We start from the raw sequence: 85548 nt of genomic DNA on the forward strand, positions 1-85548 counted from the left end.
CAGGTGCTGCAAACCGCGAATCGGTTTCGCACGAACAACATCGAAGCAGGGCAAATACAGAACAGTCGAGAGTGAAACGCCGCGATCAACGATCGCGCCACGTTTTCACATCATCTCCATTTCCCGCATCTGCCCCAGGCCGAAAAAACGGCCTAACTCCTTCGCCAGCTCGTTCAACACGCTCATCTCCTTCTGCGAGATGCGGCGCGGCTCCTGCGCATGCGACCAGTCGCCGTATAACAGCGCCACCGTCTGGTCGCTTTCATCGACGACCGGCAGCAGCACGAAGGCACGGGTGTCGTCGAACGATCGGCGGAACCATTCCGGCAATCGCGCGACCATTTTCGGATCGCGCGCATTCTCGATGAAGATGCCGACCGAGTTCGCAATCGCGAGATGAAACACGTCGGGCTCGAACGCGGTGTTGAAGGTCAGCTTCGGCAGTGCCGCGTCGATCTTCGGACCGAGGCCGAGGCGCGCCTTGAAGGTGCCGTTGCTGTGCTTGACGAACACTACCGTGCGCGCGAAGCCGAGGCCGGCCAGCACGGTTTCCGACGCCATCGCGAGGGCCGGCGCGAGCGGGCTGTCGGCGGGCAGCTCGCGCAGATCCTTGACGCCCACCGCGATGCGCGCCTCGGGACTGAGCGCCTCGCGCGCGATCGCATCCGCGTTGGCGCGCAGCTCGACGATCTCGGCCATCACGCCATCGCCGCCTTCTTCGCGGGCAAGCGCGACGCTCATCTGGAGCAGCACGTCGGGGTCCGTATTCAACGCGCCGCTATAGTCCTGCGCCAGTTCGGCGATGCGCGCCTCGCGTTCCCAATCCGGCATGTTCTGCTGGGTGAGCACGTCGGCGACCGCGGTCGAATAGTTGGTGATGGCGCGCAGCCACTGCACCTGGCGTGGTTGCTCGACGTCCTGCGGATCGAACTCGCCCATGCCCGAGCGGATCATGTCGGGCAGACGCCAGCGCACCGCGGCTTCCGCCCCGATCTCGTCGAAGGTCACGCCGAGCACGAGCACGCACGCATCGGCTTCGAGTGTGCCGTCGTCGATATGACGGCGAATCTGATCCCACTCGGCGTCCAGATAGAACACCACCAGCAGCTTGCCGATCTGCCGCATCAGCGTGCAGACCACCGCTTCCTCGCCTGCGCGCAGGTCGCCGCGCTCGGTCAGCTTGCGTGCGACGCAGCCCGACAGCAGCGTGCGGTTCAATTCGAGTTTCGCGTCGATGCGGCGCGGCGCGCTGTGATGAAAGTGATCGACGATCTTCAGGCCGACGACGAGATGGCCGACCGCATCCATGCCGAGCACCATCAGCGCGCGCGACACGGTCGTGATGTTGCCGCCGAACGCCATGTACATCGCCGAATTGGCGAGCCGCAGCACCTTTTGCGTCAACGCGAAATCCGACAGCACCACCTGCACGAGACCCGTGAAATCGAGGTCGTCGTTGTTCATTGCCGCCATGGTGGTACGCAGCGACTGCGACAGCATGGGGAAATCGCCGCGCTCGCTCATTCGCGTCCAGAGCCGGTCGAGCACTGTCGCCTTTACCATGTGAGTCCCGCAAAAACCATACATGTTCCAATGAGTGCCACGCCGGCCTCGGGCCGGCTTGTTCCACCGCGTAAGCGCAGCCCCCGCATGGCTAGGCGGTGTGCAGATGAAGCGTGCGCATTTCGAAACGCCGCGCCAGTTCGTCGGAGGGCAGTGCCTTGCAGACAAGCCAGCCCTGAATGTGATCGCAGCCCATCTCGGTGAGCAGCGTGCGTTGCGCTTCCGTTTCGACGCCTTCGGCAACCAGTTCGAGGTCGAGCGTCTGGGCCAGCCCGACGACCGCGCTAACGATTGCCTGATCGTTTCGCGAGGTTAGCAGATTCTCGACAAAACTCCGGTCGATCTTGAGTTTGGCGAGCGGAAATCGTTGTAGATACGCGAGGCTCGAATAGCCAGTGCCGAAATCGTCGACGGCGAAGCGGATGCCCATCGCCGTCAGTTCTTCGAGCAGACCCTTCGCGTGCGCCGGGTCGTGCATCAGCAGGCTCTCGGTAATCTCGAACACGAGGCGGCGCGGATCGATGCCGGTCAGCTCGATCGCCTCGCGCACGGAGTCCTTGAAGCGGGGGTCGCGGAACTGCTGCGGCGACACGTTCACGGCCACGTATTGCAGCGAGATGCCTTTCGCGTCCCACTGGATCAGCTGCATGCACGCGACCTTCAGCACCCAGTTGCCGAGGAAGTTGATGAGCCCGATCGACTCCGCGAGCGGAATGAACATCGACGGCGGCACAAGGCCATGTACCGGATGCGACCAGCGGATCAGCGCTTCGACGCCGACCACGCCGTGCGTGCGGCTGCTCGTGATCGGCTGGAAATGCAGCGAGAACTCGCCGTTGCGCACGCCGTCGTAGAGATCGGCTTCGAGCTTCAGACGTTCGGCGTCGGCGGGGTTGTCGTCGGGCACGTAGAACGCGAGCGTGTTGCCGCCGGCCGCCTTGGCTTGCAGCAGCGCGTGGTCGGCCCAGCGCAGCAGGTGGGTGTCGTGGGCGGCGGTGTCGTTGGCGTGACGCACGTCGGGATAGAGCGCAATGCCGATGCTCGCAGACAGATGCACCTGCTGGCCCTTGAACACATAGGGCTGCTGGATCGCGGTCAACAGACGCCGCGCCAGCGCCTCGGCGGCAGCGGCCGCGTCCGTGCGGCTGGCCGCGGGCTTGACGAGGATCGCGAACTCGTCGCTCGCGACGCGCGCCACGGTCTCGCTAGGGCTCGTCATGTTCATGAGACGCCGCGACGTGTCGCGCAGCATCTCGTCACCGGCGTCGTAGCCGAGCGCGCGGTTCACGCGCTGGTAGTCGTCGATGTCGAGCAGCAGCAGCGCGACCGGCGTGCCGTGCGCGTCCGCCTGATGCTGCGCGTCGAGCAACGCGGGCAGCAGCGCCGACTGGTTGGCCAGATTGGTCAGGCGATCCAGGTGCAGCGCCTGGGTCAGACGTTCCTCGGTGGCGCGCCAGGCCGACACGTCGAAGCCGGCGATCGCATAGCCGTCGATGCCGTCGTGGCTGCTGCGCACGACGCGCAGTTCGACGGTGATCGGATAGGTCAGCGACTTGATCAGGCTCAGCGTCGCTTTCTCGACGTTGCCCGAGATCGCGGCGCGCGTCAGCAAGGCGTCGAGACGCGGCACGTCAGCCGGTGCGACGAGTTCGTGCAGCGTGATCGTTTCCAGATACTCGCGGTGATAGCCGATGAAGCGCAGGCTCGCGTCGGACACATAGATGAAGCGCTGGGCATCGTCGACGTGCGCGAGCAGATCGACGGCGCCGACCACCTGTTCCAGTTGCGCCGCGCGGCTTGTGCCGCGCTTCGGTGCGCCGTCGGCGCGGCGGCCGAATGCACGAAACCGGTCGATGACCGTGCGCAAGGAGCCCCGGCGGGGCGCGATGATCCTGTTCGCTTCCATGTTTGTCGCTGGCAACCTGTGTTCGTCTGGCAGGCGGGGCGGCGCGTTGTTCCGCGGGTTCGGGCGGTCGAGAGATAGCAGGCCGCCCCATCAGAACGAGATAACGACCCGCACCGGAGAATCTTTAGCGGATGACGCAAAAAACATCTGGTAAGAATGCGCATGGAGGCACTGGCGACGGTCTTGCCGCGATTCGGTTAAAGTGGCGCCGCTTGCCGTCCGTTAATAGAACCAATCCCCGTTGTGCAGTACCGGCGTGACGTCGCTGCTGCGTAGCCTTTCCGAATACTTGCACCGATGATCCATGTCCGAACGTCATACTGCTGCGACGCCTGTCCGGCGCATCGAGGTGCCTGACGCATTCGCCGACGCGGCGCAGCCTGGCTGCGCCGCGCAGTTTGTCTACCTCGGCCGCCAACCGATCCTCGATCGCGCCGGTGCGCTCAACGCCTACGAGTTGCTGTTCCGCGCCGGAGCACACAACTACGCCGAAGTCGGCGATGACGCCCAGGCCACCGCCCAGGTGGTCGCGCATACGCTCGGCGGGATCGGCGTGCCGGCGGTGCTCGGGCCGCACCGCGGCTTCGTCAACATCGATCGTGCGCTGCTGTTCAATGACATCGTCCATCTGATGCCGCCCGAGCGCTTCGTGCTCGAGATCCTCGAAACCGTCAAGTTCGACGCGCCGCTTGCGCGCCGGCTTAGCGAGTTGCGGCGCGTGGGCTTTCAGGTGGCGCTCGACGACGTCAGCGAGCTGTCGCACGAGCTGATCGAGGTGCTGCCGTACACCGACATCGTCAAGATCGACTTTCTCGAGACGCGGCGCGCTGCGCTCCCCGAACTGGCCGCCACCGTGCGCGGCTACGGCAAGACGCTGGTCGCCGAGAAGGTCGAGACGCGCGAGGACTTTTCGCTGGCGCGCGAGCTCGGCTTCGATCTGTTCCAGGGCTACTTCTTCGCGCGGCCGCAGGTGCTGGCCGCGCCGCGCAGCCGCTCGCTGCGCCCGGGGCTGTTGCGGCTGCTCGCACTGCTTTCGTGCGATGCCGGCATCTTTGAACTCGAGGCTGAACTCAAGCTGAATCCGGGCGTGGTGATGCAACTGCTGCGGCTCGTCAATTCGAGCGCGTTCGGGCTGGGGCGCAACATTGCGTCGCTGCGCGAGGCAATCATTGCCACCGGTACGCGGCAGATTGCGCGCTGGGCCCAGCTGCTGCTGTACGCGGACAGCGGTGATCTGTCCTGGCGCGCCGATCCGCTGGTACAACTGGCCGGCACCCGCTCGCGTTTCATGGAGCTGGCCGCGAACTGGCTGCGCCCATCCGACGACGAATTCGCCGATGCCGCGTTCATGACCGGCATTTTTTCTCTGGTCCACGTGGTGGTCGGCAGCACGCCGCGCACGGTGCTGGAGAAGCTCGGTCTCGCGCCGCAAATTCGCGAAGCGATCGTGTCGGGCGGCGGCGAGTTAGGCGTGTTGCTGCGGATCGCCGAAGTGGCGGGCGAGGGCGGCGATGCCGCCTCGATTGCGGCAGCGCCCGATGCGCCGGCCGGTTTCGCGACGCTGACGCCGGACGTGCTGTCGGAGTTGAATCTGTCGGCGGCGGCGTGGTTCGGCGCGCACGTCGCGGAAGCGTCCACCTGAGACGGCTGGGCGCGGTGCGCCGCGCGGATGTCTGTCGGTGCCATGACGCACTCGGTGCGTACGTGTTCCAATAGAGCGCGAAGGGGGCCGGGGCTGCGTCGAAACCGCCGCCGCCGACTCGTCAAACTCATTTCGACTGATTGAACGACGCGTGCAGCCACGCCTGGAGGAGCACATGAAGAGGACAATCGTATCGGTGGCGCTGGCCGCCCTCATGTCGGCCGGATTCGCCGTGTACTCGTCGAGCGCCTGCGCGACGCTCAAGCCTGGCGACACGGCGCCGCCATTCACCGCGGAGGCGTCGCTGGGCGGCAAGGCCTACACCTATTCGCTTGCCGACGAGTTGAAGAAAGGGCCGGTGGTGCTGTACTTCTACCCGGCTGCCTTTACCAAGGGCTGCACCATCGAGGCGCACGAGTTCGCCGACGCCGTCGACGAGTACAAGAAATACGGCGCGACCGTGATCGGCGTATCGCACGACAACATCGACACGTTGACGAAGTTTTCGGTGAGCGAATGCCGCAGCAAATTCCCGGTTGCCGCGGACGCCGATTCGAAAGTGATCGGCGCCTACGATGCCGGCATGCCGATGCATAGCTCGATGGCCAATCGCGTGTCGTACGTGATCGCGCCCGACGGCAAGATCATTTACGAGTACACGAGCCTGTCGCCGGAGAAGCACGTCGAGAATACGCTCAAGGCGGTGAAGGACTGGGCGCAGGCGCATAAACAGTAAGCGGCGTCCCGCGCAATCAGCGGGTGGCCCGGCGCTCGCTCTGCCAGCCAGTCAGCCGCCCTCGGCGGTTTGCTTGCGGGAGGCGCGTTATCCGCAACGGTGCTTTGCGCTGAGAGCCGGCATCGCTTGTGCTAGGCTGGATTTTTTTGCCGGGTGAGTGTGCGATGCCGATTGTGGTTGTGTTGATTGCGCTGATCGCGCTGGTGTACGGGGCGGTACGGGCGTTTTATGCGTTGCAGGCGGCCTTCGGGCTGGCCGTGGCGATTGGTGTGGCGGTGCTGGTTGCGTTGTTGCTGATTGCCGCCGCGATGTATGGGTGGCGCCGCCGCCAGGAGGTCGCTGCGAATGTTCGCGACGGCGACTGGACGCACGAGCTCAAAGGAAGCTGGGGTTCGGTGCGGCTTGCTGCGGCCAAGCGGTTCTGCGAGATTCAGATCGGCGACGAGCGCGGGGCGTACATCTTCGCCGATCTGCTGGGAGCCGACGTGCGCGGTCGCGAAGGGCAAGCGCAGGTGGCTGTGAAGGTCAAGGACCCGAAGCACGGCGAATGGCTCGTGCCAATGTCGGGCGAGAAGCAGGCGAGGCAATGGCAGCGGATTTTTTCGCTGGCAGTGCAGCAGAAGCTCTGAGCTTTATCGTGCAGCCCACCGTGGGTCGGGTATATGCAGGCCCGACCCACGGCGCAGCAGTTCAACTCAATCATGACGACGACGGCGCCACACCCGTTCTGCGCGCCTTTCTCGCTTCCCACCGCACGCGCAACCGGTCCATGTACAGATACACGACCGGTGTGGTGTAGAGCGTGAGCATCTGACTGACGATCAGCCCGCCGACGATCGCGATCCCCAGCGGCGCGCGCAACTCCGCCCCTTCGCCGTGGCCGAACGCGAGCGGCAACGCGCCGAGCAGCGCCGCGAAGGTGGTCATCATGATCGGCCGGAAGCGCAGCAGACACGCCTGGAAAATCGCGTCGCGCGACGACATGCCTTGCCGCGACGCTTCGATCGCGAAGTCCACCATCATGATCGCGTTCTTCTTCACGATGCCGATCAGTAGAATCACGCCGATCAGCGCGATGATGCTGAACTCCGTTCCGAATAGCAGCAACGCGAGCAATGCCCCCACGCCTGCCGAGGGCAGCGTCGACAGAATCGTCAGCGGGTGGATGTAGCTCTCGTACAGCATCCCGAGCACGATATACACCGCGGCCAGGGCGGCCAGAATCAGGATCGGCTGGTCGGACATCGACTGCTGGAACGCCTGCGCGGTGCCCTGAAAGCTGCCGTGGATCGTCGCCGGCATGCCGATCTCCGCCATCGTGTCGTAGATCACCTGCGTCGCCGTGGACAGCGACACGCCCGGCGGCAGATTGAACGAAATCGTCGAGGCCACGAACTGGCTCTGATGATTCACCGACAGCGGCGTGGTGCCCGGCCCGAAGCTCGCGATCGCCGACAACGGCACCATGGTTTCCTTCGATGTCGACACGGCCGCGCCCGACGACGCGCTCGACTTGCCGCTCGCCGCGATCGAGTTGATCGCCTGATTGCGCGCCGAATCGGCGGCGATACTCGCGCTGCTCGATGCGGTCGTGCCCGCCGTGCCGCCGGTCGTCGCGCTGGTGGTCGTGCTCGTGGCCGCGGCAGTCGCCGCCGAGGTGACCGTGCCTGCCGGCGCATTGGTGGTCTGCGCACCGCTCGCACTGCCGCCCGACGTGCTGATGTAGATCTGCTTGAGCATCTCCGGGCTCTGCCAGTACCTCGGCGCGACTTCCATCACGACGTGATACTGGTTCAGCGGGTTGTAGATGGTCGACACCTGGCGCTGGCCGAACGCGTCGTACAAGGTGTTGTCGATCTGCGCGGGCTTGATGCCGACACGCGCCGCAGTCGCGCGGTCGATCGTCACCATCGCTTCGAGGCCGCCTTGCTGCTGGTCGGAGTTCACGTCAGCGAGCTCCTTGCGCGCCTGCAGCGCCTCGGTGAGCTTCGGCCCCCAGAGGTACAGATCCGGCGTGGAGTCCGCCAGCAGCGTGAACTGATACTGCGCGTTCGACTGCCGCCCGCCGACGCGAATGTCCTGCACCGGCTGCAGGAAGGTGCGCGCGCCGGCCACGTCGCCGAGCGGGGCGCGCAGTTGCTGGATCACCTGGTCGGCGGACAGGCTGCGTTCGCTTTTCGACTTCAGCGAGACGAACATGAAGCCCGCGTTGGTTTGCCGGCCGCCGGTGAAACCAACCACGCTTTCCACCGCCGGGTTCTTGCTCACGATGTCCATCATCTGCGAGAACTTGCCCTTCATCGCCTGGAACGACGTGCTCTGATCGGCCTGGATGCCGCCGATCATGCGCCCGGTGTCCTGTTGCGGGAAGAAACCCTTCGGCACGATGATGTAGAGCCAGATGTTCAAACCGATGGTCAGCAGCAGAATCGTCACGATCAGGCGCGGATGCAGCAACGCCCAGCCGAGCGTGCGCTCGTAGCCGCGCTGCATCGACGTGAAGCCGCGTTCGAGCCAGCGTCCGACGCGGCCTTCTTCCTTCTGCTCGTGCTTTTCGCGCAGCAGGCGCGAGCACATCATCGGCGTGAGCGTGAGCGAGACGATCAGCGACATTGCAATCGCAAGCGACAACGTCAACGCGAATTCGCGAAACAGCCGGCCGACGATGCCGCCCATCAGCAGGATCGGCAGGAACACGGCGACCAGCGAAATGCTGATCGACAGCACCGTGAAGCCGACCTCGCGCGCGCCGAGAAACGCGGCCTTCATGCGCGGTACGCCGTTCTCGATATGACGGGAAATGTTTTCCAGCACCACGATCGCGTCGTCGACCACGAAGCCTGTCGCGATCGTCAACGCCATCAGCGACAGGTTGTCGATCGAAAAGCCCAGCAGGTACATCGCGCCGAACGTGCCGATGATCGAGATCGGCACGGCCACGCTCGGAATCAGCGTGGCGCGCCAGTTGCGCAGGAACAGGAACACCACCATCACCACCAGCGCGACTGCGATCACCAGCGTGCGCTCGGTGTCGCGCAGCGACGCGCGGATCGTGGGGGAGCGGTCCGCGGTGGGCGAAATGTCGACGTCGGCGGGCAGCGACGCGTGCAGTTGCGGCAGCATCGCCTTTACGCGGTCGATGGTCTCGATGATGTTGGCGCCCGGCTGACGGTAGAGAATCACCAGCACCGCGCGCTTGCCGTTAAAGAGGCCCAGGTTGCGCAGATCTTCAACCGAATCGACCACCTCGCCCATGTCCGAGAGCTTGACGGCCGCGCCGTTGCGATACGCGATGACGAGGTCCTTGTATTGCGCCGCCTTGGTGGCCTGGTCGTTGGTGTAGATCTGCACGCGGTTCTGGCCGAACTCGATCGAGCCTTTGGGGCTGTTCGCGTTGGCCGCGGCGAGCGCCGCGCGCACGTCCTCGAGACCGATGCCGTAATGCGCGAGCGCGTGCGGCTCCAGTTCGACCCGCACCGCCGGGTTGGCCGAGCCGCTCACGTCCACCTCGCCGATGCCTTCCACCTGCGACAGCGACTGCTGCAGCACGGTGGCCGCCGAGTCGTACAACTGGCCGGCGGGCAGCGTGTTCGATGTGAGCGCCAGAATCATGATCGGCGCGTCGGCGGGGTTGACCTTGTGGTACGTCGGATTGCTGCGCAGGCTGGTCGGCAGATCGGCGCGCGCGGCGTTGATGGCGGCCTGCACGTCGCGCGCGGCGCCGTCGATGTCGCGATTCAGGCCAAACTGCATCGTGATACGCGTCGAGCCCACCGAGCTCATCGAGGTCATTTCGGTGACATCGGCGATCGAGCCGAGATGCCGTTCGAGCGGACTCGCGACGCTGGTGGCCACGGTCTCCGGGCTCGCGCCCGGCAAGGACGCCTGAATCGAAATGGTCGGGAAATCGACCTGCGGCAGCGGCGCGACGGGCAGCTTCGTGAACGCGAATACACCGGCCAGCGCGATGCCGATCGCCAGCAGCGTGGTGGCGACCGGGCGGGAGATAAACGGACGCGACAGATTCATCGCTCAGTTCCCTGCATCGGTGGCGGGCGGCGTCGTGCCGCTGGACGGCCCACCGCGATTGAAGCGCTCACGCGCGCGGCGGCCGAGCGAATCGAACGCGAGGTAAATCACCGGCGTGGTGAACAGCGTCAGCAACTGACTCACGATCAACCCGCCGGCAATCGCGATACCGAGCGGGCGGCGCAGTTCCGAACCGGCGCCGGTGCCGAGCATCAGCGGCAGCGCGCCGAGCAGCGCGGCGAGCGTGGTCATCAGGATCGGCCGGAAGCGCAGCAGACACGCCTGGTAGATCGCTTCGCGCGGCGGCTTGCCTTCCTCGCGTTCCGCATACAGCGCGAAGTCGATCATCATGATCGCGTTCTTCTTCACGATACCGATCAGCAGCACGATGCCGATGATGCCGATGATGTCCAGATCGTGCCCGGTGATCAGCAGCGCGAGCAGCGCGCCGACTCCGGCCGAGGGCAGCGTGGAGAGAATCGTGATCGGATGGATGAAGCTTTCATACAGCACGCCGAGCACGATGTACATCGTGACGATGGCCGCGAGGATCAGGAACAGCTCATTCGAGAGCGACGCCTGGAACGCGAGCGCCGCGCCCTGATAACGCGTCTGGAACGACGCCGGCAGGCCGACGTCCTGCTCGGCCAGGGTGATCGCCTTCACCGCCGCACCGAGCGACGAGCCCGGCGCAAGATTGAACGACACCGTGGTCGCAGGGAACTGGCTCAGGTGCGTGACCAGCAGCGGCGCGGGCTTTTCGATGAACTTCGCGATCGAGGAGAGCGGCACCTGGCCGCCGGACGAGGTGGAGGAGGGCAGATAGATCGAGTTCAGCGACTCGACGTAGTGCTGCATTTCCGGCTGCGCTTCGAGAATCACGCGGTACTGGTTCGACTGCGTAAAGATGGTGGAAATGATGCGCTGGCCGAACGCGTCGTACAGCGCGCTGTCGATGGTGGCCGGCGTGATGCCGAAACGCGACGCGGTGGCGCGGTCGATTTCGATGAACACCGAGCGGCCGTTGTCCTGCAGGTCGGTGGCTACGTCCGCGAGTTCGGGCGCCAGCTTCAGGCGGTCGACGAGCTTGGGCACCCAGGTGGTGAATTCGCTGATGTTCGGATCGGTCAGCATGAACTGGTACTGCGTCGGGCTCACGGTGGAGTCGATCGTCAGGTCCTGCACCGGCTGCATGAACAGCGTCGCGCCGGCGATATGCGCGACGTCCTTCTGCAACTGGCGAATCACTTCGCTCGCAGTGTGGCTGCGATCGTCGCGCGGTTTCAGGTTGATCAGCATGCGGCCGCTGTTCAGCGTGATGTTGCTGCCATCCACGCCGATGAACGACGTGAGGCTGTCTACGTCCGGATTCTTCAGAATCTGCGCGGCGAGTTCCTGCTGACGTTCGGCCATCGACGCAAACGACACCGACTGCGGCGCCTGCGTGATCGCCTGGATCACGCCGGTGTCCTGCACCGGAAAGAAGCCCTTCGGAATGTACACGTACAGCAGGGCGGTCAGCACCAGCGTGAGCACCGCGACGACCAGCGTGGAGCGCTGACGGTTGAGCACCCACGTGAGTGCGACCGCATAGCGGGCGATCACCCAGTCGATGAAACGGTGCGCCTTCGCCTCGAAACGGTGGCTTTCATGCGGCGGCGTGTGGCGCAGCAGCTTCGCGCACATCATCGGCACCAGCGTGAGGGATACGATTGCCGAGATCACGATGGTCACGGCGAGTGTGATCGCGAATTCGTGGAATAGCCGGCCCACTACGTCGCCCATGAAGAGCAGCGGGATCAGCACGGCGATCAGCGAGACTGTGAGCGAAATGATCGTGAAGCCGATCTGTTTCGAGCCTTTGAGCGCGGCTTCGAGCGGCGCCTCGCCTTCCTCGACGTAGCGCGCGATGTTTTCGATCATCACGATCGCGTCGTCGACCACGAAGCCGGTCGCGATGGTCAGCGCCATCAGCGAGAGGTTATCGAGGGAAAAGCCGCACAGGTACATGACCGCGAGCGTGCCGATCAGCGACAGCGGCACCGACAGACTCGGGATGATGGTCGCGTAGATGTTGGCGAGGAACAGGTACATCACCAGCACCACCAGCACGACCGACATCGCCAGTTCAAACTGCACGTCGCGCACCGAAGCGCGGATCGTGGTGGTGCGGTCGGTGACGATCTTCACGTCGAGCGCGGCGGGCAGCGACTGCTGCAATTGCGGCAGCAGCTTCTTGATGCTGTCCACCACCTGAATCACGTTCGCGCCCGGCTGGCGCTGCACGTTCAGAATGATCGCGGGCGTGTTGTCGACCCACGCGCCGAGCTTGGTGTTCTCCGCGCCCTGCACGATGTTCGCGACGTCGGTCAGCATCACCGGGCGGCCGCTCTTGTACGCGATCACCGCGCTCTTGTACTGCTCGGCGTCGGTCAGCTGGTCGTTCGAGTTGATCGTGTAGTTGCGCGTCGGACCGTCGAAGTTGCCCTTCGGCGTGTTGACGTTCAGGTTTGAAATGGTGGTGCGCAGGTCGTCCAGGTTCAGACCGTACGCGGCGAGCGCGCGCGGGTTTGCCTGAATCCGCACGGCCGGGCGCTGGCCGCCCGACAGGCTCACGAGACCCACGCCCGCGACCTGCGAAATTTTCTGCGCGAGACGCGTGTCGGCCATGTCCTGCACCTGGGTCATCGGCAGCGTCTTCGAGGTGATGGCGAGCGTGAGGATCGGTGCGTCGGCAGGGTTGACCTTTGCGTAGATCGGCGGCGCGGGCAGGTCCGACGGCAGCAGGTTGCCCGCCGCGTTGATCGCGGCCTGGACTTCCTGCTCGGCGATGTCGAGCGGCAGATCGAGACTGAACTGCAACGTGATGATCGACGAGCCCGCCGAGCTTTGCGACGACATCTGGTTCAACGACGGCATCTGCCCGAACTGCCGCTCGAGCGGCGCGGTCACCGACGACGTCATCACTTCGGGGCTCGCGCCCGGATAGAAGGTCTGCACCTGGATCGTCGGATAGTCGACCTCGGGCAGCGCGGACAGCGGCAAAAAGCGCAGTGCGACGAGGCCGACCAGCATGATCGCCGCCATCAGCAGCGCGGTGCCGACGGGACGCAGAATAAAAGCGCGGGATGGATTCATGCGGTAAGTGCCGTGCCTTTATGACGAAGCTTGCGATGCGTGTCGGCCATGACGCGCGTGAGCGCCCGATGCGCCCGATGCCGCGGCCGCGCCGCTCGCACCATGCGTGCCGGAGGCGGCGCGCGGGCGCTCCGCCGGAATCGTGATCTTCGAGCCTTCGCGCAGCCGGTCCGAACCGTCGGTCACGACGCGCTCGCCGACCTGCAGGCCGGATTTGATGCTGGTGCGTTCGCCGTCGACGGGGCCGATCTTGACCGGGCGCACCGTCACCGTGTTGTCCGGCTTCACGACGTACACGAACTGGCCCATCGAGCCGTTGAGCACGGCGGTGGTCGGCACGATCACCGCGTCCTTGATCGTATCGACGAGGAGGCGCGTGTTGACGAACTGATTCGGGAAGAGACGCGTGTTCTCGTTCTGGAAGATCGCACGCAGCCGGACCGTGCCGGTGGTCGTGTCGATCTGGTTGTCCATGGTCTTCAGCGAGCCGGTTTCGAGCGGCACGGTGTTGCTGCGGTCATACGCGGTGGCCGACAGCTGCTCGCCGTTGAGCGTGTGCTGGATGACCTGCTGCAGGTTGTCTTCGGAGGTGGTGAAGATCACGCTGATCGGCTGCAACTGCGTAATCACGACGATGCCCGTGGAGAGGCTCGACGTCACGTAGTTGCCCGGATCGACCTGGCGCAAGCCGACACGGCCCGACACCGGCGCGGTGATGCGCGTATAGATGAGGTCGAGCTTGAAGCTCTCGATGTTCGCCTTGTCGGATTTCACCGTGCCTTCGTATTGCCGCACGAGCGACGCCTGCGTGTCGACCTGCTGGCTCGCGATCGAGTCCTGCGCGAGCAGCGTCTGATAGCGTTTCAGGTCGAGGCGGGCGGTTTGCAGCAGCGCCTCGTCGCGCACCAGAACGCCTTGCGCGTTTTCCAGCGAGATCTGATAGGGGCGCGGGTCGATCTGGGCGAGCAGGTCGCCCTTCTTGACCATCTGGCCTTCCTTGAAATACACGTCCTGCAGCACGCCGCTCAGCTGCGGCAACACGGTGACGGTGGCGAGCGGCGTGACCGTGCCGAGCGCGGTGAGCACCACCGGCATTTCGCCCTGGGTCGCGCTCGCCACGTGGACCGGCTGCGGCATATTGGCCATTGCGCCGCGCCCGCCCCGGCCGCCCGGAGCGCGAGCGCCCGATGCGCCGCTGGCTGCGCCGGCGCCACTCGCGCCACCGGGCCCGCCCCACGGATGCCAGCGCCACAGCACGACGCCGAGAATGACCAACGCCGCGATGGTCAGTGCGATGTTGCGGCCACGATGACGTTTCACCACGCCGGGGGCGTCAGTCGGGGCGCCGCCGGAGGACGGCTGGGAAGCCGGAGCGGCAGGGCGTTGGGATTCCGGGTGCTTTTGTTGTTCGTCCATCGGTTCGGTCAGGTGGCTGGCTTTTGATGTGAGCCGTTCGCGCGCTTGCGCCGCTACGGCAGTTCGGCGAATCGGCACGCGGGCGGCATGACAGGCGGTTTCGACAGCGGGTGCGCCGCGCTGGTTCTGCGCGATGCTACCCGAGGCGCGGGACGGAGATGTTAACGCAATGCGGCATCTTCACAGGTTTGCCGAGCCGTTCTCGATGCCGGGAAGGGCTCGCCGGGCGAGCGCCCCGCGACGGGAATGCATGATCCTACGTTGCGCGGTCTGTAACAGTCCACCCGACTATTTTTCTTTTGATTACGAAGGTTACAGGAGGCGGGGCGGTTGGCGCGGGTACGAGGTGGCGAGTCCTCGCGTTTGCGGCTCAGGTGTCGAGCCGCCGCGCGGGCGTGCCGCCGATCTCGAGCACGATTTTGCCGATGCATTCGAGCAGCGCCGGTGCGGCGCGTGAGATCAGCCAGTCGCGCGGACACTGGTCCGCCGAGCCGCCGCAATTGACGGCATAGCGCTCGCCCGATGGGCCGACGAAACCCAGCGCGATCGCGTTCAGGCCGGCATACCACTCGCCGGTGGCGATCGCGAAGCCGCGCTCGATGGTGTCTTGCAGTGCGCTTTCCAGCCGGCCGCCGATGTAGTTCCAGTCGTCGCCCTCGGCCACCTGCAGGGCGACCAGCAGCGTGTCGCGCTCTGGTGGGGCGAGCGCCGCGAGATAGGCGCGGCCCACCGCGGTGCGGCTCAGATTCATCCGCGAGCCGATCTCGAGACGCGACACCAGCACCGCCGAGCGCGGCCGGATCGCGTCGATCACCACCATCTCGAGGCGGTCGCGCACGGCCAGATGCACGGACAGCGCGGTGCGTTCGGCGAGTTCGATCAGGAAAGGCCGCGCGCGCGCCCGGATGTCGAAGTTGCGCAGGAAGCCATTGCTCAGTTCCAGCACCGACGAGGTCAGCACGAAGCGCTCGCTGTCGGGCAGGCGGAACAGGAAGCCGGTCCCGACCAGCGTGGCGGTGATGCGCGAGACAGTCGGCTTGGGAATGCCGGTCAGTTCGGTGAGTTCGCGATTGCTGAGCGGCGCGTCGGCGGCGGCGATCGAGCGCAGCACGGTCAGTCCGCGCGCGAGCGCGGTGACTTCATCGCCCGCGCCGTCTTTGTCTTTGACCGGGGCTGCTGCCGTTTTGGGGGACGTGGGTCGGGTCATGTAAATTTTTGGAACTCTATTTCGGTTTCTGCGTTTTCGGCCTGCCGGCACCCGTGGCACACGTAGCCATAGGACGCTCCAAAATAGGGCATTCAACGGGTTCTTAACTGCAATTGATTGTATCGGAATATTTTTCCGAGGCGCAGGAAGCCGCTTTAGATTTTCCTTGACTTAGTCAGCATAAGCATAAAAAATGGAACCTCATTTCGAAAGACGATTTCAGAGCTTGTATCCCCATTCTGAAATTCACCTGGATTCGCGAAGGAGCTGTCGACGCCGTAGCGGTCGATTCTCGCAGTCCACGGTCATCAGTCCGCATCGGGTTTCGCAGTAGCGCCCTTTCTTTCGAATACCGTCTCTCAGGTTCTAGCACGGCCCTCGGAATGGCTAGAACTTTTAAGGCGTCACGGCAACGTGGCGCCTTTTTTTTGTCCTTTTTGTCCTATTGGGCGCACAACAAAGTCTGCATCCATCGCGGTTCGGCCCTTCTCAACTACAAAGTTTGCTCCGCACTCAAAAGGCATGCTGCGTGGCAGCATTCAAGATGGGGAACAATTACCAATGCGTCCGATGGCGCGTCCGCTCAAAGCGTAGTCGCAGACCTCACTCCCCCCACCGCCGCAAATCACGATAACGGCAGCGTCGGCGCTCGGCCGCCGTTGAATCTTTGGGTTGTTTTCATAAAGGCGGGACGGGGGCGGCGAATTTGATCGAGTTGAGGCAAGAGGGCTATGCATCCCGGAAATCCTTGGCTAAGCGCATGGGGCCATGTTGATCGCTCTCAGGCCAGTGTCCAGCCTGGACCCGAATTGACTGCTGGCAGTGTTTTTTCTTCCCATGTCGCCCGAGGAGAAGGTGTCGCAGCGGGAATTCCGCACGCTTGCCCGGAGCGACATGCATTCGCTCGCATACGACATGTGTCTCCCAGATGCGCCGCGCACGCTTTTCCAACTCTCATTCCCCGAGGTTCCCAATGGTCGCAACCCGCCGAGGAGGAGATCTGCAAGAAAGTCACTCTTTCGTAGCCGCGCCGGTCGATGAACAGGCGCAGCGCGTGCGTAATGCGCCGGTATCACGGTGCAAGAACAGACCACCTGGAAAGCGATGATCCGGCGTTGAAGGAGTGGCGAAAAGCCATCGAAGAGGGTGCCTGTCTTATAGAGTCCACGAACCGGTAGTGACTCGGCAAGGCTGTGCCTGGTCCGGGTACCGCGCTCGGGCGTCACTTCCCGCGACCCATTGCTTGACAACGCAAATTTGTCGAGAGACGGTATACAAAATACTTCCGGATAGACATTCGATGTCGGATCTCGCAAACACCATCGTCCTTCCCGCCCGAACGGCGACCGGCGCCTGGCATTGCGCATCGGTCGCGCAAGCCGCGGCGGCGCTGCGCCGCCGCGAGGTGAGTTCGCGCGCGCTCGTCTGCGCATGCGAAGCGGCCTGGCGCTCGGCCAACCCACACGTGAACGCCGTCGTTCTGAGCGATTTCGAACGCGCCCATGCGATCGCCGTCGAACGCGATGCCGAGCTTGACGCGGGCCGCCTGCGCGGTCCGCTGCACGGCATTCCGTTCACGATCAAGGAATCGTTCAATGTCGCTGGATGGCCGACCACGGTCGGCGACCCGGCGTTCCTCGACAACATCGCCGCTCGTGGCGCCGCTGTGGTGCAGCGCCTGAGCGATGCCGGTGCGATCCTGCTCGGCAAGACCAACGTGCCGTTATGGCTACGCGATTGGCAGAGCTACAACGACATCTACGGCACCACGCGCAACCCGCATGATCTGACGCGCACGCCCGGCGGGTCGTCGGGCGGCAGCGCCGCGGCGGTGTCCACCGGCATGGCGTTCTTCGACGTGGGTTCGGATATCGGCTCGTCGATCCGCAACCCCGCGCACTATTGCGGTGTCTTTTCACACAAGAGCACGCATGGTCTCGTTTCGCTCGACGGACACGGCTTACCCGGTGGCGTGACGCTTCCCGACATCAACGTCGCGGGGCCGCTCGCGCGCAGCGCGGATGACCTCGCGCTCGTGCTGCACGCGATCGCGGGGCCCGCGCCGGAGGCCGCCTGCGCGGTGCGTTATGAACTGCCACGGTGCAATGCGTCGAGTCTCGAAGAGATTCGCTTCGGGATACTGACAAATCATCCGTTGGCGCCGGTCGACGCGGAAGTCGAGCACTGCCTCGCCGAACTTGGCCGGACGCTGGAGCGGCGGGGCGCGCAGGTCGTCTGGGACGCGCGCCCGCAACTGGACGCCGCCGAATTGATGCGCACCTACACGTTGCTGTTGCGCGCATCGACGTGCGGCTATCTCGGCGACGAAGCCTTCGCCAGCGCGCTCGTCGCTGCCGAGGCCGTATCGCCCGACGATACTAGCTACGCGTCGCTGCAATATGCCGGCGCGGCAATGCGTCATCGTGACTGGCTCAAGCTGCAGCCGCTGCGCGAGCGATATGCAGCCGCGTGGCGAGAACTCTTCACGCGCGTCGATGTATTGCTATGTCCGGCGGCGGCGACGGCGGCTTTCCCCCTCGATGAACAAGGCGCGCCGTGGCAACGCACGCTGAGCGTCAACGGCGGGCAACAGCCTCTCACGACGCAGCTCTTCTGGGCCGGTCACTCGGGTCTGTGCGGCCTGCCTTCTACGGTCGCTCCGGCGGGCCGTTCGGCACACGGTTTGCCCGTGGGCGTGCAGATCGTCGCGCCGCTCTATCACGACCTGCGTTCCATCCGCGTCGCGAGCCTGCTCGAAGCCGCCGGCTACGCGTACACGCCGCCCGCGTCCCGATCCTGATCGGCGCGTCCAACCTCGTATTCCTCATTCGCTCACGGAGCACGCGTTCATGTCCTGGCTCACGTCACTGTCGAAACACGAAAAAAAAGCCTTTGCCGGCGCGTTCGTCGGCCATGCGGTGGATGTCTACGATTTCATGATCTATTCGTTCCTCATCCCCGTGCTGATGCAGACCTGGCAGATGAGTAAGGCCACGGCGGGCAGCATCGTCACGTGGACGCTGATCGCGTCGCTCGTGGGCGCCATCGGCGCTGGCCTGCTGGCCGACCGCTATGGCCGCGTGCGCATTCTGCGCTGGACCATCGCGCTCTTCGCGCTCTCCTGTTTTGCCTGCGGCTTCGCGAACTCGCCGACGCAACTTGCGGTGCTGCGCGCCGTGCAGGGACTTGGCTTCGGGGGCGAGTCGTCGCTGTGCATGGTTCTCGTCACGGAGATGATCCGCAACCCCGCGCATCGCGGGAAATTTTCGGGCTTCACGGCAAGCAGCTATTCGTTCGGCTGGGCGGCGGCGGCGCTTGCCTATAGCCTGCTGTTCAACTGGCTGCCGCCGCAGTGGGCGTGGCGCGCATGCCTCTTCGTGGGTATCGCGCCCGCGTTGCTCGTGGTTTGGCTGCGGCGCAATTTGCGGGAACCAGAGTCGTTCGACCGCACGCTTGCCGCACGTCGCGATACGACGCCCCGGAAGGCTTTGCGCGCTGTGTTCAGCGGGCGGCTCGCGGCGCGCACATTGTGGTGCAGCCTGCTTTCAGGCGGCATGCTGGGCTCCTACTACGCCATTGCCACGTGGATGCCGATGTGGCTCAAGGCCGAACGGGGTCTCTCGGTGACAGGCACGGGCGCCTGGCTTGCGGTCACCATTGGGGGGTCGCTGGCCGGATATGCACTGGGCGCGTGGTGCACGGATCGCCTCGGGCGCCGGCCGACGTACATGTTGTTCGCGGCGGGTGCGTTCGTCATGAGCATCGCCTACATGATGATCGACGCGCCTACACCCGTCATGCTCCTGGTGGGTTTTCTGCTGGGCGTGCTGATGCAGGGCACCTTTTCTGGCGTGGCCGCCACCATCGCGGAGACCTATCCGAACGCGATCCGGGCCACCGGCTATGGCGTCGCATACAACGTCGGGCGGGTGATCGGCTCGGTGTTTCCGCTCGCAGCAGGCTGGCTGGCGAGCGGCCACCTCACGCTGACGCTCGCCATTCCACTCGTGGCCGGCGTGGGGTACTGCTTCGTGGTGCTCGCGGCGTGGATGTTGCCGGAAACGAATGGCATCGCGCTGGATGCCGTCGAGGGCGCGGGACAGGACGAGGCGCTGGTGGGTGAAGCGCCCGCGCATCCCGCGGGGCAGACCATGACGCCCTCGTCCGGCACCGCTCGCTAAGGGAGCGAACCGCTTGCGCGCCACTGTTGCTCTCCCTGTTGACCTCGAATTTTTTGTAGTCAAAAATTTTTTCCGCTTTATTGTATACAACATACTAAAAATAACGGCGCACGCCATCTGGGTCACGAGAGCGCGCCGTCTGAATGTCTTTTAACCAAAAATCAAGGAACCTTGGATGAACAAGACTTTCTGGAGCGCGGCAGGGCTGGCATGCCTTTCCATCACTGCGCATGCGCAGAGCAGCGTCACGCTGTACGGTTTGATCGACGTGGCAGCGATCTACTCAAGCAATCAGGATGGTGGCAGATCCTTCGCGATGGCGAGCGGCTCGACACGCGGCAGCCGTTTTGGTCTGCTCGGATCGGAGGATCTGGGCGGCGGCACCCGGGCTATTTTCCGGCTCGAAAACGGCTTCGACGTGACGGACGGCTCGCTCGGCCAAGGCGGCCTGATGTTCGGCCGCCAGGCGTACGTGGGTCTCGAAAACGACCGGTGGGGGCGTGTCACGTTCGGCCGCCAGTACGAATCGATGGTCGATTACGTGGCGCAACTCACGTCTGCTGACTGGTCGGTCTACATGGAGCACCCGGGCGACATGGACCTGACCAACCGCGGCGTGCGCGTGAACAATGCGGTCCGCTATGCGAACAGTTTTGGCGGCTTTACTGGGAGCGCGATGTATAGCTTCGGCGGCCAGCCAGGCAGTTTCGGCCGCGATAGCATGTGGAGCCTCGGCGGCAGCTACGAAAACGGGCCTCTGTATGCCGGCTTCGGCATGACCTACGCGCGCCAGCCTGGCGAACTGTCGCCGGGCACCTTCTGGAAAGCGACCAACTCAGCGGTGGGCGAGTTCGCGCTCGCGGCGCATTCGTTCCTTACAGTGGGCGGCGGCGCGTCGTACAGGATCGGCAACACAAAGCTTAGCGCGAACGTGACACACGTCGAGTACACGCAGGGCTTCGAAGGGCAGGACGTTAATTTCATGAACTACGAAGTCAATGGCATGTACTCGTTCACGCCAGCACTTTCCGCAGGGCTCGGCGTCACGTACACCGACGGGTCCGTCGATGCCAACGACGCCAATCCGCGCTACATCCAGTACAACGCCGTGCTGAATTACTCGCTGTCCAAAAGCACCCAGCTTTATGCATTCGCCACGCTGCAGCGCGCCCAGGGCGATGCCCAGGTCGCGCAGGTATCGCAGTTCATCGCGGCATCGAGCAGTAACACGCAGTCCGCCGCCGGCATCGGTCTGCGCCATTCGTTCTAGGCCATCCCAGGATTTTTGCAAAGTTGGCTTTTGCGGAATAAATGTATACAGTGTACTGTATTGCTGCCCGTCATCGTGACGGGCCAATTCACTCAACGAAGGAGTTGGACATGGCAGAGATGATGGACCGCGAAACTTTCCGCGCGGCACTCGAAGAGGCAATCAAGGGAAAGAGCGCCAACAAGGCGCCATTCAGCATCGCGTGGGCGAGCGGCAAGCTCACCCGCGCGCATCTGGCGCGCTGGGCCGAAAATCACTACCACTATGTAGGACCGTTCGCCGACTATCTGGGCTATCTGTACGCCCGCACGCCGGACCACATGACCGAAGCGAAAGACTTCCTGCTCGCCAACATGTACGAGGAGGAGATTGGTGGCGACCGTCATACGGACCTGCTGATCCGGTTCGCTGAAGCCTGTGGCACCACCCGCGAGCGCGTGATCGATCCCGACAACATGTCGCCCACCACGCGTGGCCTGCAAGGCTGGTGCTATTCGGTGGCGATGCGAGAAGACCCGGTAGTCGCAGTGGCGGCGCTCGTGGTCGGCCTCGAATCTCAGGTGCCATCGATCTACCGCAAGCAGACGCCGACGCTGCGCGAGCTTTACAAGTTCACGGACGAGGAGGTCGAGTTTTTCGATCTTCACATCGTCTCCGACGAGATCCACGGCGAGCGCGGCTACCAGATTGTGCTGGAACACGCGAACACGCCAGAGTTGCAGCAGCGCTGCCTGAAGATCTGCCAGGTAGGCGCGCAGATGCGTCTGCTGTACACCACCGCGCTTTACTACGACTACGTCGAGAAAGAGATTCCACTGCCCGAACTGGGTCTCGCCGCCTGAGCGCCGCGTACCCTTGACCAGCCTGGTCGTGCCCGACTGAGGCTAATCGACGGCCGATGCGCGGCGCCTTGGAGGCGTGGCGCGCCGGTTCGTCATGGGCATCAAGATTACTTTTGCAGGGCCGTTGCAGACATGACAAACGTACCGACGTTTCTGAACTACATCGACGGTGAATGGTGCGCGAGCCGCACGGGCGCCACCTTCGACAACCTCAACCCCGCCGATACGCGCGACGTGGTCGGCCGCTTTCAGGCTTCGACGCAAGCCGATGCGCAGGCCGCCGTGCGCGCCGCCGCGTCAGCGTTCCCTGCATGGAAGCGCCTGGCGCCAGGCGCGCGCGCAAAGATTCTGCTCGATGCCGCCGCCTATCTGGAACTCCACGCGGCGCGCTTTGGCGAAGAGCTGACGCGCGAAGAAGGCAAACAGAAGGCCCTCGCGACAGACGAGTTCGTGCGTGCCGCGCAGACGCTGCGATACTACGCGATCGAAGCGCAGTCGTATGGCGGCGAAACCTTCCCCACCGACGACCCAGCCATGATGGTCTACACCTTGCGTGAGCCGCTGGGCGTCGTGACCGTGATTTCGCCGTGGAATTTCCCGGTCTCGATTCCCGCTCGCAAAATCGCGCCCGCGCTGATCTGTGGCAACACGGTGGTGTTCAAGCCTGCGTCGGATGCGCCGTTGAGCGGCTTGCGATTGACCGAGGCGCTCGTCGAAGCCGGCATTCCACGGGGCGTGCTCAATTTCGTCACGGGCAGCGCGGGCGCGGTCGGTCCCACGCTCGTGGGCGCGCGCGAAGTGCGGGCGATTTCCTTCACAGGATCGACTGCTGCTGGCGAGCAGATTCACCGGGCGGCGTCGCTTTCCACGCGCACCCAGATGGAACTGGGCGGCAAGAACCCGCTCATCGTGCTCGACGCGCACGACATCGAACTCGCGGTCGAGCTGACGATCAAGGGGGGCTTCTCGCTCGCGGGGCAGGCTTGCACCGGCACGAGCCGAGTACTAGTGGCGCGTGAGATCCGCGCGGCGTTCGTCGAGCGGCTGGCCGCCAGGACTGCGGCGCTCGTGGTCGGCAGCGGCATGCAACCTGGCGTCGATGTGGGGCCGCTCGCCACCGCGGGCCAGCTGCGCACCGTGCTCGACTATATCGAAGCGGGTAAGCGCGAAGCGACGCTCGTATGCGGCGGCGAGCAGCTGACGCAGGGCGAATTTTCGTACGGATACTTCGTCATGCCGACCGTATTCGTGGACGTGCCGCGCGACGCGCGCATCGCTCGCGAAGAGATCTTCGGACCGGTGATTGCGGTAGTCGACGTCGACGACTACGAAGACGCGATCGATGTAGCTAACGACAGCGAATACGGCCTCGCCGCCGCGCTCGTCACGCGGGATACGCAGCTCATGCACCGGTTCGCGGGCGACATCGAAGCGGGCACCGTGAAGATCAATCGCACTACGACGGGCAATCTCGTCAACGCGCCGTTCGGCGGTCTCAAACGCTCGAGCACAGCCACTTTCCGCGAGTCGGGGCGCGACGGGCTCGAATTCTATCTGCAGACCAAGACCGTCTATCGTGGCGTTTAACGGCCTTCATCCTCAATTTTTTCGATCATGAAATCATTCTTCAAACTCGAACTGGCCGAAGCCCGGCTGATGGTAGCGGCGGCGCTCGCGCGCTCCCAGGCGATCGGTGTGTGCGAATCGATCTGCGTGGTGGACGAGGGCGGCTTCCCGCTCGCACTCGAACGCATGGACGGCGGGCGCGTCACGGGTCCGCAGATCGCGTGGAACAAGGCCTTCACCGCCGCCGGGCACAAGCGCTCCACGCATCTGTTCACAACCCCACCCAACGGTCCCGCGCTGCCAGGCAACGAGGCGTTTGGAATTCAATGGAGCTTCGAGGGGCGCTTTGCGGCATTCGTCGGCGGCTTTCCGATCGTGGTCGATCAGCAGGTGGTGGGCGGCATCGGCCTGTCGGGCGGCAATGGCGAGCAGGACACCCAGGCGGGCCTCGCCGGCCTTGCCGCGTTGCGCGATGTGTTGCGCGAAAGCGGGCATGAAGTGCTCGTGCAAGCCGACATCAAGCTGTGAATGCGAGGTCCATCGTGAGCTATCGGATTACCTGGATCGAAGCACAACGCAGTTTCGAAGCGACCCGCGGCGAAACGGTGCTCGAAGCCGCCCGGCGTGCGGGCGTGACGTTGCCGTCGGAGTGCGCGTTCGGTGGCTGTGGTACCTGCCGCGTCAAGCTGGTTACGGGGCGTGTGCACTACGCCGAGCCACCGCCGGCGCTGTCACCGGAAGAAGCCGCCAACGGCTACGCGCTGATGTGTCAGGCGCACGCGCTTGCCGATCTGGAGATCAGCACCGAGCGCGTGCTCGCCGCGCCTACCCCACCTGAACGGCACAGGGCTTCGGTAGTCCGGATGGAAGCATTGAGCCGCGATGTGACGCGTCTCGTGCTCGCCATCGACAACAACGTGCGGCTTGCGTTCCGACCGGGGCAGTATCTGAACGTGCTGCTCGGAGAAGCGGGCACGCGCAGCTTCTCGATGGCGTCGGGTCCGGATGAAACGCTGATCGAACTGCATATCCGGCGCATCGATGGCGGCTACTTTACACAGGATCTGCTGTCTGCGATGCGTCCCGGCGACACGCTCGATATCGGCGCGCCGCTCGGCGGCTTCGGCTATCACGAAGAGGATTACCGGCCGATCGTGATGGCCGCCACGGGAACCGGCATCGCACCGTTGCGGAGCATGCTCGCCACACTGCTCGGCAGCGAGGACGTGCCGCCCATCGACCTCTACTGGGGGGCGCGCACAAGCGACGATCTCTATCTGCACGAGGAATTCGCGCAGCTGGCGGCCGGCCGCGAGGACTTCCGCTTCGTGCCGGTGCTCTCGCGCGCCGACGATGCATGGTCAGGCGTGCGCGGCTACGTGCAGGACGCCGTACTCGCCGACTACCCGGACCTCTCGGAGCACGCGCTCTATCTTTGCGGCTCACCGGTCATGATTGCGGATGCGCGCCGCGCGTTCGTCGCGCACGGCGCGAGCGTGCGCTATCTGTATGCGGACAGTTTCACGTTCCAGCATCCGCAATGTGTCGGCGCGGCGCAATGACGGCTCGCGCGGCCGTGTGCGTCAGTCCCATGCGCGCGCGGACCACATGGGTTTCACGGCGCCGTCAATGAAACTTGCGCGGGCTTTTTGGCCGCGAAATGAAGTACCTGGTATTTGCACCACGCCCCATCGTCCCCGACCTCCTATTGAGCTGAGGCTTCCCATGCACTCCATCGCTGTTCTGACGCCAGCCCACTTTTGTTATCTGGCCGGCGTAGTCGCGATCATCGCAACGATGATCTTTCGTGCAAACGTCGTCGTGCCTGCGATCCTTGCAACTTTCGCGGTGGCGTTCGCATGGTCCGGCAAGATGCTGGTCGGCTTCCAGGCCATTTTTATGGGCAGCCTGACGGCCGCGCACGAACTGTTCAACATCTTCCTCGTGATCGCGCTGATGACCGCGCTGCTCAACGGGCTGCGGGAACTGGGCGCTGATGTACGCATGGTGCGGCCGTTCAAGCGCATCATGTTCAACGGTCATGCGGCATTTTTCATTCTCGCGCTCATCACGTATCTGATCTCGCTGTTTTTCTGGCCGACGCCCGCCGTGCCGCTCGTCGGCGCAATCCTGATTCCGGCGGCGGTCTATGCGGGCCTGCCACCACTTGGCGCCGCGGCGGCAATCGCCATTGCGGGGCAGGGCATGGCGTTGTCGTCGGACTATGTGATCAAGGTCGCGCCGGGCATCAGCGCGAGGGCAGCGGGCGCAGACATGCTGACGGTTGCGAACACGGCATTCGGCCTCTCGTTGATCGTCGGCTTCGTCGCGCTCGCGCTGACGTGGTTCTTCGTCGTCCGTGGCCGCGTGAAGACGCCGTCCGCCAGCAATCTCAGCGCGTGGGAAACGCAGGGCGCGCTCGCCGGCGAAGCGGAGCAGGAACATCAGGGCAGTTTCGCCAAGGTCGAGCTCGCTCGCGGCACGAGCGGCAATCTCGGCTCGGAGCAGGACGGCGGCTCGTCGCTGCACACAGATGCCGGGTCCGCGCTTGCATCAATCTCGATCGCGCCGATGCCGCAGGGCGGCGCGGCGCTCCAGATGGCCTCGATCGGCGCAGATGCATTGATCGAGCGCCGCGAACTCTGGTCGAAGGTGTTCGCGCTCGCCACGCCGCTTGCCTTTCTCGCGGTGGTGGTCGTAATGATGCGGCCGGACATGATCGGCTCGGGCGCGATTCGCGGCGGCGACGCCGCAGCGTTGATCGGCGGCATGGCGGCCGTGCTCATGATGCTCGCGACGCTGTCGCACGGGCGCAAAGGCTTTCTCGATCGCACCGCGGAGCACATCATCGACGGCTTCGTGTTCGCGTTCAAGGCGATGGGCGCGGTGCTGCCGATCGCGGGCTTCTTCTTTGTCGGCGACGCGAGCACGGCGGGCCCGATCCTCGGCGCGGCGGCGGGCGCGCATGTGCCGTCGTTTCTGTTCGAACTCGTCCAGGCTTGCAGCCAGGTGATTCCGCAGAACCCGTTGTTCGTTTCGTTCGGCGTGTTGCTGATGGGCATGATTACGGGCATCGACGGTTCCGGCTTCGCGGGGCTGCCGTTGACGGGGTCGCTTTCGGGTGCGCTCGCGCCGATGGTGCATCTGCCGTCCGCGACGCTCGCCGCCATCGGCCAGATGGGGGCCGTGTGGACGGGTGGCGGCACGTTGGTCGCGTGGTCGTCGCTGATAGCGGTCACGGGTTTCGCGCGCGTGCCCGTGCTGGATGCAGTGCGCGCGTTGTTCCTGCCGGTCGTGTGCGGGCTCGTGATCGCAACGCTCGCAGCCGTTGCGTTCGCGTGAGGAAGGTTGCTGATGGAATTCCTCACGCTTTCGCAACTCCTGACGGCGGATTTTGTGCACTACGCGCCCGCCGTGCTGCAGATTGTGGTCATCAACCTGCTGCTCGGCGGCGACAATGCGATTGCGATCGCGATGGCATGCCGCTCGCTGCCGCCGCAACAGCGGAGCGCAGGGGTCTGGATCGGCACGGGGCTCGGCATTGTCTTGCGCTTCGCGATGGTCTACGTGATCGGCTTTTTGCTGGCGATTCCGTACATGCACGTTGCGGCTGGGTTGCTGCTTGCGTGGATCGGCATGCAGTTGCTGCGTGACGACGGCGCGGGTGGTGAGGCTCATGCCGCGGCCGATGAAGCGGCTGGTGCTGAGGCGCTCTGGCGCACTGTCGCGCTGATCCTGTTCGCCGACTTCGCGATGAGTCTCGACAACGGTCTCGCGACTGCGGCCGTGGCCGAGACGTTGCCCGCCGCGTCGCGCACGGCGATCGTGCTTGCGGGGCTTGCCGTGGGCGCGCCTGCAATCGCGTTGGGCAGTGCCGTGATGTTGCGTGTGCTCGAGCGTTTTCCGCTGGTGACCTGGTTCGGTGCGGGGCTGCTTGGCTGCATCGCCGCGCAGATGCTGCTTGACGATCCGCATGTGGCCCAGCTGTTGCGTCAATCGGTGGACGCGCTCGGCGACAACGCAATTGATGTGCGGTTCGCACGCTTGCTGTTGAGCTTCGTTGTTGCGGCGCTCGTGCTGTTCGTGCCGTTCGTGCAACGCCTGCGATGGCGAAGGTGGCGGACCGGATGAACCGACCTGTGGTCGTGCCGGTAAGCGCGAATTGATTGTTCAGTCAGCGCCTGACCCGCGATGACTTTTTTGCGCGTGGCGCGGGACGCAATCAGTAAATGAACCATGAGACGAGCTAGGCGCCCTCGACATCCCGGGCGAAGAACTGCTTCGCGCGCGGTGCGCGAAAATCTCCCGGAGCACTTGCTTGTCGTGTACCTGACGAACTGTGACAGCAAACGCGCTCCCCTTCACACGGAGCGGATTGGGGTCCGGCGCACTCGCCGGGCCGCCATGGCACCCACGACGCTACCGGTTGCGCTCGACAAAAGCGCTATACGCAAGCGCCGCGAGCGCCACGTCCTGAAGCCCGATTCCCACAGCCTTGTACACGATGATCTCGTCGTCGCGCTGCCGGCCGAGCGCATCGTTTTCCAGCACGTTGCCGAGTTCAGCTACGTTTGACCAGTCCACGACGCCAGGGGCTGCCAGCACTAGATCTCCCGCTTCCTCGCGCGCCTGCTCGTGCAACTCCACGACGATGCGCTTGGCACGCGCGAGTGTCGTGTCGTCCAGCTCGCGCGCGTGCGGCAGGCTGGAGCCGATCGCCGCGACGAGCGCGCCGGGCATCAGCGCGCGGCCATCGAAGAGCGGCGTCGTCGCACGCGTGGCCGTGACGATCACATCCGCGCCGTCGATCGCGCGCTCCGCGCTGACCGCGCTCGCCACGACACCGTGAGCGCCATGCACATCGTTGAGCGCATTCACGAGTGCCGCGTCGCCTTCCACACCGACGATGCGCAGCGTCTTCAGATCCGTGAATGCCGCGAGCGCGTGCGCATGCGCGCGGCCTTGCACACCCGCGCCGAAGATCGTGGCGATGCGGGCGCCTTTGTGCGCGAGGCGTCGCACCGCAAGCACCGTGGTGGCAGCGGTGCGCAAACGTGTGATGGCGTTGGCGTCGAGTGTCGCGAGACATTGTCCGTTGGACGCGCGGAACAGCACGATCGCGAAATTGAACTGGCCGCGGATCGTGGTGTAGACCTTCGCGCCGGCTACGTCGATGTCGGGTAGAACGGCGCCGAGCGTGGATAGCTTGGTTGCCCCGGTCTCGGTTCTGACGCGGCGCTGCACGGCGGCCGTGCCGCGCGCGAGCTGCCGGAAGGCGCTTTCCAGCGCCGGGATGGCCTGCTCGAAGTCGATGAGCTCATCAATCTGGGCGTCGGTCAGGTGGATCATGAATCAGCATCCTTCTCGTGAATGATAATTTAACGTATACAATATACGAAAATGGGATTATTTGGCAACATCGTGCTCGTCGCCTGCATGTACGCTGCCTTCTCATGAGCCGCCAGAATTCCTCGGATGAGAGACATTTACAATAACGGTATACAGTGTTCTGTTTTGCGATACACTAGTTCGGTAGCCTTCGCATTGGAGCGAATGGCGCGCTCGTTTGGGTTGCAGGGGGTTGCATGCCAGTCGTCGTGTTCCGCACGCGCGGAGAGGTTTATCGGGGGGAAGTGAAGGAGAACACGAATCTCGTCGTTCGCGCCGGCATCAGGCAGTTCCCGTTTCCGCATTTGCGCTACGAGTGCGGCATGGGCAAATGCGCGCGCTGCGCCTGTCGCGTGCTCGCGGGCGGCGAGCGTCTGCCGCCGCCGAACTGGAAGGAAAAAAAGCAGCTTGGCGAAAGGATCGACGCCGGGTTTCGGCTCGCGTGCCAGTTATGGATCGAACACGACATAGAACTGGCACAGGACGAGCTGCCTGCGCAGCCGTGATCACGAACGCGGCGTACAGCGGAGTGCGCCTGCAATGGGACATCGCATGTATATCGTACTCACCAGCCGGCCCGGCCAGTATCGCAGCGAGCCGACACCGGGCATTACGCCAGTCGAGACGCACGACTATTTCTACGGCGCCCGACACGTGGCTGCTTTCGTCGTCGCGCAACTGGAGGGCGAGGCGCGCGTGCGCATCGTCGAAGAGACCGAGCCGCAAGCCGTCAACCTCGTGCCGACGAAATTCTTTGAGAAGTTCGCGACGCTGCGTGAGGCATTGCGATCGATTGAAGCGCTCGCCGCGCACGCTCACGCCGACGCGCGTGTGTGTCGGCGCCATCACTGAGGAATCCGGATTGGCAATGGTTCAGATCACTTTTTTGAGCAACGGCGGCAAGACCGTCGACGCGCCGCCCAACAGCAATCTGCTGCGTGTATCGCTGCGCGAGCAAGGAGGCATTCCCTTCAAGTGCGGAGGCGGCCTGTGCGGCACATGCAAGTGCAAGGTCGAGGCGGGCCGGGAAAATACCGACGACGTCAAGCAGAAAGAGCGCCGCCATTTGAGCGCCGAAGACCTGGCGAGCGGCTACCGCATGGCCTGCCAGACTTTCGTCAACGGCAACGTGAGCGTGTCATGGTGAGCGGTATCGATGATGCAGCCGATGCCGCGATGCTGCCGTTCGGCACGCTTGCTCCGGCGCAACGGCAGTTAATGCTGGAACTGGGGCCGCGCTGGAATGACGACATCGTCGCTCACCGCAAGGCCGTGATCGACTGCTATACGCCGCTCGTGGCGGCTGCGCCGATGGAAGGCACGCGCGTCGAGCGGGATCTAGCGTATGGCGCTCATCCACGTCAGGTGCTCGACGTGTTCGAGCCGGCGCCGGCTGCGGCCGATGGTCCACGCGAGGCTGTACTGTTCGTGCATGGCGGTGCGTTCGTGCGCGGCAGCAAGAGCATAAACGGCGCGATCTACGACAACGTGTGCCATTGGTTCGCGCGCCAGGGGGTGGTCGCGGTGAATGTCGAGTACCGCCTCGCGGACGACGCGCCATGGCCTGACGGCGCGCAGGACGTCGCGAGCGCACTCGTCTGGCTGCGCGCGCATGCGGCGCGCTGGCGCATCGATCCCGCGCGTCTCTTCGTGATCGGGCATTCGGCGGGCGGCGCGCACGCGGCGAGTTGCCTGTTCGATCCCGTGCTGGCGGATGGCGTAAAGCCGGGCGACGTGGCCGGCCTCGTGCTGATTAGCGCGAGGCTGTTTGCTGACGTCGATCCGCGCAATCCGAATGCGGGACCCGTGCGCGCCTATTTCGGCGATGACGAGTCGCGCTACGCGGAGCGCTCACCGCTCACGCACGCTGCTTGCGCCGCAGTGCCCGTGATGATCGCGGTGGCCGAATACGAGAATCGCTTCCTCGACGATTATGGCGCCGCGTTCTTTCTCGAACTGCTGCGTCATCGCGGCGTGCCGCCGCGTTTCGTGCAGATGCGCGGCCATAACCACACGTCGATCGTCGCGCATTTCAATTCCGGCGAAGAATATTTCGGGCGCGAAATCCTTGCCTTCATGGCTTCGGTGCCGCGCTGAACGCTGGAGTGCGCGCCCGCTCTGACCGACAAGCTTTGATGCCCGGTGAATTTCGCTTTTCGTATCGTGTGTACAGTCTACGAAACGCTCGCACTGCTAGAATTGAGCCGGAAGGTTCAGATCAAACGGTCAGATCGTGGAGATGAAACATGGTGCGGGAAGCCATCGGCGCAAACGGGCGTGAGCCGATCATGCACAAGCAGCTTTCGGAGCTGGTGATTGCCCGCTTGCGCGAGTCGATTACATCCGGCGAATACGCGCCCGGCGACCGGCTCGTGGAAGGCCGGATCGCAGAGGAACTGGAGGTGTCGCGCGTGCCGGTGCGCGAGGCGCTGCGCGCGCTCGCAGCGGAAGGTCTCGTCGAAGTGCGCCCGCGCCACGGCGCGGTCGTCGCATCGCTCGATCCGTCAGCGGCGCGCGAGATGGTGCAAATCCGTGCGACTCTCGAAGGGCTCAACGCGCGGCTCGCCGCAGAGCATTGCACACCGGAACTCGTCAGCCAGATAGAAGCGGTGCTTCAGGAAGGCAACGCCAAGGTTGCGGGCGGCGAGCTCGCGGGGCTGCTCGAGCTGAACGCGCGGTTTCACGATCTGCTCTACGCGGCGGGCGCTAATTCCATGCTCTCGGACCTGATGCGCTCGCTGCGCGACCGCACGCGCATGTTGTTCGTGAATGCGAGCGATGAAGAGGTGCGCGTCACCTGGGACGAACACGTTGCGATTCTGCGCGCGGTTCAGTCGGGCGATGCGGCTCTCGCGGCTTTGCTTGCCGAGCGCCATGTCGCGCGCGCGGCGCAGCACTATCTGGAGCGCTTTGCGCGCTAATGGCTGATGGACCGTGCGGCCGTCTTTGCGCCAGCACGCTGAATGGAGCGGTGGAGCTGGCGGCGAAAAACCAATGACCATCCATCGCCCACACAAAGACAATCGCTGGGAAAACTCATCGTGATTTGACGCGAGACGAAAAAGTACGATTGCACCGATCCCTCGCCTTGGGCTCAGTCCGCGATGGCGTTCCTCGACGCACAGGGCCGCGTACATGCGCGCGACTCGGACTGCTTCATTCGACAGGCGTTGCTGCTGCGGCGCGGCCCGCGGCGAGCGGAATTACACCGCTGGCAAGATCGACAAGCGCCAGCAGCAATTGAGGAAAGTATTCAACGATACTTGGATGCAGGTCAGACCGCCGATCGCCTCAGTCCAACCGGTTTCGATGGGAAGACCCAGTGAGCTGCGCTCATGTCAGCAACACCTTCGCTCCCTCGAAACGCCCCAATTCTGGCGACAAGCCTTACCGCAGGTTCTCGGCCCGTGCCCAGGAGAAGATCCACGAATCGACGGTGTCGCGCTTCCCGGCGTCACCCCTTCACGCGCCTTGGGCGATGACATTCTCACCGATATTAATGGTAGCGCTTGCCATTCTTCGGGGCGGAGATCTCGGAGCCTTTCCCGGCTTTGCCTTTCTGAATCAATACGGCGAGTTCAGCTGGTTCGTTTCCACGCTTGAAGTTGTAGCGCTTCGCGAAGCATCGATTGCGGCCACGTTTCGTCTAGTGCGCGGCGCAGGAGCGCTTGCTGACTCGTGGGCGCCAGGCCCCCTGCTGGTGGGTCGCGATCAAGATTGGTCGGGAACGCGTAACCTTCCGCCGTACATGCAATGACGAAATCGATGTCGATCGAAGTCAACTTGCCATCAGTCTGGTACTCGAGAAGTATGGGATAGACAGCCTCACACATACGCATGCGATCGACAGTTTCCATCGCGCGCCCATAGGCCGATGACACCTGCAACAGATTCGCCATACGCTGCACATCTGACGTGCGATTCGCGCCGGCGGCATGAAACAGTGCCGGGTTAAAAAAGAGTGCGTCGCCTTTCGCGAGCGGTAACTGCACGCAGTGTGCTTCGAAGAAGTTGCGGAAGTCAGGACGCCGGCACGCCAGATAGCCCTCTGCGTAACGCTGCGAAAAGGGAAGCAGCTTCGTGGGACCACTCTGGATTGGCATATCGCTGTGCGCGACGGCGCCTTGAAGCGTCAAGAATGGCGACATCTTATGGACATGCGCGGGAAAACGCTGCACTTCCTCCACGGTCTGGAAGCCAAGATGGTAATCGCGATGTGCTTGCTGTGCCTCTCCACCGGGACGAACGACGTTGACCTGAGCGGTCATCTGATAGCCAGGGCCGAGCCATGCTTGCGCGACACATGCGATGAACGCATTCGAGAAATAGCGTGCAAACACCGAGGGTGCCTGCAGACAGAGCTTTTCCTGGGCGTTCCAGATGCGGTCGTTCGCACCCGCCTTGGCAAAATGGTCCGCTCCGTGTGTCCCGGATTCGCGTTCTTGCCTAATGATCTCTTCGAAGATGCGGGTCGCTTCGTCGACGGGAGCGGTATCTCGGAAGACGTTCTTTAGTACCAGCACGCCCGCGCCGTCAAGAAGCACGTTTGCCCATTCGGCCTGCAGCGTGCGTTGCCGAACAGGGTCGATCAGAACTTCATCAAGCGCACGGCAATCGTAGATGGGAACTTCGTGCTCCGTCTCGACCGGGAATCGCAACTCGCGGTCAACCCTATTTCGTAGTTGATCCGCGAAAGCTTCGAGTGAGCACTCGCTCTCTCGATACCAGTTCTTTGCTGGCGTTTCGCTGCCTTGCTCCGTGGCATTCATGTCTCGCTCCATTTTTCATCAAGCATAGACGCATCGTAGCGCCGAGAGTTACGATAAACACATCAAAAAACCATCAGAATTGACGGTGTGACGATGGCTCATCGTTTCCTCATAAAAGAGATTGCGCTGCAGGCTGGTGTGGGCGTTGCCACGGTGGACCGCGTATTGAACGGGCGTGCCCATGTGCGCGAAGGCACGCGCAGGCGGGTCGAGCAGGCTATCCGGGAGTTGGAAAAACAGGAGATTCAACTGGCGGCGACCGGGCGCAAGCTCGTCATTGATGTGGTGGCCGAAGCGCCATCTCGATTCTCGACGGAGATTCAGGAGGCACTCGAAGGCGAGTTACCAGGTTTACACCCTGCGGTGCTAAGGCCCCGTTTCCTCATGCGTGAAACGATGACTACCGTGGAGGTAGTCGAGGCGCTTCGCTCGATCGCCAGGCGAGGTAGTCACGGCGTTTTGCTGAAAGCGCGCGATGTCACTGAAATCTCTGAAGCGATCGGAGAGTTGAAGACAATGGGCATACCTGTTGTGACCACGTTCACTGACATTCCGTTGTCCGGGCGCATCGCCTACGCTGGCCTCGATAATCGCGTGGCGGGCGCGACGGCGGCGTACCTCATTGGTCAGTGGCTCGGGGGTACCGTCGGGACAGTGCTGATCACGATGAGTGACGAAGGCTTCAAAGGAGAAGAGGAGCGCGAGGCGAGTTTCCGGCGGGCTCTGCGTGTCAGTCACCCGAACCTCAGTCTGCTTGACGCGAGCGGCGGACACGGACTCAATCTGCAAACAGAAGAGAGGATGCGCAAAGTCGTTACGACAAGGTCAAGAATTGCCGCCGTGTACTCGATGGGTGGGGGTAATGCAGCCGTGCTGAAAGTATTGGAGGCTGCGAAGCAAAATCCTATATGTTTCATTGGACACGATCTTGACCGAGACAACGTTGGCTTGCTTCTTCGGGGAAAGGTGCAAGCCATCCTTCATCACGAGTTGCGCCAGGACGTGCGTTCGGCTTGCCAGCACATCATGCACTTTCATCGGCTTATCCCTGCATCAGCGATCGCCCCGTCTTCTTCGGTCGTCGTGGTTACTCCGGCAAACATCCCGGAGGGCATCGTCAGTCGATTTCGATAGACTCGTCTTTTCAAATGCAGCACTCACATGGGGGGCCGGCTTCCACTCCAGGCACCTTGCAGCAAAGACCGAAGCGGCTCGCGCTCTATCGGGCGGGGATTCCAATACGGGTTTGATAGTGCGAGCTCGCATGCCCGGTCGAGGTCGGATTCCTTCATTCCAATCTCCCGCAAGCCTGACGGAATTTCGAGTTCGCGTCCGAGCTCGAAGACTCCGAGCGCTGCGCTTTCGCTACCAAGTGCTCGCGCGATTCGCAACATGGCATCGGGTGCCGCATCACTGTTGTACGCCAATGCGTGAGGCAAGACGATAGCGTGTGTTTCCGCATGCGGAAGATTGAAGCTTCCGCCCAGGGTGTGGCAAAGCTTGTGGTGAAGAGCCATCCCGACGTGGCCCAGTACGCTGCCGCACATCCATGCGCCGTAAAGACAATCGCCGCGCGCTGACAGATTCCTGGGATCGGTTTTGATGCCCCTTAGGCCCGCCGCTAACGCGCGTATTCCGTCCTCCGCCATCAGCGACATGATGGGGTTGCCGTCGCGGGCGTACAGCCCCTCGGCAGCATGTGCAATGGCGTTTAGGCCGCTTACGAACGACAGGCCGAGCGGCAGACTCAACGACAGCATCGGATCGTAGATGACGGTCTTCGGCAGCACACGCGGGTCGCGTCCGGTACGCTTCAGTCCATCCTCAGTGAGGCCGTAGATCGGCGTCATCTCAGAGCCAGCATACGTCGTCGGAATGGCAATGATCGGTAAGCTTGATTCCAGAGCGATGGCTTTACCGAGGCCGACGGTGGATCCGCCTCCTATAGCCACCGCGCAATCGGCGCCAACGCTTCGTGCATGATCGCGGGCGCGTCTTGCCGTCTCGATCGGAACGTGCATTTTCGCTTCTGCAAAGACACCTGCGCTGAGCGGCCCCAACAAATCGGAAACCTTCATTGCTTGCGCCTCCTGCTCCGGGGTGCAAAGGATCAGAGCCTTTTTAGCACCGAGCGCGTGGACTTCATCGGCGACGCGGGCGAGTGCACCAGCGCCGAAGATCACTCTCGAAGACTGCGGGGTGTAGACGAAATCGTACATCGAGGCATCCTTACCAGTCATTGTGCGCAGTTGGTGTCGAGCGAGCGTCGAGACGTCAACCAACCTTTTTAACTTTAGTACGTGCGATCTGCTTGTGCCCGGCTATCAATCAGGCACTGACTTTGTATTGCCGTGTTTCAACGTTGCGGAACTGCTGCATGGTTGTGTTGAACGACCTGATCGCCATTTCTTGCAGCGGAAGCTTGCGATATTCGGTCGAGATGATCTCTACGCCGTACCATTGGCCACTGAATCCGGCGTTCTGAACCGCTTCTATGAAGCCCGGACAGTCAAACTGGCCCTCGCCACAAAGCTTGCGACGAAAGACGGTGTCTTCCAGCAAAGTTCCCTCTATGGCCGAGCCGGCGTCGTCGAGTTCAACGGCCTTGATGAACTGCGAAGGGACTTTTGCGATTTCGCTGAAGTCAATTCCTCCGCGAACCATGTGCCAGATATCCAGGAGTAGGCCACCGTTGGGCTGGTTCGCTTCCTGAACGATCGCGAGACCATCTTCGAGCGTTTTTACGATCGAGAATGGCATGACTTCAATCGACACGTTTGAACCAACCGCGGCCGCTTCCTGACACAGCGTTGCGAATTCATCCGCCATCCGAGCGAAGTTTGGCGTTCGCTGATCCAGGGCGCTCGCAGCGATCTTCACGTTTTTCATGCCCAACTTTGCACCCAGTTCAAGAATCACCCGGCGAGCACGGTCCGACACCAGTCGCTCGGGGCCGTCGCGGTACCAGTCAACGAGGAATTCAAGTTCGAAGTGTTTGATGCCGTTGTCTTCAAGAATGTGCTTAACCGTGTTTGCACCCACCTTCTCAATAGTCGCCACCAGATCCTCATGGATCACGCCAATGCCTCGCCAACCGGCTTTGGATGCCGCTTCGACGCGCGCTTGTAGCGAGTAAGGACTTATAGAAGGCTGGAGTGGATCCACGTCTCCAGCGAGAGTCCAGTACGCCGCCAGCAGGTCAATGTCAGGTGTGCTCAATTGGTGTACTCCAAAAGCAGAATTTAAATCTTTGATGGAGCGAGCGTTGCCCGGCTCTCAAAAAATGAAGTGGTGAGGCAAAAGCCGGAGTTAAAGGTGGGGCAACTTCTCCTGAACCCGGTCAGCGCGCTACTGACTGCCACACGGAACGCCTATGCAGGAACCAGCTCTGCAAAGCGCTGGCTTATACGGCGGCCCGATGCATCCAGTTCGTCGAGCCGTTGATCCAGATGTTCGTAGAGTAATTTTCCGTCGCGTTTTTTGAATTCGCCGGCCACCAACACGGTGTCGACGTTTGCTGCGCTTCCTTGCATCAGCACTGCCGAAACAGGATCGTGCACAGGTCGCATGCTCAATCCGTCTGCGCGGATCAAAACGATATCGGCTTGCTTTCCCGGCGTCAGCGACCCGACGCGGTCCTGAAGGCCTAATGCCTCTGCGCCGCGAATCGTTATCCAACTGAGAGCATCGGATGTCGATATCGTCGAATGAGCGGGCAACTGCCCGGTGTCGGCCCGAGCTTGCGCGTTGTCCAACGCACGCTGGGACGCCAAAGCGACGCGCGCGACTGTGAACATATCGCCGGCGATGGCGGACTCGAGGTCGACGCCAAGGGAAGGCGCGCTGCCCGCATCGCGCAAACGGCCGGTGATTGGATGGCCATGCCCCTGTGTCATTTCGGTCTCAGGCGCGACAGAAAATGTGACGCCGCGATCGATCATCATTCGAAGTTGCGCGTCAGTCAGATTGTTACCATGCACGATGTTGGTGGTTGGGCCGAGAAGATCGCGCTCAGCCAGACGTTCCCAACCATCTGGTGTCTTCGGCTCGAGCCCCGCGCAGTGCATGCTGGCGATCAGTTCGAATTCGGCCGCCAATTGAAAATCATGCTCCGACACCTCATACGTCGAGTAATGAGGCCCGAGAATCGCCATCCCGAGCGTGACTTTCGCGTCACGGCTCGCAAATCTGTTCTTCAGCAATCGCTCGATTTCGCCGCGCGGATGAGGAATCTCGCTGAAGTGCTTCTGTCCAGGTTTTGGGTCCGGCTTTGGCGAGCCGTGAAAATAGACCGCTCGAATCCCGGATTCGAGCAGTCCGTCGATCGCACGATCCGAGTGATCGGGCGTCGGATTATTGTGGCACCAGTCACCGAGCGTTGTCGTACCCAGGTTCAACTGGTTCAGCGCGCCCACCAGCGTACCGATGTAGAGGTCCTCCGGGTTAAAACATGTCGCCAGTCCCGCATGAACGCTACGGAAGTAGGTGGGCAATGTCCAGTTCGCCGTCACGCCGCGAAGTGCGGTCTGCCACGTGTGCATGTGCGCGTTGATGAGGCCCGGAATGACGATGCAACCGGACGCATCGAGTTGTTCCGCATCGTGTACCTGAACCTGCGGACCGATGTCGACAATCCGATCGTTCTCGATCAATACGTTGAAGCGGCCATTGCCGATGGCCGGATCCATCGTGATTACTTGACCTCCTGTGATGAGCAGCTTCATCAACGCGTCTCCTTTGTTATGAATGGGTACATCGTCGTCGAGGGTAAAGCGCCTGGCTCGCCTGGACGTTATTGCTCAATCACTTGTTCAGCAGTTTGCGCTGCTGGGCGAAAAGCGCGAAGGCTTTCAATTGGGCGGAGATGATCTCGCGCGTCTGCGGGTCGGTGACGGTCTTGCCCTCGACGTCAACCTTGCTCGCAGCGCCGCCAACCATCACTTCCGGCTTGTTGAGCACCTGCGCATCGAGGAACACCATGCTTTGACGCAGATGGTATTGCGCGCGGGCACCACCGAAGATGCCGGGCGACGCCGACTGGATCGCCACGGGCTTGCCGACAAAAGGAGGTGCCGGGAGGCGCGAAAGCCAGTCCAACGCGTTCTTAAGGACACCGGGAACGGAATAGTTGTACTCGGGCGTAACGATGATAACGCCGTCTGCCTCGCTGATTGCATTGCCCAATTCGAGCACCGACAGCGGAAAGCCTTCCGCCTGGACGTCCGCATTGTAGTGAGGGAGCAGCCCGACGGAGGGCAGCTTCGTCACGCGCACGTTTTCCGGCGCTAGTTCCTGCAGGCAGTCTGCAATTGCCGCATGGAAGGAAAGACGACGCAGGCTGCCGACGAGCGTTACGAGGCGCAGCGAGTTTTGATCAGACATAAGATTTCCTTTTGAAAGTGGTTTTGCGACAACCGGAAGGCCATCTAGATTAAGTACGATTCGTTTCTACGTTCTTCGTCACCTTTTATCGGTGACGAGCACTGATGTCTTGCATTCAACTACGCGGGCTGGCTAAGAGTGTCCACTCGCTTCAAGAAGGGGCGCACCTCGACGGTTCTCCATATTCCGGCTTTGTTGAAGGGGTCGTCGTCGACAAATCGCCGAAGCACATCGATACGGTCAACCTCATACAGAAAGAAGCTGCCGATCATCGTTTCCCCATCTGAATCCAGCAGCGGGCCGGATATCAGCGTCTTGATGGGGGCAGTCTTCAGGTACGACTTGTGATCGTCGTAGCGCTCCAGACGACGCTGCAACATGCCCGGATGATCTAGGCAATAGACTGTGAAATGCATGTGCCCTCCTGCCTACCGCTTGCTAGCGGCACAAAGTTTGTTCGCGAGCACCCGTTCAAGCACGCGCTTGGCGTAGCTCTCGACCTGCCGCAAACGTGTCTTGTGCTTCAGAGTGGGCCTGCGCGTCGACCTGATAGTCGACCTGAAAGCGCGCTGTTCTGATGTTGCCGAGCGTCTCCCGGACTCTCAAGTGCTCTGGATGGGTCGCATATCCGTCGAGTGCAGCCTGTGAGTCGAACTCCGTGATCAGAACGACATCGCAGGCGTAATCGACCGCGCTCGAATCGAGCCCGACTTCGAGCCTTAGCATGCCGGGGATCACGCCGCGCAGCCCTTCGAAACTCTCTTTGACGAGTTGGCGTGCTTCCTGACGTTCGCCCGGCGTCTCGCCACGGACTCGCCACATGACAATATGTCGGATCATGCAGGAACCTCCGCGGGATTGAGTACGAAGTCGTACTTAAGCGAATAGAACGGCGTTTCCATTTTTGAACCGTCGGGAGAGACGCCGCTGTCGTGCTTGGCCCATTTGGTAATCAGCGTTGAGCGAACCCCGAATACCGCGTCGGAGTCGAGATACTGGTCTCCATCGCGGAATACATGAGTAATCAGCGTCTCGTATCCGGGCACCTTGATCATGAAGTGCAAGTGAGCCGGACGCCAAGGATGACGGCCGAGTGCTTCCAGCATCCGTCCCACCGGTCCGTCGTGAGGAATCGGATATGCCTCGGCGAGAATCGAACGGAAATGGAACCGGCCGTCGCGATCGCTATACAGTCTGCCGCGCGCCCGATGGACTGAGGAATCCGAGCCGTCCGGCGACTTCTGCACGTCGTAGAATCCGTCTTCGTCGGATTGCCACACATCGATCTGCGCGCCGGCCAGGGCAGTGCCGTCGAGGCCTCGAACCTGACCGCTCACAAAACACGGCTCACCGCGTGCGCCGTTCGCGATGTCTGCACCATTTTCATACTCCGGCGCGCCCTCGACGTAGAACGGACCGAACACGGTTGCCTCCGTGCATTCGACCGGCTTCTTGTTGTTCTGGGCCATCACAAGCATCGACAGCCCGAGTGTGTCCGACAGGAGAATGAACTCCTGGCGCTTGTCGTCAGTGATATGGCCGCACTCGGTCAGGAACTGGATCGCCTTGAACCACTCCGCCTCGGTGAGCTTCACGTCCCGGGCGAAGCTATGTAGGTGCTGCACCAGGCTGGTAAAGATGGTGCGAAGCCTGCCGTCGCAGCGTTCGTCCATTGACGCGAGTACCGCTTGCGTAATGGTGTCTTCGTTGATGTTGCGCATCGCTGTCGTCTCCGTAGTGCGCGTATGCATAAGACGACAGGTTAATAGTCTCATAGCAGGAAAAAAATGCGCTATAGTGAAATGACATTTCCGCCAGGTGGATAAATCGCGCGCATGGACCGCTGGACGCAGATCGAACTTTTTGTTTTGACGGCTGAACTCGGCAGCCTGTCGAAAGCGGCTGAACGACTCGATATGTCCAACGCGGCGGCCAGCCGCACACTGAGCGCGCTTGAGGAGCGGTTGGGTACCCGCCTCATTGAGCGCACGACCCGCAGACAATGGCTTACGGACGCGGGAGAAGCGTACCGGCGCAGTTGCGTTGCTGTCCTTTCAGAGATGGCCGAAGCCGAGGCCGCGGCCAGCGACGCGACGTTGCGCCCGAGCGGAGTCTTGCGAGTGACAAGTTCTGTCTCATTCGCCACGCTGCACATTGCTCCATTTCTGACCGAATTCAACCGAAGATATCCGAGCATTTCCGTGCAGGTCATAGCGGCGAACCGCTACCCTGACTTCATTGAAGCTGGGATCGATATTGCGATTCGTACGCGTGAACACGAAGGCGATTCGGGAATTACGGTCCGCAAACTGGCGGATACTTCTCGCATTCTTGCCGCGTCACCTGCCTATCTCAACGAGTACGGCAGACCCGTCAGACCTGAGGATTTGGGCGAGCATCGGATGCTGGTCTACAACCTGGCGGTCGACCCATACATTCTTCACTTCCGGCGCGGCGAGGAAACGTGCGACGTTGCGATCACCAGTGTGCTCGATTCCAATGAAGGTCAAGTCATCGTCGCGGCAGGCCGGTCCGGCTTGGGAATAGTGATCCAGCCGCTCTATATTATTCATGAAGATATCGTCGCTGGACGCCTCGTACCCGTCCTCGAGGATTGGCAATTGCCCCGCCTTACCATCAATCTCGCCTATCAAAGTCGCCGGTATCAGCCTGCAAAGATCAGGGTTTTCACGGAATTCCTCATCGAATGGACGGAACGCCGGCAACTTGCCGCTAAATGGCGAGCTGTCTGAGAGTGAATGAGCGTCAATTTGCTGGGCCGGAGCCCTTTAGCCCGGCCGACTTGCGGGAAAACACGGATCGACTTTTCCCTTCAATGTAGCCTCGCAAAAGATATTTCCGCTTCGTGGAAATATGATTTCGCGGAGGCGCATATTTCTTTAGAGCGCGTTCGAATAGTCTACAGCCATGTCGTGAGTTGCAAAGCAGTGTTGCAGTGACGACAACGAAGCTGTGGAAGTCCACCGGTAAGCGAGCATCAAGCTGAAGATTGCGACGGCGATGCGACCGTATCCGCGCGAGACCCACGAACGCAGCGTTGCGAAAGCAAATATCAAATAGGAGATACAAATTGGACCGACTCAGAGACAAAGTCGCTTTGATCACCGGAGCCGCACAGGGCATCGGTTTGACCGTGGCGCAGACCTTCGCACGCGAGGGCGCGACGGTTATCGCGGCTGACATCAAGGCGAGTGACTCGAAAGAGTTCGACGTTCAACAACTCGATGTTTCGTCCCCAGCGGACTGGTCGCGTGTAGTGGAATCGGTCATCGCAAAACACGGGCGCATCGATGTGCTCGTCAACAACGCGGGCATCGTCTACTGCTATGAAACTTTGGATGGCACCGACCTGGACAGCTGGCAGAAAGTGCTGTCCGTGAACCTCACGGGCAGTTTCCTCGGAATCCAGGCCGTGCTGCCGTCGATGCGGGGTATGCGCAAGGGTTCAATCATCAATTTCTCGTCGATGTGGGGCATCGTAGGCACTGCCGGCGCCGCAGCCTACGCGGCAGCAAAAGGCGGCGTGCGCAACATGACCAAAAACGCGGCCGTCACGTACGCGCCCGAGAACATCCGGGTGAATTCGGTGCACCCGGGATTGATCAGAACGCCCCTCGTGACGAGCCAGCCCGACGACCTGAACGCAGAGATCATTGCAAAGACGCCGATGGGCCGCATGGGCACCCCCGAGGAAGTCGCGAACGTCTGCCTCTTCCTCGCCAGCGACGAATCCTCGTTTATGACAGGTGCTGAACTCGTGATCGACGGCGGGTATCTGGCGCAGTAACCGCTCGCCATGTACGCGTTGACTCGCCGCATCACAGTTTCATAAACCGAAGTGCTTTTATCGACGTCGACCGATGCTTCTTTGCACGATTGGCGAAACTCCATACAGCCTCAGCTCGTTCTGCAGGCATAAAGCAGGTGAAACGCATGTCTACTGACCTTCTCTCTCAATTCGGCCGACGCGTGCGAGTAGGCCTTGTCGGCGGCGGAAAAGATTCCGTCATCGGTCGCACACATCTGATCGCCATGCGAACCGACGGGTTTTACGACGTTGTTGCTGGCGCGATGTCGATTGACCCTGAGGTCGCGAAAGCATCGGCGCGGGCTGAGTTGATCGACGAAGACCGTGCCTACACCGATTTTCGCGTGATGGCAGAACGCGAAGCGGCGCGCGAAGACCGTATCGACGCAGTCGTGATTGCCACGCCCCCGCAGTTGCACTACGAGGTAGCACGCGTGTTCATGGAAAAAGGAATCGACGTCATCTGCGAAAAGCCGCTGACCCGTGACCTGGCCGAAGCACAACGCCTCAATGACCTCATCAAGCAACATGACCGGCTGTTCCTTCTCACGCATTGCTACACCGGCTACCCGATGGTCCGCGAAGCGCGCGCGATGGTAGCGGCGGGCGCACTTGGCAAGATCCAGTGCATTGAAGGCGAGCTGTGCGCCGGGTTCGTGGTTGACCCGCGGAATCCCGATCGCCATTGGCGCTTCCGCGAATCGTCGATGGGCAAGGGCGTTCTCCTCGGCGAAGTCGGCTCTCACGCCCATCACATCGTTTCGTACGTCACAGGGCTTCGCGTCGAGGAGGTGTCCGCCGAAATGACCACGTTCGCTGAAGGGCGCGAAGTGTATGACAACGCCTATCTGACGGCGCGTTTCGAAGGCGGCGCTCGCGGCCGCCTCTGGGGCAGCTATGTTGCAACCGGTAACGATCACGGTCTGTCATTCCGCATTTTTGGCGAGAAAGGCAGCCTCACCTGGGTTCAGGAAGAACCGGAAGTTCTCTGGTTCAAACCGCCGGGTGCGCCGGCCCAACGTCTGGCTCGCGGCTACGCAACCCTGTCACCGCAAGCAGCTGCTGCTACGCGCTTCACGGCTGGACACCCCGAAGGATACGCCCTCGCTTTCGCAAATCTCTACTCTGATTTCGCAAAGGCTTTGATGGCTAAGCGTCTTGAGTTGCCGTATCAGTCATACCTCGACGCAATTCCGGGCATTGCGGACGGCGTGCACACGATGTCGTTGATCGACGCGGCTGTCCGCTCCGCCGGGCAAGACGGCGCCTGGACCACTCTCACCCGGTAATTCGATCAAGCAGGGGGCAGGTGGCGAAAAGCTGAGTTCGGATAGGACAGTCGCGATCGGGACTCAGTTTGACAACGTTAGGTTTGCTTACCGTGTGACAAATTCCAGGAGAGGTTGACGTGCCGAGAGGCAGCTCGCTCGTGGACTTTCGATCCCCACCCGCGCCGCTCTCTTGCGACGCCCCAGTCCTAGAGTTCTTTTAAATCATAATCGGAGACAGTGATGTTCAAGAAAATCGTACTCGGTCTTGCAGCTAGCGGCTTGTTGGCAAGCGCTGTGTCAGCCAAGGAAATCAATTCGGTCGGAGTTGCGATCTATTCGCTCGGTGATCCCTTCCAGAACGCAATCTCCAAAGGCGTTACGGACCGAGCGAAGCAGAATAATCCGAACGTCAAGGTCATGACCGTCGCGTCGGACTACGACCTGAACAAACAGTTTTCTCAGGTCGACAATTTCATTTCGGCCAAGACCGATCTCATCATTCTGACCGCAGATGACCCGAAAGCGATTCTTCCGGCAATCAAACGTGCCGAGGCAGCCGGCATTCCTGTCATCGCTGTGGACGTTTCGGCGGACGGCGCAGCGGCCACCGTGCAGACCAACAACTTCAAGGCCGGCGAGATGGCATGCCAGTACCTGTCCGACAAACTGGGTGGGAAAGGCAAGGTCGTCATCCTGAACGGGCCGTCCGTTTCATCGATTCAGGACCGCGTCAAGGGCTGCCAGTCGGTTCTGAGCAAGGGCAAATTCGAGATCCTCTCTGACAACCAGAACGCAAAGGCGACGCGTGAGGGTGGTCTGACGGTTATGCAATCGCTGTTGACGCGCTTTCCGAAGGTAGACGGCGTCTTCACGGTCTGTGATCAGGAAGCCATCGGGGCGGATCTGGCGGCCAAACAGTTCAACCGAAAGGACTTCATGATCGTCAGCGTCGACGGCTCGCCCGAAGTGACCTCGCTTCTGAAATCGCCGTCGGCGATTCAAGGAACGGTTGCTCAAAGCCCGTATTCAATGGCACAGACGGCGTTCGATATCGGCAACGACATGCTGTCGAAGGGAAAGAAGCCTGCGAATGCAGTGATTCTGCTCGATCCGAAACTGGTCACGCGTGACAACGTTACCTCGTACAAGGGTTGGGGTGGTTAGGTTCGCCACTATCAATGCAGCGTAGACGACGCAGCATTGTGGCGCACGCCAGCATCCGCGTGCGCGAGCAACACATATGGAGACATGATGCCTACCGATAATCAGATTCCTCTGCTCGAAATGCGGAACGTCAGTAAGACATTCGTCGGCACGAAGGCACTTGATAACGTCCAACTGCGCGCGTGGGGCGGTGAAGTTCTCGCTCTTATGGGAGAGAACGGCGCAGGCAAGTCGACGCTGATGAAAATCCTATCTGGTGCCTATGAGGCCGATGCGGGTAGCGAGATCCTGATCGACGGCCAGCCGGTGACCATCGGAGATCCGTTGGAGGCGAAGAGATACGGCGTTTCGATTATCTATCAGGAACTGAGCCTCGCGCCTAATCTCACGGTCGCCGAAAACATCTATCTGGGGCGAGAGGTCTCCGCTCGCGGAATGGCTAATCGGCAGGCAATGTACGCGGGCTGCCGTGAAGTATTGGAACGCCTCGACGTTCCATTCACTGCCCGTACGATCGTCGGGACGCTTTCCATCGCAGAGCAGCAGTTGGTCGAGATCGGCCGGGCGCTGCACGCGAAATCGAGGATTCTGGTCCTTGACGAGCCGACTACCGCCTTATCGACTCGAGAAAGCGAGCGGCTGTTTGCGTTGATCCGGCAATTGCGCTCCGAAGGTATCGCCATCATTTACATCAGTCACCGGATGGAAGAGGTCTATGACCTGTCCGACCGTGTATCTGTGCTGCGGGACGGGCGGTACGTAGGAACGATTGACCGTGCCGAGCTATCGGCTCAGGCGATCGTCAAGATGATGGTTGGCCGGGACCTGTCGACCTTCTATATGAAGGAACATGATGCCGGCGGTAGCCGTGGTCCTGTCATCTTTGAAGCAAAGGACATCTCCGACGGCGACAAAATCAAGCGGTGCAGTTTCCAACTCCATCAAGGTGAGGTACTAGGAATTGCGGGACTGGTCGGATCAGGACGCACGGAGCTAGCCCGGTTGATATACGGGGCCGATGAGAAGGCGAGCGGAAAGGTCTTCATCAACGGTCAAGAAGTGAGCATTCGGCAACCGTCCGACGCCATCAAACACGGACTGGCATACCTGACGGAAGATCGCAAAGCATTGGGCCTCTTTCTCGACATGTCGTGCGCCGAAAACATTAATTTGGGCGTGATTTTTCCGGACGCACGCCCAGGCGGCTTCCTCAATCTGTCGAAAGGCAAAAAACGCGCGAACTCGGCCTTCGAGCAACTTCGTGTTCGGGCAGCAAGCCCCCTGGTCAACGTTGGAAGCCTCTCGGGCGGAAACCAGCAAAAGGTGCTGTTGTCGCGCTGGCTCCAGATCGGGCCGAAGGTGCTCATTCTCGACGAGCCCACGCGCGGCGTGGACATCGGCGCTAAATCTGAGATCTATCGGCTCATCGACGACCTGGCGCGTCAAGGAATTGGTGTCGTCGTGATTTCGAGCGAACTGGCGGAAATCATTGGGGTCTGCGATCGCACGCTCGTGATGCGTGGAGGTCATATCGTTGGCGAAGTCGGCGGCCCAAACAACGACGCAATCACGCAAGAAAACATCATGGCTCTCGCGGCAGGAGCGGATGCAACCCTCGATGCCGCCTGAAACACAGATTTGGAGACAATCATGAACAAGTCAACGCTTCATAGTCCTGCTGTAAAGCAAGAGCCAACCGACGCAGTCGGGATGTCGGCGCATAAAGTGCACGTTCGTCGGCTGATCAGTGCTATCGGTATGCTGCCGGTACTAATCATTCTTTGCGTCGCTTTCAACTTCGCTACCCAAGGCACGTTCTTCACCGGCCAAAACATTTCGATCGTCGCACAGCAGGCCGCCATCAATACAGTGTTGGCTGCAGGGATGACGTTCGTCATTCTGACCGGTGGCATCGATCTTTCGGTGGGTTCGATACTGGCGACTGCGGCGATGACGTCGATGATCTGCTCCCTCGACCCCTCGTTCGGCGCGTTCGCCCTTCCGGTCGGACTGTTGACGGGTATCGTTCTTGGCTCGATCAACGGTTTCCTCATCGCGTACCTGAAGCTTCCGCCGTTTATCGTCACGCTCGGTTCTCTTACCGCGGTGCGTGGACTTGCACGCTTGATCGGCAACGACGGTACGGTGATGAACCCCAACCTCAGCTTTGCATGGATCGGGAACGCAAGCTTCCTCGGTGTTCCGGTTCTGGCGATCATCGCGCTTGCCGTTATTCTGATTTCGTGGGTCATCCTTCGCCGTACCGTGCTGGGGATCTGGATCTATGCGATGGGGGGGAATCCTGCGGCAGCGCGTCTTTCCGGCATCAAGGTCAGCCTGATTCTGATGTTCGTCTATGCCGTGTCGGGGTTGCTTTCCGGTCTCGGTGGTGTGATGTCCGCGGCCCGACTCTATGCTGCGAATGGACTTCAGATCGGCATGGGCTATGAACTCGACGCCATTGCCGCAGTCATTCTCGGCGGCACGAGCTTTGTAGGCGGTGTGGGTTCGATTTGGGGGACTTTGGTCGGCGCGTTAATTATTGCCGTACTTTCTAATGGTCTCGTCATTCTCGGCGTGTCCGACATCTGGCAGTTCATTATCAAAGGCCTCGTCATCATCGCTGCAGTGGCACTCGATCGTTTTCGTCGCAGCGGTGAGAGCCGCACCTGATCATCAATAACCGCAAGCGAAGCGCGAGGTTAGTAGATTGGTCGCGCTTCGATTCGCCTTGACACACTTCGCTCGACCACGATTCGTAGCCGCAGCGAGGATAGCGTCGCTTCCTGCATGCAATGAGCCTGTTCGGGTGAGAATCCCATACGCATGCCGACACTCGGGTGCAGCGAGGCAAACGCAAATCCATCGGCATCTCTAAGAAAGCAAACTGAGACCTGGCGTTGATGCACGTAAGCGTCAATGTTCGCGCGCGCTCCAGGCACGTTGATTGGCACGGACCGATGAGCGCATTTTCATGCAATCCCCGGCGTTGACCCGCGCCCAGATTTGAATAGAACGATCACGTAAGCAGAAAAAATCCTAAAAAGAGACGGTCGTTTAATTAGTGGTGCAAATTGATAAATAATTATTGAATCGCGAATTGGAGATAGGAGAAGAAGATGAAGCGTATTATTTTTGGATCGCTGGCGATGGGCTTTGCGGCTGTTGCCAGCGCGCAAAGCAGCGTTACGCTGTACGGCATTGTGGATAACGGCTTGCAGTTTGAGACAGGCTTGCCAAAAGGTCATCGGTGGGCGGCGGAGTCGGGCAACTGGGCTGAATCACGCTTCGGCCTGAAAGGACTAGAGGACATTGGCGGCGGCACGTTCGTGACTTTCCAACTCGAGTCTCGACTCAACACGCAGAATGGAACGTACGCGAATGGGTCGCTCTTCGCGGGTCAGGCGACGGTCGGAATGAGTAACCCGACTTACGGGTCGTTCCGGATGGGTAACTTCGGCGCTAGCGAGCTGCTCCAGTACGCAGGTATTCTGGATCCTCAACAGACGCAAAAATACTCGTTTGGCACGCTTGTGAGAGGCCGCATGTTTCCCCAGGCAGCCAACGGATTCGAGTATCTGTCTCCGAGCTTCGGGGGATTCACAGTGCAAGGTCAGTACAATCTGACGAATTCGACGACATGGAACGCAGGCAACCCGGGCAGCGCTCCTAGCCAACTTGGAACATCGACCGGGCTCGGCAGTTCGCAGGGCCGGGCCGACGGCATCAAACTGGAATACAACTCACACAATCTCGATGTGCAGGCGATCTATGACGAGATTCGTGACGGGAACGGGAAGTTCAGCAACGTCTATCTTGCTTCGCGTTCCATCTTCACGGGCGGCTCATACGTCTGGGGCCCAGTGACGGTCTATGCAGGGTATCAGCACCTGAGCGCGCCAGACGCTTCCAATGCTGGCTTCTATGGAACGGCGAATGCGTCGGCGTTGCCCGCGGGCGCGTCGCTGCCGACGAAGGTCGATCAGGCGTGGGCCGGCGCACGTTGGGCGGTGACACCCGCGACGTTCCTGACTGGCGCGGTGTATCACGCCAATGCGAACAACGGTAACGGAAATGCCACGTTGTACACGCTTTCGGGTGCGTATCTGCTTTCGAAGCGTACCCGCGTTTATACCGAACTGGGCTACCTGCATAACAGTTCGACATCAAATCTCGGTCTCAACGGTGGCTTGTACGGAGCTAACACGAACGACGATCCGGTAAACGGCAATCCGTCGAGCACGAATCCGAACTTTGGTCACAGCCAGTTCGGTGCTTTCGCCGGCATTGCTACGCAGTTCTGATATCGCGGAAGAGTGGCGACGAGACCTGTAGGTCGCGCCGTCGCTTCCATGCGAGCAAGGCGAAGATATTAGTCGTGAGTTTAACGAACGCGCGTAAAGATGGAATGCGCCCGGCGGATGCCTTCTGACCATCGGTATTTTGGAGACGAGAATGACTTCCAGGCAAATCAAGGCACTTGTGTTCGGCGTGACCTGTTCACTTTTCCTGCTTTCAGTTGCTCAAGCACAACCTGCCAGCGATCAAGCTTCAACGATGGACAGTTCGAGCACTTCTACTCAGGCCCAGAAGGCAACAAAGAAGGCTGAGCGGAAAGCTCGCCGTGAAAAGAAGAATGCCGAGTTGAGCAAACTCGAGAAGAAAGGCTACAACCCCTCTGGCGACCAACTTCGATATCCGCAGAACGTTCAGAACGCGGAAAAGAAAGCGAACCCCCAAGGTACCGGAGTAGCGGTACCCGCTTCAGCACCTTGACGTCTACTTTCAGGATCGCTGAAAGCGACATAAGGTCTTAGTTGACGACAGCGATCTTACGCGTGTGGGCGGCTCGGCGGCTGGGGGCGACTGGGACTTTCGGAGCGGCCGGACCAGCGCCCGACGCAGGCGTGCTCGGTCGCGCAACGCGGGCTGGCTCACGCGCGTTCGCTGTCCCACGGAAGCGAATGCGTCCACCTCGAAATCGAGTTGCTGACTGCGCGACTGGTCGCCGTCGCCGGTTCGGGCCAAGCCTGCGTTGCGTCGATGGCGCATGATTTCGAGCGCGCTATCCATGAGGCAGAAGCCCTGTCGCTTCATGCGGACGTAGTTGAGGGATTTCATAGCCTCTCATGGCTGGCACAGCAGGCAAACGACATCGAGCGCACGCGTGAGGTGACGATCCGCGCCGAAACGGCCGCCCGGAAGGCCGATGCGGCGACGCGCTGCAGGCAACTCGCGAACACGGGCCGATGTCTGCTCGAGCTGGAGCGCGATCTGCCTCGCGCGCGCGGCGTTCTTCAGGAAGCGGGCGACCACTGGCGCGAGTACCAGTGTCTCGTCTGGCTCGCGACGATGATTTTCGAACGCGGCGCGTATCGGGACGTTAGGCGGCTGGCACGGGAGATCATCATCGACGCCGCCCGGAAAATGGGAGACTCCCGTGCGTCTTTTGCCGAAGATTGCTGGCCGACAAGCCGCTTGCTCCGCGCGGGCAGGCGGCACTGCAACGGCTTTACGATCACTATCCACGCATTGAAACGGTGGTTCAAACGCAGCCGCATTAATCTTTGGCGAGTGCCAACTCGCGGCTATGTAGGACTGACATGTCGCACGTCCTGGTCGAAAGGAGCTTTCCGACGCCACAGTCGGACACGGACTTGTCCGTCGTCGAAGACCGCCTTGCGCCGTGCAGCGAACTATACGGCGTCGTCTGGATACGAAGCGTGGTATCCGTCGATCGCCGGTACATGATCTATGAGTATGAAGCGCCCGATGCGGAAACGGTCCGCAAGGTGCAACGGGATGCTGGCGCTGTGTTCGATCATATCTGGTCGGGCGAGGTCATCCAGAGCTGAGCCGCCTCGCGTTGGCAAGAGCCGCGGCGTCCGAAAGACACTGGAAACGCTAAGGGCTCCAAGGGATCTTGCCCTATGATTCGGCGGTGCACGCAGTCGCCGCCGATTGTCTTCGTCAGGCGGAATGACCGCACCTGGGTGTTCGTCCGCCGTTCCAGGGACCGACATAGTTGCCGTTGAAAGGCCGTTCATGGCCGAGCCCTGTTAAATAACGGACGTGCAAGCTTCGGCCTTGGCGGATCTGAATGGGTCGGCGCGGCGCAGCATTTTTTCGATTCTCTTTTTGGCTTCGCCGTGGCAGCTCCAGGGGCGGTTCTTTACTCCAGGAGGAGTGCGCCCGGGAGGCCGTGAGGCTCGGGTCGCGTTTCGATTGACGAACGAGTCGCTAGTCACTCAGATGTCCGGACGCTGGCCGCGCACGGGGCTGACCGATTCGAGCAGCGACGCCACATGAAGAATGGTTGACTCAGCCTGCCAGCTGCCGACAATCTGCACATTGATAGGCAGGCCCTCTTTGCTCGTGCCGAATCGCATCGAAATGCCGGGCAAGCCTGTGACGTTCAGCGGTACGGTTGCGCCTTGGAGATAGGTCGCGTCCACGGTGCGGCCATCGATCGTGAACGTGTCCACGCCATGCTTGTGAGCCGGAATCGGCAGCACATGCGTAATCAACGTGTCGTATCGGCGGAAGTACTCGGCGTATCCGTCTCGCAGACGCTCGGCGGCCTGTTCGGCGTCGATATAGTCTTTCATCGAAGTGTCCGGCAACGCGAGCATGGTCCTGGCCATCTTGTAGAGTTCGTGCTGACCGCGCCCGGCCGTCGCTTGCGCAAAGGCAGGCTTCATTTCCATCACGTGCAGGCGGTTGAAGACATCGAGAGCAAAGTCACGCTCGAGCGCGGGAATGCGTACGGGCTCCACCAGAATGCCCAAGCCCTTGAGCGCCTCCGCCGCCGCCTGCACCGTTGCGGCAACTTCTGAATCCACTGGTCCGAAGCCGGGTCCGACCATCCAGCCCACCCGGAGGGGACGGTCCGGCGAACGGTCGGCTCCGACATCGTACGGGACGGTGCTGCTCGCAAATGCGTCGTGGCCATCAGGACCCGACAGTTGCGAAAACGCGAGTGCGAGGTCGCGGATGCTGCGAGCCATCGGACCAACGTGCCAGAAGCGGCGCGGAGCGCGCGGCCAGATTCCTGTCATCGGCACGCGTCCGTGAGTAGCCTTGAGCGACACGATGCCTGTTTGCGCAGCGGGTCCGCGCACCGAGATCGCCAGATCGGTGCCGAGACCGAGCGGCGACATGCCCGCTGCGATAGCCGCCGATTCGCCGCCGCTGGAGCCGCCCGGCGTGCGCTCCAGACTCCATGGATTGTTCGATCGACCGCTGAGCAGATTGTCGCTTTCGATCCAGTACGAGAACTCGGGCAAGTTCGTTTTTGCGAGGAGGATGCCGCCTGCGGTTTTCAACCGGGCCACGCTGGTCGCGTCCGCGTCGGGAACCCGTCCCTTGAAGATGGGCGAGCCACGCTGGGTTGCCACGCCTGCGGTATCGATCGAATCCTTCGCGGTGAAGGGCACGCCGTGCAGCGGCCCCAACGCCTGTCCCGCCAGCACTGCCGCTTCAGCAGCCCGGGCGGCTTTCAGCGCATCGTCTGCAACAGTGACGATGGCGTTGACTTTCGGATCGACGGCCTGGATGCGATCCAGGTGCGCCTGCACGACCTCGACGGGCGACACTTCGCGCGTGCGAATGAGTTCGGCCAAACGGGTGGCGTCGAAGTGAAACAGTTCGGAGCTCATGGGTTTCCTTTGGGCAGTGCGATTGCGATACGGTTGAAGAGTTTGTCTACGTATCGATCGTTAGCCTATTCGCCTCAAAAAATGCCAGCGGTTCATTGCATGGCAGGTGACGGTTGATTGCCGACCTAACGTTTGTTAGGTCAAATTTAAGCGACACGCTTCGGGTCGTCAACCATTTTTTATTTGAAACTGTTTTGACCAGTGAAGCCGTCACCCGCTCGGGAGACAGGATCCTTGCTGCCGCCACGAGAATGGCGCAGGTGCACGGCTATGGCGGGCTGAACATTTGCGAGCTCGCGCAGGACGTGGGCATCAAGGCTGCCAGCATCTACCACCGTTTCGCGAGCAAGGCCGCCCTGGCGGCGGCGGTCGCGCGACGCTACTTCGAGGATTCGGCGCCGCTCTGGAAGCTCTCCCGGCGGCATCGGGCGCTCCGCTTGTCAGCTTGCGTCGACGCGTGCAGACAACGTCAATTTCGGGGGCGCGCGCCTGCTCGATAACATCGGATCTCGCGTGAGGAACTGCTGCGAATATGTGTGCCGGAATATGCTGTTATCGGAGCGCAACAAAGTCTGCAGCGACGTAAGGTCTATCTGTCGGGGACAACGACGTCTGCAGCATCGCGAAAAATTGCTGTGGGGCGCACCATTCTGGATCGATCTCGTACAGTGCTGTGAGACCGGTTCGGCCAGGGAGGGTTGCGCGTCTGGTTCCTCGATCGGCCATTAAAGAGACCGTCTAAATTGGAACGCGGTCGTTCGCGGGTTGGCCACCGCTGCTTGCGGCCGAGTCATTTCAAGGGACTTGCGTGCACTTGTCGAGTGCTCCATATGACGGCGTGCCCAAGCTGATCAAAGTCGTTCTGAATTGCAGCTTCTCCCATCTGAATTATTTATCGGCTTATGGCATCGATGATCTCACGGCTCGCTGCGTCGGGATGTCGGGGATGCCTGCTGCGCCTTTAATGATAGGCCCCGCACGGCAGATCTCAGGCTGCCCCCTGCATCGACCGACTTCGCCGGCGAGTGGGCCGGTTGCATCTCAGTATGGTTTACCCGACGCTTCTTTTGCATCGTAATTTCGATAGCGTGCGCCGATGCGAGGATCGATGGCCATCGCAGCGCAGATCGATGGCGATCTGCGTCAAGCGTGCGATTCTGGTGTCGCTGGCCGTCGAAACGCGGAGCACATTCAGGCAGATCAGGAGAGAAGTATGCGTCTAGGTTGGTACTCTAGCCTCGAGCCGGTCGAGCGACGAACGTTTTGGGCGTGTTTCGCCGGCTTTGGCCTCGATTCGATGGATTCGACGATTTTTTCGCTGGTCATTCCGGCGCTCATTGCCACCTTGGGGCTCTCGCATCCTCAGGTGGGGTACCTCGCGACCGCGGCGCTCATGGGGACTGCCATCGGTGGTTGGGGGGCAGGGATTCTCGCCGACAAGATAGGACGTGTGCGCATCCTGCAGTTCACGATCGTCTGGGTCGCCGTTTCCACCATTGCCGCTGCGTTCGCGGACTCGTTCCCGGTGCTGTTCGGCATCAGATTTCTGCAGGGCTTGGGCTACGGCGGCGAAGCAGCGGTCGGTGGCGTCCTGATCAGCGAAGTCATCCGGCCGGTTCTGCGAGGCCGAGTCGCGGCCGCCGTTCAAAGTGGCTATGCGCTCGGATATGCCGTGTCGGTTGCCTTGCTGCCGATTATCGCTTCGCTGTTTCCCGAGCAGTTCGGCTGGCGTGTGTTCTTCGCGCTCGGCGTGGTGCCCGCCGGCCTGGTCTTCTTCATTCGCCGGCTGGTTCCTGAATCCGGGGTGTACGCCGAAGCGAAGGCGGCCCGTCACAACGGCGCAGCAGCCACACCGTTCTGGGAGATTTTCACGACACGCCACTTGCGTCGGACGCTGGCGGCAGTTGTCATGGCGACCGGCATCTTCGGCGGGGCGTATGTCATGATCACCTGGCTCCCGACCTATCTGCGAACCACGCTGCACCTCTCGGTTGGATCGAGTGCGGGCTACCTGGCCTGCAATATTCTGGGGTCGCTGGTCGGTCCGCTCTTATACGGTTTTCTGTCGGACCGACTTGGCCGCCGACCGGCGTTCATGACCTTCCTCGTTCTGCAGGCGGCAAACGTGGCGATCTATCTGCTAGCACCGATTGGCGCAAGCGTCACCGTCGTCCTCAGCTTTTTCCTTGGCGCGTTTCAAGGCGCTTTGGCGTCCGGCATGCTTCCGACTTTTGCCGAACTGTTCCCGACCAACGTCCGCGCAAGCGGCCAGGGATTCTGCCTCGGAGGAGGACGCGGCTTTGGGTCGGTCGTGCCGGCCACTGTTGGATTGCTCGCAGCGACCCTGCCACTTGGAACTGCGATGGGTGTATGCGCACTGTGTGCTTACGGCGTTGCGTTCCTTGCGGCGATGTTCTTGCCGGAGACTAGTGGAACCGACCTGCACGAGGCGTCGCATGATCGCGCCGCGCATGCTGCCGACAAACACGGGCATGCGCAGCGTCTGGACCATGAACGCGCATGACGTCGGGGGAGAGCGAGTTAAAGGCTGCTCTCCATGTTTTTGCGTTCGCCATAGTTGGTTTCCTGACCGACGCTGGAGGATGGCGTGCTGCCGATCGCGCCTCGCGAGGTTGAAGCTGCGTACGCAAGGTGCGCGAATCAGCACCCGGCCAGTTTCTGCCACCCGTCATAGCGCGGTCACTCGGAAGGCCGCTTCGCTCTGGCTAGCTGCCGTCCGATTTCCCACCGCATGACCGGCGGCAGTGAGTCGTCAAATGCATCAGGCAGCACGCGGTCAGTGTCGGCCGTTCACCCGTACGAGCGTGACGCTACCAACATGCCGATGTTCCGGCGCCAGAAGTGCCGGCCGCTAGTTCAGCCGCACGCGGGCTGAGACATCGCACGACATGTTTCGACGATTGCCCGAACGGCGCCTGCTCTTGCTTCAGTGCGGAAACTGTCGGGCCAATTCACCCGGCGCCGCAGCGCGCCGTTCGGGAATTGGACGATGAACTCGCTCAAACGCAGTTGCATGTTCGTTCAACACCAGTCCCTGCTGTTGTCTTATATGCAGCTGTACACCTCGCTGACACGAGTGATCGTCCAATCGATTGAATTGCCTGTCATCGACGTTGCAGCGAAGGCAACACCGTGGTTCGTGGATACGCCTTCCGGGCCGCGTTGCTAGAAGATACCGTTCATACCGTTGTATTCATTCTCGTCCTTCAACGGAGAACACCATGCGATTGAGGCTCTTTTTGACAGCGACTCTTTGCGCTTCGATGGCGCTGCTGGCCATTCCGGCGACGGCAGGCGCGGAACCGTTCACGATCAAAGTCGACGACCTGAGTCGCGGATACTTCGCGAACGAGCAGGTATACGGAGGCTTTGGCTGTCACGGTAACAACGTTTCGCCGCGCATTTCATGGGCTCATGTTCCGCGCGGCACCAAGAGCATAGTCGTGACGATTTTCGATCCTGATGCGCCGACCGGAGGGCTCGGCTGGACTCACTGGGAGATCGCCAACATTTCCCCTTCGGAGTCGTCACTCGAAAAGGGGGCCTCAGGCAACCCGAAGCTTCTGCCCGCAGGCGCGGTTGAGACGTTGACCGACTTTGGCGAATCCAGGTACGGTGGACCCTGTCCGCCCAAGGGAGAGTCGCACCGATATGTCGTGACGGCGTCCGCTCTCGACGTGGCACTCATCGATGTCGGGGCGGCGGCGAGTCCCGCCGTCGTCGCCTATCAGATGCATGGGAAAGTCATTGCTCAGGCGAAGTATGTCGCCAGGTACCATCGCGCCCTGACTAACGATTGACGGCCGCCAGCGTTGAGATGTCGGCAACCGCTCCAGGCGCCCGGTTGCCGGTAAAACGGCTTGCGTATTCGCATTGTTCGTTCAAACGGACACGAATTACGCCAACGACATTCCGCCATCGACGTTCAGGCTGATGCCGGTCACGAAGCTGCTTTCATCGCTTACGAGAAAGAGCGCGGTGTGAGCCAGCTCTTCTGCGCGGCCCAGCCGGCCAAGCGGAATCTTTTCCGCAACGGCGTTCTCGAATGCGGGCCGATCGCTGGCAGCGATACCCATCTTGGAGAGAATAGGCGTGTCGACGGGGCCTGGACTGATCACATTGACGCGGATGCTACGCTCCTTGAATTCGAGCGCCCAACTGCGCGCGAAAGCTTCGATTGCCGCTTTACTGCCGGCGTACACCGCATGGCCGTCGAATACCTTCGAACTCGCGATGGAACTCGTCAACAGAATGGCGCCTCCGTCGCGAAGTTGCGACGCGATTTTCTGAACGCCGAAGAAAACCGACCGGGTATTCGTCGCGAATTGCGCATCGTACTCGTCGGGCGTGACCAGACCTGAGCGGGCAATCGTGTTGACGCCCGCGTTGGCGACGTAAATGTCGAGCCCCCCGAACCGGTCGGCAACCAATGACGTAACGCGGTCGTGCGTTGCAGGATCGGCGAGGTCGCCGGTCAGCCCCAATGCCTGATCGCCAAGCTCGGCCACCGCTGCATTTACCGCGGCCTGACGGCGTCCGACGATCAGCACATGGGCACCCTCTGTCACAAACAACTTTGCCATGGCAAAGCCGATGCCGCTATTGCCGCCAGTGATGACAGCGACCTTATTTGCAAGTCTGTTCATTTTAAGCTCCGTTGTTCCACGCGGACCTCGCGTTGAGTGACAAGTTACCTGTGGGTGATGCGACAGCCCAGTCGTCCAGCGGAGCTATCAGTTTTTCCAAATGGTCACTAATGTCTCTTGAGAACTTGAATGGCCTATCGGCCTTTGTTCGAGCGGCCGAGACCGGATCGTTCACCGGGGCGGCGCGCTTGCTCGGCACGACGCCGTCCGCTGTGTCGCGAAGCGTTGCGCGATTGGAGAAGCGTCTCGGCATCAAGCTTTTCCGCCGCTCGACAAGGGCCACCGTCCTGACAATGGAGGGGCAAACTTACTATGAACGCATCGCACCGCTCATACGAGGCCTCGAAGAGGCAGATGATGGGCTGGCTACGCCGCTGGCTGCGGTTGGCAAGCTTCGTGTCAGTATGCCCGGCGCGTTGGGGCACATTCTTCTCGACCCACTCACCGGAGACCTGATGACACGCCATCCGGGGCTATTGCTCGATGTAAATGTGAGTGACCATCATGTCGATGTGATCCGCGAGGGGTTCGATCTGGTCATCAGGGCCGGAGAGGTTGTCGACAGCGGTTTGCATGCGCGGAAATTGGGCGATTTGCCGCTAGTGCTCGTGGCCTCGTCTGAATATTTAGGCCGTTACGGTGTGCCGAACTCGGTGGCTGATCTCGGTATGCACCGCCATGTTCGTTACAAACTTGCTGGACGCGCACTACCTATCATGTTCGCGGACGGTGTCAGCGTGCCGCTGGAAGGTGCATTCGACGCTGACAGTGGCGACGCCATGAGACTGGCGGCGTTGAACGGACTCGGCATCACACAAATTCTGAAAGCGACAGTTCATAAGAGTGCGCGTCTTCAATCGACATCGCCTCGGAACACGGCGGGACGTCGAGTGCGGGCAGGCGGTAGACATATTCGTATCGGGCACGCAGTGCTTCGCGGCTCGTCAGAACGAATCGCGTTGAGGGTGACGCTGCGAGGATTTGCTCTGTGAGCGACGTCACGACGTCGATGAGATGCTCGCAGTTGTCAAGGATGATCAACGCACGCCCACTAGCACTAGAAAGATAATTAACGATGCATGCGAAGGGGTTGTCGTGAAGTTCACTCAGTCCAAGTAGACGGGCCAGTGTAAGCGCCACCCTATCGTCAGAAGCGACTTCACTGAGATCGGCGAAGTGAGTTTCGGAAAAAAATGCACCGGACAGTCTCTTTGCGAGAGCGATGGCCACAGTTGTTTTGCCGACGCCCCCGGGGCCAACAATAGAAACTAATCGATGTCCGGTCACATGGGATGCGAGTGCCTGCAAGGCCTCTTCACGCCCTTGCGGCTGGTCTGCATCCACGGCCAACCTATCGGCATGCAATAAATCGGGCGAATCAGCACCGTGAAGTGTGCAGTCGTCAACGGTACGCTGACGAGTAAGCCGTCCGACAAAACAATACCCGATACCCGGCACGTTGCGCACGTAGCTCACACCGTCTTCGCCGTCACCCAGTGCTTTGCGCAATCCGGCAATGTGGACGCGCAAGTTGCTTTCATCGACGACGATATTTCTCCACGTGTATGACATCAACATGCGCCGGTCCACTACCTGTCCTGCGTGCCGAACCAGCACGATAAGAATATCCAATGCACGGCTACCTAGCTGAACGAATGACCCCGAGCGTTCGAGACGTCTTTCCTCAGGAAATAGTCTGAACGGACCGAACGATATGGCTTCGCGGTACTCATGGCGGTTGGCATGGGCCATCACATCGGAACGCAGATAATCTTCAATGGCATTCATCTTCTGAGCTGACTCCGGATTGCGCGATTCAGGTTTGCATGGGAACAGATCGATCTTCTCGATCCCCCGACGACGAAAAATGCCTTGAAATTTGTGTATCGGATCACAAAGACAAGGCTCTGCCGGAGTCCACGGAACCGCCAGATCCGGACACTCCTCGTCACAAACAATCGTAGTCATGCTAACCGGATCACGGAAGGCTAACTTGGGATATCACGGTGTTGCCGCCAAAGTAACAATTGGGACCGATGGGTTCACCGGGATAATGTTTTGTTGATTAGGCAAAAATAGTTGCGGCATAAAGAAACGACAAACAACATCAGACTTTGAGAGATTTCCATGACAAAGATACCGGTTCCCGTTGTCTGCCGCTAATGCCTCCCGGGCGCGAGTTCCCCAAGCAATCCCGTTCTTCCTTCTGTTTTTGCCAGATCTCCTGCAAGACGGCGAAGGGCGGTATATGTCGGAATGCTCGCCCGGCCATAAGCCGACGGTGGTACTGCAGCAGCCGTTCGAGATCTTCTCGAACTCTCTGCGTATTCGATGCAGCATTCCCACAATCATGAGTCTCGCCGTGGAACGTGGCAAGCCTCCCCCTGCAACGCATCGAAGATGCGCTCGCCAGAACGGTTGGGTGATGCTTAAGCCGCAGATTGTTGTCGCCGGGACAACACGGTGATCTTCTTTGCGTGCCTACTGCCAATCACAGACGGAGTCTACGATTGTCGTGACGGCAGGCGCCAGATAGGCCGCGCCGCCGCGATCATCAGCGATCGCCGCGTACCGCAACAGGACACTTTTTGTCGTGAGTCGCGGTGCACATCGTCAATTTGGCAATTCAAAACCTAAAGGGCAACAGCCATGTCGCAGAAGATCTTGATTGTGGGTGCCGGCTTTGCCGGCGTGTGGGGCGCGCTCGGGGCCGCCCGCGTGCTCGAGCGCGCCGGTGCAACGGCTGGCGACGTTGACATTACGCTTATCTCACCGAAGCCCGAGTTGCAGATCCGGCCACGCATGTACGAAAGCGAGCCGCATCTTATGGCCGCGCCGCTTTTGCCCTTGCTCGATGCCGTTGGTGTGAACTACGTCGAGGGCAGTGTCGACCAGATTTCTGTGCATGACAAGACCGTACGCGTGACGACCGCGAGCGGCGAAAGCAACTTGCGTGGCTACGACCGGTTGCTGTTGACGAGTGGCAGCAAACTGAATCGACCGCCGATTCCTGGGCTTGCCAGGTATGCATTCTCCGTCGATTGCATGGAGGACGCCTCGGCACTCGAGGCGCATCTGAAGGAACTGGCGAAACGCCCCGATTCGAACGCCCGGAATACCGTTGCTGTGGTGGGCTGCGGCTTTACTGGCATTGAGATCGCAACTGAGTTGCCCAAGCGGATGCGCGCGCTGTTCGGTCCCAATGCGGCGATCAAGGTGGTCATCGTCGGTTCTCAGGCCGATATTGGCCCCGACCTCGGGCCTAACCCGCGGCCATTCGTGGCGGAGGCGTTCGAATCGCTGGGTATTGAGGCGGTATTGGGATCTCCCGTTATATCGGTGGATGCGGATGGAGTAAAAACCGCGTCAGGTGTGCATATCGAGGCGCAGACGGTGGTATGGGCCGGCGGGATGCGAGCCAGTACGCTTGCGGCGCAGGTTTCCTCTCGACTCGACCCGCTTGGCCGTGTCGAAGTCTCATCGGATCTTCGTGTAGCAGACGCGCTACACGTATTTGTGGCGGGCGATGTGGCTCGCGTGCGCAGTGACGATGAAGGGCACGACGCGTTGATGTCCTGTCAGCACGCGATGGTGATGGGGAAATTCGGCGGTCACAACGTGGCCGCGGATCTGATCGGCGCACCGATGCTTGCGTATAGCCAGCCGTTTTACGCCACTTGTCTTGATCTCGGCGAGTGGGGGGCGGTGTACTCAGAAGGCTGGGATCGCCAGATCAAGCTGACGCACGCGGAAGGAAAAACGCGCAAGCAGATGATTAACACCCAGTGGATCTACCCGCCGGCGCCCAATCGTGCCGATGCGTTGGCGGCAGGCGACCCCCTGGCGTCATTTGGCTAGAGCGTCGGCAAGCCTCGGGTATCGCGGCTACCGGTCACCATGGGGCAAACGGGGGGCGGCAATCGTTCTCGACGAATCATCTCCGGTGCCGCCACCCGAGGTTAAGCTGGTGTCGGCGTGACCATCTGCCTGACGATAAGGCCGCCGAATGGTTGCCATCCATGCGTCGATGCGACCCGGGGGGCAGCATCCGATTCGCGCCATGCGACGCGAGAGCGTATCGAAAGACAGGCTGCTTTGGCATGAGTACTGGCCAGGCGCGATTCTCCCGTCGGAGCTTCCGTGAACGATTCCCTTGTATTCGGTTATTCCGTCGTCTTGGTCGACGTGGCACTTTGGCGTTTCAAGCTGCCGAAGAAGGACGTTTCCCGTCTATTGCTTCGGCTCGCGATTTTTGCCGTCTTCACGACGAGCATTTTCGCCGCGGGCCTTAGCCCATTCAGACAGGCTACGTATCTGGAAGCGTCACTGCTTCACGAAGCGGCTCAAGCCCTGAAGATATTCTGGTGGCTGACGGGTGCCCGCTTACTCACTCTTGCTCTCGACACACTCCTGCTGCCACAAGCCTGGCGCAAGCAGCGACTCTTTCAGGACGTGTTCGGTGCCGTGGTGTTTCTTGCCGCAGCAGTAGCAGCAACGGCGTTCGTTCTGGAAATACCCGTTCGCGGCCTGATCGCGACATCGGGAACATTGGCCGTGATTCTCGGGTTAGCTATTCAAAGCACGTTGCGCGATGTCTTTGCGGGAATCGTGCTCAATTCTACGGAGCCCTACCGCGTGGGCGACTGGATCTCGATTGACGGCGTGGAAGGCACGGTGATTGAGATGAATTGGAGAGCAACGCATCTGCTTAATTCCCGCGGCAATGTGACTATCGTTCCCAATGCTGCGGCGGCAAAGACAAATATCACCAACACTAACCGGCCCCAAGCCTTGCATGGCGTCACAGTGTCTCTGGAGATCTCGCTGGACGAGCGGCCCGGAACTGTGATTGCCGCGCTCGAATGCGCGCTCGCTGGGGCTCGTTCGATCCTGCCGGCACCGGCTCCGTTCGTGCAGGCAAAGAAATCCACCCTATGTTCCATTCAGTACGAGGCGACGGCCTTCGTGGACGACACCGCGAAAAAGACGCCATTGACCAACGAACTGTACGACCTCTGTTATCGACACCTGGCCGCTGCGGGTGTCAATCTTCGGCCACCCGGCGTGTCATCTGTCACGTCGGTCGCAGCAAGAGTGGAGGAGCGCCTGCTCAGACGCATCGAACTGTTCAGCGCCATCGCCGATGATGAATTGAAGATGCTTTCCCGTTGCATGGTGCGGCATGAATACGAGGCCGGCCAGGTGATCTGCACTCCGGAGGTGGTGCCCGACTGGCTCGCAATCGTCGACTCAGGCGTGCTCAGTGTCTTAACGGAGCAACCTGCCGGCGCCATCGAGGTGGCGCGCCTTGGCCCCGGCGATACCATGGGTGAGACCGGGCTGCTCGCTGGCTTGCCGGTTCAGGTGAAGATCACGACGCTCACCAGAAGTGTCGTTTACAGACTGAACAAGGAAGACGTGACACCGCTATTGAGAAGTAGCCAGGAAGTGACTCATCGAATGTGCCGACTACTTTCCCAGCGGCAAGACACGCTGCATAAGATGGCTATAAAGAACGCCGCTCACGGGGACGAAGATCACGCTAGCTTCCACTGGCTTCTGGACAAGATTCATCGGTTGCATGCATTGAAGTTCTGATGTTCCGGTTACGTAATACTTTCATAGCGACGAGTCTTTAATCGCTCCCTGCTTTTTGTAAATGCAAATATTGAGCGTGAACGTTAGGTGTTGTACATGAACGGCGCTCCTCTCATTGCGTTAGCGCGGAGCGATCAACGACATTTTGCATCCCTTAACTAGGCCGATGAATGAGTCGTAGTTATTCTGATGACACGGCCGGTAGCAAGCCAAACCTTTCATATACCGGTCGAATAATTCCTGGATTGGAACCATGACTAAAGAACTGGAAAGCATCATCCCCGACGCAAGACGCCGAAACCTGATGTTAGGCGGGGTGGCCGCAATGTTGACGACAACGGTTGCATCAGCGGCCGGTGAGCAGTCGGGACCAAGCGCGACCGCGCAGATGTCAACCGCAGGCCATGCTGACGATGTCATCCGTACACGAGACGGAGTGAGTTTGTACTTCAAGGATTGGGGCGCGAAAGACGGTCCCGTCGTCACGCTGAGCCATGGTTGGCCGCTTAGTTCGGATAGCTGGGAGAACCAGGCGTTTTTTCTGGCATCTCAGGGCTTTCGCGTCATCACACATGACCGCCGCGGGCACGGTCGCTCGAGCCAACCGTGGGATGGCAACGACATGGACCACTACGCGGACGATCTCGCGACAGTCATTGAGACGCTCGGCCTGCGCGATGTAGCCGCTATTGGGTTTTCTACCGGCGGGGGCGAGGTTGCGCGTTATGTGGGCCGGCACGGTACATCGCGCGTATCGAAGATCGGATTGATTTCGGCCGTGCCGCCACTCATGGTCAAAACGCCTGGCAATCCGTCCGGTGTGCCTATCGAGGCATTCGACAGCATTCGGGCTGCGATGATTGCCAATCGCTCCCAATTGTTCAAGGACATCCCGGCAGGCCCGTTCTACGGTTTCAATCGATCGGGCGCCAAGGTGTCGCAAGGTTTGATTGATGCGTGGTGGCGTCAAGGAATGACAGGCGGTTTCAAGAACGTCTACGAATCAGTCAAAGCCTTTTCCGAAACGGATTTTACGGCGGATCTGCTGAAGTTCGACAGACCGACACTCATCATTCACGGCGATGACGACCAGGTCGTTCCGGTTGATGTTGGAGCTCGTTCGAGTAAGAAACTCGTCCCTCACGCGATCCTGAAGATTTATCCCGGCGCACCGCATGGATTGACCGATACACACAAGGATCAGCTTAATCAGGACCTTCTGTCTTTCTTGCGCAGCTAGCGTGCGGGAAGCGTAATTTAAAGCAACCGGGCCAATATATTGTGCACAAGGACAGCTCCATGGACGACGCAAGTGTTTTTGACAAGCTTCGCCCGCGCTTGCAGGGCATCGCATATCGGATGCTGGGCTCGGTCGCGGAGGCGGAAGACGTGGTTCAGGACGCCTGGTTGCGCTGGCATTCGACCAGTCGTGAGACCATCGAGAACGCGGAAGCATGGCTTGTCACTGTGACCACGCGGATTTCCATTGACCGCCTGCGAGCAACGAAAGTGCAGCGCGAACGGTACACCGGCATCTGGCTTCCTGAGCCGTACTTCGCCGAGTCACCCGCAACGCCGGAGCAGGCCAAAGAACGCGCCGACGAGGTATCCGTCGCCTTACTGATGTTGCTCGAGCGGTTGAGCCCCGAAGCCCGCGCGGCCTTCCTGCTGCGCGAAGTGTTCGACGCCGACTACGACGAAGTTGCCAAAACCATCGATAAGAGCGAGGCGGCTTGCCGGCAGTTGGTGAGCCGCGCGAAGGCGCAATTGCGCGATGACCGTCCGCGCTACGTCGTGTCCCGGGAGACGCATCATCGCCTGCTACAAACCTTTGCGCAGGCGTTGGAGCGCGGGGATTTCAAGGCGATCAATTCGATGCTGGCCGAAGATGCGGTGCTCATGGGCGATGGAGGCGGCCGGGTGCAGAGCTTCCCGGAGCCGATGGTGGGTGGCCGGCGTATCGCGCAGTTTTTTTATGCGGCTGCGCTTCGCTACGGAAGCGGACTGCATGTCGAACTCGCTGTCCTCAACGGTCAATGGGCACTGTTACGGTTTGTCGAAGGGGCACTCGAATCGGCGCAAACATACGAGACGGATGGCGAGCGCATCGTGCGCATTCAGGTGCAACGCAATCCCGACAAGCTTGCGCGCATCGCGGCCAGATTTGGCGGCCAATGATCGGCGTCCTCGCAACGTTCGAAGGACATCCGTACGGTCACTCGCCATATCGGCGAGATAAATGCTGCCAGTCTGCCTGCCTTGTTCCCGATTAAGAAAGGCTCACCTGCCATAGCGCAGCCGAACGTGTGTCGCGCAGACAAGCAGATGACCTATTGCGGCGGGAGCGCCTGATTCCTGTCCGGCCCAATATGCGCCGGACGATCGCGGTCATTACCTGGGTTATCTCAGCCGCAAGCATCCGCCAGCGAGCATCCGCGTCTTCATCGGCTACATGGCGGAGCAAATGCGCGCGCTCGACCTGCCATGTCTGACCATCATGACGGCAGTGCCGGCACGCTGATTGGTGCTTTGCAGGCAACACGATGCGTCGTGGCGTAAGCCTTCCCGGCGGCCCGTCGCGCAACTACGATCCACCTGCGCGCTGACGGAGCAACAGGGCCGGCCCGACACACTTTCTACGGAGAAAAGAACCTTGACGATCTTTGCTATCGACAGTGGCGCCAGCGGCAACAGGTTGGTCGACGAGTGGCCTGCGCTAAATCAAAGTGCCAAAACTGACGCGATGCGCGCTGCACGCGATCGCAGACCGAAAGTCGCAGGAGAGCCGCAGATGTGTGGACTGGACCCGTGGTCTCAGATTATCGGACGGCTAAGCTCGCATTGGCACGACACCGCTTCCACGGTTCGCCTGACTTCGGGGCGTCGCAAGCGAGGGGGGCGCGCAGCGGGCGCGGTGTGCGGCGTCGCTACGATACGAAGCATCGAATGGCAAACCGACACGACCGTGCTCGTTTCGTGGAGCGACGCCACACGCGGCCGCTATCTCGATCAGACCTGGCGCGCCAGCTATGCGCGCGTCTGCGGCGTCTGCGCGGTCAGCGGCATGTCGGTCAAACGGGGCGACGTGGTGTTCCGGCCGTTCTACCGTGGCGCAGCACCGCCGCCGAATGCGCTCGACATGATCCTTGCTTCGGTGCTGCGTCGATAGTTCTCCCCCCGGTCTGTAATCCGACTTGCGTGGATGAATTGACTCGCCACCATTCATCATCGATCTAGATAAAGACGGATTTGCTCGCTCGAGAGGGTGTAAGGCAACCGAACAGCCGCGCTGCAGGTGGAGTGCCTACCCCCTTACTGGGAGCTGGGCACTGAAGCCTTGGGAGCGCTGAGCAGCGGATGTCAGCAATGAGTGAAAGCCCGTCATGTCGGTTTGCCGAGCGCCCGGATGGCGGTGCGCGCGTCATTGATGAAGGGCGTGCTGGCCGTACCGTGGTGGTCGTGCGGCCTGGGCTGAACGCGTTGGCATACGTAAATCATTGCCCACACTTTTCGGTTCCCCTCGATTTCAGTCCGGAACCGTCGTTTGTTACAAGGCACAGGTGCTCAGGTGTGCCCGGCAAGTGCGCTGTTCAGCTTCGATGACGCTCGATAACTTCGACGGCAACCTGGTCGCCGCATCTTCAGCGTGACAACAGCGAAACGGTTGCAATGCCGAGGATGGTCATCGCGAGCGACGCGCTCACGTGAATGACGATCTCGCCTGCGGCCCAGCCGAGCCGGCCGTCCTGCAAGCGCTGCACGACTTCCGCGGAGAACGTCGAGAAAGTGGAAAGGCCGCCCATCAGGCCGGTAATGACGAAGAGCCGCCATTCGGGCGCGATCTGCGGAACCCTCGCAAATCCCGCGACCGCGACGCCGATGATGTAGCCGGCCACCACGTTGGCGGCGAGCGTGCCGAGCGGCAGGCCGCTCGACATACCGTTCAGGCGGATGCCGAGAAACCAGCGAAATAGCGAGCCGAGCGCGCCGCCAATGGCGACAGCGAGAAAGGACCAATACATGGAAGAAGACCTGAACGGACCGAAGTGTCGACAAACCGGGTGAGCGTAGGCGGGACGATGCCGCGTCCGCAGTCATCCGGGCGAAGTAGGCATCATCAGCCACGAGGGCGGTTAATGGAGAATGCCATCTCCGGCGTCGAAGTCTACCATCGGCGGAGCATGTGGGGACAGGTGCGAGCCGCATCGATGGCGTGCGCGCCGGTTTTCGTCCGCGCTCGCGCTCGAAGCGGCGCGCGTCGCGATCGAGTGGCGCAAGGTGAGCGCCGGACGCCCGGCGTGAGCGGTGCGCTCGCATGGGTGGCGCGTCAACGCTGTGCTCCCACGCGGAAGGTGCCGCCCGCGGCGCTCGCACCAAGCCACTTCCTGCCTGTCACTCCGGCGTTGCCGAAATCTTGTGAATCGACAGGTCCGCGCCGTTGTATTCGTCTTCCTGGTCGAGCCGCAGGCCCACCGTCAAACGGATTGCGCCGTACACGAGCGAGCCGCCGAGCGACGCCACTGCGATTCCGCCCAGCGTGCCGATCAGCTGCGAGCCGAATGACACACCGCCCATGCCGCCGAGCGCGTGCTGACCGAAAATCCCCGCTGCGATGCCGCCCCACGCGCCGCACAGCCCATGCAGCGGCCACACGCCGAGGACGTCGTCGATGCGCCAGCGGTTCTGCACGCAGGTGAACATATACACGAACAGTGCGCCCGCGATGCCGCCCGTCACCAGCGCGCCGAGCGGATGCATCACGTCCGAGCCGGCGCAGACCGCCACCAGACCGGCGAGCGGGCCGTTATAGGTGAAGCCCGGATCGTTGCGGCCGGCGAACCACGCGCTCAGCGTGCCGCCGACCATCGCCATCAGCGAATTGACGGCGACGAGGCCGCTGATCTTGTCGACCGTCTGTGCGCTCATCACGTTGAAGCCGAACCAGCCGACCGTCAGCACCCACGCCCCCAGCGCGAGGAACGGAATATTCGATGGCGGATGCGCGGCAATGCCGCCGTCCCGATGGTAGCGCCCGTGCCGCGCGCCCAGCAGCAGCACCGCCGGCAACGCGACCCAGCCGCCGAACGCGTGCACCACCACCGAGCCGGCGAAATCGTGAAACGGCGCGCCGAACACGTGGGCGAGCCAGTCCTGGACGCCAAGACGCCCGTTCCACACGATTCCCTCGAAGAACGGATAAACGAAGCCGACCAGCACGAAGGTCGCGAACAGTTGCGGATTGAATTTCGAGCGCTCCGCGATGCCGCCCGACACGATCGCCGGAATGGCGGCGGCGAAGGTCAGCAGAAAGAAAAAGCGCACCAGCGCATAACCGTTGTGCGCGGCCAGCGACTCGGCGCTGCCGAAAAATTGCACGCCGTACGCAATCGTGTAGCCGATGAAGAAATACGCGATCGTCGAGACGGAAAAGTCCACGAGAATCTTGACTAGCGCGTTCACCTGATTCTTTTTGCGGACCGTGCCGAGTTCGAGAAACGCAAACCCTGCGTGCATGGCCAGCACCATCGCGGCACCGAGCAGCAGAAACAGGGTGTCGGTGCCGGTTTTCAGACTTTCCATCGATGTGTCCCGCGTATGCCAAAAAAGCGGGCAATGAACGCAAGAAGTGGGCCAAAGCTGTGCCGAGAAGCGTCGATAAGGTGCAATCCAGCACCGGCGTGGGATTCTTCTCATGCAGGTACATTGACCCACGCTCCGAGGGGTGCACCGGGAGAGACACGACAAGCACAAATTAAGTGCACATGCTTGAGCGTGCCGTCCGAATGATCCATATGAGGGCGTAACATTCGATTTTAATTACATTTAATTCAAAATACTGACGCGCTTTGCGGGGTGCGTTCGGGCGCCCGAGAAAAACGCGCGGCGCAGCGTGCGCGAGCGTCTTTGTTTTCCTCGGCAAACGTCGACATAATGTGCCGACCCCGTGAACGATCTACGGGCAACGAGCTTCAATGGGCACGCATGAGACTGACGACTAAAGGCCTGTTGCTGATCGCCATTCCGGCTGTGTTCGAACTGGCGCTGCTGTCCGGACTGGTCAAGGCCCAGTCCGACGCGGCGCTGGCGGAGCGGTGGGCCATTCATAGTGAAGACGTGCTGCGCCAGAGCGCGGCGATTCTCGATCCGGTGCTGGGCGAATCCGTGGCGCTGCGCGGTGCGGTGCTCGCCAACGACACGCGCTTTGCCACGCCGGTCGCGGTATGGGTGGATGTCGACCGCCGCATCGACCGGCTGGCTGAACTGGTCGCCGACAACCCGGCTCAGGTCGAGCGTGTGGTGCAGGTGCGGCAGGCCGTGCAGGCGTATCGCCAATGGTCGGACCGGATTCAGGATCTGCTGCGCTCGGGGTTGCGGCATGATGTGCTTGAACGCTTGCGCGATCCCGCGACAAGCGACGCGCTCGAGCGCTTGCGTCAGCAGATGGTCGCATTTCAGGCGGAAGAGCGGCGCATCGACGCGCTGCGCTCGAGCGCCGCCGGCGTGGCTCGCGAACAGCAGCAGACTTTGATCGCCGCGGCGGCGTTCGGCTCGCTGCTGTTCGTGGCGCTGGCAATCTGGTGGTTCACGCGCGGTGTGCGCGGACGGCTCGCGCTCCTGTCCGACAACGCGGGGCGCCTCGCGGGCAACGAACCGCTGGCGCCGCTCGACACCGGTCGCGATGAAATCGCCCGCCTGGATCTGACCTTGCATGAGACGAGCCGGCGTCTGCTCGAAGCCGAGCGCATTCAGGCGCGCTTCCAGGCGGACCTCACGCGCCGCACCGGCGAACTGGCGCAGATCAACGAGACATTGCGACAGCAGACCCAGGAAAACGAGATGTTCATCTACAGCGTGTCGCACGATCTGCGTGCGCCGTTGGTGAATCTGCAAGGCTTCTCGAAGGAACTGATCCGCGCCTGTGACGAACTGCGCGTGACGGTGCGCGAGTCGGCGCTCGCCGAGCAGTCGCGGCAGCGAATCGAACGGGTGGTCGACGAGGATATCGGCGAAGCGCTGCATTATCTGCAGACGGCCGTGCTGCGGGCGTCGCACATCATCGATGCGCTGTTGCGCCTGTCACGGGTCGGTCGCGTGGAGTATCGCTGGCAGAAGGTGGACGTGCAGGACATCGCGCAGCGGGTGATCGATGCGATGCAGGGCTCGATCCGCACGCGGCGTGCTCGCGTGAGCGTCGGCGAGTTGCCTGCAGTGTGGGGCGATCCGACCGCGCTCGAGCAGGTGTTCGCGAACCTGGTGGGCAATGCGGTGAATTATCTCGACCCGGCGCGCGAGGGCAAGATCGAAATCGGGACGACGCCAGCGCCGCCCGGGGTGCATTCGTTACGCATTTTCTATGTGCGCGACAACGGCCAAGGCATTCCGGCGGTGGCTTTGCCGCGGCTTTTTAACGCTTTTCAGCGATTGCACGGCAATTCGACCGCCGGCGAGGGTATCGGCCTCGCGCTCGTGCGCCGGATGGTGGAGCGGCACGGCGGACGCGTGTGGGCGGAGTCGCAGGAGGGACAGGGGACGACCTTTTATCTGTCGCTGCCCGAAGCCGGTATGCGGTCTGAGGAAGCGGCTGCCGCAGCGGGAGGTTCTCCGTCAATACGGGCGAGCGCCGTTGGCGCGCGGACTTCGACGGTCGTGAAGGCGTGAGAGCAGGTGACAACCGGACAGTGCATTGCGTCGACACCGCGCCCGGTATCGACTCGCGCTGATCGGCGCGGGCTCATGAGCATGCCGGCCAGGCGCTTCAGTGCGCGGCGAAGATGCGCCGCGGTTTGAGCAGCTTGCTGCCGCGAATCGACCAGTAACAGCCGAAGGCGAGCAGAACGGCGACGCCTGTCAATGCCTCGATCGGTGCGGGCTGCAAACCGGGCAGGCCGCCGATCGTGAAGAGGCCGCGCGCGACGATCAGCAGTGCCGCCCAGATCGAACACGCGGCCTGAACCAGCATGCGTGTGCCGGTTACGCGCCGTGCGCGGTTGTCGCTCGACCAGTTGGCCGGCGTGCGCGCGCAGAAGAATGCGATAGCCATCAGTGTGATGGCGAGAATGACGATCCAGTCGATCAGTTCCATCGAAAAACACTCCCAAGTCAGCCCGAGACTTTAGAAAGGTTTTACGGTGCGAACTATCGGACGAATCTCAAATGCAAAATGTTGTGCCGTGTTCCGGCGAACGCCTGGTGCCACGCGGGCAGGGCGCTCGCCGTCAATGTCGCGCTAGCTTAAAGTTCGATCCGCGTGCCGAGCAGCACGAGGAACTGGCGCAGCCATTCGGGATGCGCGGGCCATGCCGGGGCGGTGACGAAATTGGCGTCGGTGATCGCCGCGTCGACCGGAATGTCGGCGTACTCGCCGCCAGCCAGTTTCACTTCGGGCGCGCAGGCCGGGTACGCGGAAATGCGCTTGCCGCGAATGACGTCGGCGGCAGCCAGCAGTTGCGCGCCGTGACAGACGGCGGCGATCGGCTTGCCCGCTTCGGCGAACTGCCGCACCACCTCGATCACTTTGGGATTGAGCCGGAGATACTCCGGCGCGCGGCCGCCGGCGATTGCCAGCGCGTCGTACTGGCGCGGATCGGCGTCGTCGAACGACGCGTTGAGCGTGAACTGATGCCCGGGCTTTTCGGTGTAGGTCTGGTCGCCCTCGAAATCGTGGATCGCGGTCTTGATCCGGTCACCCGCTTTCCTGTCCGGACAGACCGCGTCGACGATATGGCCGACTGCCTGCAGCGCCTGAAACGGCACCATTGTTTCGTAATCCTCGGCGAAGTCGCCGGTCAGAAACAAAATCTTCTTTGCCGCCATCGTATGCCTCCAGTTGATCAATGGAAAACAGCGAACCCATTTCGACATTCATCGATGCTCATGCAGTCTACTCCATCGCGTTTGACAGAACGGCGACGGATCGCGTGAGCGAGCGTCCTCGCATGGCGCACCGTGCCGCAAACACGGCGGCTCGCGCTTCCAGTGAGTGAGTGCGGCGCAACGGCGTATGATGAGCGCGTTTTCGCACGTGGAGGCCGCTCGATGCGGCTCAATTCAAACATGACTTCATCTCTCTATTGCTCGTTGTTGCGCCGCGCCGCGGTCGTGGTCGTCGTATTCGGCGCACTGGCCGCGTGCCAGAAGAACGATGCGTCGGCCGGACAGGTATCCGGCAAGCTCAACGACGCCGCCCAGCTCGCGGGTCAGAAGCTCGACCAGGCGGCGAGCTACGTCGGCCAGCAGGTCGATGCGACCAGATCCGCCGCGCAGCAGAACCTCGAATCCGCCTCCGCGCCGTCGATCAACATCGACCCGAGCGCCCTTGCTTCGAGCGCGCAGGCCAATCTTCAAAGCGCGGCGAGCGCGACTCACGCGCAACTCGGCAAGGCCGCGTCGCTCACCGGCCAGAGCCTCGAAACGGCGGGGCGCAAGCTGCAGGAGTGGTCGACGCAGAATACGGCGTCGTCGGCGCACGCGGCGGCTTCGTCAGCGGGCGATTCGGCCGACGCGCAAAAGCAGATGGACAAGTGACGTGCCAGCTGGTTCGATCGTCCGTTTGACGGCAGGGTTAAATGTAATTACTATGGTTACACATTGTGGTCGCCGGGCGGGTTTGTTGTGAATACGAGTAGCCGGTTTGCATTTGCGGTGCATGTGCTGGCGCTGTTGTCGCTGCAGGAGGGCGTGCCGCTTTCGTCGGAGCTGATCGCGGGCAGCGTGAACACGAATCCTGCGCTGATCCGCCGGCTGTTGACCATGCTGGCCGAGGCGGGTCTCACCACGTCGCAGCTCGGCTCGGGCGGCGGCGCGTTGCTGGCCCGTGCGCCCGCGCAGATCACGTTGCTCGACGTGTACCGTGCGGTGGATGACGCGCAATTGTTCGCGCTGCATCGCGAGGAGCCGAATCCGGCGTGCATGGTCGGGCGCAATATTCAAGGCGTGCTGCGCGGCATCATCGACGAAGCGCAGGAGGCGATGGAAGCGTCGCTCGGCGCACGGACGCTAGCCGACGCCACAGCCGACGTGGTGCGCGCGGAGAAGCAGCGTGAGCGCAAGCGGCGTGCGCACGGATGAGGCGGTGACGAAGCGGTATTGGAGGGCGCATGTGCGGCACAGGCGTCTGAAAAACGGACGGGGGCGCGAGCCCCTCTTTTTTCGCTATATATGTAATCAATACAGTTACATATAAATCCTTCAGGAGTTAGAAAAATGAGCAGGCAACTGAGAATCGGGTTGTTCGGTGCGACCGGCATGATCGGTTCGCGGATCGCCGCGGAAGCGGCCCGTCGCGGGCATCAGGTGACGGCGCTGGCGCGCAATCCGGCGCGTGTGCCGACCGACGTGGCGAATCTGCAAGCGGCCCAAGCCGATCTGCTCGACGCTGTAAGCGTCGGCGCCGCGGTGCGCGGGCACGATGTCGTGGCCAGTGCTTACGCTCCGCCGCAGGACGACCTCGCGATGCTCACGAGGGCGACTCGCGCGCTCGTCGAAGGCGTGCGCGCGGCGGGGTTGAAGCGCGTCGTCGTGGTGGGCGGCGCGGGTTCGCTTGAAGTCGCCCCAGGCAAGCAACTGGTCGATACGGATGGTTTTCCCGACGCGTACAAGGCGATTGCGCTCGCGCATCGCGACGCATTCGACTACTACCGCGGCATCACTGATCTCGACTGGACTTTCTTCGCGCCGGCCGCGCTGATCGCGCCCGGCGAGCGCACCGGCCGGTTCCGCACCGGCGCGAACACGCTGTTGGCCGACGCCGAAGGCAATAGCCGCGTTTCCGCGGAAGACTACGCGATCGCGTTCGTCGATGAACTGGAGCAGGGACGCTTCATCCATCAGATCGCGACGGTCGCCTACTGACGCCGACACCGACGAAGGCGGGCGGTGCGAGCACGGGGTGTTTTCACCCTCACCGTGGGGGAGGAGCGCAGGCGATCCGGTTCGCGATGGCAGCGGCAAGTCGAGAAAGCGGTGCCGCCACCTCGCTGCGTCATGGCCGGCGCGCCGCGGCGACGCCGATAGCGTAAAGCGCGCCGCGAGGGAAGGGTGGAGCTCGCCTTGCTGTGCTTTCGAAGCCCGCGCAAGCGCCCTAACATTCGGTTACGCATGTTCGGGCGCGCCGGGCAAAACTGCGGCTACACTGGCGACTCCCGTTTTCCTACGGATTGCCATGCAATCATGCCCGTCGCGGCGTGAGTCCGAGGCTACGCCGTCCAACGGCGGGCAGCCGGCGACCCGCACCGCCCCTCATTTTTTCTCACGCCGACCCGGCTTCGGCATGCGCCCGACAGTGCGCGCGCGTGTCGCGACATGGTTCGGCGCATGGATGGCCGAGCTCGGCATCGCGCTGATCCTCTGCGCCGGCGCGGTGCCCGTGTCGGTGCTGGCTGCCGGCGCGCCCGCCAGCGCACCGGCCAGTGCGCCCAGCACGCCGCTCATCCCCGCCTTGCAGAGCCTGATCAACAGCGCGACGGCAACGCCCACGCCAGTCGCGTCGGCCGCGTCGGCCCCCGACGCGGCGTCCGCACCGTCGCCCGCGAGCCAGGCGGAATTGACCCGCTCGCTCGACAGTGTGATCGCCACGCTCGACAACGATCGCCAGCGCACCGCGCTCGTCACGCAGCTCAAGAAGCTGCGCGACGTCTCGCAGAACGTTGGGCCAGCCACGCCCGCGCCCGCGCAACCGAGTCCCGGTCTGCTCGGCGCGATCGCGTCGGGCATCGCGTCGTTCGAAGCGGACGTGCATCAGGGCCGCACGCCCGTGCGTTACTGGGGCGGACGCTTCAATGCGGCCGGCAACGAGCTCTACACGATCATCACCAGCCAGGGGCGCGAGAGCTTCGGCCGCGTGCTGTTCTCGATGCTGGCGATGCTGGCTGGCTGGGGCGCCTGCGCCGGCGCGCTGATCTATCTGCAACACCGGCTGTACCGGCGCTTTGGCATCGTCATGCAGCTGAATCCGAATCCGACCACGCGCGAGCTGCTGATCTTCGCGCTGCGCCGCGTCGGTCCGTGGATCATCGCCTTCGTCGCGGCGCTGCTGTTCGTGCGGGCGATGCCCGACGCGCTCGGCCGCACGCTCGGCATGGTGGTCGCCTATGCGATCGTCGCGGGCGCGGTGTTTTCGGCGATCTGCCTGATCATGTTCTCGCTGTTCGGCTCGGGGCATCGGCGCATCGCGGTGCGTCTGCTGATCGATCATGCGCGGCGTCTGCTGTTTGCGGTCGGCGTGTGTGGCGCGCTCGGCGACGCGGCCGTCAATTACGACGTCGCGCATCAGCTCGGCTCGAATCTCGCCGCGTTGATTTCGACCGCCGCCAACATGACGGCTGCCGTGCTGACCGGCTATTTCGCGCTCGCGTTTCGCCGGCCGGTCGCGCATCTGATCCGCAACCGGCCCTACGAGCAGCGCCACCATCACAAGGCCGCGACCGACGCGTTCGACGTACTCGCCGCGCTCTGGCACGTGCCCGTGCTGGTCCTGGCGACGGCGTCGGTGGTCGCGACGCTCGGCGGTTCGGGTTCCAGCGAAAACGTGCTGCAGATTTCGGTGGTGACCGCGCTGTTGCTGGTGCTGGCGTTTTTCCTGTCGGCCATCGTGTTGCGCATGACGCGCCCGCGCAGCGCGCGCGCCCGTCGCCGCTCGCCGTATCTGACGCGGCTATTGCGTTTTTTCGGCACGTTGCTCACGCTCTTCATCTGGCTGTTCTTCTTCGAATTCGCGGCGCGTCTGTGGGGCGTGTCGCTTGCCGCGATGGTCGAGCAGAACGTCGCGGCGCGCGGTATCGCGCATGCCGTGACGGCGATCGTCGCGACCGTGTTCATTGCGTGGCTGTTGTGGATTCTGGTCGATACCGCGATTACCGAAGCGCTCAATCCGGCCGGCCCGCGCACCAAGTCGCGCAGTCCGAGCATGCGCGCGCGCACGATGCTGCCGCTCGTGCGCAACGTACTGCTCGTGACCATCATGACGATTGCGGGCATCGTCACGGCGGCGAACCTCGGCATCAATGTGACGCCGCTGCTGGCGGGCGCCGGTGTGATCGGTCTCGCGATCGGCTTTGGCGCGCAGTCGCTCGTGACCGACCTGATCACGGGGCTCTTCATCATCATCGAAGATACGATTTCGGTCGGCGACTGGATCGACGTGGACGGCGGCCATGCGGGCACGGTCGAGCATCTGTCGATCCGCACCGTGCGTCTGCGCGACGGCCAGGGCGCGATTCACGCGATTCCGTTTTCGCAGATCAAGATCGTCAAGAACCTGTCGCGCGACTTTGCTTATGCGGTGTTCGAAGTGCGAATGGCGTTTTCCACCGACGTCGATCTGATCACGCAACTGATTCGCGAGGTCGGTGCGGATCTGATGGCCGACTTCCGTTACCGTCGCGAGATGCTCGGACCGATCGAAGTGTGGGGTCTCGACCGTTTCGATCCGAACTGGATGGTCGTGAAAGGGCAGATCAAGACGCGGCCGCTGCAGCAATGGAGTGTGGCGCGCGCGTTCAACCTGCGGCTCAAACTCAAGATGGACGAAGCGGGGATCGAGATTCCGGTGCCGCAGATGCGGGTCTACACATCGTCGAAAGATAGCGAGGGGCAGCCTTTGCAGGATGACGAAATGGCGGGCTTTGCCGGGCATGCGCATCAGCCTGTCGAGGCGGCGGCCGGCGTGTCGAAGCATGCCACGCATGCGTCACTGGCCGTGGCGCGCGATGTGTCGCACGAGCCGCGTCCGGCGCCGCCGCCGACCGGCACTGCGCCGATCCCACCGCAGATTCCCACGGCGGGAGAAGCGGGCGGCAAGAGTTGATGGAAAGCGCGGGCGGTGCGGCGGCGCGTGTCTGTCAGACCGGCATCGGCGAAGCGTCCGCGCGCACGACGTCGTTCACGTGGGTAGCGATCTGCGCGCCCGACACGCCGTAAATATGCAACGAGACGGCGGGCGCCTCGCCGTCATTGCCCAGCCGATGAATGCCGCCGCGACCGCCGCGCACGAACGACACCGCACCCTGCGTGCGCGCCTGCACGCGGGTGGCGCTTGCGCAATGCCGCGCGCCGTCCCATTCGAAGATCGTCTCGCTCAACGTGCCTTCGAGCACCGCATAACCGCACCACGTGTGATGCGCGTGCACGGGACTCATCTGGCGCGACTGCCACACCAGCGCCGCGATGGCATAACGGCCATGCGGATCGGCGGCTAGCAGGTGACGCCGGTAGTGCTCCGTCGAGCCCTCACGTTGCGCCGGTGTGAGAAACGCCGGGCTCGCCGCCGCTTCGGCGAGCGCGAGGCGCATGCTGCGCGCGAAGAACCTCGAGTCCGGCGGCTGCGGGAATTTCACGCAGGCTTCGAACATCGCGTCGAGCGCATCGCACAGACGTGCGAGCGGCGCCCGCTGAAGAGCGTGCGATGACGTTTCTGCGGGCAGTTGGGATGGCGTGGTTCGAGCCGCTTGCGCGAGGAGCGAGCGGGAATCGTGAAAGCGGTCGAACGAGGTTGCGCGGGCGTCTTGGCTCATGGTCGTGGTGCAGCGGAAGGCTGCTCGCCGGTTCTTTGGGACAGCGATATTTATACCTGTTTGACCGGAGAAAGAGTTTCCATATAATTCCCCTTGAAGTCCTAAAAGTAGAATAACTTCCTATGGGGGTGTTGAAATGGGAATGGATATCATCGATCGGAAGCTGCTTGAACTGCTGCAGGAAGACGCGACCATGCCGATCGCCGAACTCGCGCAGCGCGTGAACCTGTCGCAAACGCCATGCTGGAAGCGGCTGCAGCGTCTGAAAGAAGCGGGCGTGATTCGCGCGCAGGTGGCGCTTTGCGATGCGCGCAAGCTTGGCGTGGGCACGACGGTGTTCGTCGCCGTGCGCACCAACCAGCACACGCAGGCGTGGGCGCAAACCTTCACGCGTGCCGTTGAGGAGATTCCGGAAGTGGTCGAGGTGTACCGGATGAGCGGGGAAACCGATTATCTGCTGCGCGTGGTCGTGTCCGATATCGACGATTACGACCGGATCTACAAACTGTTGATTGCCGCCGTGCCGCTGTACGACGTGAGTTCGAGCTTTGCGATGGAGCAGATCAAGTACTCGACGGCGTTGCCGGTGCGCGCTTCGGCGGTGACGTGAGCGAGCGCCTCTTTCACGTTCCGGCGGGTGCGGCACTTGCTGCATCGAATGGCAAGCCGGTGTTGCAATGATGCGCCAACTCACGCGTCAACCATCGGCAAGCCCCTCGGCCAAAGCGTCACTTGCCGCCCCGTTGCAAGCCATGTGCAAGCTCAGTGCGCGTAGAATGCCGCGTTCGTCAAAACCATCCTCAACCGCTTCGCGAACCGAGCCTGCCTCATGAACAAACCGCCGCGCAAGAAGAACCCGACCTTTGGCGTTGCCGTCTTCATCGTGATTGCGATACTGGTGGTGATCGCCACGATTTTCTACAACGCCATCCGCGAAAAGCACGAGTTCGACAGCCAGAACACGGCGGTGCCATCCATCTCATCGGAAGCGGCGGCCGCGGCGACCGCCCTCAAGCCGGCGAGCGGCGCAGCGCAGTAACAACGACGCGCGCACGTGCCCGGTCTGCTTGCCGCTTCACGCCTCCGGCAAGCGAATCACGCTGGCATCCTTGCGGATCAGCGCCGCCGCCGCCAGCATCTGCTTGCATTGATGAGCGAGCAATTTCATGTCATGCACGGCCTCCGTCGAATAGCCCGGCGTCTTCTCCGTTTCAACCACCATCGCATCGAGATCGCGGCTCAGCAGTTTGATCTGCTCGGCCTGTTCGGCAGGCAATGGGGTGCCGGCTTCCGCTTCGGTGAGGTTGTCGCGCACGACGCTCAGCGCGCGCTGCAGCGGTTGTAGCGAGACGTCTTCGACTTGCTGCTGTTGCTGCGCGGAAGTGCGCAACAGCGGCGCGGCCGCCGTGATTTGCGATGCGAGCACGTGGCTGCGCACCAGCAGCCCATTCAACTCCGGCACGAACATCTGCGCGGACTTCGGCTCGAGCATCATCCGCTGAAACGCCTGGCCGAGATTGGCGAACGCAACATGGACGTTCTTGCGCGCGAGCCGGTAGTTGTAGTCGCGATCGAGTGCGGTGGCCGCCGCCGCCGCGGCAGCGGAGGCGCCGGCCACCGGCCGGGCGGTCGCATTGCTGACGATGGCGGTGCCTGCTTGGGCGCCGGCCTCCGCGATCGGCTGCGTGGCGCCCGCTGTTGCCAGCGCGGGTCCGGCGAAGCCGACCGCCGGATCGGCCATCGCCGCAGCGGGCGCGCGCGCACCGGCTTCGGTCACGACGGCCGCCACTGCGGCGGCCGGCTTGCCGCTCCACCACCAGCTCGCCTCCAGGTAGTGGCGCGTCGCACTGATCATGGTGTTGACGAGCTTGCCCATCAGCCGGTATTCCCAGTACGGGAACAGATGGCTCGCCGCGATCGCGATCGCGCAGCCGACCACCGTGTCGATCGCGCGTTCGCCGATGATGCGCATGCTGCCCGGCGCAAGCAGATGGAACAGCAGCAGCACATACGACGACGTGAACACGACGCTCGCCGTGTAGTTGAACAGCAGCAGGCTGTAGCTCATCACCATTGACGCGAACATCGCCACCATGACGATGTGCGGTTCCTTCACGAAGATGATCAGCGCGATGCTCGCCGCGCAGCCGATCAGCGTACCGACGATCCGCTGCCCATTGCGCTGCTTGGTGAGCGAATAGCCGGGCTTCAGAATGATGACGGTGGTCATCACGATCCAGTACGCATTGGTGAGCGGCAGCAGACGGCCGAGCCAGAAACCTACGGCCACCGCGATCGTCACGCGCAGCGCGTGACGGAAGCTCGGCGACGCCATCGTCAGGTTCGAAAAAATCTGCCCGAACGGCACGCGGCGGCTCGACACGAAACGGCTCAACGCCTGGTCGATGCGCAACTCGGTTTCGGTCGCGCTCGGCTCGCTCGACAGGCTCTTGCGCATCTTGTCGATCAGCCGCGTGGCGCTCCAGATGCGCCGGAAGCTGGACGACACGGCCGAATAGCCTTCGGGGTTTTTGGCCGGCAGGTCCTGCTTGCGCAACAGTTCGATTTCGAACTCGATCGCGCGCAATTCCGCCTTGACGTTCACGCGCGCACGCGGCGCCTGGTTCTGCAGCACTGCGAGGCCGATTTCCTCGAGGTCTTCGGCGGCCTTGCGAATCAGGTCGCGGTAGAACACCAGCAGATCGGAGCCGCCGAACGTGCTGCGAACCAGCGAATAGTCGGTGTGCGCACCGACGAACAGCTCATGAAGGTCGACGGTGTTGATGAACAGGTTGAAGAGCATCGCGCGGCGCGGTTCGAGCTTGCCGCGTTTGAGCCTGGGCAGATTGCGCAGCACGATGTCGCGTGCGGCGTCCTGACGTTCCACCGCGGCGATCTGCCTGTCGACGAGAATCCGGTAGCACTCGTCGAGATCGTTGTCGATGTCGTAGAACGCGGCGCGCGCAAGCAGATAGTCGGCGCAGGCGAACACGCTTTCGGCGAGCGCCTGCTGCTCGATACGATGCAGCATCCAGCGGCTCACGAAGGTCGACCAGTAGGTGTACCAGAGGCCGCCCAACAGAATCCACGACGCGTTGACGAGCGCCTGCATCGGCGTGAAGTGCTCCTCCAGCGTCATGATCATCATGAACAGCGTGGCGAAGCTGATCTGCGGCCAGCGGTTGCCGTATACGACGATCAGCGACAGCAGGAAGGTGAGCGGCACGACCGTGCACCACAGCGCGACCGGGTTGACCGTGGCGAGGCCGGTGGCGAGCGCGGACAGAAAGCCGATCACGGTGCACGCCAGCATCTCGTTGTGCTTGTACTTAAGGGGGCCCGGCATATCGACGACGCACGCGCCGAGCGCACCGGTGGCGATCGTGAAGCCCAGCTCGCGATTGTGAAACACGATCAGGCACAGGATGGCCGGTAATGACACACCGACTGCGATGCGCAGGCCGCCATAAAAGTACTGGCTATAAAGGAATTTTCTTAACTCAACCGAATAGCGCATCGACTACCTGGATTCCATTCACGGAGCAAACACGGTTGAAGGGGCGGACCTGAACTGCCGTCGAGTCTAACTTATTTTGCGCGGGATTCGACCTTGGCCGATTGGCCAGGTTCTGCGTTCGGAGCACCTTTGTTATGCTGTCGCTTCAATGCCCGACGCGGCCCGCGCGTCGCGCTTTCGTCGCCCGTCGCACCCGGAATCCATGCTCCAGCTCTTCTACTCGAACCGCTACGAAACGCTTGTCGGCGCGCTGCTCGACGACCTCGCGCAAACGCCGTCCGACCCGTGGACCGCGCAGCCCGTGATCGTCCCGAGCGCCGCGGTGCGGCGACGGCTCGAGCTCGATATCGCGAGCCGCCAGGGCATCTGCGCAAATGTCAACTTTGGTTATCTCGCGCAATGGCTGTGGGCGCAGATCGGCGGCGTGATCGAAGTGCCGAGGCATTCGCCGTTCGCGCCGGACCGGCTCGTGTGGCGCTGCTACCGTTTGCTCGGTGAAGCTGACGCAGCATTGCCGTGGAATGCGTCGCCGCGCCTGCGTACCTATCTCGACGCGGCGGACGCGTCGATGCGCTATGAACTCGCGCGGCGCGTGGCGACCGTACTCGACCACTATCTGACCTATCGCCCCGAATGGCTGCTGCAATGGCAGAAGGGCGGATCGATCTTCGCGAGCGGTGCGGCGGACGACAGCGGTCCACGTCTTACCGGCGCGAGCGAAGCGGCGCGTGAGGACGAACGCTGGCAGGCGGCGCTGTGGCGTGCGGTGCTCGCCGAGGTGGCCGAGCTCGCGGGAAATGCCCAGACGCCCGCTGCCGCGTTGCCGCCCGCCTATCGTTTCCTCGAGGAAATCGACCGGCTCGATCTCGAGGCGATTTCCCGGGCCAATTGGCCGGAAGCAGTCAGCGTGTTCGCGCTGCCCACCATGCCGCCGTTGCATGTTGCATTGCTGCGCGCGCTGTCGCGCTGGGTCGACGTGCGTCTTTACGTGATGAACCCGTGCCGCGAGTTCTGGTTCGATGTCGTCAGCGAAGGACGCGTGCAGGCGCTCGACGCCGCCGGTCAGCTCGACTATCAGCAAGTGGGCCATCCGCTGCTTGCCGAATGGGGCCGTCAGACTCAGGCGCAGTTGCACATGCTGCATGAGTTGACCGAGAGCGCCGCGTCCAGCGAAACCGGTGATTTCACCGAGAACCCGGAGCCGAGCTGGCTCGCCGCCGTGCAGAACGGCATGCTCGACCTGCGAGTCGAAACCGACGCGGACGAGTTGCCGATCGAGCGCGGCATCGAGGTCCACGTTTGTCATAGCCTGTCGCGGCAGCTCGAAGTGCTGCACGATCGCCTGCTCGGCTGGTTCGACGAGTTCGACGATCTGCAGCCGTCGGACGTAATGGTCGCGGTCTCCGATCTCGCTGCGGCCGGTCCGTTGATCGACGCGGTGTTCGGCACCACGCCGCTTGGTGACACGCGCCGCATTCCCTATCGGATCACCGGTTTGCCGCCGTCGCAGGCCAATCCGGTCGCGCGCCTGTTGCTCGACTGGCTCGCGTTGCCCGAGCGCAGCGTGGGGGCGCCGGACCTGATCGAATGGCTGCGGGTCGATGCGATCGCGGTGCGCTATGGCATCGATGCGAACTCGCTCGAAGCCGCACAGGAATGGCTCGCCGCAGCCGGCGCGCGGCGCGGGCTCGCGCCGCTCGAACCGACCGGCGAACACGTGCCGATCGCCCGTCATACGTTCGCGGACGCGCTCACGCGTCTCTATCTCGGCTATGCGATGCCCGACGGCGGCGAACCGGTCGACGCATGGCTGCCGGTCGAAGGCGCCGACGGCTCGGACGCCGAATTGCTCGGCCGCCTGTCGCGTTTCGTCGACGACATCGACAGCTTCGCGGCGCACTGCGCGATCGAGCGCACGCCCGCCGAGTGGTCGCAAATGCTGCTCGACACGCTGGCCCAGTGTTTCGACGGCGGTGTCGAGTTTGCGGATTCACTGGCCGCCGTGCGCGACGCGATCGACAAGATGAGCGATGCGATGCAAGCGGGCGCCGAAGACGTGACGCTGCCTGCCGCCGTGGTGCGCGGCGCGCTTGCCGAAGCGCTCGACGACCCCGCGCGCGGTGGCGTGCCCTGGGGCAGCGTGACGTTTTCGTCGCTTACGAGCTTGCGCGGCTTGCCGTTTCGGGTCGTCTGCCTGCTCGGCATGGACGACGGCGTCCTGCCGAGCCTCGCGCGCGCCGACGAGTTCGACCTGATGGCCGCGTTCGGCAAGGCCGGCGACCGCCAGCGCCGTGACGACGAGCGCAATCTGTTCCTCGATCTGCTGCTGGCTGCGCGCGAACGGCTCTTCATCGCGTACACGGGCCGCAGCATTCGCGATAACGCGCCGTTGCCGCCGGCCGCGCTGGTCGATGAACTGCTCGACTATCTCGCGCAGACCTCAGCGGGCGAGGATGCGAGTCCCGCCGACGTGGAGCGCGCGCGCCATGCGTTCATCGTCGATCATCCGTTGCAGGCATTCGCGTCCGACTATTTCTCGGCGCGGCCCGAGCTATTCACCTATAACGCCGATCGCGCCGAACTGGCGACGCTGCTGGCCGCGCCACAGCATCCCGCCGCCGCGCCGTTCTTCGACCGTCCACTGCCGCCCGAAGACGCGGTGCCCGTTGCGTTCGACGAATTCGTGCGTTTCTGGCGCCATCCGGCGCGGGCATTGTTGCGCGATCGTCTCGGTATTGTGCTGTCGGATGCTCAGGGCGAATTGCTCGACATCGAGCCGTTCGATCTGGACTATGCGGGGCGTGATGCATTGGCCGATCGGCTGTTGCCGGTGCTGCTCGATGCCGACACTGAAGACGACGCCGTCATGGTCGAGCGCGTGCGCCGCGTCGCCGCGGCCAGTCCCGAGTTGCCGGGCGGTGCGACCGGTGCGGTGTGGCGCGCGCGCGAACTCGGCGCGTTGCACCAGCTTGCCGCGAGCGTGCGTCGCGAGCTGGCCGAGGGTGTCGAGCGTTTGCCGTTCGTACTCGACATCGCGCCGCGCTGGCCCGACAGCGCCGAACTCGCCGTCGCGTTGTTCGGCCCGCACGACAGGGTGCTTCGCGAGGCAGCGAAAGCACCGCTGCAACTGCACGGCACATTGAACCTGCTGACCGGAACGGGACAGGTGATTTTTCGTTATGCCAAGGCGAGCGCGCGCGACTACCTGTCCGCGTGGCTCGCGCATCTGGTCTATTGCGCCGCGCGCCCGGACGGGCCACGCCGTACCGTGTGGCATGGCAGTGGCGAGAGCTTCGAGCTCACGCCGGTGGCCGCGCCGCTCGACGAACTCGCGCCGCTCGCCGCGTTGTTCAGGGCGGGGCGCAGGCTGCCGCTGCGCTTTTTTCCGAAGAGCGCATGGACGCGGGTCAGCGAAAGCGAGTCGGCGGCCCAAGGTGTGTGGATCAACGACCGCGTGCGCGGCGAATCGGACGACCCCGCGTTGCGCATCGCATTGCGCGGTACGCCGCTCACGCTCGACGAGCCGTTCGGCAGCCTCGCGGCCATCGTCTTCGAGCCGTTGATCCAGCATCTGCGGAGCGCATCATGAGCGGCGCCGTGCAGAGTGATGCGCTGGTCGCCGAGGAACTCGACGTCTTCGCCTGTTCGCTCGACGGTGTCAACCAGATCGAAGCGTCGGCGGGCACCGGCAAGACATGGAACATTTGCGCGCTGTATGTGCGGCTGCTGCTGGAAAAGAACCTGAACGCGGATCAGATCCTCGTCGTCACGTTCACGAAGGCGGCGACCGCGGAACTGCACGAGCGCATTCGCGGTCGTCTCGCGGAACTGCATCGCGCGATCGAAATGGACGACGACGGTGGCGATCCGTTCGTCCGGCGTCTCTTTGAAACGACGCTCGCGCCGGAGCGCGGCATCGAACGCGACGCCGCGCTGAAGGTGGTGCGGCGCGCCTTGCGCACCTTCGACCAGGCGGCGATTCACACGATTCACGCGTTCTGTCAGCGTGCGTTGCAGGAAGCGCCATTCGCCGCGGCGATGCCGTTCGCGTTCGAGATGGAGGCCGACGACGCCGCCTTGCGTTTCGAAATGGCCGCCGATTTCTGGCGCGAGCAGGTCGAGCCGACGGCCCATGCGCATCCCGCCTTCGCCGCGTGGCTGGTGGCCAAACGCGCCGGTCCCGCTTCACTCGACGAGCAACTCGCGCGGCGTCTGAAAAAGCCTTTGGCGCAATTGCGTTGGGGCAGCGTCGACGCAAGCGGCGCCAGCGCCGATCCGCATGCGGGTTTCGATGCCGCC

Annotated in this window: 69 protein-coding genes, 4 pseudogenes and 1 riboswitch; of the genes and pseudogenes, 49 read left to right on the forward strand and 24 right to left on the reverse strand. The window is 62.1% G+C overall.

The genetic code is table 11. The annotated features are described in order from the left end of the window. Positions 1-105: 105 nt before the first annotated feature. Positions 106-1563, reverse strand: a complete 1458-nt coding sequence (locus CIC12_RS13005) for an HDOD domain-containing protein (protein ID WP_168664508.1) — start codon at positions 1561-1563, stop codon at positions 106-108. Between the two features lie 91 nt (positions 1564-1654). After that, on the reverse strand, positions 1655-3469 hold the full coding sequence (locus CIC12_RS13010) for a putative bifunctional diguanylate cyclase/phosphodiesterase (protein ID WP_168664509.1): 1815 nt from the start codon (positions 3467-3469) through the stop codon (positions 1655-1657). A gap of 304 nt (positions 3470-3773) precedes the next feature. On the opposite strand from CIC12_RS13010, the gene CIC12_RS13015 reads away from it, so the two are divergent. The 3 genes from CIC12_RS13015 to CIC12_RS13025 all read left to right on the forward strand — a co-directional run bounded on the left by CIC12_RS13015 (position 3774) and on the right by CIC12_RS13025 (position 6476). Then, positions 3774-5111 carry an EAL and HDOD domain-containing protein gene (locus CIC12_RS13015; RefSeq protein WP_168664510.1) on the forward strand — a complete coding sequence of 446 codons (1338 nt, stop codon included), beginning with the start codon at positions 3774-3776 and terminating at the stop codon, positions 5109-5111. A 175-nt stretch (positions 5112-5286) separates the two neighbouring features. Then, on the forward strand, positions 5287-5847 hold the full coding sequence (locus CIC12_RS13020; protein WP_168664511.1) for a peroxiredoxin: 561 nt from the start codon (positions 5287-5289) through the stop codon (positions 5845-5847). 164 nt (positions 5848-6011) lie between these two features. After that, positions 6012-6476 (forward strand): hypothetical protein, encoded by a 465-nt coding sequence (locus CIC12_RS13025; protein ID WP_168664512.1) that lies wholly within the window; start codon positions 6012-6014, stop codon positions 6474-6476. A gap of 70 nt (positions 6477-6546) precedes the next feature. Here CIC12_RS13025 and CIC12_RS13030 read toward each other — a convergent pair whose 3' ends face one another. The 4 genes from CIC12_RS13030 to CIC12_RS13045 all read right to left on the reverse strand — a co-directional run bounded on the left by CIC12_RS13030 (position 6547) and on the right by CIC12_RS13045 (position 15637). Continuing rightward, positions 6547-9876, reverse strand: coding sequence for an efflux RND transporter permease subunit (locus CIC12_RS13030; RefSeq protein WP_168664513.1), 3330 nt, complete (start codon positions 9874-9876; stop codon positions 6547-6549). 3 nt (positions 9877-9879) lie between these two features. Then, a complete protein-coding gene (locus tag CIC12_RS13035) occupies positions 9880-13014 on the reverse strand; it encodes an MdtB/MuxB family multidrug efflux RND transporter permease subunit (RefSeq protein WP_168664514.1) in 3135 nt (1044 codons plus the stop codon). 18 nt (positions 13015-13032) lie between these two features. Further along, positions 13033-14430, reverse strand: a complete 1398-nt coding sequence (locus tag CIC12_RS13040; RefSeq protein ID WP_168664515.1) for an MdtA/MuxA family multidrug efflux RND transporter periplasmic adaptor subunit — start codon at positions 14428-14430, stop codon at positions 13033-13035. 370 nt (positions 14431-14800) lie between these two features. Then, complete coding sequence (locus CIC12_RS13045) at positions 14801-15637, reverse strand: IclR family transcriptional regulator (RefSeq protein ID WP_168664516.1); 837 nt, start codon at positions 15635-15637, stop codon at positions 14801-14803. A 1300-nt stretch (positions 15638-16937) separates the two neighbouring features. Between CIC12_RS13045 and CIC12_RS13050 the strand changes: the two genes are divergently transcribed. The 9 genes from CIC12_RS13050 (at position 16938) to CIC12_RS13090 (ending at position 27627) form a co-directional block, all read left to right on the forward strand. Then, positions 16938-18437, forward strand: a complete 1500-nt coding sequence (locus CIC12_RS13050) for an amidase (protein WP_168664517.1) — start codon at positions 16938-16940, stop codon at positions 18435-18437. A 49-nt stretch (positions 18438-18486) separates the two neighbouring features. Then, on the forward strand, positions 18487-19818 hold the full coding sequence (locus tag CIC12_RS13055) for an MFS transporter (protein WP_168664518.1): 1332 nt from the start codon (positions 18487-18489) through the stop codon (positions 19816-19818). A 175-nt stretch (positions 19819-19993) separates the two neighbouring features. Then, the gene (locus CIC12_RS13060; RefSeq protein ID WP_168664519.1) at positions 19994-21088 is read left to right on the forward strand and encodes a porin; all 1095 of its coding nucleotides are present in this window, start codon (positions 19994-19996) and stop codon (positions 21086-21088) included. 110 nt (positions 21089-21198) lie between these two features. Then, on the forward strand, positions 21199-21930 hold the full coding sequence (locus CIC12_RS13065; RefSeq protein WP_168664520.1) for a TenA family transcriptional regulator: 732 nt from the start codon (positions 21199-21201) through the stop codon (positions 21928-21930). 132 nt (positions 21931-22062) lie between these two features. Continuing rightward, positions 22063-23517 carry an aldehyde dehydrogenase family protein gene (locus CIC12_RS13070; protein ID WP_168664521.1) on the forward strand — a complete coding sequence of 485 codons (1455 nt, stop codon included), beginning with the start codon at positions 22063-22065 and terminating at the stop codon, positions 23515-23517. A gap of 27 nt (positions 23518-23544) precedes the next feature. Further along, a complete protein-coding gene (locus tag CIC12_RS13075) occupies positions 23545-24024 on the forward strand; it encodes a GlcG/HbpS family heme-binding protein (protein WP_168664522.1) in 480 nt (159 codons plus the stop codon). 14 nt (positions 24025-24038) lie between these two features. After that, positions 24039-25058: a 2Fe-2S iron-sulfur cluster-binding protein gene (locus tag CIC12_RS13080; protein WP_168664523.1), complete on the forward strand. Its 1020-nt coding sequence runs from the start codon at positions 24039-24041 to the stop codon at positions 25056-25058. 163 nt (positions 25059-25221) lie between these two features. Continuing rightward, positions 25222-26838: a hypothetical protein gene (locus tag CIC12_RS13085; RefSeq protein ID WP_168664524.1), complete on the forward strand. Its 1617-nt coding sequence runs from the start codon at positions 25222-25224 to the stop codon at positions 26836-26838. Between the two features lie 12 nt (positions 26839-26850). Next, positions 26851-27627: a YjbE family putative metal transport protein gene (locus CIC12_RS13090; protein WP_168664525.1), complete on the forward strand. Its 777-nt coding sequence runs from the start codon at positions 26851-26853 to the stop codon at positions 27625-27627. Between the two features lie 288 nt (positions 27628-27915). Here CIC12_RS13090 and CIC12_RS13095 read toward each other — a convergent pair whose 3' ends face one another. Continuing rightward, positions 27916-28845, reverse strand: a complete 930-nt coding sequence (locus CIC12_RS13095) for an ornithine cyclodeaminase family protein (RefSeq protein ID WP_168664526.1) — start codon at positions 28843-28845, stop codon at positions 27916-27918. A gap of 236 nt (positions 28846-29081) precedes the next feature. On the opposite strand from CIC12_RS13095, the gene CIC12_RS13100 reads away from it, so the two are divergent. The 5 genes from CIC12_RS13100 to CIC12_RS13120 all read left to right on the forward strand — a co-directional run bounded on the left by CIC12_RS13100 (position 29082) and on the right by CIC12_RS13120 (position 31805). Then, complete coding sequence (locus tag CIC12_RS13100) at positions 29082-29390, forward strand: 2Fe-2S iron-sulfur cluster-binding protein (RefSeq protein ID WP_168664527.1); 309 nt, start codon at positions 29082-29084, stop codon at positions 29388-29390. A gap of 46 nt (positions 29391-29436) precedes the next feature. Next, a complete protein-coding gene (locus tag CIC12_RS13105; protein ID WP_168664528.1) occupies positions 29437-29736 on the forward strand; it encodes a hypothetical protein in 300 nt (99 codons plus the stop codon). 16 nt (positions 29737-29752) lie between these two features. Beyond that, positions 29753-30031 carry a 2Fe-2S iron-sulfur cluster-binding protein gene (locus tag CIC12_RS13110; RefSeq protein ID WP_168664529.1) on the forward strand — a complete coding sequence of 93 codons (279 nt, stop codon included), beginning with the start codon at positions 29753-29755 and terminating at the stop codon, positions 30029-30031. Beyond that, positions 30025-30981 carry an alpha/beta hydrolase gene (locus tag CIC12_RS13115; protein WP_238812569.1) on the forward strand — a complete coding sequence of 319 codons (957 nt, stop codon included), beginning with the start codon at positions 30025-30027 and terminating at the stop codon, positions 30979-30981. The genes CIC12_RS13110 and CIC12_RS13115 overlap by 7 nt, the downstream gene beginning before the upstream one ends. A gap of 149 nt (positions 30982-31130) precedes the next feature. Continuing rightward, the gene (locus CIC12_RS13120) at positions 31131-31805 is read left to right on the forward strand and encodes a GntR family transcriptional regulator (protein ID WP_168664530.1); all 675 of its coding nucleotides are present in this window, start codon (positions 31131-31133) and stop codon (positions 31803-31805) included. A gap of 657 nt (positions 31806-32462) precedes the next feature. Here CIC12_RS13120 and CIC12_RS13125 read toward each other — a convergent pair. Next, positions 32463-33653: a phytanoyl-CoA dioxygenase family protein gene (locus tag CIC12_RS13125; RefSeq protein WP_168664531.1), complete on the reverse strand. Its 1191-nt coding sequence runs from the start codon at positions 33651-33653 to the stop codon at positions 32463-32465. A gap of 93 nt (positions 33654-33746) precedes the next feature. On the opposite strand from CIC12_RS13125, the gene CIC12_RS13130 reads away from it, so the two are divergent. Beyond that, positions 33747-34787 carry a LacI family DNA-binding transcriptional regulator gene (locus tag CIC12_RS13130; protein WP_168664532.1) on the forward strand — a complete coding sequence of 347 codons (1041 nt, stop codon included), beginning with the start codon at positions 33747-33749 and terminating at the stop codon, positions 34785-34787. 23 nt (positions 34788-34810) lie between these two features. On the opposite strand, the gene CIC12_RS13135 is transcribed toward CIC12_RS13130, so the two are convergent. The 7 genes from CIC12_RS13135 to CIC12_RS13165 form a co-directional block, all read right to left on the reverse strand. Then, positions 34811-35872, reverse strand: coding sequence for a maleylacetate reductase (locus CIC12_RS13135; RefSeq protein WP_168664533.1), 1062 nt, complete (start codon positions 35870-35872; stop codon positions 34811-34813). Positions 35873-35981: 109 nt separating this feature from the next. After that, positions 35982-36872 carry a sugar phosphate isomerase/epimerase family protein gene (locus tag CIC12_RS13140; protein ID WP_168664534.1) on the reverse strand — a complete coding sequence of 297 codons (891 nt, stop codon included), beginning with the start codon at positions 36870-36872 and terminating at the stop codon, positions 35982-35984. 152 nt (positions 36873-37024) lie between these two features. Then, the gene (locus tag CIC12_RS13145) at positions 37025-38377 is read right to left on the reverse strand and encodes an amidohydrolase family protein (protein ID WP_168664535.1); all 1353 of its coding nucleotides are present in this window, start codon (positions 38375-38377) and stop codon (positions 37025-37027) included. A 79-nt stretch (positions 38378-38456) separates the two neighbouring features. Continuing rightward, entirely contained in the window at positions 38457-39035 is a 579-nt protein-coding gene (locus CIC12_RS13150; RefSeq protein WP_168664536.1) for an NADPH-dependent FMN reductase, read from the reverse strand. 119 nt (positions 39036-39154) lie between these two features. Beyond that, a complete protein-coding gene (locus tag CIC12_RS13155) occupies positions 39155-39451 on the reverse strand; it encodes a YciI family protein (protein ID WP_168664537.1) in 297 nt (98 codons plus the stop codon). 55 nt (positions 39452-39506) lie between these two features. Then, on the reverse strand, positions 39507-39875 hold the full coding sequence (locus tag CIC12_RS13160; protein ID WP_168664538.1) for a Dabb family protein: 369 nt from the start codon (positions 39873-39875) through the stop codon (positions 39507-39509). Further along, the gene (locus CIC12_RS13165; protein WP_168664539.1) at positions 39872-40756 is read right to left on the reverse strand and encodes an intradiol ring-cleavage dioxygenase; all 885 of its coding nucleotides are present in this window, start codon (positions 40754-40756) and stop codon (positions 39872-39874) included. The genes CIC12_RS13160 and CIC12_RS13165 overlap by 4 nt, the downstream gene beginning before the upstream one ends. A 114-nt stretch (positions 40757-40870) precedes the next feature. Here CIC12_RS13165 and CIC12_RS13170 point away from each other — a divergent pair, with 114 nt between their 5' ends. The 10 genes from CIC12_RS13170 to CIC12_RS13215 all read left to right on the forward strand — a co-directional run bounded on the left by CIC12_RS13170 (position 40871) and on the right by CIC12_RS13215 (position 51154). Next, positions 40871-41788 carry a LysR family transcriptional regulator gene (locus tag CIC12_RS13170; protein WP_168664540.1) on the forward strand — a complete coding sequence of 306 codons (918 nt, stop codon included), beginning with the start codon at positions 40871-40873 and terminating at the stop codon, positions 41786-41788. A gap of 338 nt (positions 41789-42126) precedes the next feature. Continuing rightward, a complete protein-coding gene (locus CIC12_RS13175; protein WP_168664541.1) occupies positions 42127-42843 on the forward strand; it encodes an SDR family NAD(P)-dependent oxidoreductase in 717 nt (238 codons plus the stop codon). Positions 42844-42989: 146 nt separating this feature from the next. Continuing rightward, positions 42990-44153: a Gfo/Idh/MocA family protein gene (locus CIC12_RS13180; RefSeq protein ID WP_168664542.1), complete on the forward strand. Its 1164-nt coding sequence runs from the start codon at positions 42990-42992 to the stop codon at positions 44151-44153. A gap of 222 nt (positions 44154-44375) precedes the next feature. Continuing rightward, positions 44376-45299 carry an ABC transporter substrate-binding protein gene (locus CIC12_RS13185; protein ID WP_168664543.1) on the forward strand — a complete coding sequence of 308 codons (924 nt, stop codon included), beginning with the start codon at positions 44376-44378 and terminating at the stop codon, positions 45297-45299. Positions 45300-45383: 84 nt separating this feature from the next. Continuing rightward, on the forward strand, positions 45384-46928 hold the full coding sequence (locus CIC12_RS13190; RefSeq protein WP_202984868.1) for a sugar ABC transporter ATP-binding protein: 1545 nt from the start codon (positions 45384-45386) through the stop codon (positions 46926-46928). An 81-nt stretch (positions 46929-47009) separates the two neighbouring features. Then, on the forward strand, positions 47010-47972 hold the full coding sequence (locus tag CIC12_RS13195) for an ABC transporter permease subunit (protein WP_238812579.1): 963 nt from the start codon (positions 47010-47012) through the stop codon (positions 47970-47972). Positions 47973-48418: 446 nt separating this feature from the next. Then, positions 48419-49603 (forward strand): porin, encoded by a 1185-nt coding sequence (locus CIC12_RS13200; RefSeq protein WP_168664545.1) that lies wholly within the window; start codon positions 48419-48421, stop codon positions 49601-49603. A 151-nt stretch (positions 49604-49754) separates the two neighbouring features. Then, positions 49755-50075, forward strand: coding sequence for a hypothetical protein (locus CIC12_RS13205; protein WP_168664546.1), 321 nt, complete (start codon positions 49755-49757; stop codon positions 50073-50075). 210 nt (positions 50076-50285) lie between these two features. Continuing rightward, positions 50286-51050 (forward strand): hypothetical protein, encoded by a 765-nt coding sequence (locus CIC12_RS33085; protein ID WP_238812583.1) that lies wholly within the window; start codon positions 50286-50288, stop codon positions 51048-51050. After that, positions 50957-51154, forward strand: coding sequence for a nickel-binding protein (locus CIC12_RS13215; protein WP_238812571.1), 198 nt, complete (start codon positions 50957-50959; stop codon positions 51152-51154). Before CIC12_RS33085 ends, CIC12_RS13215 begins: the two co-directional genes overlap by 94 nt. Positions 51155-51547: 393 nt before the next feature. On the opposite strand, the gene CIC12_RS13220 is transcribed toward CIC12_RS13215, so the two are convergent. Further along, on the reverse strand, positions 51548-52957 hold the full coding sequence (locus CIC12_RS13220) for an amidase (RefSeq protein ID WP_168664548.1): 1410 nt from the start codon (positions 52955-52957) through the stop codon (positions 51548-51550). A 251-nt stretch (positions 52958-53208) separates the two neighbouring features. On the opposite strand from CIC12_RS13220, the pseudogene CIC12_RS13225 reads away from it, so the two are divergent. The 4 genes and pseudogenes from CIC12_RS13225 to CIC12_RS13240 form a co-directional block, all read left to right on the forward strand. Further along, positions 53209-53423: pseudogene (locus CIC12_RS13225) on the forward strand (TetR family transcriptional regulator); the annotation flags it as partial. 642 nt (positions 53424-54065) lie between these two features. Next, positions 54066-55481: an MFS transporter gene (locus CIC12_RS13230; protein ID WP_238812573.1), complete on the forward strand. Its 1416-nt coding sequence runs from the start codon at positions 54066-54068 to the stop codon at positions 55479-55481. Between the two features lie 486 nt (positions 55482-55967). After that, complete coding sequence (locus tag CIC12_RS13235; RefSeq protein WP_168664549.1) at positions 55968-56147, forward strand: hypothetical protein; 180 nt, start codon at positions 55968-55970, stop codon at positions 56145-56147. A gap of 52 nt (positions 56148-56199) precedes the next feature. Further along, positions 56200-56778 carry a YbhB/YbcL family Raf kinase inhibitor-like protein gene (locus CIC12_RS13240; protein ID WP_168664550.1) on the forward strand — a complete coding sequence of 193 codons (579 nt, stop codon included), beginning with the start codon at positions 56200-56202 and terminating at the stop codon, positions 56776-56778. Between the two features lie 96 nt (positions 56779-56874). Here the strand turns inward: CIC12_RS13240 and CIC12_RS13245 are convergent, their stop codons facing one another. Next, positions 56875-57624, reverse strand: coding sequence for an SDR family NAD(P)-dependent oxidoreductase (locus CIC12_RS13245; RefSeq protein WP_168664551.1), 750 nt, complete (start codon positions 57622-57624; stop codon positions 56875-56877). 110 nt (positions 57625-57734) lie between these two features. Here CIC12_RS13245 and CIC12_RS13250 point away from each other — a divergent pair. Next, a pseudogene (locus CIC12_RS13250) lies at positions 57735-58412 on the forward strand (LysR family transcriptional regulator); the annotation flags it as partial. Positions 58413-58434: 22 nt separating this feature from the next. Here CIC12_RS13250 and CIC12_RS33090 read toward each other — a convergent pair. Continuing rightward, positions 58435-59592 carry an ATP-binding protein gene (locus tag CIC12_RS33090; RefSeq protein WP_238812575.1) on the reverse strand — a complete coding sequence of 386 codons (1158 nt, stop codon included), beginning with the start codon at positions 59590-59592 and terminating at the stop codon, positions 58435-58437. A 681-nt stretch (positions 59593-60273) separates the two neighbouring features. Here CIC12_RS33090 and CIC12_RS13255 point away from each other — a divergent pair. The 7 genes and pseudogenes from CIC12_RS13255 to CIC12_RS33100 form a co-directional block, all read left to right on the forward strand. Then, complete coding sequence (locus CIC12_RS13255) at positions 60274-61482, forward strand: NAD(P)/FAD-dependent oxidoreductase (protein ID WP_168664552.1); 1209 nt, start codon at positions 60274-60276, stop codon at positions 61480-61482. A 282-nt stretch (positions 61483-61764) separates the two neighbouring features. Next, positions 61765-63222 carry a mechanosensitive ion channel domain-containing protein gene (locus CIC12_RS13260; RefSeq protein WP_168664553.1) on the forward strand — a complete coding sequence of 486 codons (1458 nt, stop codon included), beginning with the start codon at positions 61765-61767 and terminating at the stop codon, positions 63220-63222. A gap of 253 nt (positions 63223-63475) precedes the next feature. After that, a complete protein-coding gene (locus CIC12_RS13265) occupies positions 63476-64462 on the forward strand; it encodes an alpha/beta fold hydrolase (RefSeq protein ID WP_168664554.1) in 987 nt (328 codons plus the stop codon). A 59-nt stretch (positions 64463-64521) separates the two neighbouring features. Beyond that, positions 64522-65400 (forward strand): RNA polymerase sigma-70 factor, encoded by an 879-nt coding sequence (locus CIC12_RS13270; RefSeq protein WP_168664578.1) that lies wholly within the window; start codon positions 64522-64524, stop codon positions 65398-65400. 175 nt (positions 65401-65575) lie between these two features. After that, a pseudogene (locus CIC12_RS33095) lies at positions 65576-65743 on the forward strand (LysR family transcriptional regulator); the annotation flags it as partial. Positions 65744-66013: 270 nt separating this feature from the next. Beyond that, entirely contained in the window at positions 66014-66391 is a 378-nt protein-coding gene (locus tag CIC12_RS13275; RefSeq protein ID WP_168664555.1) for a DUF3331 domain-containing protein, read from the forward strand. A gap of 197 nt (positions 66392-66588) precedes the next feature. Next, positions 66589-66826 (forward strand): annotated as a pseudogene (locus tag CIC12_RS33100) (Rieske (2Fe-2S) protein); the annotation flags it as partial. 37 nt (positions 66827-66863) lie between these two features. Here CIC12_RS33100 and crcB read toward each other — a convergent pair. After that, positions 66864-67244: a fluoride efflux transporter CrcB gene (gene crcB / locus CIC12_RS13280; RefSeq protein WP_168664556.1), complete on the reverse strand. Its 381-nt coding sequence runs from the start codon at positions 67242-67244 to the stop codon at positions 66864-66866. A gap of 79 nt (positions 67245-67323) precedes the next feature. Next, a riboswitch (Fluoride riboswitch) is annotated at positions 67324-67385 on the reverse strand. A 229-nt stretch (positions 67386-67614) separates the two neighbouring features. Continuing rightward, the gene (locus CIC12_RS13285) at positions 67615-68802 is read right to left on the reverse strand and encodes an ammonium transporter (RefSeq protein ID WP_168664557.1); all 1188 of its coding nucleotides are present in this window, start codon (positions 68800-68802) and stop codon (positions 67615-67617) included. 402 nt (positions 68803-69204) lie between these two features. Between CIC12_RS13285 and CIC12_RS13290 the strand changes: the two genes are divergently transcribed. Continuing rightward, the gene (locus tag CIC12_RS13290; RefSeq protein WP_168664558.1) at positions 69205-70881 is read left to right on the forward strand and encodes a sensor histidine kinase; all 1677 of its coding nucleotides are present in this window, start codon (positions 69205-69207) and stop codon (positions 70879-70881) included. Between the two features lie 97 nt (positions 70882-70978). Here CIC12_RS13290 and CIC12_RS13295 read toward each other — a convergent pair whose 3' ends face one another. Together CIC12_RS13295 and CIC12_RS13300 are read right to left on the reverse strand one after the other, a co-directional pair. Then, a complete protein-coding gene (locus tag CIC12_RS13295; RefSeq protein ID WP_168664559.1) occupies positions 70979-71305 on the reverse strand; it encodes a hypothetical protein in 327 nt (108 codons plus the stop codon). Between the two features lie 149 nt (positions 71306-71454). Then, on the reverse strand, positions 71455-72036 hold the full coding sequence (locus CIC12_RS13300) for a DJ-1/PfpI family protein (RefSeq protein WP_168664560.1): 582 nt from the start codon (positions 72034-72036) through the stop codon (positions 71455-71457). Between the two features lie 240 nt (positions 72037-72276). On the opposite strand from CIC12_RS13300, the gene CIC12_RS13305 reads away from it, so the two are divergent. The 4 genes from CIC12_RS13305 (at position 72277) to CIC12_RS13320 (ending at position 77026) form a co-directional block, all read left to right on the forward strand. Beyond that, positions 72277-72747: a hypothetical protein gene (locus CIC12_RS13305; protein WP_168664561.1), complete on the forward strand. Its 471-nt coding sequence runs from the start codon at positions 72277-72279 to the stop codon at positions 72745-72747. 87 nt (positions 72748-72834) lie between these two features. Continuing rightward, the gene (locus tag CIC12_RS13310) at positions 72835-73290 is read left to right on the forward strand and encodes an Rrf2 family transcriptional regulator (protein ID WP_168664562.1); all 456 of its coding nucleotides are present in this window, start codon (positions 72835-72837) and stop codon (positions 73288-73290) included. A gap of 135 nt (positions 73291-73425) precedes the next feature. Further along, positions 73426-74073: an NAD(P)-dependent oxidoreductase gene (locus CIC12_RS13315; protein ID WP_168664563.1), complete on the forward strand. Its 648-nt coding sequence runs from the start codon at positions 73426-73428 to the stop codon at positions 74071-74073. Positions 74074-74383: 310 nt separating this feature from the next. Further along, positions 74384-77026: a mechanosensitive ion channel family protein gene (locus CIC12_RS13320; RefSeq protein ID WP_168664564.1), complete on the forward strand. Its 2643-nt coding sequence runs from the start codon at positions 74384-74386 to the stop codon at positions 77024-77026. A gap of 34 nt (positions 77027-77060) precedes the next feature. Here CIC12_RS13320 and CIC12_RS13325 read toward each other — a convergent pair whose 3' ends face one another. Continuing rightward, positions 77061-77570, reverse strand: a complete 510-nt coding sequence (locus CIC12_RS13325) for a cysteine dioxygenase (protein ID WP_446728005.1) — start codon at positions 77568-77570, stop codon at positions 77061-77063. 298 nt (positions 77571-77868) lie between these two features. Between CIC12_RS13325 and CIC12_RS13330 the strand changes: the two genes are divergently transcribed. Together CIC12_RS13330 and CIC12_RS13335 are read left to right on the forward strand one after the other, a co-directional pair. After that, positions 77869-78342, forward strand: a complete 474-nt coding sequence (locus tag CIC12_RS13330) for an Lrp/AsnC family transcriptional regulator (RefSeq protein ID WP_168664566.1) — start codon at positions 77869-77871, stop codon at positions 78340-78342. Between the two features lie 219 nt (positions 78343-78561). Beyond that, positions 78562-78771 carry a hypothetical protein gene (locus tag CIC12_RS13335; protein WP_168664567.1) on the forward strand — a complete coding sequence of 70 codons (210 nt, stop codon included), beginning with the start codon at positions 78562-78564 and terminating at the stop codon, positions 78769-78771. Between the two features lie 36 nt (positions 78772-78807). Here the strand turns inward: CIC12_RS13335 and CIC12_RS13340 are convergent, their stop codons facing one another. Next, entirely contained in the window at positions 78808-81249 is a 2442-nt protein-coding gene (locus CIC12_RS13340) for an FUSC family protein (RefSeq protein WP_168664568.1), read from the reverse strand. 202 nt (positions 81250-81451) lie between these two features. Between CIC12_RS13340 and recC the strand changes: the two genes are divergently transcribed. Continuing rightward, entirely contained in the window at positions 81452-84838 is a 3387-nt protein-coding gene (gene recC / locus CIC12_RS13345) for an exodeoxyribonuclease V subunit gamma (protein ID WP_168664569.1), read from the forward strand. Continuing rightward, on the forward strand, positions 84835-85548 hold a 714-nt coding region (locus CIC12_RS13350), incomplete at its 3' end, for a UvrD-helicase domain-containing protein (RefSeq protein WP_168664570.1). The genes recC and CIC12_RS13350, both read left to right, overlap by 4 nt.

The sequence above is a fragment of the Paraburkholderia sp. SG-MS1 genome (assembly GCF_012275575.1).
Lineage (GTDB): Bacteria > Pseudomonadota > Gammaproteobacteria > Burkholderiales > Burkholderiaceae > Paraburkholderia.

Coding starts and splice junctions, on each gene's coding strand:
- CIC12_RS13145 (WP_168664535.1), bottom strand. CDS start 38,377: ATGAAGCTGCTCATCACAGGAGGTCAAGTAATCACGATGGATCCGGCC.
- CIC12_RS13300 (WP_168664560.1), bottom strand. CDS start 72,036: ATGGCGGCAAAGAAGATTTTGTTTCTGACCGGCGACTTCGCCGAGGAT.
- CIC12_RS33090 (WP_238812575.1), bottom strand. CDS start 59,592: ATGACTACGATTGTTTGTGACGAGGAGTGTCCGGATCTGGCGGTTCCG.
- CIC12_RS13270 (WP_168664578.1), top strand. CDS start 64,522: ATGGACGACGCAAGTGTTTTTGACAAGCTTCGCCCGCGCTTGCAGGGC.
- CIC12_RS13125 (WP_168664531.1), bottom strand. CDS start 33,653: ATGAATGCCACGGAGCAAGGCAGCGAAACGCCAGCAAAGAACTGGTAT.
- CIC12_RS13005 (WP_168664508.1), bottom strand. CDS start 1,563: ATGGTAAAGGCGACAGTGCTCGACCGGCTCTGGACGCGAATGAGCGAG.
- CIC12_RS13240 (WP_168664550.1), top strand. CDS start 56,200: ATGCGATTGAGGCTCTTTTTGACAGCGACTCTTTGCGCTTCGATGGCG.
- CIC12_RS13220 (WP_168664548.1), bottom strand. CDS start 52,957: ATGAGCTCCGAACTGTTTCACTTCGACGCCACCCGTTTGGCCGAACTC.
- CIC12_RS13195 (WP_238812579.1), top strand. CDS start 47,010: ATGTCGGCGCATAAAGTGCACGTTCGTCGGCTGATCAGTGCTATCGGT.
- CIC12_RS13060 (WP_168664519.1), top strand. CDS start 19,994: ATGAACAAGACTTTCTGGAGCGCGGCAGGGCTGGCATGCCTTTCCATC.
- CIC12_RS13200 (WP_168664545.1), top strand. CDS start 48,419: ATGAAGCGTATTATTTTTGGATCGCTGGCGATGGGCTTTGCGGCTGTT.
- CIC12_RS13085 (WP_168664524.1), top strand. CDS start 25,222: ATGCACTCCATCGCTGTTCTGACGCCAGCCCACTTTTGTTATCTGGCC.
- CIC12_RS13335 (WP_168664567.1), top strand. CDS start 78,562: ATGAACAAACCGCCGCGCAAGAAGAACCCGACCTTTGGCGTTGCCGTC.
- CIC12_RS13160 (WP_168664538.1), bottom strand. CDS start 39,875: ATGATCCGACATATTGTCATGTGGCGAGTCCGTGGCGAGACGCCGGGC.
- CIC12_RS13275 (WP_168664555.1), top strand. CDS start 66,014: ATGTGTGGACTGGACCCGTGGTCTCAGATTATCGGACGGCTAAGCTCG.
- CIC12_RS13025 (WP_168664512.1), top strand. CDS start 6,012: ATGCCGATTGTGGTTGTGTTGATTGCGCTGATCGCGCTGGTGTACGGG.
- CIC12_RS13130 (WP_168664532.1), top strand. CDS start 33,747: ATGGCTCATCGTTTCCTCATAAAAGAGATTGCGCTGCAGGCTGGTGTG.
- CIC12_RS13230 (WP_238812573.1), top strand. CDS start 54,066: ATGGCCATCGCAGCGCAGATCGATGGCGATCTGCGTCAAGCGTGCGAT.
- CIC12_RS13090 (WP_168664525.1), top strand. CDS start 26,851: ATGGAATTCCTCACGCTTTCGCAACTCCTGACGGCGGATTTTGTGCAC.
- CIC12_RS13040 (WP_168664515.1), bottom strand. CDS start 14,430: ATGGACGAACAACAAAAGCACCCGGAATCCCAACGCCCTGCCGCTCCG.
- CIC12_RS13050 (WP_168664517.1), top strand. CDS start 16,938: ATGTCGGATCTCGCAAACACCATCGTCCTTCCCGCCCGAACGGCGACC.
- CIC12_RS13170 (WP_168664540.1), top strand. CDS start 40,871: ATGGACCGCTGGACGCAGATCGAACTTTTTGTTTTGACGGCTGAACTC.
- CIC12_RS13155 (WP_168664537.1), bottom strand. CDS start 39,451: ATGCATTTCACAGTCTATTGCCTAGATCATCCGGGCATGTTGCAGCGT.
- CIC12_RS13320 (WP_168664564.1), top strand. CDS start 74,384: ATGCAATCATGCCCGTCGCGGCGTGAGTCCGAGGCTACGCCGTCCAAC.
- CIC12_RS13020 (WP_168664511.1), top strand. CDS start 5,287: ATGAAGAGGACAATCGTATCGGTGGCGCTGGCCGCCCTCATGTCGGCC.
- CIC12_RS13190 (WP_202984868.1), top strand. CDS start 45,384: ATGATGCCTACCGATAATCAGATTCCTCTGCTCGAAATGCGGAACGTC.
- CIC12_RS13030 (WP_168664513.1), bottom strand. CDS start 9,876: ATGAATCTGTCGCGTCCGTTTATCTCCCGCCCGGTCGCCACCACGCTG.
- CIC12_RS13070 (WP_168664521.1), top strand. CDS start 22,063: ATGACAAACGTACCGACGTTTCTGAACTACATCGACGGTGAATGGTGC.
- CIC12_RS13205 (WP_168664546.1), top strand. CDS start 49,755: ATGACTTCCAGGCAAATCAAGGCACTTGTGTTCGGCGTGACCTGTTCA.
- CIC12_RS13315 (WP_168664563.1), top strand. CDS start 73,426: ATGAGCAGGCAACTGAGAATCGGGTTGTTCGGTGCGACCGGCATGATC.
- CIC12_RS13255 (WP_168664552.1), top strand. CDS start 60,274: ATGTCGCAGAAGATCTTGATTGTGGGTGCCGGCTTTGCCGGCGTGTGG.
- CIC12_RS13235 (WP_168664549.1), top strand. CDS start 55,968: ATGAACTCGCTCAAACGCAGTTGCATGTTCGTTCAACACCAGTCCCTG.
- CIC12_RS13150 (WP_168664536.1), bottom strand. CDS start 39,035: ATGTCTGATCAAAACTCGCTGCGCCTCGTAACGCTCGTCGGCAGCCTG.
- CIC12_RS13095 (WP_168664526.1), bottom strand. CDS start 28,845: ATGATCCACCTGACCGACGCCCAGATTGATGAGCTCATCGACTTCGAG.
- CIC12_RS13075 (WP_168664522.1), top strand. CDS start 23,545: ATGAAATCATTCTTCAAACTCGAACTGGCCGAAGCCCGGCTGATGGTA.
- CIC12_RS13165 (WP_168664539.1), bottom strand. CDS start 40,756: ATGCGCAACATCAACGAAGACACCATTACGCAAGCGGTACTCGCGTCA.
- CIC12_RS13180 (WP_168664542.1), top strand. CDS start 42,990: ATGTCTACTGACCTTCTCTCTCAATTCGGCCGACGCGTGCGAGTAGGC.
- CIC12_RS13045 (WP_168664516.1), bottom strand. CDS start 15,637: ATGACCCGACCCACGTCCCCCAAAACGGCAGCAGCCCCGGTCAAAGAC.
- CIC12_RS13035 (WP_168664514.1), bottom strand. CDS start 13,014: ATGAATCCATCCCGCGCTTTTATTCTGCGTCCCGTCGGCACCGCGCTG.
- CIC12_RS13110 (WP_168664529.1), top strand. CDS start 29,753: ATGGTTCAGATCACTTTTTTGAGCAACGGCGGCAAGACCGTCGACGCG.
- CIC12_RS13285 (WP_168664557.1), bottom strand. CDS start 68,802: ATGGAAAGTCTGAAAACCGGCACCGACACCCTGTTTCTGCTGCTCGGT.
- CIC12_RS13015 (WP_168664510.1), top strand. CDS start 3,774: ATGTCCGAACGTCATACTGCTGCGACGCCTGTCCGGCGCATCGAGGTG.
- CIC12_RS13010 (WP_168664509.1), bottom strand. CDS start 3,469: ATGGAAGCGAACAGGATCATCGCGCCCCGCCGGGGCTCCTTGCGCACG.
- CIC12_RS13120 (WP_168664530.1), top strand. CDS start 31,131: ATGGTGCGGGAAGCCATCGGCGCAAACGGGCGTGAGCCGATCATGCAC.
- CIC12_RS13330 (WP_168664566.1), top strand. CDS start 77,869: ATGGGAATGGATATCATCGATCGGAAGCTGCTTGAACTGCTGCAGGAA.
- CIC12_RS13115 (WP_238812569.1), top strand. CDS start 30,025: ATGGTGAGCGGTATCGATGATGCAGCCGATGCCGCGATGCTGCCGTTC.
- recC (WP_168664569.1), top strand. CDS start 81,452: ATGCTCCAGCTCTTCTACTCGAACCGCTACGAAACGCTTGTCGGCGCG.
- CIC12_RS13305 (WP_168664561.1), top strand. CDS start 72,277: ATGACTTCATCTCTCTATTGCTCGTTGTTGCGCCGCGCCGCGGTCGTG.
- CIC12_RS13340 (WP_168664568.1), bottom strand. CDS start 81,249: ATGCGCTATTCGGTTGAGTTAAGAAAATTCCTTTATAGCCAGTACTTT.
- CIC12_RS13065 (WP_168664520.1), top strand. CDS start 21,199: ATGGCAGAGATGATGGACCGCGAAACTTTCCGCGCGGCACTCGAAGAG.
- CIC12_RS13265 (WP_168664554.1), top strand. CDS start 63,476: ATGACTAAAGAACTGGAAAGCATCATCCCCGACGCAAGACGCCGAAAC.
- CIC12_RS13295 (WP_168664559.1), bottom strand. CDS start 71,305: ATGGAACTGATCGACTGGATCGTCATTCTCGCCATCACACTGATGGCT.
- CIC12_RS13185 (WP_168664543.1), top strand. CDS start 44,376: ATGTTCAAGAAAATCGTACTCGGTCTTGCAGCTAGCGGCTTGTTGGCA.
- CIC12_RS13105 (WP_168664528.1), top strand. CDS start 29,437: ATGTATATCGTACTCACCAGCCGGCCCGGCCAGTATCGCAGCGAGCCG.
- CIC12_RS13325 (WP_446728005.1), bottom strand. CDS start 77,570: ATGTTCGAAGCCTGCGTGAAATTCCCGCAGCCGCCGGACTCGAGGTTC.
- CIC12_RS13245 (WP_168664551.1), bottom strand. CDS start 57,624: ATGAACAGACTTGCAAATAAGGTCGCTGTCATCACTGGCGGCAATAGC.
- crcB (WP_168664556.1), bottom strand. CDS start 67,244: ATGTATTGGTCCTTTCTCGCTGTCGCCATTGGCGGCGCGCTCGGCTCG.
- CIC12_RS13135 (WP_168664533.1), bottom strand. CDS start 35,872: ATGTACGATTTCGTCTACACCCCGCAGTCTTCGAGAGTGATCTTCGGC.
- CIC12_RS13100 (WP_168664527.1), top strand. CDS start 29,082: ATGCCAGTCGTCGTGTTCCGCACGCGCGGAGAGGTTTATCGGGGGGAA.
- CIC12_RS13055 (WP_168664518.1), top strand. CDS start 18,487: ATGTCCTGGCTCACGTCACTGTCGAAACACGAAAAAAAAGCCTTTGCC.
- CIC12_RS13290 (WP_168664558.1), top strand. CDS start 69,205: ATGAGACTGACGACTAAAGGCCTGTTGCTGATCGCCATTCCGGCTGTG.